Genomic DNA, 115343 nt, shown 5'->3' with positions numbered 1-115343 from the left:
GACAGGCAGAGCTTATCTGAGATGATCTGGACCTTCTGGCAGCCAACGATCATCAAGGCAATCTGGATTTCCCGTTCGGACAACAGGTCGAACGGCGAATGGCTGGTCTGTGGCTGAAATGACTTGAGCGCCAGCTGTTGGGCAATCTGTGGGCTGATGTAGCGCTGACCGGCGAAGACCAGGCGAATGGCTTGAACCATTTCCGCCAGCCCTGCGCCCTTGGTCAGGTACCCCGCCGCACCAGCTTGCAGCAGGCGCGTGGGGAATGGGTCTTCCTCGCAGACGGTCACGGCGACCACCTTTATATCGGGGTGGCTGCGCAACAGTTTGCGCGTGGCTTCGAGACCACCGATGCCGGGCATCTTGACGTCCATCAGGACCACGTCCGGCTTGAGATCGCGGGCAGACTGCAGCGCCCCCTCGCCCGACTCCGCCTGGCCCACGACCTGCAGATCATCGATATCGGCGAGCATGCGCGTGATACCGGTACGGACCAGGTCGTGATCGTCGACTACTAGAACCCGAATCAAACGGACACCTCGTAATAGTGGTCTCGGGGAATGCCGCCACAGTAGCAAACATTGCCCCTTTGGACCTAGCTCAAAGCGTCATGGATATGGCGTTGCACGTCGATGCGACAATTAATCAGGACGCTTTGCAGGCGCTATTTTTTTCTGGACCCTGCCGCGTACCGAATAGTTCGCTGCCATCTCGGCCATGCTGTTGGCCAGATTGCTGAGAGCTGCTTGCCCAGACGTAGGAAGTATCCGATATGTCTCTAGGACTTTTTCCTCGCCTCCGCTAAGTGCCTGCTCGGCGAGGGGTGTCCGGCGCCCCAGCACGACATACAGAACGTCGACGCCTATCGTCGAAACAGCCGCCAAGTAGTCGGCTCTGGGGGATCTTTCACCATTTTCGTACTTGCCCTGAGCATTGGGTTCCACCCCGCCCACTTGGCCAAACTCTCGTTGCGTGAGCTCCAGACGCTCGCGCTCTTCCCTTAACCGGGGACCGATTCCAGTCATTTGAATGTATAATCCTTTATCTAAACACCCGAAACGGTGCTGAAAAATACCACTTTGAACCATCTAAAACGGACTTGAACTATGCATGGTATACGGACTGCCGCACAAGCCAGGGCCTGGCTCGATCAGCAAGGGAAATCGGTACAAGAGTTTGCGCGCGAGCATGGCGTGGACCCAGCCACCACCTATCAGGTGCTGGCCGGACGCAAGAAAGGACGGCGTGGCGAGGCGCACAAGGTCGCCGTGCTACTGGGCATGAAGCTGGGCACCATCACCGTCACGCTGGAGCCTGGCCAGCGCTGACAGAGGCCACGCCGGAGACGCCGTCAGTGGCCGCGTCTGGGCAGGACAAGCTCCATGCGCAGAAAGCTGTCCTGCTCGCCCACCACTTCGAAACCGTTGCGGCTGTAGAGTCGCTGCGCGGGATTGACCTTGAACACCATCAGTCGTATTCGCGGCAAGCGCTCACTGCGCGCCAGCAGCGCGACCTGTTCGAGCACCCATTGACCCACGCCTTGCCCACGATGCGCCGGAAGCAGATGCAACTCGCGAATGAACAGGGCCTGGGTATCTCTGGAAAGGCTGATGTAGCCCAGTGATACCGTCTCGCGGCAGATCACCCGGTTATCGCGCCAGTGCCAGGCCTGGTCGAAGCCGGCGTCTAGCCAGAGCAGGTCGTGCCGAGCGTAGTAAGGCAGCATCGCCTGCCGAGTGAGGTCTCGGGCGAACCGCAGATCGGCATTGGCAGCAGGCCGTAGGTACAGAGTCATCGAATTGTCTCTACTGCGAGAATGGGCTTGAATCCTTCGCCACGGCTGAAGTAAGCTCCAGCCATCTACCGGAGATGCACAATGTCGCACAACACCCTCAGCCCTGCATCCTTGCCTGCGACCTGCGCAGCAATGACGGCTGTGCGTGCACCGGTAAGCTTTTATTTTGGGTATTGGTTTAGCCACTGGCGCGCCTGATACCCATCTCGGCGCCCATTTCGTAGGGGTCGCCTGACAGAGAATTCTCAACCCCCGGTCGGCTCCCCGACCGGGGGTTTTTGCTTTTCAGGGTTTCACGCTTTACAGCACATCATCTTTCTACCGGCACTTTCGCCACGAATCGAGGAACGCTTCATGACCTACTTCACTTATTACCGCTTCGACACTTGCGACTTCTGGCGATTTAGCAACCTCCGTTCGGGCCAGCCTGCCGCCTCCGACCGGTCGCTCATGGGTGGCATGACCCTCAGTCCAGATTCCCCGGCACTTTGTCGAACACCTTGATAGGACAGCGCAAGCGGGCAACCACCCCGCCGCTGTCCAGGAACTTGATCATGAACAACAGCCTGACCGCTCTGCCTCGCACCACCCTCGTCCAGCCCCACGCTGTGAAGGACGCCGCCAATACATCGGCGACCCATCGCCTGCCCAGCCATTTCGCGCTCAAGCAACAGCTGCCCGTACCGGACCCACTCGCAGCCCAGGTACAAAATCACCGTCTTGCCATCCGCGCCATTCTCGAAGGCCGTGACCCACGCCTGCTGGTGGTGGTCGGCCCCTGTTCCTTGCACGATCCAAAGTCCGCACTCGAGTACGCCCGCAACCTGAGCCAGCTGGCCCACGAGCTCAACGGCGAGATGCTGCTGGTGATGCGCGCCTACGTGGAAAAGCCACGCACCACGGTGGGCTGGAAAGGCCTGGCGTACGATCCTTACCTGGACGGCACCGACGACATGGCGGGCGGCCTGACCCTGTGCCGCGACCTGATGCGCGAAATGCTGACCTTGGGCCTGCCGCTGGCCAGCGAAGTGCTGCAGCCAATGGCAGCGGGCTACTTCGATGACCTGTTGAGCTGGGTCGCAATCGGCGCGCGCACCACCGAATCGCAGATCCATCGCGAACTGGCCAGCGGCCTGGGCATCCCGGTGGGCTTCAAGAACGGCACCGACGGCAGTGTAGGCGTGGCCTGCGATGCCATGCGCAGTGCGGCACACGCTCATCGCCACTTCGGTATCGATCCGCAAGGGCACCCGGCGATGATCGACACCACCGGCAACCCCGACACCCACCTGGTGTTGCGTGGCGGCCACCGAGGCCCGAACTACGACCGGCAGAGTGTCGCTCAAGTCCATCACGACCTGGCCAAGGCAGGCGTGAAAGCGCGGATCATGGTCGACTGCAGCCATGCCAACAGTGGCAAGGACCCTCTGCGTCAGCCAGCGGTGTTCGACGATGTGCTGCAGCAGCGCCTGGACGGCGATCGTTCGTTGGTGGCGGTCATGCTGGAAAGCCACTTGCAGGAAGGCAATCAGCCCATCAGTGGGCACATGCGCTATGGCGTGTCGGTCACCGATGGCTGCCTGGGCTGGGAGGCCACCGAGCAGTTGCTGCGTCAGGGCGCCCAGCGCCTGCGCGGGGTTGCCGACGCCTGAAGCATCAGCGCTTGCGCTTGCGTGTGCCGATCTGGATCCAGGTCGGCGCATGGTCGCTGGCGTGTGCCTCGTTGCGCACCCAGGCATCCACGCCGGCGTCCGTCAGGTACGGCGCCAGTGCCGGGTTGAGCAGCAGGTGATCGATGCGCAACCCGGAATTCTTCTGCCAGTGCTGTCGGAAGTAGTCCCAGAAGGTGTAGATGCGCTCTTCCGGGTACAGCGCGCGTAGCGCGTCGGTCCAGCCTTGCTCGAGCAGCCGCGCATAGGCTTCCCGACTTTCGGGTTGCAGCAAGGCGTCCTTGAGCCAGGACTTGGGGCTGTAGATGTCCTGATCGGTGGGCACTACATTGTAGTCACCCGCCAGTACGACAGGATGATCGCTGGATTGCAGCGTACTGGCGTGCTCGATCAGGCGTTCGAACCAGGCCAGCTTGTAGTCGAACTTGGGGCCTGGCTGAGGGTTGCCGTTGGGCAGGTACAGGCAGCCGACCAGTACGCCGTGCACGGCCGCCTCCAGGTAGCGGCTCTGCTGCTCGTCTGGATCGCCGGGCAGGCCGCGACGACTCTCCAGGGGTTGCGCATCCCGCGCCAGGATAGCAACGCCATTCCATGACGACTGCCCATGCCAGAGGGCACCGTACCCTACGGCTTCCAACGCGCTGGCGGGGAAGTCCTTGTCGGCTGCCTTGAGCTCCTGCAAACACACGATGTCCGGCTGATCGCGTTCCAGCCAGGCGATCAGGTTGGCCTGATGCGCACGGATGCCGTTGACGTTGAAGGTGGCGATCTTGAGTTTTTTCATCCGTGCCGGGCTCCCTTGACTGACTGGCCTTGCATGTGACCTTGCGCAGTCGCAATAGGTCGTGGGAGGACAGCGCCTGGCAGGCAACCAAATGGATACGACCGAGTCAAACCAGTACGCCTTGAACACCGGAGATCACCATGAAAATGCTTCCATTCGCTGGGCTGGTGCTTAGCCTGGCGCTGCTGCAAGGCTGTTTCGACAGTGCTGACAAGAGCACCACCAAAGGCAACAACGACGGCACACCGTCCTCGGTGCAGATGCAGAAGCCGGATCAATCCAAGGATAAATAAATACCCGCGCCTGCCCCTGCAGGCGCTTTCATGAAATGATGGCGACTTCCCCGTCCGCTGTCTCCGCGCACAAGGATTGTCGCCTTCATGCCGTTGCAACTCGCCGCTTCCAAACGCCGATATTCGCGTCTGCTGCTGCCCTGGGTAGCGGCAGCGGTGCCATTGGTCTGCGGCGCGCTCATTTTGAGCTGGGAAGCCGACCGTTCGCTGAACTCGGCGGCTGTGCGCACCAGTCAACTGGCGATCGAGCAATTCGAACTTATCCTCGACAACGTGGCGGCAGCCGCCGATGCAGTCCTGCCGCTGTCCGGCCAACCGTGCGCTCAAGTGCAACCGGCCCTGCTCGATCAGGTCACCCGGCGGCCCTTCGTGCGCTCGGTGAACCTGATCGACGCCGGCACACTGTATTGCAGCTCGCTGTCCGGCGACGTCAGCGAAGCAGTGGACCCGCTCGACTACGTCGATGGACAGTTGTGGCTGCTGGCGGGCAATCCGGTGACACCTGACCGCGGCTTGTTGATCTACCGTGCCACCCGTGGCCAGGCCAGCGGATTGAGCACCGTCGACGGCTATCACTTGTCCAACGCCTTGCGAATGATGGGCTCGGCCAACGCGATCACCCTGCAGGTGGGTCCGAACTGGATCGAGGCCAATGGCAAGGTTCATCAAGGCACTGCACCCGTGTCGGCGGTGGCCCACACGCAGCTGAAGTCTGCGCGTTATCCGTTCAGCGTCGTCAGTGGCTTCCCGGCCGGAGCCCGCTGGACCGTGATTCGTGAACAGTACATCGGGATGTTCGCCCTGCTGCTGCTGATCGCGGCGGTTGCCGGTGGGCTCTGCCGGTGGGCCATGAGCCGCTCTCCATCGCGCTACCAGGAACTGCAACGCGCCCTGGATGCAGGGGAGTTCGTGCCCTTCTTCCAGCCCATCGTGCTCAGCCAGGGGGGCACCTGGGCCGGTGTGGAGGTGTTGATGCGCTGGCAGCATCCGCGCGAAGGCCTGGTCCGTCCGGACCTGTTCATCCCCTATGCCGAAGACTGTGGATTGATCGTGCCCATGACCCGCCTGCTGATGAAGCGCACGGCGCACCAACTGGCGGCCTGCCTGGATCACCTGCCGGAGGGTTTCCACGTCGGCATCAATGTCACCGCGCGGCATTGCCAGGACCCGGCGTTGTTCGACGACTGCAAGGCATTCCTCGATGCTTTTCCGCAAGGCCGGATCGCCTTGACCCTGGAGCTGACCGAACGTGAGCTGATCCAGCCCTGCGCCGAGATCCACGGGCTGTTCGACCGTCTGCGTGGACTAGGCGTGAGCATTGCGATCGACGATTTCGGTACCGGTCAGTCGAGTCTGAGCTATCTGCAGCAATTCAAGGTCGACCTCCTCAAGATCGACCAGAGCTTCGTGGCCATGATCGGCGTCAACACCCTTTCGCGGCATGTGCTGGACAGCATCATTGAGCTGTCGGCCAAGCTCGGGTTGCAAGTGGTGGCCGAGGGCGTGGAAACCGAGGAGCAGCGCGCCTACCTGGCGGCACGCGATGTGAAGTACCTGCAAGGGTATCTGTTTGCCCGACCCATGCCGCCGACGGATTTCGAGCGAGCGCTGCGGCAGGGTTGAAAGCACGGCCTCTGAACGCACAGGTTGTACCCTGCTCGACCGCCTGAGATCATTGTCGGCTCAGTCAGGTTTTTTGCGTTTCGAGGCTCCCTTGTCCAAAGGCATCATCACATCCGTCACGGCGTCGACCCTGTTCGCCGTGATGTATTTCTATACCTCGTTGCTGGCGCCCCTGAGCGGCGAAGAGATGTTCGGCTGGCGCATGCTGCTGACCCTGCCCTGCGTGACCCTGTTCATGTGGCTCAGCGGCGATCTGCCGCTGATCGGCAAGGTCTGGCGTCGCATTGCCCAGCGCCCGGCACTGTTGCTCGGCTCGATCGGTACTTCGGCGTTGATGGGTGTGCAGTTGTGGCTGTTTCTGTGGGCGCCGCTGCACGGGCGCAGCCTGGAAGTGTCGTTGGGGTATTTCCTGTTGCCGCTGACCATGGTGCTGACCGGGCGTCTGGTGTATGGCGAACAGCTCTCGCATCTGCAGAAACTGGCGGTACTCTGCGCCTCCTGTGGTGTGGGCCACGAATTGTTCCAGCATGGCCGCTTCGCTTGGGAAACGCTGCTGGTGGCAGCCGGCTACCCGGTGTATTTCGTGCTGCGCCGCGCGTGCCGCAACGATCACCTGGGCGGGTTGTGGACGGACATGTGCCTCATGCTGCCGGCGGCGCTGTTGTTCATCGTGCAAGGGCATCTGTCATCGGCGGATATGGACGCGCGACCGCTGCTGTACGTGCTGATCCCGATTCTGGGGGTGATCAGCGCCTCGGCATTGATCTGCTATGTGATGGCCAGCCGCCTGCTGCCGTTCAGCCTGTTCGGACTGCTCAGCTATGTGGAGCCGGTGTTGTTGGTGGGTGTGGCGCTGTTGCTGGGCGAGAGCATCGCGCCAGACCAGTGGCTGACCTACTTGCCGATCTGGCTGGCGGTGCTGGTGTTGATGTTCGAGGGGGCCAAGCATCTGGCCCGCTCGCGTCGCGCGGTGTGATACCGCGCTAGACGTCTACTGGCTGCTTGCGCAGGAGCACCTGCTTGACCCGACGCTCCTCGACCGTCAGCACGGTCAGGGTCCATTGCTCCCACTGCAGGGTATCGCCTTGTTTGGGCAAACGGTCGAGCAGGCTCATGACCATGCCCGCCAGGGTTTGGTAGTCGTTGGTCGGCGGCGCATCGAAACCGATGCGCGTCTGGATCTGCCTGAGGTCCAGTGCGGCGCTGACGCGATAGCCATCGTCCTGCTCGACGATGTCCGGGGCCTGCACCTCACTGGCGTCGGGCAGCTCGCCTGCGATCGATTCGAGAATGTCGGTCATGGTCAGAATCCCGATGAACCCACCGAACTCGTTGACCACGAACGCGATGTGCGTGGACTGCGCGCGCATCTGCTCCAAAGCGTTGAGAATGCTGAAGCTTTCGAGCAGATTGATCGGCTGGCGCGCCAGGCTGGCCAGGTCCGGTGCCTCACCGGCCAGCAGTTGCTTGAGCAGCTCTTTCTTGTGGACGAAACCCAGCGGCTCGTCGACCTGACCCTGAGCGATCAATGGCAGGCGTGAGTAGGACGACTGCATCAGGGTCTGCTCGGTGACTTCCCGCGACGCGTCCAAATCCAGACAGTCGACCTGGGCACGCACGGTCATGATGCTGCGGATCGGCTTTTCGGCCAGGTTCAGTACCCCGCTGATCATCACCCGCTCGCGTCTGTCAAACAGCGCTTCGCTCGGCTCCTCCCCTACCAGGTCTTCGATTTCCTCGTCCATGGCTTCGCTGGCCGGACGGCGACCGCCGAGCAGGCGCAACACGGCGTGGGCGGTGCGCTCGCGCATCGGTCGGTCCTGGTGCTTGTGTTTGCGCCGTGCCCGCGCGATCTGGTTGAACACCTCGATCAGGATCGAGAAACCGATCGCGGCGTACAGGTAGCCCTTGGGAATGTGGAAGCCCAGGCCTTCGGCGGTCAGCGCGAAGCCGATCATCATCAGGAAGCCCAGGCACAGCATGATCACCGTCGGGTGGCTGTTGACGAAACGGGTCAACGGCTTGCTGGCGACGATCATCAGGCCGATGGAGAAGATCACCGCGATCATCATGATCGACAGTTCATCCACCATGCCCACGGCGGTGATGACCGCATCCAGGGAGAACACCGCATCGAGCACGACGATCTGCGCAACGATCGGCCAGAACAGTGCGTAGGTCTTGACCCCAGCGCGCTGAGCGACATGCCCTTCGAGCCGTTCGTGCAACTCCATGGTGGCCTTGAACAGCAGGAAGACACCGCCGAACAGCATGATCAGGTCACGCCCGGAGAACGTCTTGCCGAACACTTCGAACAAAGGCTCGGTCAGGGTCACCATCCAGGAAATACTGGCCAGCAGGCCCAGACGCATGATCAACGCCAGGGACAGGCCGATCACCCGCGCGCGATCGCGCTGATGGGGCGGCAGCTTGTCGGCGAGAATCGCGATGAACACCAGGTTGTCGATGCCCAGAACCAGTTCCAGGACGATCAGGGTCGCCAGGCCGAGCCAGGCCGTGGGGTCGGCTAGCCATTCCATGGAAGGTTACTCGTCAGGCAGGGGAAGGATGTTGCGGGAAGCGCGGGACTGCAAGGTTCCGGGAGGGGGTTCATAGAGGTCTTGAGTAGTTTCGGAATCTGATCCTACCGCTGCCAGAACAAATTCCTACAGTGGGAAAGTATTTCAAAGATTGTATACCTGTGCCGTCACCGCCGAAGCCGCCGTCGCGCTTCTATCGATGAGATCGATAGCAAGCTTAGTATCTACCTGAAAATCAAGCACTTGGTGCGGTGTTCATCATTCACGCTGATAGTTACCTTCGAACCATTCGATTCGTCGATGGTCGCGCCCGCGCCGCATCATCCGCCCCATCGTTAATGCTCCCTTAACTCACTTGGCGGATCTGCACATGCACCAGTCACTCACTCCGTTGCGTTTCCCGTTGGCGGCCCTTGCGCTGATGGTGATCAGCGCCTGCGGCAAAACGCCGGACGTTGCTCAGGCCCCGCCTGCTCCCAAGGTCACCGTGGCTCAGGTGCTGGAACAGCCGGTCAATGAATGGGACGAGTTCACCGGACGCCTGGAAGCGCCGGAAACCGTCGAGATCCGTCCACGCGTGTCGGGCCAGATTGACCAGGTAGCCTTCACCGAGGGCGCCCTGGTGAACAAGGGCGACCTGCTGTTCCAGATCGATCCGCGGCCGTTCCAGGCCGAAGTGCGACGCCTGGAAGCACAATTGCAACAGGCCCGCGCCAATTCCGTGCGCAGCGACAACGAAGCCCAGCGCGGTCAGCGCCTGCAGGCGAGCAACGCCATCTCCGCCGAGCTGGCCGAAACCCGCAGCAGCGCCGCGCAGGAATCGCGCGCCGCGCTGGCCGGCATTCAGGCACAGCTGGACCTGGCCCGCCTGAACCTGAGCTTCACCCGCGTGACAGCGCCGATCAGCGGCCGCGTCAGCCGCGCCGAGATCACCGCCGGCAATATCGTCACCGCCGATGTGACGCCGCTGACCAGTGTGGTCTCCACCGACAAGGTGTACGCCTACTTCGACGCCGACGAGCGGGTGTACCTCAAGTACACCCAACTGGCCCGGCAAGGTCAGCGTGGCCAGACCACCCCGGTCTACCTGGGCCTCTCCAACGAGCCCGGCAACCCGCACCTGGGGCACATGAATTTCGTCGACAACCAGGTCAACCCCAAGACCGGCACCATCCGCGGTCGCGCGGTGTTCGACAACAAGGATGGCAGTTTCACCCCTGGTTTGTACGCCCGGCTGAAGCTGGTGGGCAGCGCCACCTACTCGGCCGTGCTGATCAAGGACGAAGCGGTGGGCACCGATCTTGGCAAGAAATTCGTGCTGGTGATGGACCCGGACAACAAGGCCGCCTACCGCAGCATCGAGCTGGGGCCCAAATTGGAAGGCCTGCGCATCGTGCGCAGCGGCCTGAACAAGGGTGACCGCATCGTCATCAATGGCCTGCAGCGCGTCCGGCCCGGTGCCCAGGTCGATCCCGAGGTTGCCCAGATGGCCAGCCCCGCGACCCTCGCCGCCCTGGCCGAACAGCGCCAGGCCCTGGAAGCCAGCAACACGCCCGCAACGCCGGTCAAGGTTGCCAGCGTTTCGACTCCACGCGGTTAAGGGATCACTGCGATGAACTTCTCTCAATTCTTCATCAAGCGGCCGATCTTCGCCGCTGTGCTGTCGCTGATCATTCTGATCGCCGGCGCCATCTCGCTGTTCCAGCTGCCGATCAGCGAGTACCCCGAAGTGGTGCCACCGACCGTGGTGGTGCGTGCCAGTTTCCCCGGTGCCAACCCCAAGGTCATCGGTGAAACGGTGGCCGCGCCTCTGGAGCAGGCCATCACCGGTGTGGAGAACATGCTGTACATGTCCTCGCAGTCCACCGCCGACGGCAAGCTGACCCTGACCCTGACCTTCGCTCTGGGCACCGACCTGGACAACGCCCAGGTGCAAGTGCAGAACCGTGTGACCCGCACTCAGCCAAAGCTGCCTGAAGAGGTGACCCGGATCGGCATCACCGTGGACAAGGCCTCGCCGGACCTGACCATGGTGGTCCACCTGACCTCCCCCGACCAGCGCTACGACATGCTCTACCTGTCCAACTATGCCACCTTGAACATCAAGGACGAACTGGCCAGGCTCAACGGCATCGGCGACGTGCAGCTGTTCGGCATGGGCGACTATTCGCTGCGGGTCTGGCTGGACCCGAACAAGACCGCGTCGCGCAACCTGACGGCCACCGACGTGGTCACCGCCATTCGCGAACAGAACCGCCAGGTCGCTGCCGGCCAACTGGGCGCCCCGCCTGCGCCCAATGCCAGCAGTTTCCAGCTGTCGGTCAACACCCAGGGTCGCCTGGTCACCGAGGAAGAGTTCGAGAACATCGTCGTGCGCGCCGCCGACGACGGTGAAATCACCCGCCTCAAGGACATCGCCCGGGTGGAGCTGGGCTCCAGCCAGTACGCGCTGCGCTCGCTGCTCAACAACCAGCCGGCAGTGGCCCTGCCGATCTTCCAGCGGCCCGGCTCCAATGCCATCGACGTGTCCAATCAGGTTCGGGCCAAGATGGCCGAACTGAAACAGTCGTTCCCTGAAGGCATGGACTACAGCATCGTCTACGACCCGACCATTTTCGTGCGCGGTTCGATCGAAGCGGTGGTGCATACCCTGTTCGAAGCGCTGATCCTGGTCGTGCTGGTGGTGATCCTGTTCCTGCAGACCTGGCGGGCGTCGATCATTCCGCTGGTGGCGGTACCGGTGTCGCTGATCGGCACCTTTGCGGTGATGCACATGTTCGGCTTCTCGCTCAACGCGCTGTCGCTGTTCGGTCTGGTGCTGGCCATCGGCATCGTGGTGGACGACGCCATCGTGGTGGTAGAGAACGTCGAGCGTAACATCGAGCTGGGCCTGGAACCGGTGGCCGCCACCGAGCGGGCCATGCGCGAGGTCACCGGGCCGATCATCGCCACGGCCCTGGTGCTGTGCGCGGTGTTCGTGCCGGCAGCGTTCATTTCCGGCCTCACGGGGCAGTTCTACAAGCAGTTCGCCCTGACCATTGCCATTTCCACGGTCATTTCGGCGTTCAACTCGCTGACCTTGTCGCCGGCACTGGCGGCGGTGCTGCTCAAGGGGCACGACGCGCCCAAGGACCGTTTCTCCCGGTTCCTCGACAAGCTGCTGGGTGGCTGGCTGTTCCGGCCCTTCAACCGCTTCTTCGAAAAGGCCAGCCATGGCTATGTCGGCACCGTCGCGCGGGTGATCCGCAGCAGCGGTATCGCCATGCTGCTGTACGCAGGCTTCATGGTGCTGACCTGGTTCGGTTTCGCCAACACGCCGACCGGCTTCGTACCGTCGCAGGACAAGCAGTACCTGGTCGCCTTCGCCCAGCTGCCGGACGCCGCCAGCCTGGACCGCACCGAAGATGTGATCAAGCGCATGTCGGACATCGCCTTGAAGCAGCCCGGCGTGGAGAACGCCATCGCCTTCCCGGGGCTGTCGATCAACGGCTTCACCAACAGCCCCAACAACGGCATCGTCTTCGTCGCGCTCAAGGACTTCGATCAGCGCAAGGACGCCAGCCTGTCGGCCAACGCCATCGCCGCCGAGCTCAACGGCAAGTTCGCCGGTATCCAGGACGCCTACATGGCGATCTTCCCACCGCCACCGGTGATGGGCCTGGGCACCATCGGCGGCTTCCGGCTGCAGATCGAAGACCGCGGCAACCTGGGCTATGACGAGTTGTACAAGCAGACCCAGAACATCATCGCCAAGAGTCGCAGCGTGCCGGAGCTGGCCGGGCTGTTCACCAGCTACACGGTGAACGTACCTCAGGTGGATGCAGCGATCGACCGGGAGAAGGCCAAGACGCACGGCGTGGCCATCAGCGATATCTTCGACACCCTGCAGGTGTACCTGGGTTCGCTGTATGCCAACGACTTCAACCGCTTCGGGCGCACCTATCAGGTCAACGTCCAGGCCGAGCAGCAGTTCCGCCTGGAAGCCGAGCAGATCGGCCAGCTCAAGGTGCGCAACGATCGGGGCGAGATGATCCCGCTGGCGACCTTCATCAAGGTCAGCGACACCGCCGGCCCGGACCGGGTGATGCATTACAACGGTTTCGTCACGGCCGAGATCAACGGTGCCGCAGCGCCGGGCTACAGCTCGGGCCAGGCCCAGGCAGCGGTGGAGAAGCTGCTCAAGGAAGAGTTGCCCAACGGCATGGCCTATGAATGGACCGAGCTGACCTACCAGCAGATTCTGGCGGGCAACACCGCGCTGTTCGTGTTCCCGCTGTGCGTGCTGCTGGCCTTCCTGGTGCTGGCCGCACAGTACGAAAGCTGGAGCCTGCCGCTGGCGGTGATCCTGATCGTGCCCATGACCCTGCTCTCGGCGATTGCCGGGGTGATGATCGCGGGCAGCGACAACAACATCTTCACCCAGATCGGCTTGATCGTGCTGGTCGGGCTGGCGTGCAAGAACGCCATTCTGATCGTCGAGTTCGCCAAGGACAAACAGGAGGAAGGCCTGGATCCGCTGGCCGCCGTATTGGAAGCGTGCCGCTTGCGGCTGCGGCCGATCCTGATGACTTCGTTCGCCTTCATCATGGGCGTGGTGCCCCTGGTACTGTCGTCCGGCGCCGGCGCCGAGATGCGTCATGCCATGGGCGTGGCGGTGTTCTCCGGCATGTTGGGGGTGACCTTCTTCGGCTTGCTGCTGACACCGGTGTTCTTCGTGCTGATCCGTCGCCATGTCGAGCGTCGCGAGGCCCGCAAGGCGGATCGTGCGCTCACGCTTGAGGTACAACCATGAGTCATTTGAAACCCCTACTGCCCAGCTTGCTGGTGCTGGCCCTGGCCGCTTGCGCGGTGGGCCCGGACTATCGCGCGCCGAAGGATCTGCAGGCGAGCGTGGCGGCGGCACAGGACACTCGCTACTACCGCGCCGAGGCGTTCGATGCGGTGTGGTGGCAGCAGTTCGACGACCCGACCCTCAATCGCCTGGTCAACGAATCGCTGCAGGGCAACCGTGAGCTGCGGGTGGCCTTCGCCCGCCTCAAGGCGGCTCGGGCCATCCGCGACGACGTGGCAAACGATCGTTTCCCGGTGGTGACCAGCCGCGCCAGCAGCGAGATCGGCAAGAGCCAGATTCCCGGCCAGACCAGCGACCGGGTCAATACCGAGCGCTACGACCTGGGCCTGGACATGGCCTGGGAAATCGACCTGTTCGGGCGCATCCAGCGTCAGTTGGAGGTCAGTGACGCGCAGCAAGGCGAAGCGGCGGCCGACCTGCAGCAGTTGCAGGTCACCCTGATCGCCGACCTGGTGGATGCCTACGGGCAACTGCGGGGCGCGCAACTGCGCGAGAAGATCGCCCTGGCTAACCTGAAGAACCAGCAGGATTCGCGGGGTATCACCCGCAGCCTGCAGGAAGCCGGTGTGGGCAATCAACTGGACGTGGTGCGGGCCGACGCGCGGCTCGCGGCAGTCGAAGCGACCGTGCCGCAGTTGCAGGCCGAACAGGTGCGTGCGCGCAACCGCATCGCTACCCTGCTCGGCCAGCGGCCGGACCAATTGAGTGTGGAACTGAGCCCGGCGCAGTTGCCGGCCATTGCCAAGGCTTTGCCGATCGGTGATCCGACTCAGCTGCTACGACGCCGGCCGGACATCCGCAGTGCCGAACGGCGACTGGCCGCCTCCACCGCGCAGATCGGCGTGGCCACGGCCGATCTGTTCCCCCGGGTCAGCCTCAGCGGTTTCCTGGGCTTTACGGCGGCCCGCGGTTCGCAGATCGGCTCGTCCGCCGCCAATGCCTGGGGACTGGGGCCAAGCATCACTTGGGCCGCGTTCGACCTGGGCAGCGTGCGGGCGCAGATCCGTGCAGCCAACGCCGATGCCGAAGGCGCGCTGGCCAGCTATGAACAGGATGTGTTGCTGGCGCTGGAAGAGTCGGAAAATGCCTTCAGTGACTACGGCAAACGCCAGCAGCGCGTGCAGGCCTTGATGCGCCAGAGCGAGTCGAGTCGCGCGGCGGCAGCGCTGGCCTCGATCCAGTACCGCGAGGGCACGGCGGATTACCTGGTGCTGCTCGACGCCGAGCGTGAACGCTTGAGCGCCGAAGACGCCCAGGCCCAGGGTGAAACCGAGTTGTATCGCGGCATCGTTGCGATCTACAAGGCGCTGGGCGGCGGCTGGCAGCCCGATACGCTGGCACAGCGGTAGCCATCAGCGCCAGCCCTGCGGCTGCAAAGCCTGCGGCGAATGATAGGATAGGCGCCGTCCCGGTCTCACGGGGCGGTTGCCGGGCGTGCGTGCCAGGCGACCGTCTTCGGCAGCCGATCCCGATCCGCAGCGAGCGCCCCATGATCACCATTCGCCCCATGACCTCTTCCGATTTCGACCGTTTCTGGCCCACCTTCGACGCGGTGGTTCAGGGCCAGCAGACGTACGCCTACGATCCGGCCATGGACCGCGAAGCCGCCGAACACACCTGGTTGAAGGTGCCCCTGCACACTTTCGTTGCCGAAGATGAACAGGGTCAGTTGCTCGGCAGTTACTACCTCAAGGCCAACGCGGCGGGTCCCGGCAACCACGTGTGCAACTGCGGCTACATGGTCAGCGAAGCGGCGCGCGGTCGAGGCGTGGCGCGGCTGATGTGCGAGCACTCGCAGCAGGTGGCGCGCGACAGCGGTTTTCTGGCCATGCAGTTCAATTCGGTGGTGGCCAGTAACGAAGTGGCGGTGGCCTTGTGGCACAAGCTGGGTTTCGAGACCGTGGGGCGCCTGCCGCGCGCCTATCGGCATGCTCACCTGGGGCTGGTCGATTGCCTGGTGATGTACAAGTGGCTGGCCGAAGAGCCCGCAGCGCCGACTCGATTGATCGGGCGCAAGAACATCGAGTCGGTGGTGTCCCGGCCGCGGCGCAGAAGCTGAATCGTTACTTGCATCACGGAAGTCGATGATCGCTATCGAAAAACGGAATTTTTCCTGAGGGGGCGGGATCAGCACTATAGGTCCCATTATTTCCCCTAGGATTTGTACCGATGAATATCAACTTGACCCTGTGCTGCATGATCGTCGTTTCGTTCGGAATTGCGCTGAGCCACGTTTGAGTGCTGCTCGCACTCGGCGGGCCATGCTCAGAGATTGCTCAGATGTTCGCGCAGGAAGTCGACCAGGACCTGCACCGGTCGTGACTTTTGCCGATGCTGCGGATACACGGCCGAGAGCGCCAAAGGCTCGGTGACGAACTCATCCAGTACGGTTTGCAGTTGCCCTGATGCCAGTGCGTGTTGAACGATGAATCGGGGCAGGTAGGCGATTCCCATGCCGGCCACCGCTGCCTCGCACAGTAATTCGCCGTTGTTGGCGCGCATGCGCCCGCTCACACCGATCACCAGTGGCTTGCCCCCCATTTCGAAGCGCCATTGCACCTGGCGCGCGTGGCCGTAGGGCAGACAGTCGTGGGTTGTGAGTTCCTGAGGCGTGGTGGGTATGCCGCGCGCGGCCAGATAGTCCGGGCTTGCGCAGTACACGCGGGCGATGGAAGCGATGCGCCGGGCGATCAGCGACGAGTCTTCCAGCGTGCCAATGCGCAGGACCAGATCGTAGCCTTCGCCGAGCAGGTCGACGGGGCGATCGCTGAGGTCGATTTCGACTTGGACCTGAGGGTAGCGTTGCAGGAATCGAGGCATGAGCGCGCTCAATTGCGCCATGGCGAAGGACAGTGGCGCACTCACCCGCAATGTGCCGCGGGGTTCGGCGGCCTGGCCAGCGATGCCCTGTTCGACCTGTTGCACTTCAGCCAGCAGACGCACGGCAGAGTCGTAATAGCTCTGGCCCAGGGCCGTGACGTCTAGGCGCCGAGTGGAGCGATTGAGCAGACGTGCGCCCAGGCGGTTTTCCAGCTGCATCAAGCGGCGACTGATGTATTGCTTGGAAACCCCCAATTGCTCGGCGGCGGCCGTGAAGCTGCGCGAGTCCAGCACCTGAACGAAAAGCCGCATGTCTTCGAACGCGTTCATCGTCACTCCTCGGTTGACAATGCATTGTGGGTCAGGCGTAGCGCCCATACAACCGCGGTGCGTCCCGGACGCGGCTCGCGCCGCTGCTACAGGGACCGCATTGCGCCTGTGGGAACATCGCAGTGGCACAGTGGCAATCCGCATCCAAGCACACCCCATTGGAACGATGGCAATCCGCGTTTGGGCACACCGCATTGGCACCACCGCAACCCGCGTCCGGGCACGCCGCATCGGCACCAACGCCATCCGCGTTCGGGCACGCCGCATCGGCACCACAGCCATCCGCGTCCCCGGAACACTGCAAGAAACCCTGTAGCAGCGGCGCGAGCCGCGTCGGCGGGCACCGCGGTGGGCCTGGAAAAACGAGCCAGATAAAGGATGAAACGGCGCATCAGGCGCAAGGATTTCGATCAGCGGGCGAACCTGCTCCCGGTTGCACAGTCACACCCTTTAGTCCGGCGCTGAAGCCCACCGTCGGTCGTGCGGAAAGCGATAGAAAAGCGCTTCTGCCCCCGTTTCCCACCGTCACCCTCGACGGAGCCGTCGGAGCAGCCTCTTGATGAACAGTCTTTCCCGGCAGGCCGTGCCTGTTACCCCTACGCACGACCTGCTGCAGCGCTTCCAACAGGTACGCCGCCACAGCGAACACCTGGCCAGTCCGCTCAGCGCCGAAGACATGGGCGCGCAGTCGATGCCCGACGCGAGCCCGGCCAAATGGCACCTGGCTCACACCAGTTGGTTCTTCGAAACCTTCCTGCTCGCTGAGCAAGCGCCGCACTACACGCCGTTCGACCCGGATTTCTGCTACCTCTTCAATTCCTATTACGAAGCAGTCGGCCCGCGCCAGCCGCGTCCTCAGCGCGGTTTGATGACGCGTCCGGGACTGGACCGCGTGCTGGCCTATCGCGCGCATGTCGATCGGCACATGGAAGTCCTGCTCAGCGGCGATCTGGACACTGAAGCCCAATCGCTCATCGAATTGGGTCTGTCCCACGAGCAACAGCATCAAGAGCTGTTGCTGATGGACATCCTGCACCTGTTCAGCGTCTCGGCGCTCAAGCCGGCGTACGACCCGGCCTGGCCAGCCGACATGGCCGGTCGTCGGGGCCGCTTCATGGGCCAGGCCGGCGGTCTGGTCGAGATCGGCCATGACGGTCACGGCTTCGCCTTCGACAACGAAGGCCCACGCCACAAAGTGTTCGCCCAAGCCTTCGAAATCGCCGACCGTCTGGTCACCAACGGTGAATGGCTGGAATTCATCGAAGCCGGCGGCTACACCCAGGCCGGCCTGTGGCTGGCCGACGGTTGGGCCACGGTTCAGGCCGAAGGCTGGTATGCCCCGTTCTATTGGCAGCAGGACCGCGCCGGTGCCTGGCACGAGATGAGCCTGCGCGGGCTGCAACCGCTGCAACTCGACGCACCCGTGGTGCACATCAGCTACTACGAAGCGGCTGCCTTCGCGCAATGGGCCGGCGCACGCCTGCCCACCGAAGCGGAATGGGAAATCGCCGCTGGCAGCGGACAACTGCAGCAACTCGACGATGTAGCCTGGCAGTGGACGCAGAGCGCCTACAGTGCCTACCCCGGCTTTCAGCCTGCGGTCAGCGCGGTCGGTGAATACAACGGCAAGTTCATGATCAACCAGATGGTGTTGCGTGGCGGCGCCAGTATCCCCCCGGTCGGACACACCCGCCCCACCTACCGCAACTTCTTCGGCCCTGGCTGTCGCTGGATGTTTTCCGGCGTGCGTCTGGCGCGCGACGTGTCGCCCTACAGCACCCGCAACGACGGCAGCGATGAGTTCGCCCGCGATGTGATCACCGGACTGTCGGCAGCGCAGAAATCCATCTCGCCGAAGTACTTCTACGATGCCGAAGGCTCGCAGCTGTTCGAAGCCATCTGCACCCTGCCCGAGTACTACCCGACCCGCGCCGAAACGGCGCTGCTGACCGAGATCGGGCCGCAGTTGGCCGAGTGGGTCGCCGACGATGCGGCGCTGGTGGAGTTCGGCGCCGGCGCCTGCGACAAGGTGCGTCTGTTGCTGGATGCGGTGCCGCAGATTGCGCTGTACGTGCCCATCGACATCTGCAGCAATGCGCTGGAAAGCGCGAGCGCCCGGTTGCGCCAACGCTACCCTGCCCTGCGCATTGCGCCGCTGGTGGACGATTTTACCCGTGCCCTGCACCTGCCGGCCGAGACCCAGGGTCATCCGCGCGTGGGCTTCTTTCCAGGCTCGACGCTGGGCAATTTCACCCGTCCGCAGGCCGTACGCTTCCTGCGTTCGGCGCGCGAGCTGCTGGGCCCCGATGCGTGCTTCATCATCGGCGTGGACATGGTCAAGGAGGCAGCCACCCTGGAAGCCGCCTATGACGACGCGGCCGGGGTCACCGCACGCTTCAACAAGAACCTGCTGACGCGCATGAACCGCGAACTCGACGGCGATTTCGACGAGGCGGCATTCGACCACCTGGCGCTGTGGAACCCCGAGTACGAGCGGATCGAAATGCACCTGGTCAGCCAGAAAGCCCAACAGGTCCGGGTGGCCGGTCGCACCTTCGCGTTCAAACCCGGAGAACGGCTGCACACCGAGAACTCGCACAAGTTCACCGTGCAGTCCTTCACCGAACTGGCGGCTGCGGCCGGCTGGGACGTCAGCCATCAGTGGATAGGCGAAGCCCCGCAGGTCGCGCTGTTCTGCCTGCGCTGACCCATCGGCAGCGCATCATGAGTGAGGAACACCATGACCAAGGCTCTGGAGGAGTACAACCGCAAGCGTGACTTCGACGCCACCCCAGAGCCTTCCGGCACCGGGCGCAGTGGCAAACCCGGCAAGGCGGCGCGGGCATTGCAGTTCTGCATTCAGAAACACGATGCCAGCCACCTGCACTACGACTTCCGCCTGGAACTGGACGGCACCCTCAAGAGCTGGGCAGTGCCCAAGGGACCGTCACTGGACCCCAAGGCTCGGCGCCTGGCGGTGCATGTCGAAGATCATCCGCTGGACTATGCCAGCTTCGAGGGCAACATTCCCGACGGGCACTACGGCGCCGGTGACGTGATCGTTTGGGACCGCGGCACATGGATTCCCGAAGGCGATCCCCGCCAGGCCTATGAGAACGGCAAGCTCAAGTTCGTCCTGCAGGGCGAGAAGCTGGGCGGCACCTGGAATCTGGTCAAGACCCACATGCCTGGCAAACGCGAGCAGTGGTTTCTGATCAAATCCAAGGACGCTGCGGCACGCCCGTTGGCCGAGTACGACGTGCTCGTCGCCGAACCCGACAGCGTCATCAGCGAACGCACCCTGGTGCCGCGCAAGCGCACCACCAAAGCCGCCGAGAAACCGGCGACCACACCTGCGGCCAAAGCGACGTCCAAAAGCTCCAAAAGCTCCAAAAGCTCCAAAAGCAAAGCCATCCAGCTGGAAGGTGCCAAGGCGGCCGCCTTGCCCGCCAGTCTCAAGCCCGAATTGGCCACACTGGTGGACTCTGCACCCGAAGGCGACTGGCGCTACGAGATCAAGTTCGACGGCTACCGCATCGTCGCTCGCATCGACGGCGATCAGATCAACCTCTTCACCCGCAACGGCCACGACTGGACAGCGAAGATGCCGCGCCAGGCCAAGGCGCTCGCTGCCCTGGGCTTGCAGTCGGCGTGGCTGGATGGCGAAGTGGTGGTGGCCAACGAGCACGGGGTGCCGGACTTCCAGGCCTTGCAGAACGCATTCGAGAACGAGCACAGCGGCGACATCGTTTTCTACCTGTTCGACCTGCCCTACCTCAACGGTATGGACCTGCGCGCCGTGCCCTTGGAGCAGCGTCGCAGTGCCTTGGCCAAGGTGCTGGAAACCAACACGGACGACGCGCTGAAGTGCTCCGACGACCTTGCCGGATCGGCTGACTCGTTGCTCGAAAGCGCTTGCCAGATGGATATGGAAGGCCTGATCGGCAAGCGTGTCGGCAGCCCTTATGTGTCGCGGCGCAGCAGCGACTGGATCAAGCTCAAGTGCAAGCGCCGCCAGGAGTTCGTCATCGTCGGCTACACCGAGCCCAAGGGCAGCCGCAGCGCGTTCGGCGCCCTGTTGCTGGGCTTGCACGATGCGGAGAGTGGCGAATTGCGATTCGCCGGCAAGGTCGGTACCGGCTTCAGCGAAACCACCTTGCGCACCCTGCTCGCGCAGTTGCAGGGGTTGGAGACCGCCCGCCCGGCGCTCGCCAATCCTCCCACCGGCGCTCAGGCCCGTGGCGTGCATTGGCTCAAGCCTACGCTCTTGGCGGAAGTGGCCTACGCCGAAATGACCCGCGACGGCGCCGTCCGCCACGCCGTTTTCCATGGCTTGCGCACTGAAAAGCCCGCCAAGGAGATCACCCCCGAAATGCCAGCGGCCAAATCCGGTACGTCCGCCAAATCGGCAAGCAAGTCAGAACGGAAGCCGCGCAAGGCAGCCACCAAGGCCGACGACGCCGACCTGGTCGGGCAGGTGCGCATCACGCACCCCGAGCGGGTCATCGATGCCACCAGCGGCACCACCAAGATGCAGCTGGCCGAATACTACGGGCGCATCGCTCCCTGGTTGCTGCCACACCTCAAGCAACGCCCCGTGGCGTTGGTGCGGGCACCCGACGGCGTGGGTGGCGAGCTGTTCTTCCAGAAGCACGCCGGCCACCTGGCGATCCCGCACATTCTCACCTTCGACAAGGACGAGGCGGGTCAGGCCGCGATGGTCATCAACGATGGTCAGGCACTGCTGGGCGCGGTGCAGATGGGCACCGTGGAACTGCACACCTGGAACGCGACCGCGAAGGATTTCGAACATCCCGACCGCTTCGTACTCGACCTGGACCCGGACCCTAGCTTGCCCTGGAAAAGCATGGTCGAAGCCACTCAACTGACTCAGACCCTGCTCGACGAACTGGGCCTTGCATCGTTCCTCAAGACCAGTGGTGGCAAGGGCATGCATGTGGTGGTACCGATCACGCGCAAGCTGGGCTGGGATGAGGTCAAGGCATTCAGCCGCGCCGTGGTGGAACACATGGCCAAACTGATGCCGGAACGCTTCACGGCCGTCTCCGGCCCGAAAAACCGGGTCGGCCGGATTTTCATCGATTACCTGCGCAACGGTCTGGGCGCAACCACCGCCTGCGCCTATGCGGCGCGAGCGCGGGATGGGTTGCCGGTCTCGGTGCCGGTCACCCGGGAGGAAGTGGCGCAGATCAAGGGCGGCGACCAGTGGGACATCGACAGCGTACTCGAACGCCTGGCAGAGCTTGAAGACGATCCCTGGGCAGATTTCTTCAGCACCCGCCAAAGCATCACCGTCGCTATGCGCAAGAAGCTTGGGCTCAAATGAACCCATCAACTGCCGCGGTAGGTGGAGTAGCTGTACGGTGACAGCAACAGGGGCACATGGTAGTGCTCCTGAGTTGCATCGATGCCGAACCGCAGGACGATTTCGTCGAGAAACGCCGGCGCCGTGGTGACGGTACCGCGGCTGCGATAGTAGTCACCTGCACCGAAGTGCAGCTGATACACACCCGAACGGTAGTGCTCACCTTCCAGCAGCGGCACATCGCAACGCCCGTCGGAATTGGTCACGGCCGTTACCAGCAGTTCCAGCTGTTCGCTGTCGACGCGGTACAGACGCACTCGAATGCCGTTACCGGGACACCCATGTGCGGCGTCCAAAACGTGTGTGGTCAAGCGTCCCATGGTTGATTTCACCTGTTCAGGGGCGCGCCAACGGCGCACCGTGGTGGAGCGCAAGCGTGCGGTACGCGCCGCAATGGGGCGTGGCACCTGACACCTTGCAAAAACAAAAGCCGCAAAACACGCGTCGATGCAGATTGCTGACCGATTGGGCAGGTTCTTTGCAAGCGCCTGCATCATCGCGTTTGCAAGGATACGGCCATCCAAAGGACCGAGACCCGAGCTTACAAATTGTCCATGCCGTTGTATACAATCGATTCAAGCCCGAAAACGCCCTTCCATTGCGCCTTTTCGAGCGCGTTCTGCCACGTATAAAAGGAAATCTTCGGTGAGCCTCGACTACCCCCGCGACCTGATCGGCTACGGTGACCAACCGCCCCATCCGCACTGGCCGGGCAATGCCCGTATCGCCGTGTCGTTCGTCCTCAACTATGAAGAAGGCGGCGAGCGCAACGTGCTGCACGGCGACAGCGAGTCCGAGGCTTTCCTGTCGGAGATGGTTGCGGCGCAGCCGTTGCAGGGCCAGCGCAACATGAGCATGGAATCGCTGTACGAGTACGGCAGCCGTGCTGGCGTGTGGCGCATTCTCAGGCTGTTTCGCCAAGCCGGGATCCCCTTGACGGTCTTCGCGGTGGCCATGGCCGCGCAGCGACACCCCGAGGCGATCCGCGCCATGGTCGCCGACGGCCACGAAATCTGCAGCCATGGCTACCGCTGGATCGACTATCAGAACGTCGATGAAGCGGTGGAACGCGAGCACCTGCTCGACGCCATCCGCATCCTCACCGACATCACCGGCCAGCGGCCGCTGGGCTGGTACACCGGACGCACCGGGCCCAACACCCGTCGCCTGGTGATGGAGGAAGGCGGCTTCCTCTACGACAGCGACGCCTACGACGATGACCTGCCCTACTGGCAACCCGGCGCGGATCGCCCCCACCTGGTGATCCCCTACACCCTGGACACCAACGACATGCGCTTCACCCAGGTGCAGGGCTTCAACAAGGGCGACGATTTCTTCGACTACCTCAAGGACGCGTTCGACGTGCTGTACGCCGAAGGCGCGGAGGCACCCAAGATGCTTTCCATCGGCCTGCATTGCCGACTCATCGGCCGACCCGGACGTCTGGCGTCGCTCAAGCGTTTCATCGACTACGTCCAGGGCCACGAGCAGGTCTGGTTCGCGCGCCGGGTCGATATCGCCAGGCACTGGCAGCAGGTTCATCCTTTCCCAGGCAGCCCGCGCCCATGAGCCACTTTCGTACCCTGCAGCCTTCCCAACTCAACCGCGCCGAGTTCGTCGCAGCGCTGGGCGACATCTACGAGCACTCGCCGTGGGTGGCCGAACAGGCATTCGAGCGACTGTCGCCGCAACAGCGCGATGACATCGAGGCGGTGCATGCCTGCATGAGCCAGGTGGTGGCCGACGCCGACCGCACCACCCTGCTGGCATTGATCAATGCCCACCCCGACCTGGCCGGCAAGGCCGCAGTGCAGGGTGAGCTCACCGCAGCGAGTACTCAGGAGCAGGCCGGCGCCGGCATCAGCCAGTGCACGCCCGACGAGTTCCAGCGCTTTACCCGGCTCAACGATGCGTATCGGGCCCGCTTTGGTTTCCCTTTCATCATGGCGGTCAAGGGCAGCGATCGACGGCAGATACTGGCGGCGTTCGAAACGCGGATCGATCATTCCCCCGAAGACGAATTCGCCTGCGCCCTGCGCGAGATCGACAAGATTGCCCTGTTTCGCCTGCAAGCCCTTTAACCCCATAGCCCCGCCGCCGCACCCGCGGTGACGGACCGACTGTTCATCAACCCTCGTTCAAGGCAGATCCGTATTCATGAAAGCCTACGCCGCACCGTTCCAGAAGTACGTCAACCTGGCCGATGCCCGCCTCGGTACCCGGGCCATTTCAGTGACCGACGATTGGTTCGCCGACGTCAACCGGCTGTTCCAGCCCACCCCGGCGGTGTGGAAGGAAGGCGTCTTCGACGACAACGGCAAGTGGATGGACGGCTGGGAATCGCGGCGCAAGCGCTTCGAAGGCTATGACACTGCAGTGATCCGCCTCGGCGCGCCAGGCTCGATCAAGGGCGTGGACATCGACACCTCGTTCTTCACCGGCAACTTTCCTCCTTCGGCGTCGCTGGAAGGCTGCTTCATCAGCGAAGGCGAACCCGACGATCAGACTCCGTGGGTCGAAATCCTCAGTGCGGTCGAGCTGCAGGGCAATAGCCATCACTACCACAGCATCGACAACGACAGCGCGTTCAGCCATCTGCGCTTCAACATCTACCCGGACGGCGGTGTGGCCCGCCTGCGCGTGTATGGCGTGCCGTTCCGCAGCTGGTCGAGCACCAGCGACGAGGAGCAGATCGACCTCGCCAGCGCCCTCAACGGTGGACGCGCGCTGGCCTGCTCGGACGAACACTACGGCAGCATGAGCAACCTGCTCAATCCCGGCCGTGGCATCAACATGGGCGACGGCTGGGAAACCGCTCGGCGACGTACGCCCGGCAACGACTGGGTCATCGTGGCCCTGGGGCATCCTGGCGTGGTGCAGCAGGTGATCGTCGACACCCTGCATTTCAAGGGTAACTACCCGGACAGCTGTTCGATCCAGGGTGCGTTCGTCAAGGGCGGGACCGACAGCCAGATCGAGACCCAAAGCCTGTTCTGGCGTGAACTGCTGCCCAGCCAGAAGCTGCAGATGCACCAGGAGCATAGCTTCGCGGAGCAGATCAAGGCACTGGGGCCGATCACCCACATCCGGCTCAACGTCTTCCCCGACGGCGGTGTGAGCCGACTGCGAGTGCTGGGCACTCTGGCCCGATAGCATCACTTCATAATAGGACCCAGCATGCGTACATTACCGATCGAACCCTTGACCAAGGCCGCGTTTGCCCCGTTTGGCGACGTGATCGAAACCGAGGGCAGCGCACACTTCCTGATTAACAACGGTTCGACCCAACGCTTCGATCGCCTGGCGGACGTGCAGTTGGGCACCGAGCAGGATCAGGCCGTGATCAGCATATTCCGCGCCCGCACCTTGCCGATGCCGCTCACCGTACGCATGCTCGAACGTCATCCACTGGGCAGTCAGGCGTTCATTCCGTTGTTGGGTAACGCCTTTCTGATCGTGGTCGCACCGGCCGGCGCCGTCCCGCGCAGCGAAGACGTGCGCGCGTTCATCAGCGATGGTCGTCAGGGCATCAATTACCACAAGGGTGTCTGGCATCATCCGGTGTTGGCACTGCACGATCAGGATGACTTTCTCATCGTGGATCGCAAAGGTCCGGGCAACAATTGCGACGAGTTCTTCTTCGAGGCGTGCGACTTATTGTCGCTCGACCCGTCGTTGTAACTTCCGGGGCATGGCATAGGGCGCCTAACCATTATAAGGACGGCTGGCTTAGTTGCCCTGATCAAGACTGAAAACATAAAACCAATGCGGCTTGCCAGTGGCTACGCAAACCCCTACCCTGCGCCGCCGCTGGAAGGCGCGGCGTGCGAAGTGGCTGAACCGCGTTAGTTGCTGCATCACTGAACACTGACGAATCTATCCGCCCGGACGAAAACTGGCTAACTCGGATGACCGGTCCGCGGACGCGTTGCGCGCGTTCGGCGGCAACTACAAGTTGACCTTCGGGACAACAAAAGAGGCGCCACTAGAGTGCCCACACAACTACCACACTTATTTGACCTGAGAGCGATTGAATGAAAACCACACTACCGAGCCTGTTTCTGGCTGCCGGCCTGGCCCATGCCGGCACCGCGATGGCCGCTGGCGACTGGCTGCAGTGGCAGAGCAACAGCCTGACCTACCTGGTGGGCAAGGACTACACCGTCAACCCCAGCCACCAGCAGACCGTGACCTACGAACATGCCGATGCCTGGAAGTATGGGGACAACTTTCTGTTCGTCGACAAGATTTTCTACAATGGCGAAGCCGATGGTACCAACGGCAACAACACCTATTACGGTGAGTTCAGCCCGCGCCTGTCGATGAACAAGATCTTCGATCGCACGTTCCGCTTCGGTCCGATCAAGGATGTGCTGTTGGCCATGACCTATGAGTTTGGCGAAGGGGATAACGAGTCATATCTGATCGGTCCGGCCGTCGACCTGGATCTGCCGGGGTTCGATTATTTCCAGTTGAATTTCTATAACCGTCAAACCGAAGGCAGCCGCGCCGGGGACAATGTCTGGCAGATCACACCGGTGTGGTCCTATACCCTGCCGGTCGGTCGTTCGGACATTCTCATCGACGGCTTTGCCGACTGGGTGGTGGGCAACGATTCGAACAAGCATGGCGAGTACCACGCCAATCTGCATTTCAACCCGCAGGTCAAATACGACTTGGGCAAAGCCTTGGGTCAAGGCGCGCAGCAAGTGTATGTGGGGTTTGAATACGATTATTGGGACAACAAGTATGGGATCAAGGACAGTCGTTATTTCGATACCAATCAGAATACGGCGAGTTTGTTGGTGAAAGTGTTCTTCTGATCGGGCATTGGAAGTTGGGCCAGTGATGGGTCGAGACCGCGTGCATCGCCGACGCGGCTCGCGCCGCTGCTACAACGACCGCGTAGCCCAGTTCTGGCCTCACCGCGTTCATCCAGGCATACCGCACGCACCGCCGACGCGGCTTGCGCCGCTGCTACACTGACCGCGTGCCGCTGTTCCGGCCTCGCCGCGTTCATCCAGGCACACCGCCGACCCGGCGTTCGTACCCCTGTAGCAGCGGCGCAAGCCGCGTCCGGCCTCGCCGCGAATTCTACTGCTCGAACGCTTGACGCAGTCGGTGCAGGCCTTCGTCGATGTCAGCCAACCCGGGGGCGGCGAACGACAGACGGATGCTGCTGGGGTCCGGGTCCTGGCCGTAGAAGGCGCTGCCGGGCACGAAGAGCACCTTCTGCTCGATCGCCCGCGGCAGCAATGCCTTGGCGTCGAGGCCATGCAGGCAATGGCCCCAGACGAACATGCCGCCTGCCGGTGCACTCACCTGCAGATGCTCTGCCAGCGGTTGCAACCCCGCCAGCATGCGCTCGCACTTCTGCCGATAGCCCTGCGCCAGACCCGGCAGCGCCCGTTCCAGCGCCCCTGCCGCGAGGTAATTGGCGGCGATGCGTTGCGCCCAGGGCGAGGTGCACAGGTCCACGGTCTGCTTGGCCACCAGGCAACGCTGACGGACGGCCGCAGGCGCCACCATCCAGCCCACGCGCAGCCCTGGCGCGAGCACCTTGGACAGGCTGGACAGATGGATCACCCGGCCCTCGGCGCCCTCCACCTGCCGGCTCAACGCCAACAGCGAAGGCACTTCCTCGCCGGCAAAGCGCAGCGCACCGTAAGGATCGTCTTCGACCACCAGAAAATCGTGTGCGACTGCCAGCCGCAAAAGTGCCAGACGCCGCGCCAGGGGCAGGCAGGCGCCGGTGGGGTTGGCAAAAGTCGGCACACAATAGAGCATCGCGACATCGCCACGCGCACGCCGTGCCAGCTGCTGCGTCAAGGCATCGGTGTCCAGGCCGTCGGCATCGGTCGCCACGCTGAGCACCTGCGCCCCGGCCAGGCGCAACGCCTGCAACGCTGCCGGATACGTCGGGCACTCGACCAGTACGGTAGCGCCAGGGGCCAGTAACACCTTGAGTAACAGGTCGAAGCCTTGTTGCGAACCAGTTGTCACTATCAACTCATCCGCCCCAACGGCCACGCCACGCCGCGTCATCAGACTTACCAACTGTTCGAGCAGCGCCGGCAAGCCTTCGGTGGCGGCGTATTGCAAACAGTCCAGGGGGGCTTCGCGCATGGCCTGCTCCGCGGCTTCGCGCAGGCCGGACTCGTCGAAAAACGCCGACGCCGGATAGCCACCGGCAAAGGAAATCATGCCCGGCACCGACAGGTACTTGAACAGCTCGCGTATGGCCGAACCGGTGGGGTTTTCGAAGGCAGGCGTAAATCGGTAATCCAGGGCCATGACGGTGCTCGACGGCGAATGTGCCGAAAGTATCGAGGCTGGCGAACGCCGCTCACAAGCGAGATTATTTCCAGATGTCATGCCATTGGGTGCTGACAGGGTCCACGCCCGCAAACCAAAGGCCGCAAGTAGTCTGGCTTTCACAGCTATCGCCAGACGGAACGCTCGGCTTTATCATGACTCAGATACTCATGGCACCGCGCCACTGGACTAGACAGGTCGTGTCTAATCTGGGGAAATGCGCGCCCCTGACCTCAGGCTTTCATGTATGTCCATTGCCGAATGAACACCTCTTCCCGCTCGATCATTTGTGAACACTGCGATTCGCTGTTCGAATCGGTGGCCCTGACGCATGGTCAGAAAGCCGAATGCACGCGCTGTGGCGCGGTGCTCGAACGTGGCCAGCGCATGAGCATTCAGGCGCTGTTCGCCCTGGCGCTGACCGCAGCCATGCTGTTCATTCTGGCCAACGCTTTTCCGGTGATCAGCATCAGCATGGAAGGGCTGAGCAATCAGGCCACCCTGCTCGCCTCGGTGGAAGCCCTGGCCCAGGGCCGCATCACGCCGATGGCCGCGGTGACCGGGTTGACCATCATTCTCGCCCCCCTCTTGCAGATCTGCCTGCTGTGCTGGCTGCTCGGCTTCGCCACCGCCGGACGCGCTGCGCCCGGATTTCGCACCTGCATGCGCGCGCTGGAGCACCTGCGCCCCTGGAGCATGCTGGAAGTCTGCCTGCTGGGCATTCTGGTCGCCATCATCAAACTGGCGGGCATGCTCGACGTACACCCCGGCTTCGGCCTGTGGGCACTGGGTATGGTCACGGTGCTGTTGATCCTGATTTCCGGCAAGGGCATCCGCCGACTCTGGGACGACCTGGAAGGCCAGCTGCGATGAGCGAACCGGCCTACGCGCGGCAACTGGGCCTGGTGCTGTGCCACACCTGCGGGCATGTCTGCCAGGCAGGCGAGCACCATTGCCCGCGCTGTCGCTCCACCGTCCATGCGCGCAAACCCGACAGCATCGCGCGGACCTGGGCGCTGCTGATCGCGGCATTGATCTTCTACATCCCGGCCAACCTGCTGCCGGTGATGCGCACCAACATGTTCGGCAACGCTAGCGAAAACACCATCATGAGTGGCGTCATCGAGTTCTGGCATGGCGGCTCCTGGGACATCGCCGTGCTGATCTTCTTCGCCAGCGTGGTCGTGCCCTGCATGAAGTTCCTGATCCTGGGCATGCTGCTGGTAACCTGTCAGCGCAAGAGCCACTGGGCCATGCGCGAGCGGGCCCGCCTGTATCGCTTCATCGAGCTGATCGGCTACTGGTCGATGCTCGACGTACTGGTGGTGGCGCTGGTCGCCGCGCTGGTGCAGTTTCGTTCGCTGAGTTCCATCGACCCGCTGCTGGGTATCGTGTTTTTCGGTCTGGTGGTGGTACTCACCATGCTTGCCGCCATGAGTTTCGATCCCCGGCTCATCTGGGATGTAGAGGTTGAAGATGTCTGATCGTCCAGGTTCCACTCCCGCGTCACCTGCCGCTGCGCCGGCGGTCAAGACGCGTCGTTTCAATGTCTCGCTGGTGTGGATCGTGCCGATCATCGCGGCGCTGGTAGGCGCCTCGATGCTGATCAGCAATGGCCTCAATGCCGGGCCGCAGATCGAAATCAGCTTCGAGACCGCCATGGGCCTGGAAGCCAACAAGACCCAGGTCAAATACAAGAACGTGGTCATCGGGCAGGTGACCGCCATAGCCCTCAGCGACGACCGCAGCCACGTGGTCGCCAAGGTCGACCTGAACAAGTCCGCCGAAGGCTTCACTGCCGAAGACTCGGTGTTCTGGGTGGTGCGCCCACGCATCGGCGCCAATGGCATTTCCGGCGTGGATACGCTGCTCTCCGGCGCCTTCATCGGCGCCGACGCCGGCAGCTCCGAAGAGCGCAAGCGGCAATTCGTCGGCAAGGAAACGCCGCCGGCGATCACTTACGGCGAGCAAGGCAAGCGCTTCACCCTGCACACCGAGGACCTGGGTTCGCTCGACATCGGCTCGCCGGTCTACTATCGCCGCATCGAAGTCGGCCAAGTGGTGTCGTACCAATTGGCCGAAGACGGCAAGGGTGTCGACGTCGAGATCTTCGTCCATGCCCCCAACGACAAGTACGTGACCACCGATACGCGCTTCTGGAACGCCAGCGGCATCGATCTGACCGTGGGCGCCAGTGGCCTGAAGGTCAACACCGAGTCGCTCTCGACCATCCTCGCTGGTGGCGTCGCCTTCGTCGAACCCAAGTACAGCCCCAACGCGACTCCGGCCACCGAGCGCTCGCGCTTCGACCTGTTCGCCGACCAGGAAACCGCCCTGGCGCCGCCCGATGGCGAACCGCGCTACATCAGCATGAGCTTCAACCAGTCGCTGCGGGGCCTGGCGGTCAACGCCCCGGTAGAATTCTTGGGCGTGAACATCGGCCGTGTGGTGTCGGTCAACCTGGACTATGACGCCAAGACCAAGAGCTTTCCCAGTGTCGTCGGCGCGGTGATCTACCCGGATCGCCTGGGCAAGGCCCACGAAAAACTGCTCAAACAAATGGGCACCGAAGACGATGCGCGCTCGGCGCAATTGATGTCGGCGTTCGTCAAGCAGGGCCTGCGTGCCCAGGCGCGCAGTGCCAACCTGATCACCGGGCAGTTGTACATCTCCCTGAGCTTCGTCCCCAACGCAGCGCCCGTGGCGTTCGATATCGCCGCCCGCCCGCTGCGTATTCCTACGGTACCCGGCAGCCTGGACAAGGTGCAGGAGCAGTTGCAGGGCGTGGTCGACAAGATCAGCAAGCTACCGTTGGATGAAATCGCCAACAACCTCAACGGCAGCCTGAGCGAAATGCAGAAGACCTTGCGCCAGGTCAATGCCGAGGTGCTGCCGCAGATGCGTGGCACCTTGCAACAGACCCAGAAGACCTTGGCCGCGGCCAACTCCACCTTCGCCGACGACTCGCCGGAGCGCCAGCAACTGAGCCAGGCCATGGACGAAGTCCAGCGCACCGCCCGTTCGGTGCGGGTGCTGACCGATTTCCTCAGCCGCAACCCGGAAGCACTGATTCGCGGCCGTACCAAACAAGGTGAGCCGGACGCCTACCGCAGCCCAGGCAATACCTCACGTGAAATCCAACCGGAAGTTCAACCATGATCAAACGCAGCCTGATGCTGGCCGCGAGCATAGGCCTGGGTGCCTGCAGCTCGCCGGTGACCCACTACTACACGCTGCAGGACACTGCGCCGAGCGCGCCCTCGCGCTTGGCTGCGCCGTCGTTCCAGTTCGAAATGCTCGCGGTGCGCATGCCTGTCCAGGTCGACCAGCCGCAGCTGGTGGTGCGTCAGGATCGAGGCAATCTGGCGATTCTGGAAAACGACCGTTGGAGCGCGCCGCTGGCCGATGAGTTTCACGACGCCCTGACCGATCGCCTGGAACGCCAGTTGGGGACGCGTGATCTGGCTGGGTTGCCCAAGGATGCGCAAAAGCCCGTGCTGTCCGTACAAACCGACGTGCGACGTTTCGATTCGCTACCGGGTCAGTATGCGCTGGTCGATGTGGTGTGGAGTCTGGGTATGCGCGGGGGTGCGCAGCCGCGCCGTACATTGACCTGTGCAAGCCAGATCCGTGAAACGGCGGGAGTTGAACTAAGCAGCTTGGTGGTGGCACATCAGCGTATCATCGATCAATTGGCGAAGCAGATTGCAACGACCGCCCGCCAATGGGCCCAAGGCAACGGCGCCTGTCCTAGCTGACGGCGCGCGGCACGGTGCCGAGGGCTTTCTCGACACCGTCGAGCAACTGACCGAGCGTCCATGGCTTGCGCACGAAGCTTACCGGGATGGTGACGCCGGAGCTTTCGGGCGTTTCATGGCCCGACATGATCATGATCGGAATTTCCGGCCAGGTCTGCGCCGAGTAGTTCGCCAGCCCTGCGCCGTTCATGCTGCCGGGCATCAGGATATCCGTCAGCAACAGACCGACTTCATTGGAACGCTTGTTCAGAAACTCGAGCGCGTGGTCCGCAGATTCGACACCCTCGGTCTTCCAACCTTCCTCGCCCAGCAGTTCGCAGACGAACTCGCGAATCAGCGCTTCGTCTTCGACCACCAGAACCAGGTTCGCTCCCTTGGAAGCACTGTCGATGCGCGGCGAATCAGTCATTGCCAAATCCTTCTGTGTACTTGAATTGATTGAGGAAAGTTACCGCCGCGATGGCGACTCCCACACTCAGGTTAGGAGAGCGGAAAAGCTTGTGAATTCCATTTGTCGAGGTTGCGCCGACGAACGGTAATGAGCCGAGGTGGCGTTGCGGGGTCAGCGTTGATCAGGCGTGCTCATCCAGGATGATGCCGCTCTCGATCCGGGCCTGCTCAGCAGCGCGTTTCAGGCCTTCTGCGCTAGATGCATGGAGGAGGTAAAGTACGTCGCCCTGCCCCACCTGGGTGCCCAGATTGACCTTCAGATCCATACCTGCAGCCTTGTCACCAGGTGCGCCTGCGTAGCGGGCGAGTTCCGCCAGTCGCCAGCCATCGAGCCGTGCGACCCGACCCGCGCAGGGGGCGCACACGGCCCAGGTCGACGGACTGGGCATGACTGGCACCCTGCGTCCCTGAACCTCGATGATGCGTTCAAAAGCGGCCAGGGCCTGGCCACCGTCCAGCAGGTACTCGGCACGTTCGCGCCCGGCTTCGACACTGCCGATGCGTGGGTCCCAGGCCAGGATGCGTGCGGCAAACGACAGCGCCTTCTCGCGCAGGTCGGCAGGCGCTTCTGCGGAGCCTTCGAGCACCCAGCGTACGTCGCGCACCTCCAGAGCCGGGCCGATCCCACGTCCGACCGGTCGCGAGCCGTCGGTGGCAACGGCCGCGACGGTAAGGCCCAACAGAGCGCCAACTTCCTCGAACAGTTTGCCCAGTGTGTGCGCCTGCTCTGCGGTCGCCAATTTGGTGCCCGGCCCGAATGGCAGATCGACGATGACGTGCGTCGAGCCGGCGGTGAGCTTCTTCGAGAGGATGGACGCCACTGCCCAGCGCGTGGAGTCGATACCCAGCGGTCGGGTGATGGCGTTCATCACTTCATCCAGATGGGAGTGGTTGAGGCGGCCATTCCAGGCGATGCAGGCGCCCGTCTGGGCAATGCAGTGTTGCACCTCTTCAGGCGTCAGTTCCACCTCGGCCAGCACCTCCATGGCATCGGCGGTGCCGGCTGCGGAGGTGATTGCCCGCGACGAGGTCTTGGGCATGAGCAGACCTTGTGCCGCGACGATCGGCACCACGATCAAGGTGATCCGGCTGCCAGGCACGCCCCCCATCGAATGCTTGTCGACCACAATCGGTCGATCCCAGCGCATGATCGGGGAAAACCGCGTCCGCACGCGCGCCAGCGCTACCACCTCGGCATCCGCCAAATGCTGGCTGGCACTCACCAGAAACGCGCGGATCTCGCTGTCGACATACTCGCCGGCAATGATGTCGCGTAGCACCTGCTCGTACTGCGCCTCGTTCAGTTCATGCCCCTGCAGTTTGCGCAGCAGCAGCGGATGACTGCTCGGCAGCGGCGCGTGGCGCTGGGCAACGGTTTCAACCGCATCGACGAAGCGACCGATGCCCTCGGCCAAGGTGCCGTCGTTGTCGACGCGCAGGGTTTCGATGTCGGCAGGCAGCGCGTCGACCTGACGCAACACGCGGGCACTGGCCTGCTCGGCGGTCTCCCGACCGCGCCCCAAAATGCGCGCAGCCAGGACCTCTGGCGAAGCGGTGATTTCAATCACCACCAGATGCGGCACACGGGTGGCCGCCTCCCGAATCATCTTGCGCGAGCCGTTGGCGATGACGTGCCGGCCCTCCTCCAGCACCTGCAGCAATTCGGCGGACAAGCCATAACTCAAGCCGTGAGCATGCCAGCTGAGCAGGACCGCCCCTGCCGCGACGCTGGCTTGAAACTGTTCGGGGGTCACACCAGCGTGGTCTTCTCCTGGAGCGCCGCTGGGGCGGGTGATGGTGCGACGGGCAAACAGGTAGCGGCCGGAAGTGCCCAGGTGGGCGCGCGCGCCTTCGATGAGCGAGTCCTTGCCCGCCCCGCTCGGCCCGACCACGAAGAAGAAAATACCCTGCGCCATGAATATGCTCCGCCTTGCCCGGGCCGATGCCGACCGGCGTCTGGCCGGATCGAGCGGGTGAATGAACGCGACACGGGGCGCCCCCCGCACACCGAAGCCGGCAGTCTACGCCATTATTCGCACGCCAGTGCTGGCACCCATGCTGCATGGATCGAGCGCAGCGATTATCATCCCCGCGCCTGCATCCCATGGGACGCGTTCATCTGCGTAGGAGCGGTCATCGGCCGCTTTCATCTGCGTAGGAGCGGTCATCGGCCGCGAAGCCGGCGCCGCAGTGTTTCAGGTAAACCGCAGTGCAGCTTTCGCGGCCCCTGACCGCTCCTACGGGGTTCGTGGCGGATTATCACCTTGTCTTCAACGCTCCAGGAGTTCATGCATGTCGCCCACTTCCGGCCTGACCGAGCACGCCAGCGCTGGCACGTATCGCAAGATCGTCTGGCGGTTGATTCCGTTTCTGTGCTTCTGCTACCTGGCGTCTTACCTGGATCGCATCAACGTCGGCTTCGCCAAACTGCAGATGCTCGACACCCTGCACATGAGTGAAACCGCCTACGGTCTGGGCGCCGGATTGTTCTTCGTCGGTTACATCCTGTTCGAGGTGCCCAGCAACCTGGTGTTGCAGAAGGTCGGTGCACGCCTGTGGATCGCTCGCATCATGATCAGCTGGGGCGTGCTCTCCGGGTTGACCATGTTCGTCACCAGCGAGTGGCACTTCTACCTGCTGCGCTTCTTGCTCGGCGCAGCCGAGGCCGGGTTTCTGCCAGGGGTGCTGTTCTACCTGAGCCAGTGGTTTCCGTCGTACCGACGCAGCCGCATCATTGCCCTGTTCATGATCGGCCTGCCGCTGTCGAGCCTGATCGGCGGGCCGCTGTCGGGCTGGATCATGGGCAATTTCGACGGTGTCAGCGGCCTGCACAACTGGCAGTGGCTGTTCCTCCTCGAAGCCATACCGACGGTGGTGCTGGGCGCGTTGTGTCTGGCCATCTTGCCCAATGGCATTGCCGATGCCAGCTGGCTCACCGAGCGCGAGAAAACCGAACTGCAAACCGTGCTGGCTCAGGACGAGAGCGAGAACCGAGGCGGCCACTCGTTTCGTGCCGGCTTTTTCGACATCAAGGTATGGATGCTGGGCGGCATCGATTTCTCGATTCTGTTGAGTGCCTATGCCATGGGGTTCTGGCTGCCCACCTTCATCCGCAACGCCGGGGTCGGCAACCCCGGCGACATCGGCCTGCTGGTGGCCATACCCAGCCTCGCCGGACTGATCGGCATGCTGGCCATCGGCGCCAGTTCCGACAAGCACCGCGAGCGGCGCTGGCACATCATCGTGCCGTTCATCGTCGGCGCGGCGGCCATGTTTCTCAGCACCTTCTTCACCCAGAACGTGGCGGTCACCGTGTTGCTGTTCTCGGTGGCTTCGTTGGCCATCATCGGTGCGGTGCCGGTGTTCTTCAGTCTTCCGGCGACCTTTCTCAAAGGGACTGCGGCGGCCACCGGTTTTGCCCTGGCCTGTTCGCTGGCCAACATCGCCGGGCTGGTCAGCAATTCCCTGATGGGCGTGGTCATGGACCGCTTCCACAGCCCGCAGATCGCCCTGTGGATTTTTGCCGCCTGCCTGCTGCTCAGCTGCCTGCTGGTACTGGCGTTGCCGGCCAGGACAGTCAATCGGTGAACGGCCCGAGTCGTGGCGCGTACTGGCAATCTAAGCTCAGATCCAAAAGGTATTTATAGTTGGTTTTTTAGATCATTTAGCATTGGGATCCGGCGTGCCAGCCGGCTCTCCCTTGCCGAGGAATGATCTTCATGACCCTGTTTTCCCGCCTGTCCAAACCGCTGCTGGCCGCCACCGTGCTGCTTGCCAGCTTCGCCAGCGTCGCCCAGGCAGCTACCCCTGCCGAGGTTCGCCTGGACTACGCCTACTACTCGCCCACCAGCCTGGTCCTGCGCCATTTCGGCTGGCTGGAAAAAGCCCTGCCCGGCACCAAGGTCGACTGGGTACTCAGCCAGGGCAGCAACCGCTCGCTGGAATACCTCAACGGCGGCAGCATCGACTTCGCCTCCACGGCCGGCCTTGCAGCGGTGCTGAGCCGCGCCAATGGCAGCCCGATCAAGACCGTGTACATCGCCAGCCGCCCGGAATGGACTGCCCTGGCGGTACGCAAGGATTCGCCGATCAAGACCGTTGCCGACCTCAAAGGCAAGAAGATCGCCGCCACCAAAGGCACCGACCCTTTCCTGTTCACTCTGCGCAGCCTGCAACAGGCTGGGCTGAGCAAGGATGATGTGGAGTTGGTTCACCTGCAGCACGCCGACGGTCGCACCGCGTTGGAAAGAGGCGACGTGGATGCCTGGGCCGGCCTCGATCCGCTGCTGGCAGCCAGTCAGCTGCAAGCCGGCTCGACGTTGCTGTACCGCAACATCGAATTCAACAGCTATGGGGTGATCAGCGTCACGGAAAAATTCGCAGCTGAACATGCCGACACTGTCGCGCAGGTCATCAAGGCCTACGAGCAGGCCCGTAGCTGGGCGCGGGAACACCCGGACGATCTGGCAGCGCTGTTGGCCAAGGAATCGGGGCTGCCCCTGGACGTGGCCAAGCTGCAGCTCTCGCGGACCGACTTCAGCGACTCGCAGCCAGGCGCCAAGCAGATTCAGGCGCTCAAGGCCGCTGCGCCGATCCTCACCGCCGAAAGCCTGGTGCGCAAGGGCGTGGACGTCAACGACGTGGTCGATCAACTGATCGAGCCACGCTTCGGCGCCCAAGTCATCGGGAAGCAGTGACTTCATGAGCGCGTCGGAAAACACCCTACCCAAGGCAGCGCCGGCCCCACGGCGCGCTTCACCCGCCTGGCGGCGCGGGGCCAAGGGCTGGTTGCTGCCGTGTCTGATCGTGATCGTGCTGGAGATCGTGGTGCGGGTCGGCTGGATCCCGGCCTACCAGATGCCGGCGCCCAGCGATGTCGCGCTGACGCTGGTCGAGCTGGCGCAAGGCGCGCTCGGCAAGCACGTGCTGGCCAGCGTCGGTCGCGTGCTGGCCGGCTTCGTCATCGGTGCGTCCCTGGCCCTGGTATTTGCCGCCTGGGTCGGCCTGAGCCGGGAAGCCGAGGCCTACCTGGAACCCACCTTCGCCGGCCTGCGCGCCATACCCAGCCTGGCCTGGGTGCCGTTGCTGCTGCTGTGGCTGGGCATCGACGAGACGTCCAAGGTCGTATTGATCGCCATCGGTGCGTTCTTTCCGGTGTACGTCAACGGCGTGGCGGCGATTCGCAACATTGACCGCAAGCTGGTGGAGGTCGGGCAGATGTATGGCTTCAGCGCCCGTCGGCTGACCCTGCGTATTCTGCTGCCGGCCGCCATGCCGGGCTTGTTCACCGGCTTGCGCAGCGGCCTGAGCATGGCCTGGATGTTTCTGGTCGCCGCCGAACTGATTGCTGCCACCAAAGGCCTGGGTTACCTGCTCAGCGATGGCCGCGAAACCTCGCGGCCCGACATCGTGCTGGCGGCGATCCTGGCCCTGGCGGTGCTGGGCAAGCTCAGCGACGGCGTGCTCGCGGCCATCGAGCGGCGTTGCGTCAGTTGGCGTGACACCTTCACCGGCGAAGCCACGGGGAGCCGATCATGAGCGATGCCTTGCTGAGCATTCACGTCCGGCGCAAGACGTTTGGCGAAACCGTGGTGCTCAAGGACGTGGAGTTGCAGTTGCAACCCGGCGAGGTCGTCAGCCTGCTGGGTCCCAGCGGTTGCGGCAAAAGCACTCTGCTGCGCATCGCAGCGGGCCTGGATCGGGACTACAGCGGCGAGCTGAGCAGCGCAGGCGAGTCAGTGGCATTCGTTTTTCAAGAGCCGCGGCTGATGCCTTGGTTGAGCGTGGCGCGCAACATCGGCTTTCACGATGACGGGCACTATGACCAGGCCTGGGTACGGCAGCTGATCGAGGAAGTGGGCCTGAGCGGATTTGCCGAGGCGCTGCCCAAGGCATTGTCCGGCGGCATGGCGCAGCGGGTCGCAATTGCGCGGGGCCTTTATTCCAGGCCAAAGGTGCTGCTACTGGACGAGCCGTTCAGTGCAGTGGATGCATTTACCCGGATGAAGCTGCAGGATTTGTTGCTGGATCTGGCACGGCGGCATGACATTGCGCTGCTGTTGGTGACCCATGATGTGGACGAGGCGCTGTACCTGAGTGACCGGATGTTGGTGATGGGGCATCGGGCCAGTGGGATCAGCGGTGGGATAGATGTGGATCTGGTGCAGCCGAGGGATCGGCGGAATCCGGTGTTGGCTGATCTGAGAATACAGGCCCTGACCCAGCTGAAGTCAGCGCATGTGGTCTGATCTTTTTGTATGGCTTGAGGGCCTCTTCGCGGGCAGAGCCCGCTCCCACATAGACCCAATACACACGGGATCCTTGTGGGATCGGGGCGGGCGGCGAGCCCTCTGCCCGCGAAGAGGCCGCCACTGCCTTACAGAATAGGCTTGCCCCCAGTCACCGCATAGCGCGACCCGGAGATGTAGCTGCTCTCATCCGACCCCAGCAGCACATAGATCGGCGACACCTCGACCGGCTGGCCCGGACGACCCAGCGGTGTCTCCTCGCCAAAGGTCTTCACCGCTTCCGGCGGCATGGTCGCCGGGATCAGCGGCGTCCAGATCGGACCCGGTGCCACGCTGTTCACACGAATGTTCTTCTTGCCCAGCAACTGCGCCAGCCCGGCGGTGAAGTTGGCGATCGCGCCCTTGGTGGTCGCATAGGGCAGCAAGGTCGGCTTGGGCATGTCCGAATTGACCGAGCTGGTGTTGATGATCGAACCGCCCGACGGCATGTGCGGCACTGCGGCCTTGCAGATGCGAAACATCGCCGTGATGTTGATATCGAAAGTGCGCACCCACTCCTCGTCCGGAATTTCGTCCAATGATTCGTGGCTCATCTGGAACGCGGCATTGTTGACCAGCACGTCGATGCGACCGAAACGCTCAACTGTCTTCTCGACGATCGCCAGACACTGTTCCCGCTCGGCCAGGTCGCCCGGCAACAGCAGGCACTGGCGTCCGGCTTCCTCGACGTAGCGTGCCGTGTCCTTGGCGTCCTCGTGCTCGTCGAGGTAGGAGATCACCACGTCGGCGCCTTCACGGGCGTAGGCAATGGCCACGGCGCGACCGATACCGCTGTCACCGCCGGTGATCAGGGCGACCTTGTTGGCCATCCGGCCCGAGCCTTTGTAGCTGGTTTCGCCACAGTCGGGCAGCGGATTCATCTTCGACTGCGTGCCCGGCACCGCTTGCTGCTGCGGCTCGAACGGCGGAGTTGGATAGTTGGCCATGTGTACCTCGAAAGTTAACGGAAAACCTTGGCCGATTCGACAGAGGCTGTACCTCGTTGCCGAAACGACACAGTGTGCAAAGTCGACTTCCCTGCCGGCGCAAAAGTTTGATTTTTCGCCCAACCGATTCACCGTGCCCTGTGCAGACGCAAGGAATCTCTCGCGCCAGGCCGAGTCACAACCCTGTAAGCGATGCATTTTCATTCAGCAGCCAGAGAGGCATTCATGAGCAACGTCGAACTCGAGCACGAAGTACTCACCCGTTTGCTGCACGCGCATCCCCATGGCCTGGGCAAGGAAATCCTCGACAACTATCGCGGTGAAAAGGCCGTCGCGGGGATGATCAAGACGCTGCAGGAAAGAGGTCTGATCCAAGGCAAGCCGGTAACGGTCGAGGACCATGAACCGGCGCTGGAATACCCGATCAAGCTCAGCAGCTCGGGTGTTGAAGCCGCGAAGAAACATGATGCCGAGAAAGGCAGCAATCCGCACGCCGCCTCGTAAGAACGCGTCGTTGCGAAGGGCATCAAGTCAGCTTGATGCCCTTTTCATTTGTCATGTGGAAAAGCGACGCTGCCCAAAGGCGAACGCTCAGGCGCAGGTCGCGGCCTTGACGAAAATCAGCTGCAGAAAACGGCTGATGTGATGATCCTGGGTATAGGCATCGGCCAGGCAGGCGCGGGCCTTGTCCAGATGATCCTGCAGACGCCGCTTCACTTCATCTTCCCCGCACAGGGCCATAAAGGTCGACTTGCCGTCGTCCTTGCCCAGGTCTTTCGCCATGTCCGGGCTGCGATCATGCAGGTCGTCGTAGAGCTGGAACGCCTGCCCCAGCTCCAGGGCGAAACACTGCAGCACGGCGCGCGTGGGCGGTGGCGCATCGCTGATCAGATAGGCCATGTCCATGATCGCGCTGAACAGCACGCCCGTTTTCAGATTGTTGGTGGCGGCGATCTCTTCGGCGGTTCGCGGATGCAGCCCGTCACGCAGATCCTGCAACTGACCACGGGCCAGGCCATGAGCACCGATGGCGTTGGCCAGGATCTCCACCAGTTGCGTGCGAATCAACGGCTTCAGCCCTTCGATCCCCGCCACCACCGCAAAGGCCCGTGACAACAGGGCCACGGCGGCCAGAATGGCAACGTCTTCACCAAAGGCCAGGTGCGTGGTGACGCGACCGCGTCGCAGCTTCGCGTCATCCATGCAAGGCATGTCGTCGAGCACCAGGGACGCGGCGTGCACCATCTCCACGGCGCAGCCCAGGTCCAGCGCCGCCTGGTCGCTGGCGCCCAGCCCGTTCGAAGCCAGGATCAACAGGATCGGACGCATGCGCTTGCCCGGCGCCAGGGCACCGTCGCGCATCGCCGTGGCCACCAGATCGCGCTCGTTGCTCGCCACGGGCAGCAAGGCGTCCAGCCGCGCTTCGATGGTGCAGCGCAGCAAGGCCATGTGCTCGGTAAAACCAGTATCGCTGGTCGCGGGCGTATCAGCTGTCATCGTTCCCTCTATTCTTGTTTCGAGTCCTGCGGGGCAGCCGGGGACGAGGTTTCGGCAGGGTTCGGCCCGGGGGCAAACGTTCGCAAACAAGGAACGACTGCTCACCGCCGGTGCCTGAGCCTGTGAAGATGGACATACGTTATGCGAATATGAGCGCGCCGTACAACTCTCTACCATGGACAGACCGCAGGCAGCCGTAAATGATCCTGAGCAATGGAGCTGACATGAAGCCCGACGAGTTGAGTCGACGCAAGGATGACCATCTGGACATCGTCCTGGATCCGCTCAGGGCGACCACGCGCATGGGCGCGGGCTGGGACACTATTCAGTTCGAGCACTGTGCCTTGCCCGAGCTGGATCTGGCGGACATCGACCTGCGCAGTTCCCTGCTGGGCATCGACCTGCAGGCGCCGTTGCTGATCAGTTCCATGACCGGCGGTGCCTTTCGCGCCGTTGCGATCAATCGGCACTTGGCCGAAGCGGCGCAGGCCCTGGGCATCGCCATGGGCGTGGGTTCGCAGCGGGTCAGCCTGCAGACCGGCAACGACCAGGGGCTCACCCGCGAGCTGCGGCGCATCGCCCCGGACATCCCGCTGCTGGCCAACATCGGTGCAGCGCAGTTGCTCGAAAACGGTGGCATGGACCTGGCCCAGCGCGCGGTCGACACCTTGGAAGCCAGCGGTTTGATCATCCACCTCAACCCGCTGCAGGAGGCCGTTCAGCCCGAAGGTGACCGTCACTGGCGCGGCGTGCTCGCGCAGATCGCCCGGGCGGTGACGGTGCTCAAGGTGCCGGTGGTGATCAAGGAAGTCGGTGCCGGGCTCTCCGCCAGCGTGGCGCAGACCCTGGTCGAGGCCGGTGTGCAGGTCATCGATGTGGCCGGTGCGGGCGGGACCAGTTGGGCTGCGGTCGAAGGCGAACGCGCAACCCGGGCAGCGGACCGCGCGGTGGCCATGGCCTTCGCCGGCTGGGGCATTCCCACCGCCACCTGCGTGCAGACGGTCCGTCAGGCGCTGCCCGACGTACGCTTGATCGCTTCGGGCGGCGTGCGCGATGGCGTCGATGCGGCCAAGGCCATCCGCCTCGGTGCCGACCTCGTCGGTCAGGCCGCCAGTGTGTTGCCGGGCGCTACGCTGTCCACGGAAGCTGTGATCGAACACTTCGAAGTGGTCATTCGCCAGCTTCGCGTGGCCTGTTTCTGCACCGGTTCGGCCAATCTGGCAGGGCTGCGCCATGCCCGTCTGCTCGATTCGCAGGCTCTGCCTCGATGAGTCATTTCGGCGTTGTCGCACCCGCCTATTACAGTCATTTCCACGCGTTGCAGGCGCTGGCCCAGGAGCTGATGCAGCGCGATCATCAAGTCACCTTCTTTCACCAGGCCGACGCGGCGCGGTGGGTCACGGCCCCCGGCATCGGCTATTGCGTGCTGGGCGCCGCCAGCCACCCGCCCGGCAGCCTGCAACGCAGTCTGCGCCTGGCGGCCAGCCCCGGCACACCCTGGGGCCTGCGGCAGATCATCGAGCAGTTGGCCGCCACTACACGCATGTTCTGCGACGAACTGCCGGCCGCCCTGGAGCAACACGGTGTCGACGCGCTGCTGTGCGATCAAATGGAAGCGGGCGGTGGCCTGGTCGCGGAAAGCCTGGGGCTGCCCTTCGTCTCGATCGCCTGCGCCCTGCCGGTCAACCGCGAGCCGGGCCTGCCGCTGCCAGTGATGCCGTTCGCCTACGGCACCGACGAGCGCAGCCTGCACATGTACCGCGGCAGTGCGCAGGTCTACGACTGGCTGATGAAGCCCCATGCCCGCGCCATCCAGGACGCCTCGAAAGCCCTCGGACTGGCGCCGCGCAGCGCTCTGCACGAGTGCCTTTCGCCGTTGGCGCAGATCAGCCAGACGCTGGCGGGCTTCGACTTCCCGCGCCAGGCTGCGCCGCCGCATCTGCACGCGGTCGGTCCGCTGCGCACCGCCACTGCGACCACCAGAGGTAGTTGGTCGATCAACCCAGGGCGCCCGTTCGTCTTCGCCAGCCTGGGCACCCTGCAGGGCCAGCGTCTGGGCATGTTCGAGCAGATCGCCAAGGCTTGCCGACAACTCGACGCCCAACTGCTGGTCGCCCACTGCGGTTTGCTCGATGCAGCGGCCGAAACACGCCTGGCTGCGCTCGGCGCCACCTGGGTCACTGATTTCGCCCCGCAACAGTGGGCGCTGGAACAGGCCGATGCAGTGGTCACCCACGGCGGACTGAACACCGTGATGGATGCCATCGCCAGTGCCACCCCAATGCTGGTGATGCCCATCGCTTTCGACCAGCCCGGCGTGGCCGCGCGAGTCCGCCATCATGGCCTGGGCCTGCAGTTGCATCGCCGCGCCCGCTCGCCGCGCATCGCCCAGGCGCTGGGTGATGTCCTGGCCCTGTCGACCCAGCCCTTTGCTCGCTTGAGCGCGGAACTGGCCAGCGCAGGCGGCACGCTGAACGCAGCCGACATCATCGAAACCGCAATAAACACACGACAGCCCGTATTGGCCGGAGCCTTGGCATGACGTACGACCTGATCCTGGCCGGCGCCGGCCTGGCCAATGGCCTGATCGCCTGGCGCCTGCGCCAGGCGCGTCCGGAGCTGAACATCCTGTGCATCGATGCGCAGCAGAGTCTGGGGGGCAACCATACCTGGTCCTTTCACGACGGCGACCTCACCGCCGAACAGCATCACTGGATCGAGCCGCTGGTGGTCAAGCGCTGGCCCAGCTACCAGGTGCATTTCCCCCAGGTTTCTCGGGTGCTCGACAGTGGCTACGCCAGCATCACCAGCGAGCGCTTCGCCGAGATCATCACCCAGGCGTTGGGCGACCGACTGCGCCTGGGTGAAACCATCACCGAACTGGGCCCGCGCCACGTGCGCCTGGCCAGTGGCGAGATGCTGAAGGCCGGTGCGGTCATCGACGGTCGCGGGGTTAGGCCCAGCCCACACCTCGTGCTCGGCCAGCAGGCGTTCGTCGGCCAATTGCTGCGACTGGAGCAGCCGCACGGGTTGCTCGGGCCGATCATCATGGACGCCCGGGTGGATCAGGGTGATGGCTACCGCTTCGTCTATGTACTGCCCTTTTCGGCCGATACCGTGCTGGTGGAAGACACTCACTATGTAGATCGCCATACCCTGAGCACCGAGCAGCTGCGCGAGCACATCGGCGAGTACGTGCGCTGGCAAGGCTGGACGGTCGCCGAGTGCCTGCGCGAAGAACAGGGCGTGCTGCCGATTACCTTGGCCGGCGACTTCGAGGCGTTCTGGCAGCAAGCGTCTGGCCAGCCGCTGTCCGGCCTGCGCGCCGGCCTGTTTCACTGCACCACCGGCTATTCATTGCCCCACGCGGTGCGCCTGGCCCAATGGCTGGCGCACCAGCCGGTCATGGACGCCGATCGCCTGTTCACGGGCATCCGCGACCACGCCCGCGAGCAATGGAGCAACCAGGGTTTCTACCGCCTGCTCAACCGCATGTTGTTCCTCGCCGGAAGGCCCCAGGACCGCTGGCGGGTCATGCAGCGTTTCTATCGTTTGTCGCCCGCGTTGATCAGCCGTTTCTACGCAGGCCAAAACCAATGGCGTGACCGCGCCCGCATTCTCGTCGGCAAGCCGCCCGTGCCCGTCGACGAGGCCGTGCGCGCCGCCCTCAGATCTTCTCCCCGGCAGTTCGAGAACCCACATGAATCCAGCTAAACCCGCCATCGTCATCGGCGCAGGCTTCGGCGGCCTGGCCCTGGCGATCCGCCTGCAGGCCGCAGGCATCCACACCACCCTGCTGGAGAAACGCGACCAGCCCGGGGGCCGAGCCTATGTCTATCGCGACCAGGGCTTCACCTTCGATGCCGGCCCGACGGTGATCACCGACCCCACGGCCATCGAAGAGCTGTTCACCCTCAGTGGCAAACGTATGGCCGACTACGTCGACCTGCTCCCGGTCAAGCCGTTCTACCGCCTGTGCTGGGAAGACGGCACGAAGTTCGACTACGCCAACGACCAGGCCGAACTGGACCGCCAGATCCATGCCCTGAACCCACCGGACGTGGCCGGCTACCAGCGCTTCCTGGCCTACTCCCAGGCGGTGTTCAAGGAAGGCTACCTCAAGCTGGGTGCGGTACCGTTCCTGTCGTTTCGCGACATGCTTCAGGCCGGACCGCAACTGGCACGCCTGCAGGCCTGGCGCAGCGTGTATTCGATGGTGTCGAGCTTCATCGAACACGATCAGTTGCGCCAGGCGTTCTCGTTTCACTCCTTGCTGGTGGGCGGCAACCCGTTTGCCACCTCTTCGATCTACACCTTGATCCATGCGCTGGAGCGCGAATGGGGTGTGTGGTTTCCCAAGGGCGGGACGGGGGCGCTGGTGCAAGGCATGGTCAAGCTGTTCCAGGACCTGGGCGGCACCCTGGAGTTGAATGCGGAAGTGGCCGGCATCGACGTCGAGAACAATCGGGCCACGGCGGTGCATGCCCGTGACGGTCGCAGCTGGCGCGCCGATTGCCTGGCCTCCAACGCCGACGTGGTGCACACCTACGCCGACCTGCTGGGCAAACACCCGCGTGGTCGACGCGAGGGCAAGCGCCTCAAGGGCAAGCGTTTCAGCAACTCGCTGTTCGTCATCCATTTCGGCCTGAAACGCCCGCAGCCGCAGTTGCAGCACCACACGGTGTGCTTCGGTGCGCGCTATCAGGCGCTGATCCACGAAATCTTCAACGGCGCCGAACTGGCCTCGGACTTCTCGCTGTACCTGCACGCGCCCTGTGTGACGGATCCCAGCCTGGCGCCGCCGGGCTGTTCCAGCCACTACGTGTTGTCGCCGGTACCGCATCTGGGCAACGCCGCCATCGACTGGTCGGTGCAGGGGCCGCTGTATCGCGACCGCATTTTCGAATACCTGGAAGAGCACTACATTCCTGGCCTGCGCGAAGACCTGGTGACCTGCCGTATCTTCACCCCGGATGATTTCCAGACCGAACTCAACGCGCACCTGGGCTCGGCGTTTTCCCTGGAGCCGGTGCTGCAGCAGAGCGCCTGGTTCCGCCCGCACAACCGCGACGCGCAGTTGAACAACGTCTACCTGGTCGGCGCCGGCACCCACCCCGGCGCCGGCGTACCGGGCGTAATCGGTTCGGCCAAGGCGACCGCCGGGCTGATGATCGCGGACCTGCATCCATGAGCACCTCGGCGCCGGATCCGGCGCTGCGCGAGCATGCCGAACGGAGCATCGCGGTAGGCTCGAAAAGCTTCGCCGCAGCCGCCAAGCTGTTCGACGAACGCACCCGGCGCAGCGCGGTGATGCTGTACGCCTGGTGCCGCCACTGCGACGATGTGATCGATGGCCAGCAGGCCGGTCACGACGCCGTGTCGATCACCCCGCAGGAGGCACAGCGCCGCCTGGCGCTGCTGCAGGCCCAGACCCATGCGGTCTATGCAGGCGTGCCCGCGAGCGAGCCGGCCTTCGCCGCGTTCGCCGAAGTGGTGCGCGAGCACGACATTCCCGAGCACAATGCTCTGGAGCATCTGGCCGGGTTCGAAATGGACGTGCTGGACCGCCGGTATCACACTCAGGACGACACGCTGCAGTATTGCTACCACGTCGCAGGCGTCGTCGGTCTGATGATGGCGCGGGTCATGGGCACCCATGACCCGCGCACCCTGGATCGCGCCTGCGACCTGGGGCTGGCGTTTCAGTTGACCAACATCGCCCGCGATATCGTCGAGGATGCGCGCATCGGTCGCTGCTATCTGCCGGCGCAGTGGCTGGAAGAACTGAACATTCCGCTAAAGGACCTGGCGGCACCCGAGCATCGGCCGGAGGTGGCGGTGTTGGCACGGCGTCTGGTCGACCTGGCCGAGCCCTACTACGCCAGCGCCCAGGCGGGCCTGGCCGCCCTGCCCTGGCGTTCGGCCTGGGCCGTGGCGACTGCGGCGGCCGTGTACCGGCAGATCGGAATCAAGGTGGTTGCGGCAGGCAGTCATGCCTGGGACACTCGTGTCTCGACCTCCAAGGCCGAAAAGCTGGCAGCGGTCAGTCAGGGATGGTGGCGTGCAGTCAGCGCTCGCTGGCGGCAGTGGCCGAAGCGTTCGACTCAGCTGTGGAACCGGCCTCGTCCGCCTTGCGCAGAGGCCCTTGGTGCAACGCCCGCAACTGAGCGCGCAAGCGCGTCGTAGACGGCGCGAACAGAAAGCCGAAGGACACGCAGCGGTCCTTGCCCTCGACCGCGTGGTGCATCAGGTGCGCCTGGTACAGGCGCTTGAGGTAACCGCGGCGCGGCACCAGATGGAACGGCCAGCGCCGATGCACCAGACCGTCATGGACGACGAAGTACAACGCGCCGTAGGCGGTCATGCCGGCGCCGATCCATTCCAGCGGATGCAGACCCTGGGTCCCCAGGGCAATCAGCACGATCGCCAGCCCCGCGAACACCACCGCATACAGGTCGTTCTTCTCGAACCAGCCGGTGCGCGGCTCGTGGTGGGAGCGGTGCCAGCCCCAGCCCCAGCCATGCATGAGGTACTTGTGGGCCAGGTAGGCAACGCCTTCCATGGCCGCCAGAGTGATGAAGAAAACCAGGCTGTTGAGAATCACTGCTGCGCTCTGCCAAGACGGATAGACCGCCATCTTAACGCAACCGGCCCACCCGTGGCGTCACGCCGGCCGGCTGCTCATCGGCTGCTCAGCGCAGGCTCCACGAGACGCCGGCGTAGACACCCCGGCCATCGCCCGGCGTGGAACGTGCAACATCGCGGCCCTGGTCGTCGTAGCCGGGGGTGACCGTGCTGGCGTAACGCTTGTTGGTCAGGTTGCGCAGGTCCACCCAGGTCTGCCAGCTTTCATCCGGCGCCGAGTAGCCCAGACTGGCGCCGAACAGGGTGTAGGCCGCCGCATGGTAGGAGTTGGCGTAGTCCACGGCGATGCGCGAGGCGTGCTGCACGTTGAAACCGGTGTAGACGCCGCTGGGGTGGTCGTAGCGCAATTCGGCTTGATAGTAATGTTGAGGCAGGCCAGGCAGCCGGTTATTGCCGAAACGCGCGTCGTCACGGTAGTGGAAATCGCTGTAGGTGTAGGTCTGGCGCAAACCCAGACGTCCGGCCTGCTGCCCCTCCCATAATGGGCTGTCCAGGGCCATCTCGACGCCCTGATGGACCGTCGGGCTGGCATTCGTCTCGCCGATCACCTGCGAGGTGGTGGCCGTGGCGGCCTGGGTTTCGACACTGAGCAGCTCATGGCGGACCTGCGAGTAATACCAGGCCAGATCCCAGCGGCCGAACCAGGCATCGCCACGCCCACCCAGCTCCAGAGTGGTCGCGCTCTGGTTGTCGAGCTCCACGCCATTGCTCTGCAAACCCGTCGCCGCGCCGCTGCCCGGCGCGAAGTAGCGGTTGGAGCCCCAGATCATCGACCAGGGGTGTGGCGGTTCCACCGAACGGCTGAGGTTGCCGAACACCTGCACCTTCGGGCTGTAGTCGTAGCGCAAACCCAGGCGCGGCGCGTAGTCCCAGGCGTGCTGGCTGACCCGGTCATGGGTCACCGGGTAGCTGACCTCCGTCTCGCGACGGGTGTACAGCGCGGCGAGCCCGGTGGTGAGCCAGAGATCGGGCACCAGTTCCAGCTCGTTGCTGACATACACCGTATGGTCGGAGCCTTGATAGCTGTAGTCCCGGGTGCGGGTGCCTGGCGCATACCCGGCCGTGTTGCCGACCGGTACCCGGACGAATTCCGACACGCCGGAATTGGGCAACGCCTTGGTGCTGCGCCACCCCACTGTGGTTTTGCTGGCGTGGCCGAGCAGCACGTCCTGGCGCCCATAGTTCAAGGTGCCGCTGACATCCGTGTAAGCCACCTTCATCCGGTTGGTGCCTTCGCACAGGTCCATCGGATAGTCGTGATAGACCAGGCCGGCTTCCAGGCGGGCATCGTCGTCCAGGTGCCAGGTGGTCTTGTTGGCCAGCCAGGTACTGCCCGGTTGAATACGCTTGGAATCGCGTGCCAGGTTCAAGGCATTGGCCGCGCGGGGATCATGGGCGATCTGCGCCCGCGTCAGCTTGCCCGGGGTGTCGTTGTCGGTCTCGCGATAGCGGAAGAAGAAGCGCGTTTCCAACTGAGGACTGAAACGGTAGCCGAAGTTGCCTGCCGCACCACGGCTGCCACCTGCGCTTTGGTCCTGGAAGCCTTCGTAGCTGGAATCGGTCACGCTGAAATAGTAATCGGCATCACCCAGCACCTGGCCAGAACTGATCTGACGCTTGCTGTAGCCATGACTGCCGACCTCGTAGCGCAGCTGCAACTTGGGGGCATCGTATCCGGTGTGCGTCACATAGTTGATGGCACCGCCCAAGGCCAGCGCGCCGCGATCGAAGCCATTGGCCCCGCGCAGAACCTCCACCCGGCTCAGCCACAAGGGCTCCAGCAATTCGTAAGGCGTGCCGCCCGGACCGGTCAGCGGCAGGCCATCGAACATCTGGTACAGCCCCGACGAATGCGCCCCCGGCCCACGGTTGATACCCGAACCGCGAATGGAGATCTTCGCGCCCTCGTTGTTGGCGGCGCGGGCGTAGATACCTGCCTGGTTGCTGAACAGATCCTCGTTGCCCGAGAGCCTGCCGCGCCCGACGGCGGCAGTGTCGATCAGGTTGCTGGCGCCTGGCACCGAACGCAGTGCCAGGTCGGCTTCGTCGATCTCGCTCAGGCGTGCCTCGCTGACTTCCACGGCCTGCAACTCCATCACCTGCGCCGCCAGGGCGGCGCTGGGGGCGCCAAACAAGGCGGCCAGGCCCAGCACTGGCCATGCCGGCGCGCGAAGCGTGGTACAGGTGGAAAGGCAATGCAGACGGTCCCGGACGCGAAGACGGGACGCAGACGGTTGCGGCATGAAACACATCCTTGAAAAGCGGTACGCCCGGGCGGCACTCCCGGACTGGCAGATAACGAGGCCCCACCTGGGGTGGCCATTGGGGAGGATTGACGTTCGCGCGAGCGCTTTAAGCACATCGGGGGGTGAAAAGGAGGTCTGCGTCGATCACGGCTCGCTGCGCAGCGCATTGAGATAATGCGTGCCCTTGACGGTGAGAGCCAGGCGCGTGCGACCATCCCCGGTCACCGTGGTCACGATATAGCCGACCAGCAGCAAGGCGCGCAGAGCAAAGCCGTCCTCACTGGTGAAGGCTTGCCATTGGGCGCCCTCTATCAGCGTCAGCAACCGCTTGTAGTTGGCCTGGTCTTCGGTCATCAGTGCCCAGCCTCCATTGCGTCCATTGCAAGTGCGGCCAGCTTACTCAAAAGCATCGGCCAAGGCATCGAAAAACACTTTTGGATGTCGCTACGGTGTAGCGATGAAAATGCGCAAAGGGAAGTTGAAAAACTGATGGCAATGAACAGGCGCTTTCGGCCACTATCAGCTATAGCTCTTACAGCCCCGGGCGTTTTGCCCATTTCCTCACTGCCTCCTCAACACCGTCCGTCAAGGGTGATTCCATGGCTTCCATCGAAACGGTACTCGCCGGGCTCGACCCGCCGCTGAAACACGAAACCGAACTCCACGATGGCCTGCTTAAACTGACGCTGACCGACCCCAACGTTCCAGCCCATGTAGAGCGCAGTCTTTCGCCGCGTGAATACGAAGACATCATTCTGTTTCGGCTGCTGGTGCTGCATGCGGTCAATGAAATTCGCGGCAAGGGTTCCCATGCGCCGCTGGAAGTGATGCCCGACATCGAATGGGCCGCCCGCACCTGATTGCAGAGGGCTTGCCAGGTATGCGGCAACTCGTCGCCGTCCTGCACATTTTCTGAATCTTTCCTGCGTGTCACAACTCAATGATGAGTCAACGCAGGAGATCACCATGCCGAACCCAACGCTGTTCATCATTGACTACAGGCTCCATGGAGCGGAAAAGTCGTTCATCATTCGTCTACCCACGCTGAACAATGCCGATGCCTGGCATTGGGCGAGCTGTGACGCAGGGGTCGGTGTCATCCCCAAGTTCGGCCGCGAACGGGTGCAGAAGGTCAGCAAGCCCAAAGCCGAGCAGTATGGGATTACCGATGTGCGCTGGAGGCCGTCCGGCCAACAGGCGCGCGAAGAAGCAGGGACCGAAGCAGCGCATTGAGTCGCACGATCTCCGCTTCGCCGCGCGCCTGCCGTGTCAGCCGCATCTGCACGACCCTGTAGGGGGTTGCTCACGCAGCCCCCTCAGTCTCCCGGAAGAGTCTCACTCGTCCACTGTTTGCACCATTGAACCCTCCCAACCTTCCGACCTCGATACCGCTGAGCTAGTCTGCCACTGACACGCTCATTTACCGCATTGTCGAAAATGCAGCACAGGACACCTCGCGCCGCGACAGAGCGCAGCCATGAGGCCTTTCATGCCAGGACGCAATCCGCTACATGCCACGAGCGACGAAAGCGCCGAGCCATTATCTCGGCACGCGGGGCGCAATTCGGCTCTGTTTCGTCTCACCGTAACGTTCATCGTGCTGGTCATCTTCACCTTCGTGGGCGTCGAGGGCTGGCGCGCCTGGCGCGACTACCAGCAGGCGTTCGCCACCGCACGCGATTCGGTCACCAACCTGGCCCGCGCCACGGCCCAGCATGCCGAAGATGCGATTCGCCAGGTCGACGTACTGACCGACGCCCTGGGCGAGCGCGTGCAAGGTGACGGCCTGCAGAACATGGACGTGCCGCGCATTCATGCGCTGATGCAGCAACAGGCGCGGATCATGCCGCAGTTGCATGGGCTGTTCATCTACGACGCCAGCGGACAATGGGTGGTGACCGACAAGACCGGTACGCCAGAGGCGGCCAACAACGCCGATCGCGACTATTTCAACTACCATCGCACCCACACCGATCCGAACGTGCGCATCAGCGACGTGGTGCGCAGCCGTTCCACGGACGAATACATCCTGCCGATCTCGCGCCGACTCAATAACCCGGACGGCAGCTTCGCCGGGGTGCTGCTGGGAACGATTCGGGTCAGCTACTTCGTCGACTATTATGGCGACTTCAAGATCGACGATCGCGGCGCGCTGGTCCTGGCGCTGCGCAACGGCCGGATCCTGGTGCGGCGCCCGTTCCTTGCGCCGGTGCTGGGCAAGACCCTGGAAGACAGCGAGATCTTCAAACGCCATCTGCCGGTGGCCGACGAAGGCGTGGTCGAGGTCAAGGCGGTGGTCGACAACACCTACCGCCTGTATGCCTACCGCGCATTGACCAGCTATCCGCTGGTGGTGGAAGCCGGGCTGTCGCGCGAATCCTACATCGGCCCCTGGCGGCGCGACCTGCTCAAGACCGGCCTGGTGCTGCTGGTGCTGATCGCTGGCTTGAGTGGCTTCGGCATGATCGTGCTCAAGCAGTTGCGCGAACGCATCGCCATCGAGGAGGAACTGCGCCAGGCCCATCAGATCATGCGCGACATGGCGCTGACCGACAGCCTCAGTGGCCTGGGCAATCGGCGGCGGCTGGACATGGCCCTGGGGGCCGAAATCGGCCGCGCTCGGCGACAGCGCGGCTGGCTGGCGCTGATCATGCTCGATGTCGACTACTTCAAACGCTACAACGATCGCTATGGCCATGCAGCCGGCGACCGCTGCCTGCGCCAGGTGGCCGACGCCATCGTGAAGGTGCTCAAGCGCCCTACCGACCTGGCTGTGCGCTATGGTGGCGAAGAATTCACCGTGCTGCTTCCGGGTACCGATCTGGAAGGCGCAGGCGTGGTTGCCGAGGCGATCCTGCAGGCCATTCGCGACTTGGGCGTCGAACACCTGGATCATCCTGCGGGGCACGTCACGGTCAGCGCCGGCATCACCGCCGCCCAGCCGGCAGTGGAATGGGTCACGGCCGCGCAAATGCTGATAACCGCCGATGCCTGCCTGTACACCGCCAAACACAAAGGCCGCAATCGCTGGCACGCCTGCGCCACTCAGAGCGGAACGTGACCAGCGTGTCGACCCGATCCGGCGAGCCCATTGGACACATCGGCTTGAACTTCCCGTGTTTCGTATACCTCTGCTACTTACACCCCCCGATTCCGATCAAGAGGCTACGCGAACAATGAGAGCACTCACCTACCACGGCGCTCACGACGTCAAAGTCGACACGGTTCCGGATCCAGAGCTTCAGGATGCCGACGACATCATCTTGCGAGTCACGGCCACTGCCATCTGCGGCTCGGACCTGCACCTGTACCGAGGCAAGATTCCCACGGTCGAACACGGCGACATCTTCGGCCACGAATTCATGGGCATCGTCGAAGAAGTTGGCTCAGCGGTGACCGCGGTCAGCCCGGGCGATCGCGTGGTCATTCCTTTCGTCATCGCCTGCGGCAGCTGCTTCTTCTGCAACATCGATCTTTTCGCTGCCTGCGAAACCACCAACACCGGTCGCGGTGCGATCTTGAACAAGAAGTCGATTCCATCGGGCGCAGCGCTGTTCGGTTTCAGTCATCTGTACGGCGGCGTGCCCGGCGGCCAGGCCGAATACGTGCGCGTGCCCAAGGCCAATACAGGCCCGTTCAAGGTGCCTGGCACCCTGTCGGATGAAAAAGTGCTGTTTCTGTCGGACATTCTGCCCACTGCCTTCCAAGCCGTGAAAAACACCGAGATCGGCAAGGGTTCTAGCATCGCCATCTACGGCGCTGGCCCGGTCGGTCTGCTGTGCGCTGCCGTCGCGCGGATGCTGGGCGCCGAGCGCATCTTCATGGTCGACCATCACCCCTACCGCCTGGCCTATGCGCAACAGGCCTATGGGGTGATCCCGATCAACTTCGATGAAGACGACGATCCAGCCGATACCATCATCCGTCAGACGCCAGGCTCGCGCGGCGTGGATGGCGTTGTGGATGCAGTGGGCTTCGAAGCCAAGGGCAGCACCACCGAAACCGTGCTCGCCGCCCTCAAGCTTGAAGGCAGCAGCGGCAAGGCGTTGCGCCAGTGCATCGCGGCCGTGCGCCGTGGCGGCGTGGTCAGCGTGCCGGGCGTGTACGCCGGCTTCATCCACGGCTTCCTGTTCGGCGATGCGTTCGACAAGGGCTTGACCTTCCGCATGGGCCAGACTCACGTTCAGCGCTACCTGCCCGAGCTGCTCGAGCACATCGAAGCGGGCCGCTTGACGCCCGAGACGATCATCACCCACCGCATGTCCCTGGAACAGGCGGTCGAAGGCTACAAGATCTTCGACAAGAAGGAAGAGGATTGCCGCAAGGTCATTCTCACACCCGGCTCGCCGACCATTGAAGCGCCCATTGTAGAACCTGTCGCCGGTGTCGTACCCGCGCTCTGAAGCACCGCACCACGAGGCCGAGCTCTGCTCGGCCTTGCTTTGTCCGGCCCACGGCGATTGGGCTTTCATGCAGCAGCACAGAGGTCACCATGCAACGCTTGGCACTGAGTCAGATCACCACCCAACCCCTCACCCTCGAACAAGACCTGCAACTGTGCCAGCGTCTGGGCTGCGGCCTGGAACTGGCAGAAAAGAAGCTCTCCGAAGACCCCGCACGCGCACGGGAGCAATTGGCTCACGTGCGCGCCAGCGGCGTTCGAGTGACCTCGATCCAGCCCCGCACCCTGACCATTTTCCCTTCAGCTTCAGCGCCCGAGCCGCAAGCCCCAGACGTGCGTCTGGCGCAACTGATGAACTCGGTCGATCTGTTCAGCGAATTCTTTCCCGGCCTGGCACTGGTCACCAACACCGGCGCCGACGCGCAGGGCAATGAAGCATTGGTCTGGACACAGTGCGTCGAGCACTACCGGACACTGGCCGAGCACGCGAGTGAGAAAGGGATGCTCATCGCACTCGAAGCGTTGGCGCCTTCATTGATGAACCAGAATTCCATTCTGTTCGCCTTCGGTCAGGCCCGTGAAATGGCCGACGCCGTCGCACGGCCCGCCTTCGGCCTGTGCCTGGACCTGTACAACAGCTGGCAGGACCCCAGCCTGCTCGACACCCTCGATGCCGACAAGCTGTTCATCGTGCAACTGGCCGACTGGCGCCGTCCGCAATCGCTGCACGACCGACGTGCCGTGGGCGACGGCGCTATTCCCCTGCAAGCGCTTCTTCGACGACTGGTCGATGTGGGCTACGCAGGCGAGTACGTGCTCGAGATCTTTTCCGAGTCGGTCAGCGATTCGCTCTGGAAGGACGCGCCCACTGTGATTCAGGCCGTGGAGCGCAGCGTCGTGGCGTTCGACGACATTCGCCAAGGGATTCTCGGACCACATGCCTAGGCGCTTGGCAGGCACAGAACGACGCACAAGATACTGGCGTCACATGAAATGAAACGAGCACTGCGAGCCGCTGTCTAGAGCAGTAACAACCCATTACCGTGAGTCATCCCTATGTTGAAGTTTCTTGGCAGCACCGTCGGCATCATCTTCCTGATCGGCCTGGTCGTGGTCATCGGCCTGTTCAAGCTGGTCTTCTGATTCCTACCGGGGCGCTCATCGAGCGCCCCTGTCCGCCCGAGCTGCTTCTTTTAGCTCTGTGAACCCTGCTCCACCACGTCCAATACGTTCTGTACCGTAGCAGCCTCCAGCTGTCCCGGCGCCGATGCCTGGCCCAGGCTTGCGTAGGTCAGGGCTGATCCGCTCAACTGCCCCGCCAACCGCGACAACACGCCTAACGGCCCCATCGACATGGTCAGCAATGGACGCTTGGCATAGTGAGCCTGCATGTGCTGACTGGCCGCCATCAACGTCAATACGTCCGCCTTGCTGTTGGGCATCACGGCGATCTTGAGAATGTCGGCGCCCAACGCCTGCTGCAGACGCAAACGCTCGACGATGACATCGTGGCCGGGCGTCGCGTTGAAATCATGGTTGGACAGCACCACGGCTACACCCCGTTCATGGGCCAGCGTGACGATGTTCTCGACGGCCGCCTGTGGCTTCATCATCTCCACGTCCAACAGATCGACATGACCGGTGTGCAGCAGCTCGGCGTAGAGGTTGAAATACGTGGCATCGGCCAACTCACGCTCCCCCCCCTCCTCCTTGCTGCGCCAAGTGACCAGTAGAGGCTTGTCATTCAGCACACCCACCAGACGAGCCAGCAACGGCTTCATCCGTTCGCCCAGGTGGCCCTGTGGATGATGATCCAAACGCAGTTCAGCCATGTCCACCTGTGACGCAGCGCCGATGTCACGAGCCTGATCAAGCGCTTCACGGTCGGTTGAGGCGGTGATGGACGCGATGATCTTGGGTGCGCCTTCGCCGATCCGCAATGATCCAACGGTCAGCACAGCGCTTCCCGGTGCCGCCGAGGGGACCTGCAAGGTCGCGGGCTGGGCGGCGAAAGCGACTGATGACAAGGGCATGCTGGCAGCGGCGACGGCGCTGCCCACGAGAAAACGACGACGTTGCACGGCACGTCCTCCAGAACACCGGCCTTCCAGGCTGGAAGGCGCGCAATAGAGCATTCGAGGGGCTCGCCGCGTGGTGGTTCAAGAAGACTGCCGCTCAGGCCGCACCCGCCATGGCCACGCCCTGCCGACCCTCAAGCTTGACATGGTACATGGCCTTGTCCGCCGCCTTGAGCAACGTATCGAGGTCTTCCCCGTGCACAGGGCACAGGGAAATCCCGATGCTGCCCGACAGCGACAACTGGCCTACGCAGGTGGCGATTGGCTGCTCGATTGCGTGCAGCAGCTGTTGCGCCTTGAGGATCACGCTATCCGGGTTGGCCAAGTCCGAGACCAAGGCCACGAACTCGTCGCCGCCGTAGCGCGCTACCGTGTCATAGTCGCGAATCGCCTCGCGCATGCGCTTGGCCAACGTCTGCAAGACCTGGTCACCCACCGCATGTCCTCGTTCATCGTTGATCTGCTTGAAGTGATCGAGGTCGATCAACATGACCGCAAAGGGAATGCCCTGCTCCGTCCACTGGCTCAGCGCCTGGGCGAAGCGATCCGCCAGCAGGTAGCGGTTGGGCAACTGCGTCAATACGTCGTGGGTGGCCAGGAACGCCGAACGCTCGTGTTCGAGTGCGGCCGCCTCGATAGCCGAAAAGTGCCTGACCAGCACCAGCGGCACCAATACCAGGCTCGCCAGCAGCACGCTGAGGATCAGCAGCACTTCGGGGCCCAGCACATCCGCCAGGCTCAGCTGTCGCTGGAAGGTCAAGGACAGCGGTTGCGTCGGGCTGTCGACGAATACGTCATCGGTCAGCCGCGGCAAGACCAGTTCGTCCCACCAACGGCTCTGCGCTGCCTCCATGGCCACGACCTGGGTGTTGTGATCATCGCTGCGCAACCGTGCGCTGACAGCCACTCGCGGATCGTTGTTGTGGCGCACGATCGCCCCCAGCAGCGCGTCGGTCTTGATCACCAGCATGGCGACCATCGTGCTGCCGAAGAAGTTGGGCAGCGTGTTCTGAGCGTCCTCTTCGGGGCGCAACACCGATTTCATCAGAATGTAGGCATCGCCACCTTCATACAACGCGAAAACGGGCGTCGCCACCGGCACAGAACTCTGGTGGATACGCACCAGGGCATTGCTCAGATAGGGTACGGTCTCAAGCCTCACCCCGTAGATCACGTTGGTCTCCGGCAACTGCGGCGACATGAAGAGGATCGGCCATGTCGTGTTCATGCCACTGCGGGAATCGACCACAGGCGCAGGCGGTGTGAAATCCTTCAACTGAAAATCCGGCAACCAGGTGCGCCGCAACAGGGCCGCGAAATTGCACTGCTCGTCCTGAGGCACACTGCGCGCCACTTCCAGCATGTAGATGTGTGGATAGGCCGCCAGCACGGCGGCGCCATAGCGAGCGGCCGCATCGGTATCGCTCTGCTTGACCGCCTGCAGGAACGCGGCAAACCCGGCCAGCACCGCATCGTTGGTGTCGAGCTGGTTGCGTACGCTGCTCGCGATGCTTTGTACGTACTCCGAGAAACGGGTTTCCTGCCGCTGAATTTCCGAGCGCAACAACGAGAATGCCGAGAATGCGATCAAGCCGAGCGCCAGGCCGATAAAACCTGCGAGCGATGGGCGGCGTCTGATCAACATCGTAGCAATATCCAACGCACAGGCGTGCACAGACAGTGAGGGTGAGAATCGTCGAAAGGATCATGCTGGCGCACGACAGGCTCGTTCCACGATAGGCATGGCGGCGGATTGCATGAGCAATCGCCCTTGCCTCGAAAGCTAGCAAATTGCCATCTTAGCGTCTACAGCGGGTTGTCACCCTTTTGCAATCAGAAAGGTACAACGACAAACGCCCCGATGCAGTCAGTCGATGACCGCATCGGGGCGTTTGGATATTACCTTGTTAACGACGCTTCTTGGTCGCCGGCTTGGCCAGTTCGAACATCAGCACCGAACGCCCGGTGACGGCGTACTCGGTACCGAAATCAAATGACTCGCCTGCCTCGAAGTCAGTCTGGTTGGTATCCAACTGCAGAATCCAACGCTTGCCTTCCGGCACTTCCGGCAGGGTGAAGCCGACCACGTCATGGTGCGCGTTGACCACGATCAACAGCGAATGGTCGACCCCGGCGCGGCGGATACCACTGGCCTGAGTGCGACCGTCGAGCAGGATACCCATGCAGCGGTTGCTGCCGTCCTGCCACTGCTCAACACCCATTTCGCTGCCGTTGGGCTGGATCCAGCTGACGTCCTTGATACCCAGGCTTTCGTCGTAGGCACCCGTGAAGAAGCGATTGCGGCGCAGCAGCGGGTAGCGGTTGCGCAGCTCGATCAGGTACTTGACGAAGTCTTGCAGCTCGGTGCTCTGCTCGCTGATGTTCCAGTCCACCCAGCCGATCTCGCTGTCCTGGCAATAGGCGTTGTTGCTGCCACCCTGGGTACGCGCGAACTCGTCGCCGGCCAGCAGCATCGGGGTGCCTTGGGCGAGGAACAGCGTCGCCAGCAGGTTGCGCATCTGGCGGTAGCGCAGAGCGACGATTTCCGGATCATCGGTCGGGCCTTCGACACCGCAGTTCCACGAGCGGTTGTCGGAGTGACCGTCGCGGTTGTCTTCGCCGTTGGCTTCGTTGTGCTTCTCGTTGTACGACACCAGGTCGTTCAAGGTGAAACCATCGTGAGCGGTGATGAAGTTGACCGACGACGCCGGCTTGCGGCCGCGACGGTTGAACTGGTCGCCCGAGCCCAGGAAGATCTTCGCGAAGTCGCCGAGCATCTCGTCGTCGCCCTTCCAGAACGCACGGGAAATGTCGCGGAACTTGTCGTTCCATTCCATCCAGCCCGGCGGGAAGTTGCCCACCTGGTAGCCGCCCGGACCGCAGTCCCAAGGCTCGGCGACCAGCTTGACCTTGGCCAGCACCGGATCCTGACGGCAGGCGTCGAGGAAGCCGCCGCCTTCGCTGAAGCCGTGAGCTTCGCGGCCCAGAATGGTCGCCAGGTCGAACCGGAAACCGTCCACGCCCATTTCCGAACTCCAGTAGCGCAGGGAGTCGGTGACCATCTGCAGGACGCAGGGGTGGCTCATGTTCAGGGTGTTACCGGTGCCAGTGTCGTTGATGTAGTAACGCGCATCGTCCGGCATCAGGCGGTAGTAGTTGGCGTTGTCAATACCCTTGAGCGACAGGGTCGGACCCATCTCGTTGCCTTCGGCCGTGTGGTTGTAGACCACGTCGAGAATCACTTCCAGGCCGGCCTTGTGGAAGCGCGAGACCATGACCTTGAACTCGCCGATCGACGAACCCGCCATGTAGCGCGCATGGGGTGCGAAGAAGCCCAGGGTGTTGTAGCCCCAGAAGTTGTGCAGGCCCTTTTCCAGCAGATGATTATCATCCAGGAAATAATGGACTGGCATCAGCTCCACCGACGTCACACCCAGGGAACGGATGTATTCCACCACGTCGTTCTCGTGGAAGGCAGCGAAGGTCCCACGCTCGGTTTCACGCACCGAGGGGTGACGCATGGTGAAGCCGCGCACATGGGTTTCGTAGAAAATGGTCTTTTCCCACGGCACGTTCGGCTTGGCCGTACTGCCCCAGGTGAAGGCCGGGTCGATCACGCGGCAGCGTGGCATGAACGGCGCGCTGTCGCGCTCGTCGAACGACAGATCGCCGTCTTCGTGGCCAACGATATAGCCGAACAGTGCATCGTCCCACTTCAGCTCGCCGGAAATCTGCTTGGCATAGGGGTCGATCAGCAGCTTGTTGGCATTGAAACGGTGGCCGTTTGCAGGGTCATACGGACCGTGCACACGGTAACCATACAGAGTGCCCGGGCGCGCATCGGGCAGATAGCCGTGCCAGATCTCGTTGGTGAATTCAGGCAACGCGATGCGTTCGATCTCTTCCACGCCATCGGCGTCGAACAGGCACAGCTCGACTTTGGTAGCGTTGGCCGAAAAAATTGCAAAGTTGACGCCCGACCCATCCCAGGTCGCGCCCAATGGGTACGGCAAGCCCTCGCTCACACGGCTGGCGGGACGTTCCTGGCTCGACGCACTGTCATTCATTGATTGATCAGACATGATCAAACACTCCGGAAATAGGTTGAGCCTGAGCTCTTGGGTAGACGACCAAAACGGTCTATTGATAGAAGCGCGCGCCGCGCAACAGTTCAGGATATTTTTTCAGCCTTGCGTGGTGCCTTTGGCTGCATGCCACGATCTGCGATTGAACGCACGGATGCCACAGTGCTCTTAGAACAAGCTTTGCAAGAAGGAAGAGCGCAAGCGCCCTTGAAGACAATGAGTTGACCCAATGCGTATCCTGTTGATAGAAGACGATCCAATTTTGGCGCTGTTGGCCGAGATAGCGCTGGAGGAAGATGGCCACGAGATCATCGGCCCCGCGTATGACGTGGCCGGAGCGCTGTTGCTGGCGCAGACCCATGGCATCGACATTGCATTCGTCGACATCAACCTGGACGGTCATGACGAGGGCGTAGGCTTGGCGCAGACGCTCTACGAACAGTTCAATATCCATTCGCTGTTCGTCAGTGGCCAGATCGACGTGGCCAAGGCCAACAGCGGCTACGCGCTCGGGCTGTTGTCCAAGCCCTACAGCCCCAATGACCTGTCACGCAGCGCCCACATCGTGCATGCGCTGGTTCAAGGTGAACTGCCCTTGAACCGACCGCTGCCAGTGCCCTTGAAGCTCTTTACCGAATCGCGCGGCCTATATGGAAAGAAACATGAGTGAACCCACGGATGTCTTGCGCCCTGGAACAGGACTGGGTGAAACCGAGTTCCGCGAGTTGGCCGACAACGCGCCGGTCCTGATCTGGCGTGCCGGTGTCGACAAGCAGTGCGACTGGTTCAACAAACCCTGGCTCGACTTCACCGGCAAGACGCAGAAGCAGCTCTGCGGATACGGCTGGAGCGACGACGTGCATCCCGACGATCTGGATCTTTGCACCCGCAATTATGAACAGGCGTTCGATGCCCGAGTGTCCTTCAGCACGCCTTACCGCCTACGCCGACACGACGGCTGCTACCGCTGGTTCCTCGACCACGGCGCACCGTTCTACCGCCAGGGCGAATTCGCCGGTTACTTCGGCAGTTGCACCGACATCACCGCACAGAAAGAACTCGAGGCCCATCAGGACGTGCTGGTCTCCGAGCTCAATCACCGCGTCAAGAACAACCTGCAACTGATCATCGCCTTCTTGCAGATGTCCAAGCTACGCGCCCAGGGCGACGAAGCGCGGCAACTGCTCGAATCGGCCATTGCGCGCATTCAGGGCGTTGGTACGGTGCAGGCCGAATTGTATCGCAGCGCTTCGGGCACCGTAGACCTGGCCCATTACCTGCCGCACTTGATCAGGGCGTCGATCGAAGCCGAGGGCAATGACCGCATCCATTTCAGTGTCGACGCCGACAGCGCCTATGCGCCTTTCAAACTGGCATCGGACCTGGGCCTGATCGTCAATGAACTGGTCGCCAATGCCATCCGCCACGGCAGCCAGCCCACCACGCAGATCCAGTTTTCACTCAAGCGCCTGCCCAGCGGCGAGCTGCAACTCAAGGTACGCGACCGTGGCCAGGGCTTCACCGCAACCCAGCTCAGCGATGCTGGGGCCGCGGCGCCCAAGCTCAGTGGCCAGGGCCTGATCGGCGCACTGGCCAAACGCTGCGGCGCAGTCCTGCACCGCAGCAACGCGGGCGGCGCCGTGGTGACGTTGACCTTGCCGCATCCCTAGCTTGCGCCGTTGACCTCGTCGTGGTGTTTAGTGCTTCAAGCCCAATCAGCATGACCGACCAGGTGGATGAATCCGGCATCGCCTTGTGTGAGTCCAGCAGATTCCTCGGAGTTGGCGATAGTGAATGCGACCTGTCCACGGCTCGTACCTGCGTCCAGCAAGTTGACCCAATGGGCGAGACCTCCAGCGTCGCTGCCTCTGTCGAGGACATTGTGATACAGCTTTTCGACAAAGGCTGCATTGCTGGCATTGGGCAGGCTTTGGGAGAATTCGGCAGATTGCACAAAACCATCCGCAACCTGGGCACCGGCTCCGCCTGAGGCGCTCTGGGAAAGCCAGGACTTCAGGCCTTCGATGTCGGGGGCACGACCCAGAATGGTATACAGACGACCAATGCTTGCCTGCGCCGAGTCGAGAACGAACAGTTCGCGATCTGTGAAATCGAGAACATTGAAGCCATTCAGGTCGAAGTGCGCAGCAGCTCCCGTCGCACGACTGACCGATAGGGTGTCGTTGTCGAGCGCGCTGATCGTGTAGGCCGATGCAGCGTCGTTGAAAATAAAGGTGTCGATACCGGCCTTGCCAGCCAGGTGCGAAACCGCATGACTGTCGAGGATGACCTCCTGCTCACTGATCTGATCATCCCCCGCCGTGCCGGTGGCAACCCCCTTACCCACTGCCATATCCAGAGTGTTCCAGGCGTTATGAGCCACGATCCTGATGAACCCCGTCTCGCCCTCGGAGAGGTCATGGCTCTCGCGCGAATTCAGGAAGCCATCAGCGACCGTTGCTCGACTCACACCCGCCTGCAGCAGAGCGTTCCAGGACGACACACCTGATGCTTCACCTGTGCGATGCAATACAGTCTGATAGAGATCAAGGACAAAATCCTTGTCACCCAGCAAGCTGTAGCGCTGCATCGCTTCGGTGGAATTCAGAAAGGCATCGCGAATCTCTGCATCCGAAGTGCCCATCGCCTGCTGCGTCAGCCAGTGATTCAAACCCTGATAATCGGGCGTCCGACCGAACAGTGAGTAGAGCCTGGCAACGTCGGCCTGATCCTCGGTGAGCGCGATGTGATGTGTATCCATCCCGAAACTCAACGAAACAGTGGCGTCACTCTCGGTGTTGAAGGCGCCATACCGGCTGCGAAAAGCCATGAGCAGCTCGTCAAGATTGGCAGTGCGGTCGCTGAAAGCCAGCTTTTCGACGCTTGAAAGTGTGTCCACATCGAACGTTTGCGCATCATGAACGCTGAGGGTGCCATCACTCACGAGCGCGGCATCGTAGGGTGCGAAGTAGCGCGCGCCCGTTTGGCCATACACAGCGGTGTCGATGCCGTTGCCGCCGTTGAGGATGTCCGAGCCCGACCCACCCACCAGCCGATCGTCGCCATCGCCGCCCTGCAACTGGTCGTTGCCTGCGCCCCCATCGAGAACGTTTTCACTGCCATTGCCGATCAGCGTATCCGCGCCGGCACCGGTGATGGCGCTCTCGATCACCGTACCGCGCGCGATGGCGACATTCGATAAACCGCCGTATACGCTGGAAAACGCTTCACTTCTCAAATCGACCGTCTGAGCCCCGCCATAGGCGCTGACATCGATTCTGTCGTTGCCGCCTGAATCGTAGATCGTGCCCACCAGGCCAGGCACGAAGACGGTTCCGGCCTTGATGTCAGCGTTGTTCAAACGGTAGGTATCGTCACCCGTGCGGGTAGCGGCGGTGCCGTACAGCGACTGGATGGCGACGATATCCGCCAGCATCGGCGTGACGACATAGCCGAAAGAGGCATTGGAATAGGTATTCTCGTCCTGACTAAAATAGGACATCACCGAGTATTTCCAGCTGTCCTCTTGATAGAAAGCATTGTTGGGAAAGGACGCGCTGCCGTTGTAGTTGCCCGCATGACCCAACCCCAGCGCGTGGCCGATTTCATGAATGTAGGTTTGCACATAATACCAACCGTAATTCACCCAATCGGAAGCGATGTTGACGCTGCTGTCCGAGATGATGCTCCCTGCATAATTGGAATTGGCGTACGCGCCGCTTTTGTTTTCGCTGAAATTGATCGCACCAGCAGCGGTGGTTTCCACAAACTTGAGGCCACTGACGTTGGTCCAGGTCTGCAGCGCATATTTGGCAACAGCCTGAGCGTTTGCGCTCAAACGGGTCAGGTTGACGGTGAGCGACTCACCAGCGTGGACATTGAAATGATGCTGGGAGCCGCCGTAAGCGTCGCGCCAAAAGCCATCGGTCAGGTAGCTGGCCTGCTGGTCCAGCGTCAGGTGCTCAAGTTTAGCCTGGCTGATGGCTGTGTGTTTACTCACCTCTTGGCCGATCACTCCTTGGACCCAGAGTTGGGTGAGTGAATCGCACATCGAACACATGTAGAAACTCCGGGGCGAGGCAGGCCTTGCCAAGTCAATGACACAAGAATCAGGTATGAATGGGTGATGAGTTCAAGCCGCTGAGCACGCTTTGAAAGCAGGCGTCATGACCTTCACGCGCGTCCGACCCGCCTTGGTCTTGACGAGGGTGCTGCTCTTCGGGAAGGCACGGCAGGGCGCGGTCGAAGACCTTCAACGCCTATTCCTGACGACGTTATCGGCATGTTGTCCGGCGACTGAAGCGATTTTTCCAGGAGTCGACCAAATACATCTGGGAGAAGCTTGGGAAAGCGCTCTGGCGGGTCAGGCGCTGTCAGCAGGTTGGACTGGGAGCTGTCACGCCCCCTTTTCTGTGAGTGCTGCGGCCCTACAGCGGGCTGCCTTCGTCGGTCTTGATCAGCCCGGCCAGAATGTCGCTGCCATCGCTCTCTGCAAGCTGTGCATACCATTCCCGGGTTTCGTCAGGCATTTCGCCGTGGATGATCGCCGCCCGTTTGCGCGCCTTGGTCACCAGGCTAGCCACCCGATCAGCTCGCGCCGACTCATAGGCTGCCAGCGCAGCCGTCGGCGTGCGTTCGCGTTCGATGCAGCGGGCGAGCACCCAGGCATCCTCCATGGCCTGGCAACCGCCCTGCCCTATGTTCGGCGTCATGGCATGGGCCGCATCGCCCAGCAGGGCGACCCGTGTACTGACCAGATGGGGTACTCGCGCGGTGTCGTGGATTTCCACACGGGCCACGGCTGCGGGGTCCAGGCGCTGCAAAAGACGCTGAACCGGCTCGGGCCATTGCGCGAAATGCTGCTCCAGTTCCGCGCGATAGTGCTCACGAACGTTCGGTGTGCCGGCTGGCAACGGCACGTCGAAGAAGAAATACAGTTCATCGTTGCCCATGGGCATCAATGACACCCGCTTGTGCTCACCCACGTACTGAATCCATTCATCGGCAGGCGCCAGGTCCGGCGACGCCTTGATCCGGCCGTTCCAGTTGACGTAGCCACAATAGCGTCGGGGAACCGGCTCCCCGGCAATGGTATCGCGCAGCAACGAATGGGTACCGTTGGCAGCGATCAACAGATCGGCCGTTACCGTTTCACCCGTCGACAACCTGACCTGCACGTCCGTCTCGTTTTCCTCATAGTCCACGCACGCCACGCCTAGCGTCACGTTCTGCATCCCGACCGCTTCCAGCAAAATGTTTTGCAAACGCGCCCTGGCGATGGGAAACGCCCGGCGTCGAGCGTACGTGTACAAGGGCTGCAGGTCGAACCGCGTGAGCAAGTGGTCCTGATGATCGCTGTAGCTCATGCTCTGCATGTGCCCGCCAGCCTGCTCGATGGAGTCGCCCAGGCCAAGCGCATCCAGCACGCGGACACCGTTGGGCCAGATGGAAATCGCTGCGCCGACGGGGGCGAGTTCTGCCGCACGCTCGTAGAGGTGCACCTGATGGCCGGCCTGCTGCAAGGCTGCAGCTGCGGTCAAGCCGCCCATGCCGGCGCCGGCAATGACGATGTTCAAGGATTCCATGGTCTCTCCGCTGAGATCGGGTTTGCCAATCACCGTGCAAAAAGCTGACCAAGTGATCAGGAACCGTCAATAGCGTAAATCACGCCTGCCGGTGCAGCGAAGGCGGCCCATGATCGGCGTCAAACCAGTGCGGCATTGTTGAATGCGCACCGGTTTGCAGCATCGAGACTCAACGCAAAAGGTTGTTCTTTGCCAGGTTCACCAGCTCCTTGGCGCGCCCGTCAAGCACCGCGCGCATCATGAACAAGCCAAAGCCCTTGACGTTGGCCGCGGTGATTTCCGGCGGCATGATCAGCTCCTGACGTTCGCTGACCACGTCCACCAGCACCGGTCCATCGTGCTCGAACGCTTCGACCAGGGCCGCGCGCAGATCCTGCGGCTTCTCCACGCGAATACCCTTGATGCCCATGCCTTGGGCGAACGTGGCGAAGTTTGGATTTTTCAGCTCGCAGCCAACGTCCACCAGACCACTGGCCTTCATTTCCATCTCGACGAAACCCAGGGTTCCATTGTTGAGCACGATCACCTTCACCGGCAGGTTGGCTTGGCTCAGGGTCAGGAAGTCCCCCATCATCATGCTGAAGCCACCATCACCGGACATCGATACAACCTGACGCTGCGGGTACGCCGCCTGAGCGCCGATGGCCTGCAACATGGCGTTGGCCATTGACCCATGGTTGAAGGAGCCGATCAGGCGGCGCTTGCCGTTCATCTTCAGGTAGCGCGCGGCCCAGGCCGTGGGCGTGCCCACGTCGCAGGTGAACACAGCGTCCTCGGCTGCCAGCTCACTGACCAGCCGGCTGACGTATTGCGGATGGATGATGGTGCTGTTCGGACCGCTCTCGGCGAGGTCGTCGAGGCCCTTGCGCGCGCTGTCGTAGTCCGCCAGCGCCTTGTTCAAGTGCATGGTGTCCGTGCGCTCCTCCAGCCGTGGCAACAGTTGCTGCACGGTGTGCTTGATATCACCGATCAAGCCGATGGCCAGCGGGCAACGGTTGCCCAAGGCTTCAGGCTGCAGGTCGATCTGAGCGATGCGCGAATGTTCGGGAAAGAACTGCCGATAAGGGAAGTTGGTACCCAGCATCAACAGGGTCTCGCACTCTTTCATGGCATTGAAGCCGGAGGCGAAGCCGATCAAACCAGTCATGCCCACATCGTAGGGGTTGTCGTACTCCAGATGTTCCTTGCCACGCAGCGCATGCACGATCGGCGCCTTGAGTCGCTTGGCCAGGGCGACGACTTCGCTGTGGGCGCCTGCGCAGCCAGCACCGCACAGCAGCGTCACGCGCTTGCCGCCGTTGAGAAACTGGGCAAGTTCGTCGATTTGTGCGGGCTCGGGCACCACGACCGGCTTCGGTGGTGCGATCCACTGGCTCACCGTAGCTTCAAGTGGGCTCAATGCCACGTCACCCGGAATCACCACCACCGCCACACCGCGGCGACTGATCGCCACGCGCATGGCGCGCTCGAGAATCTGCGGCAATTGCTCGGCACGCGACACCAGCTCGACATAGTGGCTGCAGTCCTTGAACAGTGATTCCGGGTGCGTCGCCTGAAAGTAGTCGATACCGATTTCACTGCTGGGAATATGCGCCGCGATGGCCAGCACCGGCACACCGCTGCGGTGGCAATCGAACAGGCCATTGATCAAGTGCAGGTTGCCCGGGCCACAGCTGCCGGCACACACCGCCAGTTCACCGGTAAGGTGGGCTTCGCCACCGGCAGCGAACGCACCGGCTTCTTCATTGCGCATGTGTATCCAGTCCAAACCGCCCAGCCGACGCATCGAATCGGTAAAACCATTCAATGAATCGCCGACGACGCCATAGACGCGCTTGACGCCGGCTTGCTTGAGAGTATTGACCATGAAATCGGCTGCGGTAGGCATTCGGCGCTCCTTCGAAATATAAGTTCAAGGATCTGAGTGCCGGGCTGCCGACGGTGTTCCAACCGATTTATTAACAAAAAGATAGGTTGGGGGTTCGCTGATGTCTAAGCGCAGACCTTTAAGCTCGGCTTCTAAAGGGCAGCCGCGCTGAGCGAGAGAGGTGTTCAAATGCAAGAAGGCCCGACGGATGCCGGGCCTTCTTAATAAGCGTTAGCGAAAGCTTGAACGAACTATCAGTTCAGCAATTCCGCTGGCACGGTGCCGCCGTTTTCGGCGAGCTTTTTCATCACAGCCGAATGCAACCAGATGTTCATGGCCGCGGAGTCATCGGTCGAACCGGTGTAGTGCAATTCTTCGGCAAGTTCCTTGCGAGCGGTCAGACTGCTGTCCAGACCCAGCAGTTTCAGCAAATCGACGATCGAAGTTCGCCAGTTCAGCGTCTCACCGTGATTGGCGGCCAGCGCTTCGAGTTTTTGAGCGACATCCACCTGGGTAATCGGCGCAGCCGAAGGCTGGTTGGTCACGGTGGTGGTTGGCGAGGCACCTGGCGCCGGGGCGGCAGGGGTTTGCGTAGAAGCGTCTGCGTCCGGAACCGCGTGCTTGCCGATACCCAGTTTCTCGAGGATGCTGCTAAAAAAGCTCATTTCGTATCTCCAGATTTCTTGGCTGCTGCCGTGGATTCGACAGCCTACTTAAGACCTGACCCCCCGGGTTGCCGAAAAGTTTTATCGAATCGGCGACATTCCCCACACCCACCCTCCTAGAGAGGTGAATTAAAGTGTTAAAACACGTTATTTAGTTGTGGCGTGAATGCGCGTACTGCGCCAGAATCCTTCCTCGATACCTTTACCGTTCTTATCCACGATCCATACCACGATCCATGCCTGGGGATACCAATGTCCAAACTTGCTGAATACCGTCAACTCGAACGTCATCTGGCCGAACAACTTGCCGCACTCGAAGCCATGAAAGGCGACAAGGGTCTGGAACAGGAAATCGAGTTCGAAACCAAGTTGCGTGCGTTGTTGGGCGAATACAATAAAAGCCTCAAGGACATCGTTTCCATTCTCGATCCGCAGCATGGCGGCAAATCGACCAAGGCCCCTGCCGCACCCGAGAAGGCAACCCGCAAGCCGCGCTCCTTGAAGACCTACAAAAACCCGCATTCGGGTGAAGTCGTCGAAACCAAGGGCGGCAATCACAAGACGCTGAAAGAATGGAAAGCCGAATACGGTTCCGACACCGTCGAAAGCTGGTTGAGCTAGGGTCTGTTTGAAAAGTCTTGAGACGAAGGTCAGGCAAGGCGAAAACAGCCGAGGAAGCGGAGTTTACGGGTTGTAAATGAGCATTCCGAGGCTGTTTTCAACGCAGCATCACCGAGTATCAAGGCTTTTCACACAGAGCCTAAGTCACACCCACCGGCAAGCGGGACCACGCGGCCCGCTTGCCGGACTGCCCCTTCCCTTCCGATACCTCTCCCTTTCGAAGATCGCCGATGTATCCCACCACGCCCGATGGACGCTATTTCGTAGTACGCGGTCGACTCTGGCGCTGCAGCAATCCTGCCCTTCCCGAAAACGTGCGCCAGCATTGGGTCAACGCGCTGATGGATGCCCGGCGCGCCGTCAAGGCTGCCAAACACGCCGAAGATCCCCAGGCGCTGAAACAGGCGCGTGCGCAGGTCGACGCTGCCAAGCAGGCCTTGGGCGAACGGGGCGAAGTGTGGTGGACCGACGGCAGCGCCGACATGAATCGACGCATGGCGCGCAATACCGTTTATGCAGATTGGTACGCGGGGCTGGATGAGGCATCGCTGAAGTAGCGCGCCACGGCAAGGCTGGACCGCGCCGAGACTACCCCGGCGCGGCATACAGCGATCAAACGCTGACGGTGGGTACGCCATCCATCAGCTTTTCCAGGGTGATCGGCAGGTTGCGCACCCGTTTGCCCGTGGCATGGTAGACCGCATTGGCCACCGCCGCCGCCAAACCGGTCACACCAATCTCACCGACCCCACGCGCACCGTACTCGTTGAGGTTGTAGTCCGGGTAATCGAGCAGAATTACATCGATCTCCGGCTGGTCGGCATGCACCGGCACTACATATTCGGCATAGTTGTTGTTCACCGGCATGCCATTGCGCTCGTCGTAGTCGGTGGACTCGAACAACGCCATGCCGATGGCCATGACGATCGCCCCTTCGACCTGATTACGCGCGGTCTTGCCGTTGATGACCTTGCCGACGTCGATGGCGCTGACCACACGAGACACCCGCAGGCGCGAGATGCCCGGATCCCAGCGAACCTCGACGAAATGCGCGCCGAACGAACTGAAAGCGTGCTTCTTGGTGTCGGCCATGCCGGTATGGGCCTCACCCTCGGCACTGGCGATCTTGAGCCTCTTCAGCACTTCGGCGAATTCCAGGCTGGTCGAGCCATCCTGCAGACGACCGTTGCTCACCGTGATCGCTTCCGCCTTGGCATTGGGCAACCCGCCCTCCTCGGAAGCGGCAAAGCTCTTGAGTTGGGTAAGCGCTGCACGGGTGGCCTCGGCCACGGCGGGCAGTGCGCTGGCCGTCATCCAGGAGCCGCCGGAAACCGGCGCGGGTGGATAGGACGAATTACCCAGCTCCACCGTGATCCTGTCCAAGGGCAGACCGGTGATGTCGCTGACGCACTGGGCAAGTACCGTGTAGGTACCGGTGCCGATGTCCTGGCCACCGCAATACACCACGGCACGGCCGTCGGCCGTCAGCGAAACCCGTGCTTCGCAGGGCGTGCGGAAGGCATCCCAGTTGCACTGTGCCATGCCGTAGCCGACGATTTCATGGCCATCGCGCATGCTGCCGATACCGGGCTTGCGATTGGCCCAGCCAAAACGTTCCGCACCTTGAGCCAAGGCTTCGCGCAGATGGTTGCCCGACCAGGGCAGGTTTTCCTGCTCGTTCTGCTCGGCCCAGTTCAACTGACGGAACGCCAGCGGGTCCATCTTGCAGCGCTCGGCCAGCTCGTCGATGGCCGACTCCAGCGCGAACAGACCAGGTGCCGCCCCCGGCGCACGCATCGAGGTCGGTGCCCCGCGGTTGACCTGGACCGTGCCATGGGTGACCTCGACATTGGCACACGAATACAGGCTGGCACTCATGCCCCCGCAGTTCTCGACGTACTGGTCGCCAATGCCAGTGGTGTTGAGCGATTCATGCCGCAGGGATACCAGCTTGCCCTTGCCATCGGCGGCCAGGCGCATGCGCTGCCGGGTTTCTGGACGATGGCCCACGGTGGTGAACATCTGCGCCCGTGGAATCACCAGTTGCACGGGGCGACCGACTACCTTGGCAGCGGCGCAGGCCGCGACCGAGTGTGGCCAGATCCACAGCTTGCCGCCGAACCCCGAACCAATGAACGGCGCGCGAACTTCGACGCGTTCGGTCGGCAGACCGAAAATCTGCGCCAGTGTGTTGCGATGAACTACTACCGACTGGGTCGATTCGTACACCACCAACTTGCCGTTGTCCCACATGGCCACGGTGGCGTGCATCTCCATCGGGTTGTGGGTTTCCACCGGCGTCGTGTAGGTGGCGTCGACCGTCTGTGCACCACCGTCGAACGCACCGGCCGGATCGCCGCGCTTGTGACCCTGCCCACCATCGGCAGCCGCCTTGCGCTTCAGACCCTGCTCCAGATTGGCTGCGGCGGCACTTTCGCTGTAGCTGACCTTGACCTTGTAGGCCGCCTCACGGGCGTGCTCGAACGTGTCGGCCACCACCAGCGCCACGAACTGCCCGGCATAGCGCACCACGTTGTCTTCGAAAGGCAACCGTTTTTCGTCGGTACGCGAGCCCGACAGCACGCCGGCCAGGGAAAACGGCACGGGCGAGGTATGGAACGCCTGGGGAAAATTGCCGTGGTGCAGAATTTCCAGCACGCCGGGCGAGCGCCGTGCAGCATCGATGTCCAGGGACTTGATCGAGCCACTGGCTACGGTGCTGTAGACACCGTAGGCGAAAACCATGCCCTTGGGCTGATGGTCGGCTGCATAGTGCGCGGCACCGGTGACCTTCAGGCGACCGTCGACGCGGCGTGGGGATGCCCCCATGATTGACTCGCTCATGCGATGGCTCCTGTGCCCAGTGTGGTGAGGTTGCGCACGATGGCCTGCTGCCCCAGCGGGATCTTGTAGGCATTGTGGGCATACGGCTTGGCGCCTTGCAGGGCAATGGCTGCGGCCTTGGCAAAATTCTCCGGGGTCGCCGCCGCGCCACGCAGCGCACGCTCGGCTTCGAGCGCACGCCACGGCTTGGTGCCGACGCCGCCCAAGGCAATGCGCGCCTCACGGATGACCTGACCGTCCATCACCAGGATCACCGCGCTGGAGGCCAGAGCGAACTGGTAGGAAGCCCGATCACGCAGCTTCAGGTAGGCAGATTTGCCGCCCGCCAGAGGCGCGTTCAACGTGACGTGCGTGATCAATTCGTCAGGCTGCAGGGCGTGTTCTTTCCAGGGCGTCGCGCCAGGCAGCAGATGGAAGTCCTGGAAGTCGATTTCCCGTTTGCCGTGGGGGCCCTGCACCTGAACGGTGGCGCCGATCGCCGCCATGGCTACGCACATGTCCGACGGGTGGGTGGCAATGCACTGATCGCTGGTGCCCAGCACTGCATGCACGCTGCGGTTGTGTCCGCCGATGGCAGCGCAGCCGGATCCGGGTGTACGTTTGTTGCAGGCAGAAACGCCGTCGCGGAAGTAGTTGCAGCGTACTCGTTGCATGACATTGCCGGCCGTGGTGGCCTTGTTGCGCAGTTGCGTGGTGGCTCCCGACAGCAGTGCCTGGGACAACACCGCGTAGTCGCTCTTGATGCGCGGATGATTGGCCAACCCGGTATTGGTGACCATGGCCCCGATGCGGGTGCGACCGTCACTCAAGGTCTCGACCTGATCCAGCGCCAGGGCATGCACATCGATCACTCGATCGGGCTGCATGATGTCGATCTTGACCAGATCGAGCAGCGTCGTGCCACCGGCCAGAAACGCCGTGGCTTCATTGCGGGCATGGGTGGCAACGGCCTGTTCGGGGCTGGTTGCGCGGGTGTATTCCAAGGCTCTCATCAGCTGGCTCCCTGTACTTTGCCACGGGCATCCTGCACGGCGGCGAGGATGTTCTTGTACGCGCCACACCGGCAGATGTTGCCGCTCATGGCTTCGCGCACGCTGGCGTCATCGGCACCGATGTTCGGGTCCTTGATGATCGCCGCGGCCGTCATCATCTGGCCCGAGGTGCAGTAACCGCACTGAAACGCGTCGTGGGCCCAGAAGGCTTCCTGAATGGGATGCAACTGACCATTGCGCTCCAGCCCCTCGATGGTGGTGATTTCGTCACCCTGATGCATGGCCGCCAGAGACAGGCAGCTGTTCACCGGCTGGCCATTGATGTGCAAAGTGCAAGCGCCGCATTGGCCATGGTCACAGCCCTTCTTGGTGCCGGTCAGCTGCAGGCGATCGCGCAGCACATCCAGCAGCACGGCATTGCCTGGCACATTGAGCGTGTGCGGCTGGCCGTTGACCTTGAGCGTGATCCGCTGCTCGCCCTTGGCCAGCGGCTTTTCGCTGTCATCGATGGGCGCCAGCTGCGCGGCCTGGGCCCAGACCGGCGCGGTCGCAGCCGCCATGCCCGATATGCCCATGGTCCGCAGAAAGTTGCGGCGCGACGGCGTGGTCAGTTCCTTGAACAGCTCGCCGGAGCCTTCGGGATCTGAGGAAGTCTTTTCGGTCGGATCGGTCATGTAGCGGTCCTCATCTATTTTTTTATGTCACGAATCACGGTCTTGCTGTGCCTAGTGCAGACATCTGAAGGGCACCATTGGTTGATGTCGTACGTCAGGTCGGTTCGCGGTTTGGTTTCAAAGCGTGTCGCACGTCACGCGCCATCGATGGGACTGTGTAAATCAGAGGCTCGCGAACGCAATCAGCACAAAGACTTTCAGTATGCATTCGCCCACAACCAGGCCCTTGCCCAATCGAAGCGCGTTCTTGCCTATTCCAATGAAAGAATCCAATGAAAGAAAGCCGGCCTAGCCCTCGCCACGCAGGACAGCGATGTCACGCTTGGGCGGCGCGCCGAACAGACGCCGGTATTCGCGACTGAACTGTGATGGGCTCTCATAGCCGACCTTGAACGCCGCGCTGGATACGTCCTGATGTTCATTGAGCATCAAACGCTTGGCTTCGTTGAGCCGAAGCCATTTTTGATACTGCAACGGACTCATCGAGGTGAGCTGCCGGAAGTGGTGATGAAAGGTCGGAGTGCTCATCTGGACCTTTGCCGCCAACTCTTCGACACGCAGCGGCGACGTATAGTTGAGTTTCAACCAATCGATGGCCCTGCCGATTCGATACCCCTGCCCATCCACCGCAGTGATCTGCCTGAGCCTTCCGGTCTGATCGCTCTGCAGCAGGCGGTAGTGAATTTCACGCTGTATCAACGGCGCCAGTACCCCAATGGATTCCGGCTCATCGAGCAACGCCAGCAAACGCTCCAGCGAACCGAGCATCTGCACGGTCACCGACCCGATACCCACGCCCCTGACCCTGCCCCTGACCCGGGCCCGATCGCGGGCTGCGGGCAGATCGCTCAGCGCGATCAGCTCGGCGAGCATGCGCACATCCAGCCTCAACGTCAGCCCCAGGCAGGGCTTGTCGCGGCTTGCGACGAGCACTTCGGAGTTGGCCGGCAGATCCAGAGACGTGATCAAGAACCTCGACGTGCTGTATTCGTAGCCCTCCCCGCCTACCCACAGACGCTTCTCGCCCTGCGCCACCAGGATGATGCTCGGCTCCACCATGCAGGTCACCGGCGGTGCGGGATGATCACGTCTGAAAAGCCCGAGGCCGGGAATGTTCGTGGGGTAATCACCTGGGCTGGCAATGCGCGAACCGATCATGCGGGCCAGCCTTTCTGGCGCCGATACCGGCTGGAAAACTGTGTCGACTGTGTGGGTCATATGCACCTCGGGCTCCTGCAGTGACTTTAACCCGCGCTTGACTGTTCGTCCTGCCTCGCCCTGAACACTCATCGAATCAGGCAAGTAATCCAGTGAAATGCGCTACAGACCGTCTCATGAGCGCAGGAGAATGCACATCCGAACACTCATTGGAGAGGCAACATCGGATGGAAAGGTCTCCGAAACCTGTTATTCAGTCCCCCCAATCCTGGGGTGCCGTATTCGCCATGTCACTGGCTGCCTTCGTACTGGTGGCCTCGGAATTCATGCCCGTCAGCCTGCTCACCCCCATCGCCTCGGATCTGCACATCACCGAGGGCCAGGCGGGTCAGGGCATTTCCGTATCGGGGCTGTTTGCCCTGTTCACCAGCCTGTTAATCGCATCGGTCGCCGCACGGGTGGACCGCAGACCACTGCTGGTTGCCCTCACCGTGCTGATGATCGTCTCCGGCGCAGTGGTGGCGTTCGCCCCCAACTATTGGGTATTCATGATCGGCCGGGCCGTGATCGGCGTCGCGATTGGCGGATTCTGGTCCTTGTCGGCAGCCACCGCCATGCGCCTGGTCCCACAAGAGCAGATCACTCGGGCCATGGCCATTGTCAACGGTGGCAACGCACTGGCGACCGTAGTCGCGGCCCCTTTGGGCAGTTTTCTCGGAGCACTCATCGGCTGGCGCGGCGCGTTCCTGTCGCTGCTCCCCATCGCCGTCGTGGCCTGTGCATGGCTGCTGGCAAGCCTTCCCTCCATGAAACCGCAAGGCGGATCGAGCAGCAGCAATGTGTTCCCCTTGCTGAAAACTGCACCCGTCGCCTTGGGCATGCTCGCGATCAGCGTGTTTTTCATGGGCCAGTTCATGCTGTTCACCTACCTGCGTCCGTTTCTGGAAACGGTCACGCACGTCAGCGTTTCCACCCTCTCATTGATGCTCCTGGGGCTCGGAGTGGCCGGGCTGGCCGGAACGTTCCTGATCGAGGCCTTCCTGAAGCATGGGCTGCACCGCACGCTGATCGTCATTCCCCTGCTGATGTCAGCGGTGGCCCTGGCGCTGGTTGCCTTCGGCAGCTCGACGACGGTAACCGCTGTACTGCTCGGCTTTTGGGGACTGGTGGCGACGGCCGCACCGGTGGGCTGGTGGACCTGGCTTGCGAAGACACTGCCGGACGACGCCGATGCCGGCGGCGGCCTGATGGTGGCGATCATCCAGTTGGCCATCGCCTCTGGCGCCATCGTCGGCGGGCTGATATTCGACGCAAGCGGCTACCGTGCAACCTTCGAGTCCAGCGCAGCGTTGTTGGCAATGGCCGCGATTCTGGCGGCGATTGCAGGACGCGCCACATCCCGTGCATCGGCTTTCAGCCGCGCAGCAACGGACTAGGTGCCAGATCACTGCCCGCCCTTGCCCAGAACGCTTCGGCCGACTGGCCCAGATGGCCTTTTGGCCGAGTCAAATGAATCTCCAGCGGTATGTCCCAGTCTTCGTCGAGCGCCCTGACCAGCCGGCCTTCCTGAACTTCCTGCTCCGTCAGGCTCTTGGGTAGCCAGGCGACGCCTTTGCTTTCCAGCGCCATCGACATCAGCACGGCCGCGAGATGGCTGCTGAACAGAGGCTGCAGATGAAGGTAGTCCTCCTTGCCCCGAAGGCGGTGAGCAACGATCCGCCCCAGACCTGATTGATGGGTATAGGCCAGGTAAGGAAGTGCCGCCGGCGACGTACCGAAATGAACACCGGCACTGGCGAGCGGTACCAGAACATCCTCACCCACCTTCTTGCTGACGAACTGGTCGGGAGCCAGCAGCGGTGGGACGTCGGGGTGACGATGGCAGAGCAGAAACTGAACCTGGCCGTGTATCAGCATCTGCTCGCAGACGGCCATGCTGTCGGAATGAAGCTGCACCGCTTCGATCGGCGCACCGGTTTCGGAGCTGCGCAGCCACTTGGGGAAAAACGTGAACGACAGCGAATGGGTCGCAGCGAACTTGAGTGACCGGGCCGACACGCCCGCCACTTCCTGAGCCTCGTTGCGCAGCCGGTAAAGGTGCCGGGCCGCCTCCTGCGCGCCGGGTAGAATCTTGCGCCCTGCCTCCGTCAACGTCGCGCCATGGGGCGTGCGCACGAGCAATTCCACACCCATCCAGTTTTCCAGCGAACGGACCCTGCGGCTGAAAGCCGGCTGGGTGATGTGACGTGCTTCGGCGGCGCGCACGAAGCTGCCGTATTCGGCAAGCGCCGACAGATCTTCAAGCCAGACGAGTTCCACAGGCCATGCCTTCTGTGCATAGGGTTCGGCATTAATAGCATTGGGCGGGTGACTGCGCAAAGCATAACGTGAGGCCACAACCAACAAGAGGAATCCTCCATGCGCATCGTGGACATTCGTGAAAAGACCGTCTCCATTGCCTCCCCCATTGCCAACGCCTACATCGACTTCTCCAAGATGACCTGCTCGGTGGTGGCCGTGATCACGGACGTGATTCGCGATGGCAAGCCTGTGATCGGCTATGGCTTCAACTCCAATGGTCGTTACGGTCAGGGCGCGCTGATGCGCGACCGCTTCCTGGCACGCATCGCCGAAGCCGATCCCGACACCCTGATCGATTCGGCAAACGACAACCTCGATCCGTTCGCCATCTGGAAAACCCTGATGACCAACGAAAAGCCGGGCGGTCATGGCGAGCGCTCGGTCGCCGTCGGCACCCTGGACATGGCGGTGTGGGATGCGGTCGCCAAGATCGAAGGCAAGCCGCTGTATCGCCTGCTGGCGGACCGCTACCGCAAAGGCGTCGCGGACGACAAGGTCTGGGTCTACGCGGCGGGTGGTTATTACTATCCCGGCAAGGACCAGACCAAGCTCAAGGCCGAGATGCAAAGCTACCTGGACCGCGGCTACGACGTCGTCAAGATGAAGATCGGTGCCGTACCGCTGGATGAAGACATCCGCCGTATCGAAGCCGTTCTCGAGGTGGTAGGCGATGGCCGTCGACTGGCCGTGGATGCCAACGGCCGCTTCGATTTGCAGACCGGCATCGCCTATGCCGAAGCGATCAAGCAGTACAACCTGTTCTGGTATGAGGAAGTCGGTGATCCGCTGGACTACGCCCTCCAGGCCGAACTGGCCAATCATTACGAACTGCCCATGGCCACCGGCGAGAACCTGTTTTCCCATCAGGACGCCCGCAACCTGCTGCGTCACGGAGGCATGCGTCCCGATCGCGACTACCTGCAGTTCGACTGCGCGTTGTCCTACGGGCTCGTGGAATACATGCGCACCCTGAAGGTGATGGAAGAGCTGGGCTGGTCTTCGCGCCGGGTGGTGCCGCACGGTGGCCACCAGATGTCGCTGAACATCGCCGCCGGCCTGCACCTGGGCGGCAACGAATCCTACCCGGATGTGTTCCAGCCATTTGGCGGCTTCGCCGACGGCATTCAGGTCGAAAACGGTTATGTCGGCCTACCTGACATTCCGGGCGTCGGCTTCGAAGCCAAGTCGGCCCTGTACGCCGTCATGCGCGAATTGGGCGAAGGCTGACCGCCGCCCTTCTGTGGCCTGCCCAGAACAGGCCGCAGACGCCGGCGTCGGACACCGACGCCACGCCACACGCCCATCACAACAATAAAATGAGGTGCTCTCGTGGAAGTCTCCAGATCTCGCTGGTACGGCCAGCTGTATGTCCAAGTGTTGATCGGCATCGTCATCGGTGCCGCCATCGGCTATTTCGCCCCCGACATCGGCGACAAGCTTCAACCCTTTGCCGATGGTTTCATCAAGCTGATCAAAATGCTTCTGGCACCCATCATTTTCGGTACCGTCGTCGTCGGCATCGCAAAAATGGGTAGCATCAAGGAGGTTGGCCGCATCGGCGTCAAAGCCCTGATCTACTTCGAGATCCTTTCGACCATTGCGTTGGTCGTAGGCTTGATCGTGGTCAATATCGTCAAGCCCGGCGTCGGCATGAACATCAACGTCAATGCACTCGACGCCAGTGCCATCAACAAATACAGCCAGGCGGCCAGCGAACAAGGCGGTACGGTCGAATTCTTCCTCAACATCATCCCGCACACCTTCGTCGGTGCGTTTTCCAACGGCGTGATGCTGCAGGTCATACTACTGTCGGTACTGATGGGCATCGCGCTGGTTCAATTGGGCGAAGTCAGCAAGCCGCTGATCAATACCATCGATCTCTTCCTGCAAGGGCTGTTCAAGATCGTCGCCATGGTCATGCGCCTGGCGCCGCTCGGCGCAGGCGCCGGCATGGCGTTCACCATCGGCAAATACGGCATCGGTACCTTGCTGTCCCTCGGCCAGTTGCTGGTCGCGCTCTATATCACGACGCTGATATTCATTGTGGTCGTGCTGGGCGCGGTAGCCCGCTGGTCGGGGATGCCGCTGATGCAGTTTCTGCGCTACTTCAAGGACGAAATACTCATCACGCTGGGCACCTGCTCCACCGAGGCGGTGTTGCCGCGCATGATGGTCAAGCTGGAGAAGCTGGGTTGCAGGAAATCGGTCGTGGGCATGGTCCTGCCTACCGGGTACACGTTCAACGCCGACGGCACTTGCATCTACCTGACCATGGCAGCGATCTTCATCGCCCAGGCGACCAATACCCCCCTGACGTTCGCCGACCAGATGATTCTGCTGGCCGTGTTCCTGCTGACATCCAAAGGCTCGGCGGGCGTGGCAGGTGCCGGATTCGTCACGCTGGCGGCTACGCTGACCACCATTCACTCCATCCCTCTGGTGGGTCTGGTGCTGCTGCTAGGTATCGACCGGTTCCTCAACGAAGCCCGCGCGGTGACCAACCTGATCGGAAACGGCATCGGCACCATCGCGATTGCAAAGTGGGACAACTCGTTCGACGTCGAAACCTGCCAGCGTGAACTGGCAGCCATGAAAGACGAAAAGGCCGCGAAAAAAGCGCTGCTGGCGCAAAAGTGAGAGGCCGTGCTCGCCACGTCTGGGCATCACGACTCATGGCGCAGGACCGTTGAGTACACCGATTAAACGTTGTTACAACTCACTAGGCCATGACGGTCTGGTTTTTGGATGCCCTTAAAGGCTGACGACAGATAAACAATCGCGCGTAAAAATGGTGTCCCAGGCGGGGTTCGAACCTGCAACCTTCCCCTTAGGAGGGGGATGCTCTATCCAATTGAGCTACTGAGACACACAGCGGCGTACCGGGCGGCACGACGAACGGCATGCATGTTACCCAGCCAGGCCCGGTTTGTCATGCAGCATGGAAAGGATTTTGTCTCGTTGAGTCGCTCGAAAACCTAGCTTCGGCGTTCATGCATTTTGCAATACTCAACTGCACTCGGCAGTGCAGGATGCAATATCAAATTGCCTTGAGCACTGTGCATACCGCTGAAATCACTGGGTTTTTCCCAATCTCTGAAGTTGGCACGCCGCCTGCTATATTCGATGCTGAACCACGCTTCGACATTCAGGCTGCGGAGAATTTCAATGAACAGCGTACTCTTGATGCTCAACGCTATGACATTGGTCATCCTCATCGGCTTTCAGTTCCACAGCCAGGCCACTGACCCTGCACTGGTCCATGTCGATGCCGCTCGCTTTATCCCCGCCCCCGTCGCTCGCGTTGCGTCTTCCAGTACCGAGGCGCCGCTCAGGGCCGCCAAGGGCGTCAGCGAGCCCGCCACGACCCAGCGCACTGAACGCTATACCTTTTAAGGAGTTGCAGATGTCGAGATACGCCTTGGCATTCATGTTGATTGCCATAGCCTGTTGGACCAGCGCGTTCGCGTTCGGACAACACGCGTCTGCCTTGGGGATCGCGTTGCAAGCCGTGGGCGGTATCGCCAGTCTTGCGTTGTTGCTGGCGCTGATCAAAGGTCGCAGGATCAAATTCGATCCCCTGTTGCGCTAATCGCTCACAAGATCGACACCTGTCGGCAATCAATGCTAGCAAATGGCCCAGATGTCACTATGCTACCCCCCAAGGTAGCTCGCGCGTGCTGTGCGCAGTATGCACAAAGCGGGTCAGAGCACCTCTTGAAGAGATCTCCACTCTGTATGTGAACGTGTCCTGGCAGATGCGGCCAGCCTGTGCAAAATACAGTGCAGGAGGGGCTGGCAAAATGCCACGATTCGGATCATTATTTGTCACAGAATTGGCGTCAAAGCTATGTCGCATTAGTGCATCATAGCGCCGCATCGGCAGGCTGGAACAATTTGCCGATCGGCGTGTCCTAACCGACATCCTGCGGCCTACTTCAAGAACCGCTCCCCCTGAACTTATCGGTCATCACTATGCGCCCACTCAAACAGGCTGTTTACTCCAGCCGCACGGCTGACAAATTTGTAGTACGTCTTCCTGACGGGATGCGTGAGCAGATTGCTGAGGTGGCTCGTAACCATCACCGCAGCATGAACTCTGAGATCATCGCACGCCTGGAACAGAGCCTGATCCAGGAAGGTGCCTTGGGTGAAGAGTTGAGCATGAAGATGGACAGCCCGGAATTGTCCCTGCATGAGCGTGAGCTCCTGCAGCGTTTCCGTCAGCTGTCGCACCGACAGCAAAATGCACTGGTGTCCTTGATCGCCCATGACGTCGAGGCCGCAGCCGAAGCGTCATGAACACCGCCGCAAAAAAAAGCCAGCTCTAGAGCTGGCTTTTTTGTGGGTGACGAAAGGCTCAGGCCGCAGCGTGAACGCGCGCGCCCAGCACACGATCGACTACCACCGCCACGAGCAGCACAGCAACCGACGGCACCAGCCAGGCCAGGCCTTGTTCACTCAGCGGAAGGTCGAGCAAGGATGCTGGCAACCACTGCGAAAGGCCCGCGCCCTTGATCGCATCGATGAGGCCGAACAGCAACGAGACAAGCATCACCGGGCCAAGAATGCGCGACTGCGAATACCACAACCCGGCGCAGAAACTCAGCGCCACCAGCACGATGCAGGGCGGATAGATGGCGGTCAGCACAGGGATGGAAAACGCGATCAGCTTGGTCAAGCCCAGGTTGGATACCAGGAGCGAGAACAGCGCCAGCAAGAGCACCAGCGTCTTGTAGGACAGTGGGAGGACTCGGCTGAAATACTCGGCGCAGGCGCAGGTCAGGCCAACAGCCGTCACGAGGCATGCCAGCGAGATCAGCACGGCCAGGAAACCACTGCCCAGCCCGCCGAAGGTGTGCTGCACATAGGCATGCAGAACTGCAGCGCCGTTGGTAGCACCGGCCGCTACGGCGTGGCTGCCCGACCCAAGACGAAACAGACTGATGTACACTAGGGCCAGCCCTACTCCGGCAATCAGCCCGGCGATGATCGCGTAGCGCGTGATCAGCTTGGGCGACTCGACGCCTCTGGAGCGAATGGCATTGACGATGACGATGCCGAACACCAGCGCACCCAACGTATCCATGGTCAGGTAACCATTGATGAAGCCGAGTGAAAATGGCGCAGCGACATACTCGGGCACCGCATCACCGCTGGGACCTACCGGCAAGGCAAACGCAGCGATACCCAATACGGCCAGAGCAATGATTTTCAGCGGAGCCAGAAACCGTCCTACGGTATCGAGCAGGCGCCCGGGGTAGAGTGAAACGATGTATACCAGCAGGAAGTACACCGCGCTGTAGAGAAACAGCGCCAGCGGCGTTTCACCGGTCAAGGGCGCCAGGCCTACGGCAAACGACACGGTGGCGGTGCGCGGCGTTGCGAACAACGGGCCGACCGCCAGATAGCACACGGCGGCCAACAGACCACCCGCCAGCTTGCCGATCGGGCTGCTCAGCGCATCCATCGAACCGCCGACCCTGGCCAGCGCCACCACGGTGATCACCGGCAGACCTACCGCCGTCACCAGGAAGCCCAATGCCGCCATCCAGACGTTCGGCCCAGCCTGCAGGCCGACGAAGGGTGGAAAGATGATATTGCCCGCGCCTACGAACAAGGCGAACGTCATGAAACCAAGCGCCAGAATATCCTGGCCTTTAAGCACTTTCATTGGAAGGAAACCACGTCAATAGATTGGAATTGAGAGAGGTTTTCCCCATGGATTGAGGGAAACACGGTCGACCGGATGAGGCCAGACTGAATGCGCAGGCGGCTGCCTTGTGAGCGGGCCCGGCAAAATGGCGCGTAGAGTAGCGAAATTCGACGCCCCTCGCACTGTTGCAGTGCGAAGTGTCCGCTGAGTGCACCTGAGTGTCGCATCGGTGCAAGACTCAGCGGAAACGATACAGCTTGTTCCAGAAGCCTCAGGCGTGAGGCCCGGACTTACAGCGCCATGTCGGCCGCTGGGTTGCTTTCAGCTTTCGGTGCCGTCTGGCCTTCGATCGGGTTGGCAGCGGCAGCGGCCTGGTCGATCACAGGAGGAGCAACGGCCAACTGCAGAATCTTCGCGGTGTAGTTCCACTCTTTCTGCACAGCTTCCGGCGAGTTGTTCAGCGCAGTACCGTAGCTAGGCACGATCTGGCGCAGCTTGGCTTGCCACTCGGGCGTCGCGACCTTGTCCTTGAACGCCTTTTCCAGCACGTTGATCATGATCGGTGCAGCCGTCGATGCGCCAGGCGATGCACCCAGCAAACCAGCAATGCTGCTGTCCTTGGAAACGACGATTTCAGTACCCAGTTTCAGCACGCCGCCCTTGTCTGCGTCACGCTTGATGATCTGCACGCGCTGGCCAGCCTGCCACAGGCGCCAGTCTTCTTTCTTGGCGTGCGGGAAGTACTGCTTCAAGGCTTCGAAGCGATCGTCGTCCGACAGCATGACCTGACCGGCCAGGTATTCGATCAGCGGGTACTGCTCGATGCCGACCTTGGTCATGGGCCATACGTTGTGCAGGTTGGTGCTGGTCAGCAGGTCCAGGTACGAACCGTTCTTCAGGAACTTGGTCGAGAAGGTGGCGAATGGGCCAAACAGAACCACACGCTTGCCGTCCAGGACACGGGTGTCCAGGTGCGGAACGGACATGGGCGGTGCACCGGTCGATGCGATGCCGTAGGCCTTGGCCATATGCTGCATGGCCACACTTGGGTTCTCGGTCACCAGGAACGAGCCGCCCACTGGGAACCCACCGTATTCCTTGGCTTCTGGAATACCCGAATCCTGCAGCAGATGCAGGGCAGCGCCACCGGCACCGATGAACACGAACTTGGCGTCGGTCTCGGTCTTGGTGCCGTCTTTCAGGTTCTTGTAGGTCACGCGCCACGAACCATCGTCATTGCGCTTGATGTCTTCAACTTCGCTGGAAAGCTTCAGGTCGAAGCCTTTCTGGTCCTTCAGGTGACCGACGTACTGACGAGTAATCTCGCCGAAGTTCATGTCGGTACCCAGCGGGCTCCAGGTGACGGCCAGTTTCTGATTAGGGTCGCGACCCTCCATCATCAACGGTACCCACTTCTTGATCTGCTCGTGATCCTGGGAGAACTGCATGCCGGCGAACAGCGGGCTCGCCTTCAGCGCTTCATAGCGCTTCTTGAGGAACTCAATGTTGTTGTCGCCCCAGACGAAGCTCATGTGCGGAGTGGAGTTGATGAACGTGCGTGGGTTCTTCAACACCCCCACCGTCACCTGGTGAGCCCAGAACTGACGGGAAATCTGGAAGGCTTCGTTGATCTCGATCGCCTTGGCGATCTGGACCTTGCCGTCCTTGTCTTCCGGGGTGTAGTTCAGCTCGGCCAGGGCCGAGTGGCCGGTACCCGCGTTGTTCCATCCATTGGAGCTTTCTTCGGCGACAGCGTCCAGGCGCTCGACCATTTCCATCGACCAGCTCGGCTCGAGCTCGTTGAGCAGCACGCCCAGCGTGGCGCTCATGACACCGCCGCCGATCAGCAGGACGTCGACTTTCTTCGCTTCGGCCGCTTGTGCCGACACCATCCCGATGGACAGAGCCAGACCCAGCAGCGCTGTGTTCGCTTTCTTCAACATTCAGAAATTCCTAGGATAGAACGTCATCCATCCGTCGTCGCGACCCGGAACAGCCAGCATTCATTGGCAAATCCAGCGCACACGGGCATTCAGAGGGACTGACGGGCAGACATACAAGACCGTACGACAGTGCTCGGTCTCACTTTCATGTCTCTCCTGCGCTGACTTCTTCTTGTTGAATATTGTCTTCAGCTACTTGAGCGACGCTGAATCCTGCGGCTGCCGAAGCAGGGCCGTACAGAATTCCACCAACTTGATTTGAACCGCTTGATTCGACCCACTGACACAGACGTCAACCACGCTCGGAAGAGACGATTTAACGTTTCAGCGAGCTGCGACAATCTGGCGGGTCGACATAGTACATGAGGCTCGCTAACGCAACCATCCCAAAGTCGCAGAAAGCTTGTACTGTCCCTGCAACAATCGTCTCGATTCGTTGTCGCCGTGAACTTATCTTCCAGAAACACAAAAGCCACCCGAAGGTGGCTTTTGCGACTACACGTGCAGGTAAGCGAAGCTTACTTGACCGCCCAGCCAGTCAGCTCGGCCAAGGCCTTGCCGATATCAGCCAGCGAACGCACGGTTTTCACACCAGCGTCCTGCAGGGCAGCAAACTTCTCATCTGCAGTGCCCTTGCCGCCCGAGATGATTGCACCGGCATGGCCCATGCGCTTGCCTGGAGGGGCAGTCACACCAGCGATGTAGGAAACGACCGGCTTGGTCACGTGTGCCTTGATGTAGGCAGCGGCTTCTTCTTCGGCCGAACCACCGATCTCGCCGATCATGACGATCGCTTCGGTCTGTGGGTCTTCCTGGAACAGCTTCAGGATGTCGATGAAGTTCGAGCCCGGGATCGGGTCACCACCGATACCGACGCAGGTCGACTGACCGAAACCGGCGTCGGTGGTCTGCTTGACGGCTTCATAGGTCAGGGTGCCGGAACGCGACACGATACCGACCTTGCCTGGCAAGTGGATGTGGCCTGGCATGATGCCGATCTTGCACTCGCCCGGAGTGATCACGCCTGGGCAGTTAGGGCCGATCAGGATGACACCCAGCTCGTCGCACTTGACCTTGGCTTCCAGCATATCGATGGTCGGAATGCCTTCGGTGATGCAGACGATCAGCTTGATGCCGCCGAACGCCGCTTCAAGGATGGAATCCTTGCAGAAAGGAGCCGGTACGTAGATGACCGAGGCGGTAGCGCCTGTGGTTTCCACGGCTTCTTTCACGGTGTTGAACACAGGCAGGTTCAGGTGGGTGGTACCACCCTTGCCCGGAGTCACGCCGCCAACCATCTTGGTGCCGTAGGCGATGGCCTGTTCGGAGTGGAAAGTACCCTGCGAGCCGGTGAAGCCCTGGCAGATGACCTTGGTGTCTTTATTGATCAGGACGCTCATTACTTGCCCTCCGCAGCTTTGACAACTTGTTGAGCAGCGTCGGTCAGGCTGGTGGCTGCGATGATGTTCAGACCGCTTTCCGCCAGTACTTTAGCGCCCAGTTCAGCGTTGTTGCCTTCAAGGCGCACAACCACCGGGATTTTCACGCCGACTTCCTTCACCGCACCGATGATGCCTTCGGCAATCATGTCGCAACGAACGATGCCGCCGAAGATGTTGACCAGTACGGCCGCGACATTGGTGTCGGACAGAATGATCTTGAACGCTTCGGTCACGCGTTCCTTGGTAGCACCGCCGCCAACGTCGAGGAAGTTGGCTGGCTTGCCGCCGTGCAGGTTGACGATGTCCATGGTACCCATGGCCAGGCCCGCACCGTTGACCATGCAGCCGATGTTGCCTTCCAGCGCCACGTAGTTCAGTTCGAACTTGGCAGCGTGCGCTTCACGCGGGTCGTCCTGCGAAGGATCGTGGAAACCCTTCAGCTTGGGCTGACGGTACATGGCGTTGGCGTCGATGTTGATCTTGGCATCGAGGCAATGCAGATCGCCGTCCGCCTTGATGACCAACGGGTTGACTTCCAGCAGGGCCAGGTCGTGGTCCTGGAACAGCTTGGCCAGGCCAACGAAGATCTTGGCGAACTGGGCAACCTGCTTGCCTTCCAGACCCAGCTGGAATGCCAGCTCGCGGCCCTGGAACGGCTGAGCGCCGACCAACGGATCGATGGTGGACTTGAGGATCTTCTCGGGGGTGTCGTGAGCGATCTTCTCGATGTCCACGCCACCTTCGGTGGAAGCCATGAACACGATGCGACGGCTGGAGCGGTCCACTACGGCGCCCAGATACAGCTCTTTGGCGATATCGGTGCAGGACTCGACCAGGATCTTGGTGACAGGCTGACCGTTGGCATCAGTCTGGTAAGTCACCAGACGCTTGCCCAGCCACTGCTGAGCGAAAGCCTTGGCGTCTTCCTTGCTGCGAACCAGCTTTACACCACCAGCTTTACCACGGCCACCGGCGTGGACCTGGGCCTTGACGACCCACTCGCTGCCGCCGATCTTGTCGCAGGCTTCTGCGGCTTCTTCGGGGGTGTCTACCGCGTAACCCTTGGATACTGGCAGGCCGTATTCAGCGAACAGCTGCTTACCCTGATACTCGTGAAGATTCATGCTTATTACCGTCTTCGTTAGGTACTGCGCTTTTCGGCGCTGCGCTTCGTGATTGAAGTGCCGCGCCACCTGTGACTGCTACTCGCCGGTTGACCGACGAGGCGAGTCCGGCGGACGTTCCGCGGCACCCCTGCGAACAGGGCATGCGACGGGCAATCCACCGTGGTTTCTTATTGTTTAACGCTTCTTGCGGTTGGCGATGTGGATGGCGCCGCCATTCACGGCCAGGGCCGCTTCGTGCAGGGCTTCCGACAGCGTCGGATGCGAGAAGACCATCATGCCCAGGTCTTCGGCACTGGTGCCGAATTCCATGGCGATGGCGCCCTGCTGAACCAGTTCTGCGGCGCTCGGGCCGATCACGTGGACACCCAGTACGCGGTCGGTCTTGGCATCGGCGATGACCTTGACGAAACCGCCGGTGTCGTTGGCTGCCATTGCACGACCACTGGCCGCGAACGGGAAGCTGCCGACGTTGACTTCAACGCCTTCGGCCTTGAGCGCCTGCTCGGTCTTGCCGACCCATGCAATTTCCGGGTGGGTGTAGATGACCGATGGAATCAGATCGTAGTTCATCACGGCCTTGTGGCCCTTGATGCGCTCGACGACCATGATGCCTTCCTCGGACGCCTTGTGCGCCAGCATCAGACCACGGACCACGTCACCAATGGCATAGACGCCAGGGACGCTGGTCGCGCAGTAGTCATCGACATAGATGAAGCCGCGCTCGTCGATGTCAACGCCGCTGTCCGAAGCCAGCAGGTCGGTGGTCACCGGACGACGGCCCACGGCGACGATCAGCTTGTCGAAAGTGATCGACTGCTCGCCATTGGCATCGGTGTACTTGACCACGACTTCTTCGCCCTGAACCTCGGAGCCGGTCACGCGAGCGCCGAGCTTGATGTCCAGGCCTTGCTTGGTCATGGTCTTCAGGGCTTCCTTGGACACCGCGGTGTCGGCAGCCATGAGGAACGTGTCCAGCGCTTCGAGCACGGTGACCTGAGCGCCAAGGCGCGACCATACCGAACCCAGTTCCAGACCGATCACGCCGGCACCGATAACGCCGAGACGCTTGGGCACCTGCTGGAATTCCAGCGCACCGGTGGAGTCGACGATGATCTTCTGGTCGACCGGCGCCGGTGGAATGTCGATCGGACGCGAGCCGGAAGCCAGAATGACGTTGTCGGCTTCGACGACTTCAACGCCGTTGGGGCCGGTCACTTCGACTTTCTTGCCAGCCAGCAGTTTGCCGTGGCCTTGCAGGACGGTCACACCGTTGGACTTGAACAGGCCGGCAACGCCGCCAGTCAGGTTCTTGACGATGTTGGACTTGCGACCAATCATCGCCGGGACGTCCATGGTCACGCCGGCATGGTTGATACCGTGGATGGCAAAGCCGTCCTGGGCTTCGTGGAATTTCCACGAGCTGTCCAGCAGTGCCTTGGACGGAATGCAACCCACGTTCAGGCAAGTACCGCCGAGGGCCAGCTTGCCCTCGCCGTCTTGATACTTCTCGATACAGGCAGTCTTGAGGCCCAGTTGTGCGGCCTTGATGGCAGCGACGTAGCCACCAGGGCCTGCGCCAATCACTACCACGTCGAATTTCTGAGTCATAAAACAATTCCTATTAGCGGCATGCTTGAAGCCCAGCCAACGGGACCCGGATCAAGCTGCGTGGGCTCGATGGCGGATCCCGCTACCTGTGGCTGCCTTGTCAGATATCCAGCAACAGACGAGCTGGATCTTCCAGCAGGTTCTTGATGGTCACCAGGAACGTCACGGCTTCCTTACCATCGATCAGGCGGTGGTCATAGGACAGCGCCAGGTACATCATCGGGCGGATGACCACTTGGCCGTTGATCGCCATGGGACGCTGCAGAATGTTGTGCATGCCCAGGATGGCCGCCTGCGGCGGGTTGACGATCGGGGTCGACATCATCGAACCGAAGGTACCACCGTTGGTGATGGTAAAGGTACCCCCGGTCATTTCGTCCATCGACAGCTTGCCGTCGCGCGCTTTCTTGCCGAAGGTGGCGATGCCGCCTTCGATCTCGGCCAGGCTCATGGCCTCGGCATTGCGCAGGACGGGAACCACCAGGCCACGGTCGCTGGACACCGCGACACCGACGTCGGCGTAGCCGTGGTAGACGATGTCGGAGCCGTCGATCGAGGCGTTGACAGCCGGGAAGCGCTTGAGTGCCTCGGTGGCTGCCTTGACGAAGAACGACATGAAGCCCAAGCGCACGCCGTTGTGCGACTTCTCGAACAGGTCCTTGTACTTGGAGCGCAAGGCCATGACTTCGGTCATGTCGACTTCGTTGAAGGTGGTCAGCATGGCCATGTTCGACTGGGCTTCGACCAGACGTTCAGCGACCTTGGCGCGCAGACGGGTCATCGGCACGCGCTTTTCGGTACGGTCGCCGGTAGTCTGGACCACGGCGGCTGCAGCGGCAGGCATGGCAGGCTTGGCGGCCGGTGCCGATTTCTTGGCTTCGATGGCGGCAACCAGGTCTTCCTTGGTAACGCGACCGTCTTTGCCGGTGCCCTTGACGCTGTTCAGGTTGATGCCGTTTTCTTCGGCCAGCTTGCGTGCAGCGGGACCACCGATGGCGTCATCGTCGCCGGCCGCAGGCGCCGAGGCGGCCTGCGGTGCGGCGGCTTGAGGCGCGGCAGCGGCCTGAGGTGCAGCAGCAGGTGCAGCGGCGGCAGCACCGCCCTCCTCGATGGAGCCCAGGACTTCGTCCGACAGAACGGTGTCGCCTTCGTTCTTGACGATCGCGCCCAGGACGCCGTCGGCAGTGGCCAGCACTTCCAGGACGACCTTGTCGGTCTCGATGTCAACGATCAGGTCATCGCGCTTGACCGCATCGCCCGGCTGCTTGTGCCAGGTCGCAACGGTGCCGTCGGCGACCGATTCCGGGAAGGTAGGGGCTTTGATCTCGATAGCCATTATCAGTAATTCCTTAAATTCGGTTTCAGGTGCGCGTTGGCATTAAACGGTGAAGGCATCTTGCAGCAATTTGGCTTGCTGCTCGGCATGCATCGAAGCGTAACCACAAGCCGGGGCAGCCGATGCGTCACGGCCGGCATACTCGAGGACCAGGGTCTTCTTGTGATTGCTCATGCTGCGGCGCAAGTGATGCTGACTGCTGTACCAGGCACCCTGGTTCATCGGCTCTTCCTGACACCAGACCACGTGCTCCAGATTGGTGTAGGCAGCGATCGCTTCCATCAAGTCGTCTTCAGGGAACGGATACAGCTGCTCGATACGCACGATGGCGACATCTTCGCGGCCTTCGGCGCGGCGCTTCTCCAGCAGGTCGTAGTAGACCTTGCCGCTGCACAGCACCAGACGCGTCACCTTGGCGGCGTCCAGGGTATCGATTTCCGGGATGACGGTCTGGAACGAACCCTCAGCCAGGTCTTCCAGGGTCGACACCGCAAGCTTGTGACGCAGCAGCGACTTGGGCGTGAGCACGATCAGCGGCTTGCGCAGCGGACGGATCACCTGACGACGCAGCAGATGGTAGATCTGCGCGGGCGTGGTGGGCACGCACACCTGAATGTTGTGCTCGGCGCACAGCTGCAGGTAACGCTCCAGACGCGCCGACGAGTGCTCCGGGCCCTGCCCTTCGTAGCCGTGCGGCAGCAGCATGGTCAGACCGCACAGACGGCCCCACTTGTGCTCGCCGCTGGTGATGAACTGGTCGACCACGACCTGTGCACCGTTGGCGAAGTCACCGAACTGCGCTTCCCAGATCACCAACGCGTTGGGCGAGGTGGTCGAGTAGCCGTATTCGAACGCCAGAACCGCCTCTTCGGACAGGAACGAGTCGTACAGATCGAAGCGCGGCTGGCCGTTGTACAGGTTCTGCAGCGGAATGTAGGTCGCCGCATCCTTCTGGTTGTGCAACACCGCATGGCGGTGCGAGAAGGTGCCGCGGCCGATGTCCTGGCCGGTCATGCGGATCGGGTGACCTTCGAAGGCCAAGGTGGCGTACGCCATGGTCTCGGCATAGCCCCAGTTGATCGGCAAGCCACCGGCCTGCATCTTCTGGCGATCTTCGTAGATCTTGGACACCTGACGCTGCACCACGAAACCTTCGGGAATCTCCAGCAGCTTGGCGGACAGTTCCTGCAGGGTCTTGAGGTCGAAGCGCGTGTCATGGCGCGCCGTCCAGGCATGGCCCAGGTAAGGACGCCAGTCGACGAACAATTCCTTGTTCGGTTCCTTGACCAGGCTCTTGACCACGTGCAGACCGTTGTCCAGCGCATTGCGGTACTCGTCGATCTGGCTCTGTACGCTGCCTTCGTCGAGCACGCCGGCCTTGATCAGGCTTTCGGCATACAGCTCGCGGGTGGTGCGCTGCTTGGCGATCTGCTGGTACATCAGCGGCTGGGTGCCACTTGGCTCGTCGGCCTCGTTGTGGCCGCGACGGCGGTAGCACACCAGGTCGATGACCACGTCGCGCTTGAACTGCATGCGGTAGTCGATGGCCAGCTGGGTGACGAACACCACGGCTTCCGGATCATCGCCGTTCACGTGCAGGATCGGCGCCTGGATCATCTTGGCCACGTCGGTCGCGTACTCGGTGGAGCGCGCGTCGTACGGGTTGCTGATGGTGAAACCAACCTGGTTGTTGATCACGATGTGCACGGTACCGCCGGTCTTGAAACCGCGGGTCTGCGACATCTGGAAGGTTTCCATGACCACGCCCTGGCCGGCGAATGCAGCGTCGCCGTGCAGCGAGATCGGCAGCACCTTGTCACCGACCGCATCGTTGCGACGGTCCTGGCGGGCACGTACCGAACCCTCGACCACCGGAGAAACGATCTCCAGGTGGGACGGGTTGAACGCCATGGCCAGGTGCACTTCGCCACCTGCGGTCATCACGTTGGACGAAAAGCCCTGGTGGTACTTGACGTCACCGGAGCCCAGCTCGACCTTCTTCTTGCCTTCGAACTCGTCGAACAGGTCGCGAGGGTTCTTGCCGAAGGTGTTGACCAGTACGTTGAGACGGCCACGGTGGGCCATGCCGATCACGACTTCCTTGGTGCCGTAGGAGCCCGAGCGCTGAATCATCTCGTCGAGCATCGGGATCAGGGCTTCGCCACCTTCCAGACCGAAACGCTTGGTGCCGGGGTATTTGGTGCCCAGATACTTCTCAAGGCCTTCGGCAGCGGTGACGCGCTCCAGCACGTGGCTGCGGATCTCGGCCGAGAACGAAGGACGACCGCGCACGCTTTCCAGACGCTGCTGGAACCAGCTGCGCTGCTCGGAATCGGTGATGTGAGTGAACTCGGCGCCGATGGTGCGGCAATATGTCTGCTGCAAAGCCTCGAGAATTTCACGTAGGCTCGCCTCCTCCTTGCCGATGAACAGGTCGCCGGCACGGAAGGTCGTATCCAGATCGGCATTGGTCATGCCGTAATGGTTGATTGACAGGTCTGCCGGAGCAGGCCGTTGCCACAGCCCCAACGGGTCCAGTTGGGCTGCCTGGTGGCCGCGCATCCGGTAGGCCTGAATCAGTCGCAGCACTTCCACTTGCTTCTTTTCGTGCTCGCTGCTCACGCTCCCGGCGGAAACCGGTTGAGCACGGCGCTGGTTTTTGGCCAGCAGGACGAAATGGTCGCGAATGGTGGAGTGTGCAACGTCGGTGGCAGTGCTGCCTTCGGCAGGCAGCTTCTGAAAGTAGGTGCGCCATTCCTCTGGCACAGCGTTAGGGTCGTGCAGGTAAAGCTCATAGAGCTCTTCCACATAGGCAGCGTTACCACCGGATAGGTGGGCGCTGTTCCACATGCGCTGCATCACGCTTTCTTGCATGCTTGGTCACCCTCGGTTAGGGGACACCACCGGCGCTGACACCTTGGGCGTATTGACGCGGTCCGTGTAGAGCGACCGTGCAAGCCACCTCAGAGTTGTACGCTGGTAGTCCGGGTACCAGCCCGGAGCCCCTGCTGGTCTTGTTTCTTCGAAAGTAAAAGCGAAGCCATACGCAGCCGCGCTCGGGTTTTCGTCACAGCGCAGGATCGATCCCGCGCTGTGACGGCTTGCGGTGTAGCAGTTGAATCAGACGCCGTTGGACAACAGCATGTTCCGCACATGGCCAATGGCCTTGGTGGGGTTCAAGCCTTTCGGGCAGACGCTGACGCAGTTCATGATGCCGCGGCAGCGGAATACGCTGAACGGGTCATCCATCGATGCGAGGCGCTCGCTGGTCCGGGTATCGCGGCTGTCGGCCAGGAAACGATAAGCCTGCAGCAACGCTGCCGGGCCCAGGAACTTGTCGGGGTTCCACCAGAACGACGGGCAGGATGTCGAGCAGCATGCACACAGGATGCACTCGTACAGACCGTCAAGCTTTTCACGCTCTTCCGGAGTCTGCAGACGCTCGATGGCCGGAGCCGGAGTGTCGTTCTGCAGGAACGGCTTCACCTTCTCGTACTGCTTGTAGAAGATGCTCATATCCACGACCAGGTCACGGATGACGGGCAATCCTGGCAGCGGACGCACGATCAACTTGTTACCTTTTACGACAGCGGACAGCGGCGTGATGCACGCCAGGCCGTTCTTGCCGTTGATGTTCATGCCATCGGAACCGCACACGCCTTCACGGCACGAGCGACGATACGAAAAGCCTTCGTCCTGTTCCTTGATCAAGGCCAGCACGTCCAGCACCATCACATCCTTGCCACCGGTGTCGACCTGGAATTCCTGCATGGACGGCGCTGCGTCCTGATCCGGGTTGTAGCGATAAACACTGACTTGCAACATGACGGCCACCCTCAATAAGTCCGGATTTTCGGTTCGAAAGTCGGAACGGTTTTCGGCGAGAAGTTCACGGCGCGCTTGGCAACACGTTTTTCACCCGGGAAGTACAGGGTGTGGCACAGCCAGTTTTCGTCGTCGCGATCTTCATAGTCTTCACGGGCGTGAGCACCGCGGGACTCTTTGCGATGCTCTGCAGCGATCGCGGTGGCTTCCGCCACTTCCAGCAGGTTCTGCAGTTCCAGCGCTTCGATCCGGGCGGTGTTGAAGCCCTGGCTCTTGTCGTTGATCTTGACGTTGGCGATGCGCTCGCGCAGGCCGGCCAGCTGGTCGATACCTTTCTGCATGTACTCGCCGGTACGGAACACACCGAAGTAGTTCTGCATGCAGCTCTGCAGTTCCTTGCGCAGGCTGGCGACGTCTTCGCCGGTAGTCCGCGCATTGAGGCCGTCCAGACGCGCCAAGGCGACTTCCAGATCGGTGTCGCTGGCACGGCGGTAGTCGATGCCTTCGCTCAGTGCCTGCTCCAGGTGCAGGCCGGCGGCGCGGCCGAATACCACCAGGTCGAGCAGCGAGTTGCCACCCAGGCGGTTGGCACCGTGAACCGACACGCAAGCCACTTCGCCCACGGCGAACAGACCAGGGATGATGGCGTCGTTGCCATTGGCATCCTGGGTGATTGCCTGACCGTGGATGTTGGTAGCGACACCCCCCATCATGTAATGACAAGTTGGCACGACAGGAATCGGCGCGGCGGCCGGATCGACGTGGGCAAAGGTCTTGGACAGCTCCATGATGCCCGGCAGGCGGCTGTGCAGCACTTCCTCGCCCAGGTGATCGAGCTTGAGCATCACGTGATCGCCATCGGGACCACAGCCATTGCCGGCGATGATTTCCTTGACCATGGAGCGCGCAACCACGTCACGACCGGCAAGGTCCTTGGCGTTCGGTGCGTAGCGTTCCATGAAACGCTCGCCGTGCTTGTTGATCAGGTAACCGCCTTCACCGCGGCAACCTTCAGTGACCAGTACACCTGCGCCGGCGATGCCGGTCGGGTGGAACTGCCACATCTCGATGTCCTGTACCGGCACACCGGCACGCAGGGCCATGCCGACGCCGTCACCGGTGTTGATCAGGGCGTTGGTGGTGGACGAGTAGATGCGCCCGGCCCCGCCGGTCGCCAATACGGTGGCGTTGGCACGGATGTAGGAGGTTTCGCCAGTTTCGATGCAGATGGCGATCACGCCAACGATCGCACCGTCCTGGTTCTTCACCAGATCGACCGCATAGTATTCGTTCAGGAATACAGTGCCGGCCTTCAGGTTCGCCTGGTAGAGGGTGTGCAGCAAGGCGTGACCGGTACGGTCGGCAGCAGCACAGGTACGTGCCGCCTGGCCGCCCTTGCCGAAGTCCTTGGACTGGCCACCGAACGGACGCTGGTAGATGCGGCCCTGCTCGGTACGCGAGAACGGCAGCCCCATGTGCTCGAGCTCGAAGACGGCCTCCGGGCCTACCGAACACATGTACTCGATAGCGTCCTGGTCACCGATGTAGTCGGAACCCTTGACGGTATCGTACATGTGCCAGCGCCAGTCATCGTTCGGGTCGGCCGAAGCGATGGCGCACGTGATGCCGCCCTGCGCCGACACGGTGTGCGAGCGAGTCGGGAAGACTTTGGTGACAACGGCAGTCTTGTGACCGCCCTGGGCCAGCTGCAGCGCTGCGCGCATGCCGGCACCGCCACCACCAATGATGATGGCGTCGAAGGAAAGCGTACTAATGTTAGCCATGAATCAGATACCCCAAAGAATCTGCACACCCCAGACGAAGTACGCGAACATCGCGACGCCGCATACCGCCTGGAACAGGAAGCGTATAGCCGTGGCCGACTTGCCGAACGACATCGGCGTCAGGTAGTCGGTGGCGATGGTCCACATGCCGACCCAGGCGTGGGCGCCCAGGGCGACCAGGGCCAGGAGGCTGAAGATGCGCATCCAGTTGCTGCTGAACAGCGAGTGCCATTGGGTGTACTCCATGCCCGGATTGGCAATGATGTACCCGATCAGAAACAGAAAATAAGCCGCGAGAACGACCGCAGACACGCGCTGTGCCATCCAGTCATAGAGGCCCGAACGCGAAAGGTTCGTAACGTTGGTTACCATACCCAAACTCCTGCCAGAACGATCAGCACCACCGAGATGATGAGAACGATTTTGGAGCCCAGCTTGCCGCCTTCCAGCGTCTCGCCGATGCCCATGTCCATGATCAGGTGGCGCACACCGGCCACCAGGTGATACAGCAAGGCGGACAGCAGGGCCCAGATCACAAACTTGGCCAGCGGGCTGGTCAAATACGCCTTCACCTCGCCGAAGCCTTCCTCGGAGCCCAGGGATTTGCCCAATGCGTACAGCATGAGAGCGATGCCCAGGAACAGGATGACACCGGATATACGATGGAGAATGGACGTGTAAGCAGTGACAGGGAGTTTGATGGTCCTTAGGTCTAGGTTTACAGGTCGTTGGCTATTCACGGCTTTTTTCACACTGAAGAGCCCCTAGCAAGCAGGGCAAGTTGTAGGGAAGTGTACTGGTCAGGTACTCACCACCCAGGGAGTGACGACCCCGTCGAAATGGCTCGGAAAAGCCCCCGGCGGTCGGCTGCCGAGTATAGACAGTTAGGCTACTAATGACAACGCACTCGCAGGTCTCGGACGGCGGATTGCGCAGGCGGGGCAAAAGGCTTGAACGAGTCGGAATTTCGCGAAAAAAGCACGCTCGAAGCCCTCTGGGGCCTCACTTTAAGCAAATTGACATTCGAATTTATCTCACTATAGTGGTGCGGGCCCTGCGTGGGGGGTCTGTCTGATGATTTCAAGCATTAATAGGAGGCCACATGGCTGACAAAAAAGCGCAGTTGATCATCGAGGGCGCAGCCCCCGTCGAGCTGCCGATTTTAACCGGCACCGTTGGTCCCGATGTAATCGACGTCAGGAGTTTGACTGCCACGGGCCGCTTCACTTTCGACCCAGGCTTCATGTCGACCGCTTCGTGCGAGTCGAAGATCACCTACATCGACGGCGATGCCGGAATCCTGCTGCACCGCGGCTATCCGATCGAGCAACTCGCCGAACAATCCGACTACCTTGAAACCTGCTACCTGCTGCTCAACGGCGAATTGCCGACTGCCGAGCAGAAGGCCAAGTTCGTCGGCAACATCAAGAACCACACCATGGTTCACGAGCAGTTGAAGACCTTCTTCAACGGCTTCCGCCGCGATGCCCACCCCATGGCCATCATGTGCGGCGTGGTCGGCGCACTGTCCGCGTTCTACCATGACTCGCTCGACATCAATAACCCTCAGCATCGCGAGATCTCGGCGGTACGCCTGGTAGCCAAGATGCCGACACTGGCAGCCATGGTCTACAAGTACTCCATGGGCCAGCCCATGATGTACCCGCGCAACGATCTTTCGTATGCCGAAAACTTCCTGCACATGATGTTCAACACGCCGTGCGAGATCAAACCGATCAGCCCGGTGCTGGCCAAGGCAATGGATCGCATCTTCATCCTGCACGCCGACCACGAGCAGAATGCGTCCACCTCTACCGTGCGCCTGGCAGGCTCTTCGGGCGCCAACCCGTTCGCCTGCATCGCTGCCGGCATCGCGGCGCTGTGGGGCCCTGCCCACGGCGGTGCCAACGAAGCCGTGCTGACCATGCTCGATGAAATCGGCGATGTTTCCAACATCGACGCCTTCATTGCCAAGGCCAAGGACAAGAACGATCCGTTCAAGCTGATGGGCTTCGGCCACCGCGTCTACAAGAACCGCGACCCACGGGCCACGGTGATGAAGCAGACCTGCGACGAAGTATTGAAGGAACTGGGCATCAAGAACGATCCGCAACTCGAACTGGCCATGCGCCTGGAAGAGATCGCCTTGACCGACCCCTATTTCATCGAGCGCTCGCTGTACCCGAACGTCGATTTCTATTCGGGCATCATCCTCAAGGCCATCGGCATTCCAACCAGCATGTTCACCGTGATATTCGCCCTGGCGCGCACCGTTGGCTGGATTTCCCACTGGAAGGAAATGCTCTCGAGCCCGTACAAGATCGGCCGCCCACGCCAGCTGTACACCGGCGAGAAAAGCCGCGACGTCACAGCGCTGGACGACCGTACCTAAGCGTTCGGATTGCAACGAAAGGCCGCCCTCGGGCGGCCTTTTGCTTTTCTATTGTTCCGCCTTGGCACGCAGCGCCTTGAGGGTGTTGAATGGCGCATCCACGACGAACTTGTTGGCAAGCCAGGAAGGCACGCTGCCGCCAGGCTCGGTGTGCACCTGGTAGATTACCTGGGTCTGATTGGCACCCTGAGGCACCATCTTCCAGAAGCCTTCGACCTGAGCCACGCGCACGAAGCCCTTCTCCTCTGGCACATAGTTTGCCGCCCCGGCCAGGTTGCGGGTAACGCTGCCATCGCTGCCATCCACCGTGGTGATGTGCAACACTGAATCCCTCGGCGTCACCGGCCACGGCGTATTGAACTGGGTGTAGGTCCATGTCTGATCGCCCTGATGCTTGAGCAGCTTCTGCGTCTTGCACTCGTGAATCCAGGTGCACGCGCCGGCGACGTCTTCCTGCATCGCCCGCAACTTCGCTACGCTGGCCTTGATGACGGTTTCGCCACGATAGGCCTTGTACTTGGAGCCTGCGACCTCGCTCAGCGAGACCTTGATCCCTTCCTCGTCCTTGGCCACCACCCACGGCTCCGCCTGGGCAGACATGTGGACGCTGCCCAGCAGGGCTACCAGCGCTATTGAATGCATCGCTCTCATTGTTGTTGTTCCTTGTTGTCGAGAATGGAGCCCTTGCCTATGCGGTCATCTGCTCCCACCAACCCAGAATGCGCACGGCATCCTGATCGCTGTCACCGCACACCTCGGGATCGGCATTGAACGCCGAGCACACTGCCGGCCGCTCGGGCAAACCGAACAGCGCACAGAGGTTGTCCAGAGATAGCTGCACGCAGCGCTGCCCTGCCGGCTTGCCCAAAGGCATGCCAGGAATAGGCGAACTGATGGAAGGGGCGATACAGCAGGCGCCACAGCCTTCGCGGCATTTCATGACGTCATGACCTCACAGGCACGAAGGGTTGAAGAGCCCCCATGGTAGTGACCAAACGAGCGTTTGAAAATGCCCGCATCGATATTTCAGTCAGCCAAACTGTAACGGCCGATACCGCAACGGGCACTGATCACTGCTTGAAATTGAAGTCCAGCGCCGCACCCTCGACTTCACGACCGTCGCCGCGCCGCTGCAGCTGCATTTCGTTGTTCAGCAGACGACCATTGAGCTGGAAATCCTCATTGCCCTTGTCACTGAAGAAAGCGGGCAGGATGGGCTTGGGCGCACGCTCGGCAAGCGGAGTCGGCTGGACCGCAGCGTTGACAGGCTGAGTCGGCGGTTTGAGGTCCTTGACGATGTCCTTGGGCAGGCTCAGATCCAGCTTGGCCTCGGGCACAGGAGTGGCGATGACGTCCGACTCCTTACGCGAACGGCTTTTGGCCGCCTTCTTGCGAACCGCCGGTTTTTTTGCCACGGCCTTCTTTGCCGGCGCGTCAGTTTTGACGACAGGCTTGTCAGTTTCCGCCGAGCGCGCTGCGGAAGACGGACTTTCCGACGTTTGTGCCTGAACGCAAGGCACTGCGAAGACGCCTAGATTCAAGCAGAAGACCAGCAATGCAATACGACGCATGGTGTTCATAAGAGCACGGCAACAACGATGAGAGCCCTATGCTCCGCGTTCGCGGTCGAGCTGACAAGCCCCTTGAGCGCTTTCAATAGGAAACTCCTGACTCCTGACACAATTGACGTGCCAGTACACCCAGCGTCGCCAGGGCACGCTCCGCCTCGCGATTCCACGGCACGCCGCAATTGAGCCGAACGCAGTGGTTGAACTGCTCTGTATTGCTGAAGATCAGCCCCGGGGCAATGCTGATCCCCTGCTCCAGCGCGCGAACGTGCAGTTCCTGGGTATTGACCCGGCCCGGCAGACTGACCCAGAGAATAAATCCACCCGTGGGCCGCGTGATCTGCGTGCCTTCTAGAAAGTGCTGCTGCACGGCCAACTGGAAGGCACTGAGGTTCTTGCGGTACTCCTGACGAATGAATCGCAGATGCCGGTCGTAGCCGCCGTTCTCCAGGTAGCTGGCCACGCCCATCTGCGTGACGCTGCAGGCCGAATGGGTGCTGAACGTCTGCAAGCGCTGGACCTCGGCCTGGTATTTACCGGCGATCATCCAACCGATCCGTACACCGGGCGACAGCGTTTTGGAGAAACTCGAGCAGTAGATGACATGCCCCAGCCGATCGAACGCCTTGAGCGCCTTGCTCTTGCCTTGTTCGAACATCAATTCGCCATAGATATCGTCCTCGACGATCTGGATATCGAAGTCCGAAGACAGTCGCAACAGCTGCTTCATGCGCTCCTCGGGCATGGTCCCGCCCAGTGGATTGCTCAAGCGCGGCGTCAGCACCAACGCCTTGATCGACCACTGATTGGCGGCCAGCTGCAGCGCCTCCAGGCTGATGCCCGTGGATGGGTCGCTGGGAATCTCGATCACCTTGAGCCCGAGCAAGTCCGCCAGTTGCAGCAAACCGTAATAGGTAGGCGACTCGGCCGCGATCAGGTCACCGGGTCGGGTCAGTACGCGCAGGCTCATCTGCAACGCGTCGACGCAACCGTGAGTGATGACGATCTCCGAAGGATCGACCACCACGCCAGCATCGCGCATGCGGATCGCCACCTGCCGGCGCAGCGGCTCGAAGCCTGGGCTGAACATGTAGCTGAACGCGCGTGGACTCTGGAAGCGGGTGACCTTGGCCAATTGCTGGTGCAATGCCCGTACCGGCAGAAACTCGACGTGGGGTACTGCTGCCCCCAGCGGAAACACGCCCTCGCGCCGGGACTCGTCGAGCACTTGCTGGATGATGCTGCTGCGTGTGACCAACCCCGGACGCTCTACCCGTGCAATGTCAGGCGTCGGAGCCGTCAGCGCGGGCGTCTGGTGCACGTAGTAGCCAGACTGTGGCCGCGCGCGGATCAACCCCTGATCTTCGAGGTTGGCGTAGGCCTGCAATACCGTGGCGTGACTGACATTGAGCTGCGCGCTCATCTTGCGTACCGAAGGCACACGCTCACCTGGCTGATAGACCCCTCGACGGATGTCATCAGCCAACTGTTGGGCAATACGCTGGTAGAGCAAGAGGTTGGTCATGGCGGGATCTCAGATGTGCCACTGGACCCCTACAGATGCAAACTGTACGGGGACAGCTGGCAGAATAGCAGAGCTGATCCTGCAACTGCACTGTCCAGATTCACCTCTCCATCAACCGCGCGGCAACGCCATTTCGCCTTTTGCGTTGGAAAAGACGATCTCGACCCGACGGTTCTGCGCCCTGCCCCGCTCCGAAGCGTTCGCATCCACAGGATAGGCGTCGCCATAACCCTGTACCTGAATACGCGACTCATCGATGCCCAGGTCGACCAGCGTGTCGGCTACCGACTGCGCTCGGTCGGTCGACAGCTGCAGGTTGAAGGCTTTTTCACCAGTGTTATCGGTGTAGCCTTCGATACGCACCACGCGCTTGGGATTGAGTTGCAGGAACTGCACGAGCTTGAGGATCGTACGGTTGGCCTGTGGCTTGAGCTGCGCTTCCCCCGTATCGAACAGCACGTCACCCAGTGTCATCACCAGCCCGCGGTCGGCCTCGACATTGGCCAACGCCAGAATCTGCTCTTCCAGCCACTTGCCCTGCTGCTGCACGCTTTCCAGCTTAGAGTCACGCAACGCCAGTTGCAGGCGCTGCTGGTCCATCTGCAGCTTGGTCAGGCGCTGCTGATTGAGCATCTGCTGACTGCGCTCCCGGGCGATCTCGCTGTAGCGCTGGCTCAGGTAGGCATAATGCTGAGCGTCGCTGCCCGTGCCCCAATAGCTGGCGAGCCGCTCGGCGCGGGCCAGCGATTCGCCAGCCCGGATGACATCCTTGGGCGCGCTGCGCAGCACGTTGGAATCATCACGAACCGCCTGAAAGGCAACCTCGGCACGCTGGACGGCCTCGCTATTGGCGCGCTGACCGGTACAGCCTACCGTCACCAAACCGGCCGCCAGCACCAGGCCTATGCGCATTCCCGTCAACTGCTTCACTGCATGTCTCCCAATTGTTTACGCAGGCGCTGGATGCGAGCCTCCAGCACCTTGATCTGCTCCTGCCCCTTGGCAGTCAACAATTGATCTTCCGCAAGACGTGCGTCCAACTCGGCCTGTTCGGCGTTGAGCCGGGCGCTCTTGTAGTTTTCATCGACCATTTGCGCACGAGCCTGGGCAAGTTTGTCGACTGCCATCTTCATGGCCTCGTTGTCGTCTGTGGCGCCAACGGCGCGGGCCTGCTCGACGGTCTGGTCAGCCAGACGCAATTGCTGCGTAGGCGCCGGGTCGTTGGCGCAACCGGCAAGCAGCGCAAGCAGCGCGCCTGCGGTCATCGTTTGAATGTTCACGAAAGATTCCTACTGTGGAAGTGCTGCAGGCTTGAGCGATTGCTGAACTTTCCAACGCTCGACATTGCGGGAAAACACCTCGGGAGGTATGCCTGAAGCGGTCAATTCTGTCATTTTTTTCGCCAGCTGTCCGCGCAGCCAGGGATCGTTGCACGCGGAGTCGTGAGACAACGCCAGGTACAACCCCGGCCGGTCGACGGGCAGCTCACTGCTTTGCAGTCGATCGCCCAGGCCCTGTGCCTGAGCCATGGCCGCACCGGAATAGCGTCCGGCGATCACGTATTCGACCTGGCCAAGCACCAGCTTGTCGAAGGCCTGAATCAGATTGTCCGTACTGACCAGCTTCAGATGCTCGGCGGCCAGTGTGGCGAATGCCTGGGTGGGTCGCGCCTTGGCCGAGATCGCCCCGGCGTGGCCGTGAAGATCGGCAAGACTGCGGTAAGTCAGCGGCTTCGATCGCAGGGTCCACACCAGGTAATCGTTCGGGACCAGGGCAGGATGCACATAATCCAGGGATTCAAGCTCGCTGACGTTCAGGGGTGCATCCACCAGCAAGTCCATTCGCCCACTCCGCACCTCTTCCAGCGCCTGTGAACGCTTGCCGGCATAAAGAATGTCGACCTTGACGCCGATCTGGGTCGCCACTTGCTGCAACAGCTCGGCGTTGACGCCGATCAGACGCTCCGGGTCCTGTGGATCCCGCCACAGATAGGGCGGCGCGTCGGGGCTGCCACTGGCAACCAGTCGCTCGCACTTGCCCGCCCCCTGCGCTGCCAGCGGTAGCAACGCCGCGACCATGCAAAAGCCCGCGCGGCGAAGTCTGCCTTGTCTGGTCATGCTCAACCTCTCCAGCCCATGTCACACGCAAATTCAGATGCAAAAAAGCCTGGTCTCCGCCCGCTGCCCTGTGGGCAACGGATGGCGACCAGGCTTGACTCGACCGCAGCGCCAAGCGCTGGATCAGACCAGCTTTTCCAGCTCGGGAACGGCTTCGAACAAGTCAGCGACCAGGCCATAGTCGGCCACCTGGAAGATCGGCGCCTCTTCGTCCTTGTTGATCGCAACGATCACCTTGGAGTCCTTCATGCCAGCCAGATGCTGGATGGCGCCGGAAATGCCTACCGCGATATACAACTGCGGCGCAACGATCTTGCCGGTCTGGCCGACCTGCATGTCGTTGGGCACGAAGCCGGCGTCCACCGCTGCACGCGACGCACCCACGGCAGCACCCAGCTTGTCGGCCAGGGTGTAGAGGTGCTTGAAGTTGTCGCCGTTCTGCATGCCACGGCCGCCGGAGACGACGATCTTCGCCGCGGTCAACTCGGGACGATCGGACTTGGCCAGCTCTTCGCCAACGAAGCTCGATTTGCCGGTATCGTGAGCTGCACCTACCGCTTCGACAGTCGCTGAACCGCCTTCGGCAGCCACGGCGTCGAAACCGGTGGCACGCACGGTGATGACCTTGATCGCAGCGCTCGATTGCACAGTGGCAATGGCGTTGCCGGCGTAGATCGGACGCTTGAAGGTGTCCGGCGACTCGACCGAGATGATCTCGGAGATCTGGTCGACGTCCAGCGCAGCGGCAACGCGCGGCAGGATGTTCTTGCCGTTGGCGGTCGCAGCGGACAGCACGTGGCTGTAGCCCGAAGCCAGCTCGACGATCAGCGGCGCCACGTTTTCAGGCAGCTGGTGCGCATAGGCGGCATTGTCCGCCACCAGCACCTTGCTCACGCCTGCGATCTTCGCGGCGGCTTGCGCAACGCTGTCGACCTGCACGCCTGCAACCAGCACGTGAATGTCGCCGCCGATCTTCTGCGCGGCAGCCACGGTGTTCAGGGTCGAAGGTGCAACGCCAGTGTTCACCTGACCTTCGGTTACATAATCGGCGATAACCAGGATAGTCATTCAGATTACCTTCGCTTCGTTTTTCAGTTTTTCGACCAATTCGGCCACCGACTTGACCTTGACACCGGCACTGCGGGTCGCTGGCGCCTCGACCTTGAGGGTCTTGTTGGTGGAGGTCAACGACACGCCAAGCGCCTCGGGCGTGAACGATTCGAGCGGCTTCTTCTTGGCCTTCATGATGTTGGGCAGGGAGGCGTAGCGCGGCTCGTTCAGACGCAGGTCGGTGGTGACGATGGCCGGCAGGGTCAGGCCAACGGTCTGCAGACCGTCATCGACTTCACGGGTGACATTGAGCTTGTCGCCCGCCACTTCGACCTTGGACGCGAAGGTGCCCTGGGCATAGCCGCTCAGCGCAGCCAGCATCTGGCCAGTCTGGTTGTTGTCGCTATCGATCGCCTGCTTGCCCAGGATCACCAACTGCGGCTGTTCCTTGTCGACCACTGCCTTGAGCAGCTTGGCCACTGCCAGGGCGTTCAGTTCCTCGGCGTGCTCGACCAGGATGGCGCGGTCGGCGCCCAGGGCGAGCGCGGTGCGCAGTTGCTCCTGGGCGGTGGCCGGGCCGATGGTGACCACGACGATTTCGCTGGCGATGCCTTTCTCTTTCAGGCGGACGGCTTCTTCAACAGCGATTTCGCAGAACGGGTTCATCGACATCTTGACGTTGGCAAGATCAACGCCGGAGTTATCCGCCTTGACGCGAACCTTGACGTTGTAGTCGACCACTCGTTTGACAGCTACAAGAACCTTCATGGATTCCTCGTTACTCTCCGGTGAAAAGAATGTCGCCCAGGCAGACCGGACGATGACGTGGGCGCAAGGGCACCATTGAAACGTTTGCAGCATTGCGTAGTGCTGGCAAAAACCTGATTTTTCAAGACCTTGACCAACAAAACGGGGCAGCCTTCAACAAGTATGACGTGTAAACTCGACCCGATGGGCGTTCGACATGGATGAATGACCCGTGCCGGGGTCGAGATTCGAGGCATCCTGTACTGCACGCAGGCGCTGCATCGAACATGAAGCTGGCCGTATCTTGACCGCTGAGCCCTGACCGGTCAATACGCGGAACTCACCGGTCACGCCCCCTGGCCACCTTGATTTTACTGGGCTGGAGCAGATTCAAACAAACGTTTGTATTGGACCAGCCAAGTGGTGTAGATATACTGCAGCACGCGCATCCCCTTGCCTGTAGCCGTCCAGACACGGTACTACACGAGCAGATGAACGCAGCACCCAACCGCGACACCCCGGATGACCGTTCCGGACGCTTCACCCATTAGAAAGGCCTGATGAGCCCTGAGTAGGAGAGAACCCGTGGAACGCGAATACATGGAATTCGACGTCGTCGTCGTCGGCGCAGGCCCAGCAGGCCTGTCCGCCGCATGCCGACTGAAGCAGAAAGCCGCCGACGCCGGACAGGAAATCAGCGTCTGCGTGGTTGAAAAAGGCTCCGAGGTCGGTGCTCACATCCTTTCCGGTGCCGTCTTCGAACCGCGGGCGCTCACCGAGCTGTTCCCGGACTGGAAGGCCCTGGGTGCGCCCCTGAACACGCCCGTCACCCGCGACGACATCTTCATCCTGAAGAACGCGGAGAGTGGCACAAAGATCCCCGACGCCTTCGTGCCCAAGACCATGCACAACGAAGGCAACTACATCATCTCCCTGGGCAATCTGTGCCGCTGGCTCGCCCAGCAGGCTGAAAACCTGGGTGTCGAGATCTACCCCGGATTTGCCGCACAAGAAGCGCTGATCGACGAAACGGGCGTCGTACGCGGCATCATCACCGGCGACCTGGGTGTGGATCGCGAAGGCAAGCCCAAAGAAGGGCTGTATACCCCGGGCATGGAACTGCGCGGCAAGTACACCCTGTTCGCCGAAGGCTGCCGCGGTCACATCGGCAAGCAACTGATCGAACGCTTCAAACTGGACAGCGATGCCGACGCGCAGCATTACGGAATCGGCTTGAAAGAGATCTGGGACATCGATCCTGCCAAGCACCAGCCGGGGCTGGTGGTCCACACCGCCGGCTGGCCGCTGGAGGTCATGGGTACCGAGAACACCGGCGGCTCGTTCCTCTATCACCTGGAAAACAATCAGGTGGTGGTCGGCCTCATCGTCGACCTGTCCTACGCCAACCCATTCCTGTCGCCTTTCGACGAGTTCCAGCGACTCAAGCACCATCCGGTCCTCAAGCAGTATCTGGAAGGCGGCAAGCGCGTCAGCTACGGCGCCCGCGCCATCTGCAAGGGTGGCTTCAACTCGCTGCCCAAGATGGTCTTCGCCGGCGGCGCGCTGATCGGCTGCGACCTGGGCACCATGAACTTCTCCAAGATCAAGGGCAGCCACACCGCCATGAAGTCCGGCATGCTCGCCGCCGAGGCGGTGGCCGACGCGCTGTTCCAGGGCTCGGAAGGCGGAGACGTGCTCGACGGCTACGTGTCCGGCTTCAAGGCCAGCTGGCTGTATGAAGAGCTCTTCGCCAGCCGCAATTTCGGGGCTGCCATCCACAAGTGGGGAGCCATCGTCGGCGGCGCGTTCAACTTCGTCGATCAGAACCTGTTCAAGGGCAAGATCCCCTTCACCCTGCACGACAACAAGCCTGACTACGCCTGCATGAAGCTGGCAGCGGACAGCAAGCGCATCGACTACCCCAAGCCCGATGGCAAATTGAGCTTCGACAAACTCAGTTCGGTTTTCATCTCAGGCACCAACCATGAAGAAGAGCAGCCGTGCCACCTCAAGCTCAAGGATCCGAGCATTCCCATCGGCAAGAACCTGCCGCTGTACGACGAGCCTGCTCAGCGCTACTGCCCGGCCGGTGTCTATGAAGTGGTCACCCAGGAAGACGGTGCCAAGCGCTTCCAGATCAACGCGCAGAATTGCGTGCACTGCAAGACGTGCGACATCAAGGATCCTTCGCAGAACATCGTCTGGGTAGCACCCGAAGGCTCGGGTGGACCGACCTACCCGAACATGTAACTTCTCACCCACGGCAGGAGCGAATATGCCCAAGACCACGATGTTCGACCTCGACGGCAGAATAGCGCTGGTCTCCGGCGCCAGCCGCGGGATCGGCGAGTCCATTGCCCGATTGCTGGCGCAGCAGGGCGCACATGTGATCGTCGTCAGTCGCAGGCTGGACGGCTGCCAACGTGTCGCCGACAGCATCAACGCTGGCGGCGACCAGGCTACCGCGATGGCCTGCCACATTGGCGAAACCGAGCAGATTCAGGACCTGTTCGCACGCATCCGCGCAACCTTCGGTCGCCTGGACATCCTGGTCAACAATGCCGCCACCAACCCCCAGTTCGGCAGCGTCCTGGATGTCGACCTGGGCGCTTTCCAAAAGACCGTAGACGTCAATGTCCGCGGTTACTTCTTCATGTCGGTCGAAGCCGGCAAGTTGATGCGCGAACACGGTGGTGGCAGCATCATCAACGTGGCGTCGATCAACGGCGTGTCACCCGGTGTGTTCCAAGGCGTCTATTCCATGACCAAGGCTGCGGTGATCAACATGACCAAGGCGTTCGCCAAGGAATGCGCCTGCTTCAACATCCGCTGCAATGCGTTGCTACCGGGCCTGACCGACACCCGTTTCGCTTCCGCACTGGTCGAGAACCAGGCGATCCTCAAGACCGCGCTCGCGCAGATTCCGCTCAAGCGTGTGGCCCAGCCTGAAGAAATGGCCGGGGCGGTGCTGTACCTCGCCAGCTCGGCTTCCAGCTACACTACAGGAACCGCCCTGAACGTGGACGGTGGCTTTCTCTGCTGAATACTTAGACCTTGGGATCCGCAGGCGCCTTTGCGGGCGCCGCGTACTTGGGCTTGAGGTGACCTTCGCCATCCAGTAACCAGGCATCCATGATCTCGCGTACCACGGGACCTGCGACGCGCCCGCCCGCCTCGCCGTTCTCGATCATCACCGCCACCACGATCTTCGGCCGGTCGGCCGGCGCAAAGCCTACGAACAGCGCGTTGTCACGGTTGCGTTCCAGGGTCTTGAGGCGGTTGTAGCGCTCACCCTGCTTGATCGCGACCACCTGAGCCGTACCCGACTTGCCCGCGATGCGATACTGCGCACCGGCGGCAGCCTGCCGCGCAATGCCGCGCGGATCGTGCATGACGAGTTGCATGCCGTGGTTCACCTGATCCCATTCGCGGTTGTCACGCAGCACGATATTGGGGATCGGGTTGTCGTCCACCGGCGCCAGCCCGCCTACGGTTTCAGCCAGGTGCGGCCGACGCCACACGCCCTTGCTGGCGATCAGCGTGGTGGCCTGGGCCAGTTGCAACGGTGTAACCTGCATGTAGCCTTGGCCAATACCCAGGATCAGCGTCTCGCCGGGGAACCACGCCTGACGTCGGGTCGCGCGCTTCCACTGCTGCGACGGCATCAAGCCAGGCGCTTCCTCGAACATGTCCAGCGACACCTTCTGCCCCAGGCCGAAGCGCGTCATGTAATCGTGCATGCGGTCCACACCGAGCTTGTGCGCCAGATCGTAGAAGTAGGTGTCATTGGAGCGCATGATGGCGGCATCCATGTCCACCCAGCCATCGCCGGTGCGGTTCCAGTTGCGGTACTTGTGGTCGTAGTTGGGCAGTTCGTAGTAACCGGGATCGAAGACCCGAGATTGCGGCGTGACCGCACCCGTATCCAGGCCGGCAATCGCTACTTCCGGTTTGATCGTCGAGCCAGGTGCGTACAGACCCCGCAGGACGCGATTGAACAGCGGCCGGTCGATGGAATCGCGCAACGCCGCGTATTCCTTGAAGCTGATCCCGGTGACGAAAAGATTGGGATCGAAGCTGGGCTTGCTGACCATGGCCAGTACGTCACCGGTTTCCGGATCAATGCACACCACCGCCCCACGCCGATCGCCCAACGCCTTCTCGGCGGCTTCCTGCAGGTGCACATCCAGGCTCAGTACGATGTTCTTGCCCGGCACCGGATCGTGGTGGTTGAGCACCCGCATGACCCGTCCCTGAGCATTGGTCTCGACCTCTTCATAGCCCACCTGGCCATGCAGCTCCGTTTCATAGAAGCGCTCGACACCGGTCTTGCCCACCGACTGCGTGCCGCGGTACTGCGTCTGATCGAGCGTCTTGGATTCCTTCTCGTTGATCCGCCCTACGTAGCCGACCGAGTGCGCAAAATGCTCCTTGCGCGGATACTCACGTACGAACTGAGGCTCCACATCAATGCCCGGCAGCAGAAATTGATTCACCGCGATCTTGGCAATCTGGTTCTCGTTCAGTTCATACATCAAGGTGACGGGTTCGAAGGGATGGCGTACACGCTTCAAGTCCTTGTCGAACTGCTTGCGCGCCTCATCGCTCAGCTCCAGCACCTTCACCACCTCATCGAGCACCTGCGCGGTATTGCCGGCGCGCTCGCGGGTCAGAGTCAGATTGAAACTGGGTCGGTTATCGGCCAATACCACGCCATTGCGGTCGTAGATCACCCCGCGCTCCGGCGGGATCGGCAGTACATGCACCCGGTTGTTTTCGGATACCGTGGAGTTGTAGGCGAACTCGATGACCTGCAGGAAGTACAGACGCCCTACCAAGGCAATGCTCAAGGCCAGCACCAGCAATGCGCAGGCGATCAACCGACGGTTGACCAGGCCTTGTTCCTTGCCATGATCTTTGAGAGGGATGGGCTGGGGCATGCGGACCGCTCTGAAAAAGCGCCGATGGTAACCAAGCAGGCCCCTGCCCTCAAGCGCCAACTCCCTCGGGCTGACCAAGGGAGCTGGGTAAGGCGTGTGTCAGGTACGGTCCTGAGGCAGACGCACCTGGCGCTTGGTACTGACGAAGATGCCCCAGCTGGACATGAACAGCGCCGCGATCAACGGGCCGATCACGAAACCGTTGAGGCCAAACACCGCCAAGCCACCCAGTGTTGATACCAGAATGAGGTAATCCGGCATCTTCGTGTCCTTGCCGACCAGAACCGGACGCAACACGTTGTCGACCATGCCGATCACCAGAATACCGAACAGGGTCAACGTCACCCCCTGCCAGATATAACCGCTCAACAGGAAGTAGGCCGCCACCGGCGCCCAGACGATCCCGGCCCCGACCGCAGGCAACAACGACAGGAAAGCCATGAGTACAGCCCACAGCAACGCGCTGGGAATATCGAGGAACCAGAAGATCACCCCACCCAAGGCACCTTGCGTAACGGCCACCAGCAGGTTGCCCTTCACGGTGGCACGCACCACACGGTTGAACTTCAACTGCAGACGGCGCTTCTGCTGTTCGGCCAGTGGAATGGCCGTACGGATCTTGCGCGACAGTTCAGGGCCATCACGCAGGAAGAAGAACAGCAAGTACAGCATGATGCCGAAGCTGATCACGAAATCCAGCGTGCCCTGGCCGAAGCTGAATGCCTGAGTCGCGAAATATTGACTGCCCTGCATGGCGCCCTTGGCAACTTTGTCACGCACGCCTTCGAGATCGCCCATGCCCATGCGATCGAGCAACTGTTGCCCGGAGGCCGGAAGCAGCTGCTTGAACTGATCGATATAACCCGCCACGTCCAGTTGGCCACTTTCGATATTCTTGTAAAGCACCGCACCTTCTTGCACCAACAGCGCGCTGATGATGATCACCGGCAGGATCGCGATCAGCAATGCCGTGGTCAGCGTGACCAGCGAACTGATGTTGCGACGCCGGTTCAACTTCATCATCACCAGTCGTTGCAAAGGCGCAAATACGATACCCAGGATCACGGCCCAGAATACCGCGCCGTAATAAGGTAGAAGAATCCAGATGAAAGCGATGGTGACGAGGATCAACAGTAACAACAGGGTTTTGTTTTGCAGGTTGGTTTCGTTCATGTCCGATCCATGTCGATAAGCTACAGAACCGTCATTCGGCCCTGTGGGTTAGTCCTCCCAGCCGCCTGCGAGTTTAGTCATCGGCAAGATAAATCCGCGTTAAACGCGTTTATCCAGGTCGACCGCGACGCGCAGCCCACCCAGCGGACTTTCCGACAGCTGCAAACGAGCCGACCAGCTTTCCACGATGTCACGAACGATACCCAGCCCCAGACCATGCCCGTCGACCTGCTCATCCAATCGAGAGCCGCGATCCAGCACCGCCTGACGTGCGTCCTCGGGTATCCCCGGACCGTCGTCGTCCACCCAGATACTGTACCCCTGTGCGTGCTCGACGATGGTCAGGCAGACCTGCGCGTCCGCCCACTTGCAGGCGTTGTCGAGCAGGTTGCCCAACAACTCCAGCACGTCCTCGCGATCCCACGGTAGACGCACATCCGCTGCCACCTCGTAGCTCAGGTTCAAATGCCCGCCGTGAATCATCTCCAGAGTCGCGAACAGACCCGGAATCTCCTCAGCGCAATCGAACTGGACACCCGGCAGCGCATCGCCCGCCAAGCGTGCACGATTGAGCTCACGGCTCAATCGCAACTGGATGTGCTCCAACTGCTCCCGCAACAACCGACCAACCTCGGGATGGTCGCGCAGCCGCTCACTGCTCGCCAGACTCAATAGCACTGCCATGGGCGTCTTCAGCGCGTGCCCCAGATTGCCCAGGGCATTACGCGAACGCTTGAGACTGTCTTCGGTGTGCAGCAAGAGGTGGTTGATCTGCGCCACTAGCGGCTCAAGCTCTGCCGGAACTTCGCTGTCCAGTTGAGACCGCTGCCCGAGCTGCAACTGGGCAATCTGTTCCCGGGTGCGTTCCAGTGGCTTGAGCGAGCGTTTGACCGTGATCCGCTGCAGTACGAGCACCGCAATCAATGCGGCCAGGCCCATTCCCAGGCCAATCTGACGTACCCGCTGAAAGCTTGTGCGAACGGGTGTGTAGTCTTGTGCCACTATGATGGACAGTGGCTGGCCGAGCCGACGGTAATCGGCCCGCAATACCAGCAGCAGTTGACCTTCGGGACCCAGCTTCAAACCTGAATACAACCCCGACTGCTCGGGCACCGGCAGCTCGAGATCCCACAGCGAGCGGGACCGCCAGTGGCCCTCGGGAAAGTCTATGCGGAAATAATGCCCGGAGAACGGCCGTTCGTAGGCAGGAGAAATACGATGTTGATCCAGCTGCAAACCCTGCGGCCCCCGCTGCATGGCCACCAGAAGGTTTTCACTTTCGTTGCGCAGCCCCGCTTCCAGGTAGCGCTGCAGACCCATTTCGAACAGCCACAAACTCAACTGCGCGAGCACCAGGCCAACCACGACCAGAACGCTGATCAGTCCTACGCTCAATCGCGCCTGGATGGATCTCACTGCACGACCCCGGCAAAACGGTAGCCCTGCCCTCGCCGCGTTTCGATCACACTGCGACCCAGCTTGCGCCGCAGGTGGTTGACGTGCACTTCCAGCACGTTCGAATCGCGCTCGGTTTCGCCGTCATACAGGTGATCGGCTAAATGGCCCTTGGAAAGGATCTGGTCGGGATGGAGCATGAAATAGCGCAGCAGCCGGAACTCGGCAGCCGTGAGCTGTATATCGACCCCGGCCTGCAATACGCATTGGCGACCTTCGTCCAGATGCAGACCCGCTGCTTCCAGGCGGGGCATGTTCGACAGGCCTCGCGCCCGCCGCACCAACGCCTGGGCACGCAGCTGAAGGTCTTCAGGGTGAAACGGCTTGGTCAGGTAGTCATCGGCGCCTGCTTTCAACCCTTCGATACGCTCGGCCCATGAGCCACGCGCGGTCAGAATGAGCACCGGGGTGGAAAGGTTCGCCGCTCGCCACTGAGCCAACACTTCCAGCCCAGGCAGGCCAGGCAATCCTAGATCGAGGATGATCAAATCATAAGGTTCGGACTGCCCCTGATAGACCGCGTCTCGACCGTCCGCCAGCCAATCCACGGCGTACCCCTGGCGACTGAGGCTGGCGCTCAGCTCATCGGCCAGAGGAACGTTGTCTTCCACCAACAGCAAGCGCATCAGTCATCTTCCTCGTCTTTGAGCAAATCACCTGTAGCCGCATCCAATTTGATCTCGCGAACGACACCTGCCGTGGTCAGCAGCTCGACTTCATAGACCAGCTTCTGCTGCTTTTCTTCGAGTTCAGCCTCCAGCAGGCGAGCACCGGGATAACGCGCCATGGCCTGGCCTAGCAGTTGTTCGAGGGGCAGAATCACACCCTCCTGTCTGAGTCGCAGCGCCTCATCCTGATCTAGATCCCGAGCCACTGCCAACGAGCAGAACGCCAGCAGCCCGACCATCAGTGCGCGACCCGCTGGCGGTATGTTCATTAGGTATCCTGATGATCTTTGAGCACTTGACCAGTGGTTGCATCGAGCTCCACATCCCACTCGACGCCCTTGCTGTCGCGCAGTTCGACTTGATAGATGTATTTACCGTATTCCTCTTCCAGCTCGGTCTCGTGAACAGTGCCGCCTGGATGTTTCGCCAATGCTGCAGCATTGAGCTTCTCGAAGGACTGGATGGTACCAGCATCGCGCAACCGAAGCGCTTCGTCCGGGCCAAGATCTTTAGCCTGAGCACTGACGGCAACGAAACTCATGGAAGAAGCCAGAAGCAAAGCAGTCAACGTTTTCATTCAATTCACCTTGTGTATGTGTGAGGTATGTATGGTGTACGAGAGACACAATACCGAAGGCGACTTAACTCAAACTTAATGGCACAACGCTAGCCTCCAAATGATCGCGGTGTTGCAGCACGCTCTGCCCCACCGTGCGTCAGCCGGCTGGATCGATCCCACCACGCGTCCCAAGCGCACTTACCGTCCAGGTTGGACACCTGATAAACTGCAGCACTGACTTGCCTACAAATTGGAACAAACGTGGAAATTTTCAAGGAATTCACTTTCGAGTCTGCCCATCGGCTTCCTCACGTACCCGAGGGACACAAATGCGGTCGCTTGCATGGCCATTCCTTCAAGGTCGCGATCTATCTGCAGGGCGACGTTGATCCCCATACCGGCTGGATCCGAGACTTTTCCGAAATCAAGGCGATATTCAAGCCGCTCTACGAGCGTCTCGACCACAACTATCTAAATGATCTTCCCGGCCTGGAGAATCCCACCAGCGAGAACCTCGCCAAATGGATCTGGCATGAGCTCAAACCGCTATTGCCCGAATTGTCCAAGATTCGTATCCACGAGACCTGCACGAGCGGATGCGAGTACACCGGCGACTGACCGGCATGCTACGAAAAACCACCCTGCTGGGTGGTTTTGTTTGCGTGCGGATCAGTATTTTTTGTTTCGAGAAAGACAAAACCCCTACCTGCTCACGCAGATAGGGGTTTCGGAATTGAATCTTGACGATGACCTACTCTCACATGGGGAAACCCCACACTACCATCGGCGATGCATCGTTTCACTGCTGAGTTCGGGATGGGATCAGGTGGTTCCAATGCTCTATGGTCGTCAAGAAATTCT

103 protein-coding genes, 1 tRNA gene and 1 rRNA gene (1 of these 105 running past the window's edge) are annotated in these 115343 nt (G+C 61.8%); 50 read left to right on the top strand and 55 right to left on the bottom strand.

The window, feature by feature from the left end; all coding sequences use genetic code 11:
- Both gacA and AC788_RS06885 read right to left on the bottom strand, forming a co-directional pair.
- A protein-coding gene (gene gacA / locus AC788_RS06890) for a response regulator transcription factor GacA (protein WP_049859929.1) crosses the window boundary here: on the bottom strand, positions 1–530 show its 5' portion. 115 nt of this gene lie to the left of the window's left edge; 530 of the gene's 645 nt are visible here — the first part of the coding sequence; its start codon is at positions 528–530; its stop codon lies off the left edge, out of view.
- 111 nt (positions 531–641) lie between these two features.
- Positions 642–1025, bottom strand: coding sequence for a helix-turn-helix domain-containing protein (locus AC788_RS06885; RefSeq protein WP_049859928.1), 384 nt, complete (start codon positions 1023–1025; stop codon positions 642–644).
- Between the two features lie 81 nt (positions 1026–1106).
- Between AC788_RS06885 and AC788_RS06880 the strand changes: the two genes are divergently transcribed.
- Positions 1107–1328 (top strand): DNA-binding protein, encoded by a 222-nt coding sequence (locus tag AC788_RS06880; protein WP_049859927.1) that lies wholly within the window; start codon positions 1107–1109, stop codon positions 1326–1328.
- A 23-nt stretch (positions 1329–1351) separates the two neighbouring features.
- Here AC788_RS06880 and AC788_RS06875 read toward each other — a convergent pair whose 3' ends face one another.
- On the bottom strand, positions 1352–1795 hold the full coding sequence (locus tag AC788_RS06875; protein WP_049859926.1) for a GNAT family N-acetyltransferase: 444 nt from the start codon (positions 1793–1795) through the stop codon (positions 1352–1354).
- A gap of 554 nt (positions 1796–2349) precedes the next feature.
- Between AC788_RS06875 and AC788_RS06870 the strand changes: the two genes are divergently transcribed.
- A complete protein-coding gene (locus AC788_RS06870) occupies positions 2350–3447 on the top strand; it encodes a 3-deoxy-7-phosphoheptulonate synthase (protein ID WP_049859925.1) in 1098 nt (365 codons plus the stop codon).
- A gap of 4 nt (positions 3448–3451) precedes the next feature.
- Here the strand turns inward: AC788_RS06870 and xth are convergent, their stop codons facing one another.
- On the bottom strand, positions 3452–4249 hold the full coding sequence (xth, locus tag AC788_RS06865; RefSeq protein WP_049859924.1) for an exodeoxyribonuclease III: 798 nt from the start codon (positions 4247–4249) through the stop codon (positions 3452–3454).
- Positions 4250–4389: 140 nt separating this feature from the next.
- On the opposite strand from xth, the gene AC788_RS21850 reads away from it, so the two are divergent.
- From AC788_RS21850 to rarD, 3 genes are all read left to right on the top strand, one after another.
- Entirely contained in the window at positions 4390–4542 is a 153-nt protein-coding gene (locus tag AC788_RS21850; protein ID WP_167375944.1) for a hypothetical protein, read from the top strand.
- A gap of 87 nt (positions 4543–4629) precedes the next feature.
- Positions 4630–6165 carry an EAL domain-containing protein gene (locus AC788_RS06860; protein ID WP_049859923.1) on the top strand — a complete coding sequence of 512 codons (1536 nt, stop codon included), beginning with the start codon at positions 4630–4632 and terminating at the stop codon, positions 6163–6165.
- 91 nt (positions 6166–6256) lie between these two features.
- A complete protein-coding gene (rarD, locus tag AC788_RS06855; protein ID WP_049859922.1) occupies positions 6257–7141 on the top strand; it encodes an EamA family transporter RarD in 885 nt (294 codons plus the stop codon).
- 7 nt (positions 7142–7148) lie between these two features.
- On the opposite strand, the gene AC788_RS06850 is transcribed toward rarD, so the two are convergent.
- The gene (locus tag AC788_RS06850) at positions 7149–8705 is read right to left on the bottom strand and encodes a TerC family protein (protein WP_049859921.1); all 1557 of its coding nucleotides are present in this window, start codon (positions 8703–8705) and stop codon (positions 7149–7151) included.
- 370 nt (positions 8706–9075) lie between these two features.
- On the opposite strand from AC788_RS06850, the gene mexE reads away from it, so the two are divergent.
- The 4 genes from mexE to AC788_RS06830 all read left to right on the top strand — a co-directional run bounded on the left by mexE (position 9076) and on the right by AC788_RS06830 (position 15616).
- Positions 9076–10305 (top strand): multidrug efflux RND transporter periplasmic adaptor subunit MexE, encoded by a 1230-nt coding sequence (gene mexE / locus AC788_RS06845; protein WP_049859920.1) that lies wholly within the window; start codon positions 9076–9078, stop codon positions 10303–10305.
- A gap of 12 nt (positions 10306–10317) precedes the next feature.
- A complete protein-coding gene (locus AC788_RS06840) occupies positions 10318–13497 on the top strand; it encodes an efflux RND transporter permease subunit (protein ID WP_049859919.1) in 3180 nt (1059 codons plus the stop codon).
- The gene (locus tag AC788_RS06835; protein ID WP_049859918.1) at positions 13494–14906 is read left to right on the top strand and encodes an efflux transporter outer membrane subunit; all 1413 of its coding nucleotides are present in this window, start codon (positions 13494–13496) and stop codon (positions 14904–14906) included. Before AC788_RS06840 ends, AC788_RS06835 begins: the two co-directional genes overlap by 4 nt.
- A gap of 140 nt (positions 14907–15046) precedes the next feature.
- Complete coding sequence (locus tag AC788_RS06830) at positions 15047–15616, top strand: GNAT family N-acetyltransferase (protein ID WP_049859917.1); 570 nt, start codon at positions 15047–15049, stop codon at positions 15614–15616.
- Positions 15617–15822: 206 nt separating this feature from the next.
- Here AC788_RS06830 and AC788_RS06825 read toward each other — a convergent pair whose 3' ends face one another.
- Positions 15823–16707 carry a LysR family transcriptional regulator gene (locus AC788_RS06825; RefSeq protein WP_049859916.1) on the bottom strand — a complete coding sequence of 295 codons (885 nt, stop codon included), beginning with the start codon at positions 16705–16707 and terminating at the stop codon, positions 15823–15825.
- Positions 16708–17266: 559 nt separating this feature from the next.
- On the opposite strand from AC788_RS06825, the gene egtB reads away from it, so the two are divergent.
- Together egtB and ligD are read left to right on the top strand one after the other, a co-directional pair.
- On the top strand, positions 17267–19414 hold the full coding sequence (gene egtB / locus AC788_RS06820) for an ergothioneine biosynthesis protein EgtB (protein WP_049859915.1): 2148 nt from the start codon (positions 17267–17269) through the stop codon (positions 19412–19414).
- A 33-nt stretch (positions 19415–19447) separates the two neighbouring features.
- Positions 19448–22054 (top strand): DNA ligase D, encoded by a 2607-nt coding sequence (gene ligD, locus AC788_RS06815; protein WP_049859914.1) that lies wholly within the window; start codon positions 19448–19450, stop codon positions 22052–22054.
- Between the two features lie 5 nt (positions 22055–22059).
- Here the strand turns inward: ligD and uraH are convergent, their stop codons facing one another.
- Entirely contained in the window at positions 22060–22413 is a 354-nt protein-coding gene (uraH, locus tag AC788_RS06810; protein WP_049859913.1) for a hydroxyisourate hydrolase, read from the bottom strand.
- Between the two features lie 325 nt (positions 22414–22738).
- On the opposite strand from uraH, the gene puuE reads away from it, so the two are divergent.
- The 5 genes from puuE (at position 22739) to AC788_RS06785 (ending at position 26916) form a co-directional block, all read left to right on the top strand.
- Positions 22739–23662: an allantoinase PuuE gene (puuE, locus tag AC788_RS06805; RefSeq protein ID WP_049859912.1), complete on the top strand. Its 924-nt coding sequence runs from the start codon at positions 22739–22741 to the stop codon at positions 23660–23662.
- The gene (gene uraD, locus AC788_RS06800; RefSeq protein ID WP_049859911.1) at positions 23659–24174 is read left to right on the top strand and encodes a 2-oxo-4-hydroxy-4-carboxy-5-ureidoimidazoline decarboxylase; all 516 of its coding nucleotides are present in this window, start codon (positions 23659–23661) and stop codon (positions 24172–24174) included. The genes puuE and uraD overlap by 4 nt, the downstream gene beginning before the upstream one ends.
- Positions 24175–24250: 76 nt before the next feature.
- Positions 24251–25246, top strand: coding sequence for an allantoicase (gene alc, locus AC788_RS06795; protein ID WP_049859910.1), 996 nt, complete (start codon positions 24251–24253; stop codon positions 25244–25246).
- A 24-nt stretch (positions 25247–25270) separates the two neighbouring features.
- A complete protein-coding gene (locus tag AC788_RS06790; protein WP_049859909.1) occupies positions 25271–25774 on the top strand; it encodes an ureidoglycolate lyase in 504 nt (167 codons plus the stop codon).
- Between the two features lie 353 nt (positions 25775–26127).
- A complete protein-coding gene (locus AC788_RS06785; RefSeq protein ID WP_049859908.1) occupies positions 26128–26916 on the top strand; it encodes an outer membrane protein OmpK in 789 nt (262 codons plus the stop codon).
- A gap of 271 nt (positions 26917–27187) precedes the next feature.
- Here the strand turns inward: AC788_RS06785 and AC788_RS06780 are convergent, their stop codons facing one another.
- The gene (locus AC788_RS06780) at positions 27188–28387 is read right to left on the bottom strand and encodes an aminotransferase-like domain-containing protein (protein ID WP_049859907.1); all 1200 of its coding nucleotides are present in this window, start codon (positions 28385–28387) and stop codon (positions 27188–27190) included.
- A 282-nt stretch (positions 28388–28669) separates the two neighbouring features.
- Here AC788_RS06780 and AC788_RS06775 point away from each other — a divergent pair, with 282 nt between their 5' ends.
- Genes AC788_RS06775 through AC788_RS06760 form a run of 4 tightly spaced genes read left to right on the top strand, consistent with a single transcriptional unit; the run spans position 28670 to position 32166 of the window.
- The gene (locus AC788_RS06775) at positions 28670–29281 is read left to right on the top strand and encodes a paraquat-inducible protein A (protein ID WP_049859906.1); all 612 of its coding nucleotides are present in this window, start codon (positions 28670–28672) and stop codon (positions 29279–29281) included.
- Positions 29278–29892: a paraquat-inducible protein A gene (locus AC788_RS06770; protein ID WP_049859905.1), complete on the top strand. Its 615-nt coding sequence runs from the start codon at positions 29278–29280 to the stop codon at positions 29890–29892. The genes AC788_RS06775 and AC788_RS06770 overlap by 4 nt, the downstream gene beginning before the upstream one ends.
- Positions 29885–31567 carry a PqiB family protein gene (locus AC788_RS06765; RefSeq protein WP_049859904.1) on the top strand — a complete coding sequence of 561 codons (1683 nt, stop codon included), beginning with the start codon at positions 29885–29887 and terminating at the stop codon, positions 31565–31567. Before AC788_RS06770 ends, AC788_RS06765 begins: the two co-directional genes overlap by 8 nt.
- Complete coding sequence (locus tag AC788_RS06760; protein WP_049859903.1) at positions 31564–32166, top strand: PqiC family protein; 603 nt, start codon at positions 31564–31566, stop codon at positions 32164–32166. Before AC788_RS06765 ends, AC788_RS06760 begins: the two co-directional genes overlap by 4 nt.
- Here AC788_RS06760 and AC788_RS06755 read toward each other — a convergent pair.
- Both AC788_RS06755 and phnN read right to left on the bottom strand, forming a co-directional pair.
- Positions 32159–32575 carry a response regulator gene (locus tag AC788_RS06755; protein ID WP_049859902.1) on the bottom strand — a complete coding sequence of 139 codons (417 nt, stop codon included), beginning with the start codon at positions 32573–32575 and terminating at the stop codon, positions 32159–32161. The genes AC788_RS06760 and AC788_RS06755 overlap by 8 nt on opposite strands.
- A gap of 163 nt (positions 32576–32738) precedes the next feature.
- Positions 32739–34532: a phosphonate metabolism protein/1,5-bisphosphokinase (PRPP-forming) PhnN gene (gene phnN, locus AC788_RS06750; RefSeq protein ID WP_049859901.1), complete on the bottom strand. Its 1794-nt coding sequence runs from the start codon at positions 34530–34532 to the stop codon at positions 32739–32741.
- A 376-nt stretch (positions 34533–34908) separates the two neighbouring features.
- Between phnN and AC788_RS06745 the strand changes: the two genes are divergently transcribed.
- The 4 genes from AC788_RS06745 (at position 34909) to AC788_RS06730 (ending at position 38864) form a co-directional block, all read left to right on the top strand.
- Positions 34909–36204 carry an MFS transporter gene (locus AC788_RS06745; protein WP_049859900.1) on the top strand — a complete coding sequence of 432 codons (1296 nt, stop codon included), beginning with the start codon at positions 34909–34911 and terminating at the stop codon, positions 36202–36204.
- Positions 36205–36335: 131 nt separating this feature from the next.
- A complete protein-coding gene (locus AC788_RS06740; protein ID WP_082223601.1) occupies positions 36336–37313 on the top strand; it encodes an aliphatic sulfonate ABC transporter substrate-binding protein in 978 nt (325 codons plus the stop codon).
- A gap of 4 nt (positions 37314–37317) precedes the next feature.
- Positions 37318–38154, top strand: coding sequence for an ABC transporter permease (locus AC788_RS06735; RefSeq protein ID WP_049859898.1), 837 nt, complete (start codon positions 37318–37320; stop codon positions 38152–38154).
- On the top strand, positions 38151–38864 hold the full coding sequence (locus AC788_RS06730) for an ABC transporter ATP-binding protein (protein ID WP_049859897.1): 714 nt from the start codon (positions 38151–38153) through the stop codon (positions 38862–38864). The genes AC788_RS06735 and AC788_RS06730 overlap by 4 nt, the downstream gene beginning before the upstream one ends.
- 128 nt (positions 38865–38992) lie before the next feature.
- Here AC788_RS06730 and AC788_RS06725 read toward each other — a convergent pair whose 3' ends face one another.
- A complete protein-coding gene (locus AC788_RS06725; RefSeq protein ID WP_049859896.1) occupies positions 38993–39850 on the bottom strand; it encodes an SDR family oxidoreductase in 858 nt (285 codons plus the stop codon).
- Positions 39851–40075: 225 nt separating this feature from the next.
- On the opposite strand from AC788_RS06725, the gene AC788_RS06720 reads away from it, so the two are divergent.
- Entirely contained in the window at positions 40076–40354 is a 279-nt protein-coding gene (locus tag AC788_RS06720; protein WP_049859895.1) for a hypothetical protein, read from the top strand.
- Between the two features lie 87 nt (positions 40355–40441).
- On the opposite strand, the gene AC788_RS06715 is transcribed toward AC788_RS06720, so the two are convergent.
- Complete coding sequence (locus AC788_RS06715; RefSeq protein WP_049859894.1) at positions 40442–41347, bottom strand: polyprenyl synthetase family protein; 906 nt, start codon at positions 41345–41347, stop codon at positions 40442–40444.
- Between the two features lie 224 nt (positions 41348–41571).
- Between AC788_RS06715 and fni the strand changes: the two genes are divergently transcribed.
- The 5 genes from fni to AC788_RS06690 are packed head-to-tail and all read left to right on the top strand — an operon-like array spanning position 41572 to position 47533.
- Positions 41572–42618 (top strand): type 2 isopentenyl-diphosphate Delta-isomerase, encoded by a 1047-nt coding sequence (gene fni, locus AC788_RS06710; protein WP_049859893.1) that lies wholly within the window; start codon positions 41572–41574, stop codon positions 42616–42618.
- Positions 42615–43889: a glycosyltransferase gene (locus tag AC788_RS06705; protein WP_049859892.1), complete on the top strand. Its 1275-nt coding sequence runs from the start codon at positions 42615–42617 to the stop codon at positions 43887–43889. The genes fni and AC788_RS06705 overlap by 4 nt, the downstream gene beginning before the upstream one ends.
- Entirely contained in the window at positions 43886–45061 is a 1176-nt protein-coding gene (gene crtY / locus AC788_RS06700) for a lycopene beta-cyclase CrtY (protein ID WP_049859891.1), read from the top strand. Before AC788_RS06705 ends, crtY begins: the two co-directional genes overlap by 4 nt.
- Positions 45048–46538: a phytoene desaturase gene (locus tag AC788_RS06695; protein ID WP_049859890.1), complete on the top strand. Its 1491-nt coding sequence runs from the start codon at positions 45048–45050 to the stop codon at positions 46536–46538. The genes crtY and AC788_RS06695 overlap by 14 nt, the downstream gene beginning before the upstream one ends.
- Positions 46535–47533, top strand: a complete 999-nt coding sequence (locus AC788_RS06690; protein ID WP_049859889.1) for a phytoene/squalene synthase family protein — start codon at positions 46535–46537, stop codon at positions 47531–47533. The genes AC788_RS06695 and AC788_RS06690 overlap by 4 nt, the downstream gene beginning before the upstream one ends.
- Here the strand turns inward: AC788_RS06690 and AC788_RS21265 are convergent.
- The 3 genes from AC788_RS21265 to AC788_RS06680 all read right to left on the bottom strand — a co-directional run bounded on the left by AC788_RS21265 (position 47415) and on the right by AC788_RS06680 (position 50592).
- Positions 47415–47984, bottom strand: a complete 570-nt coding sequence (locus AC788_RS21265; protein WP_082223600.1) for a sterol desaturase family protein — start codon at positions 47982–47984, stop codon at positions 47415–47417. The two genes, AC788_RS06690 and AC788_RS21265, sit on opposite strands and share 119 nt — an antisense overlap.
- A gap of 55 nt (positions 47985–48039) precedes the next feature.
- Positions 48040–50235 (bottom strand): TonB-dependent receptor family protein, encoded by a 2196-nt coding sequence (locus AC788_RS06685; protein ID WP_082223599.1) that lies wholly within the window; start codon positions 50233–50235, stop codon positions 48040–48042.
- A 147-nt stretch (positions 50236–50382) separates the two neighbouring features.
- Entirely contained in the window at positions 50383–50592 is a 210-nt protein-coding gene (locus AC788_RS06680) for a hypothetical protein (protein WP_049859888.1), read from the bottom strand.
- Positions 50593–50837: 245 nt separating this feature from the next.
- Between AC788_RS06680 and AC788_RS06675 the strand changes: the two genes are divergently transcribed.
- The 6 genes from AC788_RS06675 to AC788_RS22200 all read left to right on the top strand — a co-directional run bounded on the left by AC788_RS06675 (position 50838) and on the right by AC788_RS22200 (position 55783).
- The gene (locus AC788_RS06675) at positions 50838–51098 is read left to right on the top strand and encodes a hypothetical protein (RefSeq protein WP_049859887.1); all 261 of its coding nucleotides are present in this window, start codon (positions 50838–50840) and stop codon (positions 51096–51098) included.
- A 106-nt stretch (positions 51099–51204) separates the two neighbouring features.
- The gene (locus AC788_RS06670; RefSeq protein WP_049859886.1) at positions 51205–51471 is read left to right on the top strand and encodes a DUF6555 family protein; all 267 of its coding nucleotides are present in this window, start codon (positions 51205–51207) and stop codon (positions 51469–51471) included.
- Between the two features lie 256 nt (positions 51472–51727).
- Complete coding sequence (locus AC788_RS06665; protein ID WP_049859885.1) at positions 51728–53299, top strand: sensor domain-containing diguanylate cyclase; 1572 nt, start codon at positions 51728–51730, stop codon at positions 53297–53299.
- A 115-nt stretch (positions 53300–53414) separates the two neighbouring features.
- On the top strand, positions 53415–54641 hold the full coding sequence (locus tag AC788_RS06660) for a zinc-dependent alcohol dehydrogenase (protein ID WP_049859884.1): 1227 nt from the start codon (positions 53415–53417) through the stop codon (positions 54639–54641).
- An 89-nt stretch (positions 54642–54730) separates the two neighbouring features.
- Positions 54731–55585: a sugar phosphate isomerase/epimerase family protein gene (locus AC788_RS06655; RefSeq protein WP_049859883.1), complete on the top strand. Its 855-nt coding sequence runs from the start codon at positions 54731–54733 to the stop codon at positions 55583–55585.
- A 111-nt stretch (positions 55586–55696) separates the two neighbouring features.
- Positions 55697–55783 (top strand): hypothetical protein, encoded by an 87-nt coding sequence (locus AC788_RS22200; protein ID WP_442962755.1) that lies wholly within the window; start codon positions 55697–55699, stop codon positions 55781–55783.
- A 50-nt stretch (positions 55784–55833) separates the two neighbouring features.
- Here the strand turns inward: AC788_RS22200 and aroD are convergent, their stop codons facing one another.
- The 3 genes from aroD to glgX form a co-directional block, all read right to left on the bottom strand.
- Positions 55834–56721, bottom strand: coding sequence for a type I 3-dehydroquinate dehydratase (aroD, locus tag AC788_RS06650; protein ID WP_049859882.1), 888 nt, complete (start codon positions 56719–56721; stop codon positions 55834–55836).
- Positions 56722–56815: 94 nt separating this feature from the next.
- Entirely contained in the window at positions 56816–58363 is a 1548-nt protein-coding gene (locus AC788_RS06645) for a GGDEF domain-containing protein (protein WP_049859881.1), read from the bottom strand.
- Positions 58364–58625: 262 nt separating this feature from the next.
- Positions 58626–60800: a glycogen debranching protein GlgX gene (glgX, locus tag AC788_RS06640; protein WP_082223597.1), complete on the bottom strand. Its 2175-nt coding sequence runs from the start codon at positions 60798–60800 to the stop codon at positions 58626–58628.
- 232 nt (positions 60801–61032) lie between these two features.
- Here glgX and AC788_RS06635 point away from each other — a divergent pair, with 232 nt between their 5' ends.
- Together AC788_RS06635 and AC788_RS06630 are read left to right on the top strand one after the other, a co-directional pair.
- Complete coding sequence (locus tag AC788_RS06635) at positions 61033–61473, top strand: response regulator (RefSeq protein ID WP_049859879.1); 441 nt, start codon at positions 61033–61035, stop codon at positions 61471–61473.
- Entirely contained in the window at positions 61466–62473 is a 1008-nt protein-coding gene (locus AC788_RS06630; protein ID WP_049859878.1) for a sensor histidine kinase, read from the top strand. Before AC788_RS06635 ends, AC788_RS06630 begins: the two co-directional genes overlap by 8 nt.
- Positions 62474–62508: 35 nt before the next feature.
- Here AC788_RS06630 and AC788_RS06625 read toward each other — a convergent pair whose 3' ends face one another.
- The 4 genes from AC788_RS06625 to AC788_RS06610 form a co-directional block, all read right to left on the bottom strand.
- Positions 62509–64863, bottom strand: a complete 2355-nt coding sequence (locus AC788_RS06625; RefSeq protein ID WP_049859877.1) for a DUF4214 domain-containing protein — start codon at positions 64861–64863, stop codon at positions 62509–62511.
- A 367-nt stretch (positions 64864–65230) separates the two neighbouring features.
- Positions 65231–66388 (bottom strand): FAD-dependent urate hydroxylase HpxO, encoded by a 1158-nt coding sequence (gene hpxO / locus AC788_RS06620; protein ID WP_049859876.1) that lies wholly within the window; start codon positions 66386–66388, stop codon positions 65231–65233.
- Between the two features lie 169 nt (positions 66389–66557).
- Positions 66558–68276, bottom strand: a complete 1719-nt coding sequence (gene poxB, locus AC788_RS06615) for a ubiquinone-dependent pyruvate dehydrogenase (RefSeq protein WP_049859875.1) — start codon at positions 68274–68276, stop codon at positions 66558–66560.
- A gap of 233 nt (positions 68277–68509) precedes the next feature.
- On the bottom strand, positions 68510–68920 hold the full coding sequence (locus tag AC788_RS06610; protein ID WP_049859874.1) for a DUF3597 domain-containing protein: 411 nt from the start codon (positions 68918–68920) through the stop codon (positions 68510–68512).
- 252 nt (positions 68921–69172) lie between these two features.
- Here AC788_RS06610 and AC788_RS06605 point away from each other — a divergent pair, with 252 nt between their 5' ends.
- A complete protein-coding gene (locus AC788_RS06605) occupies positions 69173–69541 on the top strand; it encodes a histone-like nucleoid-structuring protein, MvaT/MvaU family (RefSeq protein WP_049859873.1) in 369 nt (122 codons plus the stop codon).
- Positions 69542–69771: 230 nt separating this feature from the next.
- Entirely contained in the window at positions 69772–70098 is a 327-nt protein-coding gene (locus tag AC788_RS06600) for a hypothetical protein (RefSeq protein WP_049859872.1), read from the top strand.
- A 55-nt stretch (positions 70099–70153) separates the two neighbouring features.
- On the opposite strand, the gene AC788_RS06595 is transcribed toward AC788_RS06600, so the two are convergent.
- The 4 genes from AC788_RS06595 to AC788_RS06580 all read right to left on the bottom strand — a co-directional run bounded on the left by AC788_RS06595 (position 70154) and on the right by AC788_RS06580 (position 75269).
- Positions 70154–72385, bottom strand: a complete 2232-nt coding sequence (locus AC788_RS06595; protein ID WP_049859871.1) for a xanthine dehydrogenase family protein molybdopterin-binding subunit — start codon at positions 72383–72385, stop codon at positions 70154–70156.
- Positions 72382–73377 (bottom strand): FAD binding domain-containing protein, encoded by a 996-nt coding sequence (locus AC788_RS06590; RefSeq protein WP_049859870.1) that lies wholly within the window; start codon positions 73375–73377, stop codon positions 72382–72384. The genes AC788_RS06595 and AC788_RS06590 overlap by 4 nt, the downstream gene beginning before the upstream one ends.
- Positions 73377–73952: a (2Fe-2S)-binding protein gene (locus tag AC788_RS06585; protein WP_236690495.1), complete on the bottom strand. Its 576-nt coding sequence runs from the start codon at positions 73950–73952 to the stop codon at positions 73377–73379. Before AC788_RS06585 ends, AC788_RS06590 begins: the two co-directional genes overlap by 1 nt.
- 387 nt (positions 73953–74339) lie before the next feature.
- Positions 74340–75269 (bottom strand): AraC family transcriptional regulator, encoded by a 930-nt coding sequence (locus AC788_RS06580; protein ID WP_049859868.1) that lies wholly within the window; start codon positions 75267–75269, stop codon positions 74340–74342.
- Positions 75270–75496: 227 nt separating this feature from the next.
- Between AC788_RS06580 and AC788_RS06575 the strand changes: the two genes are divergently transcribed.
- Positions 75497–76645 carry an MFS transporter gene (locus AC788_RS06575; RefSeq protein ID WP_082223595.1) on the top strand — a complete coding sequence of 383 codons (1149 nt, stop codon included), beginning with the start codon at positions 75497–75499 and terminating at the stop codon, positions 76643–76645.
- Here AC788_RS06575 and AC788_RS06570 read toward each other — a convergent pair.
- On the bottom strand, positions 76623–77528 hold the full coding sequence (locus AC788_RS06570) for a LysR family transcriptional regulator (protein WP_049859866.1): 906 nt from the start codon (positions 77526–77528) through the stop codon (positions 76623–76625). The genes AC788_RS06575 and AC788_RS06570 overlap by 23 nt on opposite strands.
- 99 nt (positions 77529–77627) lie before the next feature.
- Between AC788_RS06570 and AC788_RS06565 the strand changes: the two genes are divergently transcribed.
- Positions 77628–78797, top strand: coding sequence for a mandelate racemase/muconate lactonizing enzyme family protein (locus tag AC788_RS06565; protein WP_049859865.1), 1170 nt, complete (start codon positions 77628–77630; stop codon positions 78795–78797).
- 102 nt (positions 78798–78899) lie between these two features.
- Complete coding sequence (dctA, locus tag AC788_RS06560; protein ID WP_049859864.1) at positions 78900–80207, top strand: C4-dicarboxylate transporter DctA; 1308 nt, start codon at positions 78900–78902, stop codon at positions 80205–80207.
- A 152-nt stretch (positions 80208–80359) separates the two neighbouring features.
- On the opposite strand, the gene AC788_RS06555 is transcribed toward dctA, so the two are convergent.
- Positions 80360–80436, bottom strand: a tRNA-Arg gene (locus tag AC788_RS06555).
- 299 nt (positions 80437–80735) lie between these two features.
- Between AC788_RS06555 and AC788_RS06550 the strand changes: the two genes are divergently transcribed.
- The 3 genes from AC788_RS06550 to AC788_RS06540 all read left to right on the top strand — a co-directional run bounded on the left by AC788_RS06550 (position 80736) and on the right by AC788_RS06540 (position 81869).
- Entirely contained in the window at positions 80736–80963 is a 228-nt protein-coding gene (locus AC788_RS06550) for a hypothetical protein (protein WP_049859863.1), read from the top strand.
- A 10-nt stretch (positions 80964–80973) separates the two neighbouring features.
- Positions 80974–81159: a PA3371 family protein gene (locus tag AC788_RS06545; protein WP_049859862.1), complete on the top strand. Its 186-nt coding sequence runs from the start codon at positions 80974–80976 to the stop codon at positions 81157–81159.
- Between the two features lie 383 nt (positions 81160–81542).
- Entirely contained in the window at positions 81543–81869 is a 327-nt protein-coding gene (locus tag AC788_RS06540; RefSeq protein WP_043190613.1) for an Arc family DNA-binding protein, read from the top strand.
- 58 nt (positions 81870–81927) lie between these two features.
- On the opposite strand, the gene brnQ is transcribed toward AC788_RS06540, so the two are convergent.
- From brnQ to sdhC, 11 genes are all read right to left on the bottom strand, one after another.
- The gene (gene brnQ, locus AC788_RS06535) at positions 81928–83241 is read right to left on the bottom strand and encodes a branched-chain amino acid transport system II carrier protein (RefSeq protein WP_049859861.1); all 1314 of its coding nucleotides are present in this window, start codon (positions 83239–83241) and stop codon (positions 81928–81930) included.
- A 272-nt stretch (positions 83242–83513) separates the two neighbouring features.
- Complete coding sequence (gene mqo, locus AC788_RS06530) at positions 83514–85166, bottom strand: malate dehydrogenase (quinone) (protein ID WP_049859860.1); 1653 nt, start codon at positions 85164–85166, stop codon at positions 83514–83516.
- Between the two features lie 518 nt (positions 85167–85684).
- Entirely contained in the window at positions 85685–86566 is an 882-nt protein-coding gene (gene sucD / locus AC788_RS06525) for a succinate--CoA ligase subunit alpha (protein ID WP_049859859.1), read from the bottom strand.
- The gene (sucC, locus tag AC788_RS06520; protein WP_049859858.1) at positions 86566–87732 is read right to left on the bottom strand and encodes an ADP-forming succinate--CoA ligase subunit beta; all 1167 of its coding nucleotides are present in this window, start codon (positions 87730–87732) and stop codon (positions 86566–86568) included. Before sucC ends, sucD begins: the two co-directional genes overlap by 1 nt.
- 177 nt (positions 87733–87909) lie before the next feature.
- On the bottom strand, positions 87910–89343 hold the full coding sequence (gene lpdA, locus AC788_RS06515) for a dihydrolipoyl dehydrogenase (RefSeq protein WP_049859857.1): 1434 nt from the start codon (positions 89341–89343) through the stop codon (positions 87910–87912).
- A 100-nt stretch (positions 89344–89443) separates the two neighbouring features.
- A complete protein-coding gene (odhB, locus tag AC788_RS06510; protein WP_049859856.1) occupies positions 89444–90679 on the bottom strand; it encodes a 2-oxoglutarate dehydrogenase complex dihydrolipoyllysine-residue succinyltransferase in 1236 nt (411 codons plus the stop codon).
- Positions 90680–90721: 42 nt separating this feature from the next.
- The gene (locus AC788_RS06505; protein ID WP_049859855.1) at positions 90722–93553 is read right to left on the bottom strand and encodes a 2-oxoglutarate dehydrogenase E1 component; all 2832 of its coding nucleotides are present in this window, start codon (positions 93551–93553) and stop codon (positions 90722–90724) included.
- Between the two features lie 246 nt (positions 93554–93799).
- The gene (locus AC788_RS06500; RefSeq protein WP_043193659.1) at positions 93800–94504 is read right to left on the bottom strand and encodes a succinate dehydrogenase iron-sulfur subunit; all 705 of its coding nucleotides are present in this window, start codon (positions 94502–94504) and stop codon (positions 93800–93802) included.
- Between the two features lie 11 nt (positions 94505–94515).
- On the bottom strand, positions 94516–96288 hold the full coding sequence (gene sdhA, locus AC788_RS06495) for a succinate dehydrogenase flavoprotein subunit (RefSeq protein ID WP_049859854.1): 1773 nt from the start codon (positions 96286–96288) through the stop codon (positions 94516–94518).
- Between the two features lie 3 nt (positions 96289–96291).
- Positions 96292–96660, bottom strand: coding sequence for a succinate dehydrogenase, hydrophobic membrane anchor protein (sdhD, locus tag AC788_RS06490; protein WP_049859853.1), 369 nt, complete (start codon positions 96658–96660; stop codon positions 96292–96294).
- On the bottom strand, positions 96654–97040 hold the full coding sequence (sdhC, locus tag AC788_RS06485; protein WP_177327952.1) for a succinate dehydrogenase, cytochrome b556 subunit: 387 nt from the start codon (positions 97038–97040) through the stop codon (positions 96654–96656). Before sdhC ends, sdhD begins: the two co-directional genes overlap by 7 nt.
- A 350-nt stretch (positions 97041–97390) precedes the next feature.
- Between sdhC and gltA the strand changes: the two genes are divergently transcribed.
- Positions 97391–98680: a citrate synthase gene (gene gltA, locus AC788_RS06480; protein ID WP_049859852.1), complete on the top strand. Its 1290-nt coding sequence runs from the start codon at positions 97391–97393 to the stop codon at positions 98678–98680.
- A 48-nt stretch (positions 98681–98728) separates the two neighbouring features.
- Here gltA and AC788_RS06475 read toward each other — a convergent pair whose 3' ends face one another.
- The 9 genes from AC788_RS06475 to AC788_RS06435 form a co-directional block, all read right to left on the bottom strand.
- Positions 98729–99331, bottom strand: coding sequence for an START domain-containing protein (locus AC788_RS06475; RefSeq protein WP_049859851.1), 603 nt, complete (start codon positions 99329–99331; stop codon positions 98729–98731).
- A gap of 37 nt (positions 99332–99368) precedes the next feature.
- Positions 99369–99620, bottom strand: coding sequence for a YkgJ family cysteine cluster protein (locus AC788_RS06470; RefSeq protein WP_049859850.1), 252 nt, complete (start codon positions 99618–99620; stop codon positions 99369–99371).
- A gap of 130 nt (positions 99621–99750) precedes the next feature.
- On the bottom strand, positions 99751–100260 hold the full coding sequence (locus AC788_RS06465) for a translation initiation factor 2 (RefSeq protein WP_236690487.1): 510 nt from the start codon (positions 100258–100260) through the stop codon (positions 99751–99753).
- A 73-nt stretch (positions 100261–100333) separates the two neighbouring features.
- Positions 100334–101773 (bottom strand): aminotransferase-like domain-containing protein, encoded by a 1440-nt coding sequence (locus AC788_RS06460; protein WP_049859849.1) that lies wholly within the window; start codon positions 101771–101773, stop codon positions 100334–100336.
- Between the two features lie 111 nt (positions 101774–101884).
- A complete protein-coding gene (locus tag AC788_RS06455) occupies positions 101885–102685 on the bottom strand; it encodes an OmpA family protein (RefSeq protein WP_049859848.1) in 801 nt (266 codons plus the stop codon).
- A gap of 14 nt (positions 102686–102699) precedes the next feature.
- The gene (locus tag AC788_RS06450; RefSeq protein ID WP_049859847.1) at positions 102700–103053 is read right to left on the bottom strand and encodes a DUF4398 domain-containing protein; all 354 of its coding nucleotides are present in this window, start codon (positions 103051–103053) and stop codon (positions 102700–102702) included.
- 9 nt (positions 103054–103062) lie between these two features.
- Positions 103063–103890: a substrate-binding periplasmic protein gene (locus AC788_RS06445; protein ID WP_049859846.1), complete on the bottom strand. Its 828-nt coding sequence runs from the start codon at positions 103888–103890 to the stop codon at positions 103063–103065.
- Between the two features lie 123 nt (positions 103891–104013).
- The gene (locus tag AC788_RS06440) at positions 104014–104958 is read right to left on the bottom strand and encodes an electron transfer flavoprotein subunit alpha/FixB family protein (RefSeq protein WP_049859845.1); all 945 of its coding nucleotides are present in this window, start codon (positions 104956–104958) and stop codon (positions 104014–104016) included.
- Positions 104959–105708, bottom strand: a complete 750-nt coding sequence (locus tag AC788_RS06435) for an electron transfer flavoprotein subunit beta/FixA family protein (protein ID WP_049859844.1) — start codon at positions 105706–105708, stop codon at positions 104959–104961. It abuts the gene before it with no gap.
- A gap of 564 nt (positions 105709–106272) precedes the next feature.
- On the opposite strand from AC788_RS06435, the gene AC788_RS06430 reads away from it, so the two are divergent.
- Both AC788_RS06430 and AC788_RS06425 read left to right on the top strand, forming a co-directional pair.
- On the top strand, positions 106273–107937 hold the full coding sequence (locus AC788_RS06430) for an electron transfer flavoprotein-ubiquinone oxidoreductase (protein ID WP_049859843.1): 1665 nt from the start codon (positions 106273–106275) through the stop codon (positions 107935–107937).
- Between the two features lie 25 nt (positions 107938–107962).
- Entirely contained in the window at positions 107963–108730 is a 768-nt protein-coding gene (locus tag AC788_RS06425) for an SDR family oxidoreductase (protein WP_049859842.1), read from the top strand.
- Positions 108731–108734: 4 nt separating this feature from the next.
- On the opposite strand, the gene mrdA is transcribed toward AC788_RS06425, so the two are convergent.
- From mrdA to AC788_RS06395, 6 genes are all read right to left on the bottom strand, one after another.
- Entirely contained in the window at positions 108735–110627 is a 1893-nt protein-coding gene (gene mrdA, locus AC788_RS06420; RefSeq protein WP_049859841.1) for a penicillin-binding protein 2, read from the bottom strand.
- 99 nt (positions 110628–110726) lie between these two features.
- The gene (locus tag AC788_RS06415) at positions 110727–111800 is read right to left on the bottom strand and encodes an AI-2E family transporter (RefSeq protein WP_049859840.1); all 1074 of its coding nucleotides are present in this window, start codon (positions 111798–111800) and stop codon (positions 110727–110729) included.
- A 99-nt stretch (positions 111801–111899) separates the two neighbouring features.
- Complete coding sequence (locus AC788_RS06410; RefSeq protein WP_049859839.1) at positions 111900–113216, bottom strand: ATP-binding protein; 1317 nt, start codon at positions 113214–113216, stop codon at positions 111900–111902.
- Positions 113213–113881, bottom strand: a complete 669-nt coding sequence (locus AC788_RS06405) for a response regulator transcription factor (protein ID WP_049859838.1) — start codon at positions 113879–113881, stop codon at positions 113213–113215. Before AC788_RS06405 ends, AC788_RS06410 begins: the two co-directional genes overlap by 4 nt.
- A complete protein-coding gene (locus AC788_RS06400) occupies positions 113881–114192 on the bottom strand; it encodes a PepSY domain-containing protein (RefSeq protein WP_049859837.1) in 312 nt (103 codons plus the stop codon). The genes AC788_RS06405 and AC788_RS06400 overlap by 1 nt, the downstream gene beginning before the upstream one ends.
- Positions 114192–114500, bottom strand: coding sequence for a PepSY domain-containing protein (locus tag AC788_RS06395; RefSeq protein WP_049859836.1), 309 nt, complete (start codon positions 114498–114500; stop codon positions 114192–114194). The genes AC788_RS06400 and AC788_RS06395 overlap by 1 nt, the downstream gene beginning before the upstream one ends.
- A gap of 243 nt (positions 114501–114743) precedes the next feature.
- Here AC788_RS06395 and queD point away from each other — a divergent pair, with 243 nt between their 5' ends.
- Positions 114744–115100, top strand: coding sequence for a 6-carboxytetrahydropterin synthase QueD (queD, locus tag AC788_RS06390; protein WP_049859835.1), 357 nt, complete (start codon positions 114744–114746; stop codon positions 115098–115100).
- Between the two features lie 120 nt (positions 115101–115220).
- Here the strand turns inward: queD and rrf are convergent.
- Positions 115221–115336 (bottom strand): 5S ribosomal RNA (gene rrf / locus AC788_RS06385).
- Positions 115337–115343 lie beyond the last annotated feature (7 nt).

The organism is Pseudomonas sp. RIT-PI-a, assembly GCF_001187875.1.
Lineage (GTDB): Bacteria > Pseudomonadota > Gammaproteobacteria > Pseudomonadales > Pseudomonadaceae > Aquipseudomonas > Aquipseudomonas coleopterorum.
This window is presented reverse-complemented; position numbering and strand designations above follow the sequence as displayed.

Coding starts and splice junctions, on each gene's coding strand:
- AC788_RS06885 (WP_049859928.1), bottom strand. CDS start 1,025: ATGACTGGAATCGGTCCCCGGTTAAGGGAAGAGCGCGAGCGTCTGGAG.
- AC788_RS06880 (WP_049859927.1), top strand. CDS start 1,107: ATGCATGGTATACGGACTGCCGCACAAGCCAGGGCCTGGCTCGATCAG.
- AC788_RS06875 (WP_049859926.1), bottom strand. CDS start 1,795: ATGACTCTGTACCTACGGCCTGCTGCCAATGCCGATCTGCGGTTCGCC.
- AC788_RS06870 (WP_049859925.1), top strand. CDS start 2,350: ATGAACAACAGCCTGACCGCTCTGCCTCGCACCACCCTCGTCCAGCCC.
- xth (WP_049859924.1), bottom strand. CDS start 4,249: ATGAAAAAACTCAAGATCGCCACCTTCAACGTCAACGGCATCCGTGCG.
- AC788_RS21850 (WP_167375944.1), top strand. CDS start 4,390: ATGAAAATGCTTCCATTCGCTGGGCTGGTGCTTAGCCTGGCGCTGCTG.
- AC788_RS06860 (WP_049859923.1), top strand. CDS start 4,630: ATGCCGTTGCAACTCGCCGCTTCCAAACGCCGATATTCGCGTCTGCTG.
- AC788_RS06850 (WP_049859921.1), bottom strand. CDS start 8,705: ATGGAATGGCTAGCCGACCCCACGGCCTGGCTCGGCCTGGCGACCCTG.
- mexE (WP_049859920.1), top strand. CDS start 9,076: ATGCACCAGTCACTCACTCCGTTGCGTTTCCCGTTGGCGGCCCTTGCG.
- AC788_RS06840 (WP_049859919.1), top strand. CDS start 10,318: ATGAACTTCTCTCAATTCTTCATCAAGCGGCCGATCTTCGCCGCTGTG.
- AC788_RS06835 (WP_049859918.1), top strand. CDS start 13,494: ATGAGTCATTTGAAACCCCTACTGCCCAGCTTGCTGGTGCTGGCCCTG.
- AC788_RS06830 (WP_049859917.1), top strand. CDS start 15,047: ATGATCACCATTCGCCCCATGACCTCTTCCGATTTCGACCGTTTCTGG.
- AC788_RS06825 (WP_049859916.1), bottom strand. CDS start 16,707: ATGAACGCGTTCGAAGACATGCGGCTTTTCGTTCAGGTGCTGGACTCG.
- egtB (WP_049859915.1), top strand. CDS start 17,267: ATGAACAGTCTTTCCCGGCAGGCCGTGCCTGTTACCCCTACGCACGAC.
- ligD (WP_049859914.1), top strand. CDS start 19,448: ATGACCAAGGCTCTGGAGGAGTACAACCGCAAGCGTGACTTCGACGCC.
- uraH (WP_049859913.1), bottom strand. CDS start 22,413: ATGGGACGCTTGACCACACACGTTTTGGACGCCGCACATGGGTGTCCC.
- uraD (WP_049859911.1), top strand. CDS start 23,659: ATGAGCCACTTTCGTACCCTGCAGCCTTCCCAACTCAACCGCGCCGAG.
- alc (WP_049859910.1), top strand. CDS start 24,251: ATGAAAGCCTACGCCGCACCGTTCCAGAAGTACGTCAACCTGGCCGAT.
- AC788_RS06790 (WP_049859909.1), top strand. CDS start 25,271: ATGCGTACATTACCGATCGAACCCTTGACCAAGGCCGCGTTTGCCCCG.
- AC788_RS06785 (WP_049859908.1), top strand. CDS start 26,128: ATGAAAACCACACTACCGAGCCTGTTTCTGGCTGCCGGCCTGGCCCAT.
- AC788_RS06780 (WP_049859907.1), bottom strand. CDS start 28,387: ATGGCCCTGGATTACCGATTTACGCCTGCCTTCGAAAACCCCACCGGT.
- AC788_RS06775 (WP_049859906.1), top strand. CDS start 28,670: ATGAACACCTCTTCCCGCTCGATCATTTGTGAACACTGCGATTCGCTG.
- AC788_RS06770 (WP_049859905.1), top strand. CDS start 29,278: ATGAGCGAACCGGCCTACGCGCGGCAACTGGGCCTGGTGCTGTGCCAC.
- AC788_RS06765 (WP_049859904.1), top strand. CDS start 29,885: ATGTCTGATCGTCCAGGTTCCACTCCCGCGTCACCTGCCGCTGCGCCG.
- AC788_RS06760 (WP_049859903.1), top strand. CDS start 31,564: ATGATCAAACGCAGCCTGATGCTGGCCGCGAGCATAGGCCTGGGTGCC.
- AC788_RS06755 (WP_049859902.1), bottom strand. CDS start 32,575: ATGACTGATTCGCCGCGCATCGACAGTGCTTCCAAGGGAGCGAACCTG.
- phnN (WP_049859901.1), bottom strand. CDS start 34,532: ATGGCGCAGGGTATTTTCTTCTTCGTGGTCGGGCCGAGCGGGGCGGGC.
- AC788_RS06745 (WP_049859900.1), top strand. CDS start 34,909: ATGTCGCCCACTTCCGGCCTGACCGAGCACGCCAGCGCTGGCACGTAT.
- AC788_RS06740 (WP_082223601.1), top strand. CDS start 36,336: ATGACCCTGTTTTCCCGCCTGTCCAAACCGCTGCTGGCCGCCACCGTG.
- AC788_RS06735 (WP_049859898.1), top strand. CDS start 37,318: ATGAGCGCGTCGGAAAACACCCTACCCAAGGCAGCGCCGGCCCCACGG.
- AC788_RS06730 (WP_049859897.1), top strand. CDS start 38,151: ATGAGCGATGCCTTGCTGAGCATTCACGTCCGGCGCAAGACGTTTGGC.
- AC788_RS06725 (WP_049859896.1), bottom strand. CDS start 39,850: ATGGCCAACTATCCAACTCCGCCGTTCGAGCCGCAGCAGCAAGCGGTG.
- AC788_RS06720 (WP_049859895.1), top strand. CDS start 40,076: ATGAGCAACGTCGAACTCGAGCACGAAGTACTCACCCGTTTGCTGCAC.
- AC788_RS06715 (WP_049859894.1), bottom strand. CDS start 41,347: ATGACAGCTGATACGCCCGCGACCAGCGATACTGGTTTTACCGAGCAC.
- fni (WP_049859893.1), top strand. CDS start 41,572: ATGAAGCCCGACGAGTTGAGTCGACGCAAGGATGACCATCTGGACATC.
- AC788_RS06705 (WP_049859892.1), top strand. CDS start 42,615: ATGAGTCATTTCGGCGTTGTCGCACCCGCCTATTACAGTCATTTCCAC.
- crtY (WP_049859891.1), top strand. CDS start 43,886: ATGACGTACGACCTGATCCTGGCCGGCGCCGGCCTGGCCAATGGCCTG.
- AC788_RS06695 (WP_049859890.1), top strand. CDS start 45,048: ATGAATCCAGCTAAACCCGCCATCGTCATCGGCGCAGGCTTCGGCGGC.
- AC788_RS06690 (WP_049859889.1), top strand. CDS start 46,535: ATGAGCACCTCGGCGCCGGATCCGGCGCTGCGCGAGCATGCCGAACGG.
- AC788_RS21265 (WP_082223600.1), bottom strand. CDS start 47,984: ATGGCGGTCTATCCGTCTTGGCAGAGCGCAGCAGTGATTCTCAACAGC.
- AC788_RS06685 (WP_082223599.1), bottom strand. CDS start 50,235: ATGCCGCAACCGTCTGCGTCCCGTCTTCGCGTCCGGGACCGTCTGCAT.
- AC788_RS06680 (WP_049859888.1), bottom strand. CDS start 50,592: ATGACCGAAGACCAGGCCAACTACAAGCGGTTGCTGACGCTGATAGAG.
- AC788_RS06675 (WP_049859887.1), top strand. CDS start 50,838: ATGGCTTCCATCGAAACGGTACTCGCCGGGCTCGACCCGCCGCTGAAA.
- AC788_RS06670 (WP_049859886.1), top strand. CDS start 51,205: ATGCCGAACCCAACGCTGTTCATCATTGACTACAGGCTCCATGGAGCG.
- AC788_RS06665 (WP_049859885.1), top strand. CDS start 51,728: ATGCCAGGACGCAATCCGCTACATGCCACGAGCGACGAAAGCGCCGAG.
- AC788_RS06660 (WP_049859884.1), top strand. CDS start 53,415: ATGAGAGCACTCACCTACCACGGCGCTCACGACGTCAAAGTCGACACG.
- AC788_RS06655 (WP_049859883.1), top strand. CDS start 54,731: ATGCAACGCTTGGCACTGAGTCAGATCACCACCCAACCCCTCACCCTC.
- AC788_RS22200 (WP_442962755.1), top strand. CDS start 55,697: ATGTTGAAGTTTCTTGGCAGCACCGTCGGCATCATCTTCCTGATCGGC.
- AC788_RS06645 (WP_049859881.1), bottom strand. CDS start 58,363: ATGTTGATCAGACGCCGCCCATCGCTCGCAGGTTTTATCGGCCTGGCG.
- glgX (WP_082223597.1), bottom strand. CDS start 60,800: ATGTCTGATCAATCAATGAATGACAGTGCGTCGAGCCAGGAACGTCCC.
- AC788_RS06635 (WP_049859879.1), top strand. CDS start 61,033: ATGCGTATCCTGTTGATAGAAGACGATCCAATTTTGGCGCTGTTGGCC.
- AC788_RS06630 (WP_049859878.1), top strand. CDS start 61,466: ATGAGTGAACCCACGGATGTCTTGCGCCCTGGAACAGGACTGGGTGAA.
- AC788_RS06625 (WP_049859877.1), bottom strand. CDS start 64,863: ATGTGTTCGATGTGCGATTCACTCACCCAACTCTGGGTCCAAGGAGTG.
- hpxO (WP_049859876.1), bottom strand. CDS start 66,388: ATGGAATCCTTGAACATCGTCATTGCCGGCGCCGGCATGGGCGGCTTG.
- poxB (WP_049859875.1), bottom strand. CDS start 68,276: ATGCCTACCGCAGCCGATTTCATGGTCAATACTCTCAAGCAAGCCGGC.
- AC788_RS06610 (WP_049859874.1), bottom strand. CDS start 68,920: ATGAGCTTTTTTAGCAGCATCCTCGAGAAACTGGGTATCGGCAAGCAC.
- AC788_RS06605 (WP_049859873.1), top strand. CDS start 69,173: ATGTCCAAACTTGCTGAATACCGTCAACTCGAACGTCATCTGGCCGAA.
- AC788_RS06600 (WP_049859872.1), top strand. CDS start 69,772: ATGTATCCCACCACGCCCGATGGACGCTATTTCGTAGTACGCGGTCGA.
- AC788_RS06595 (WP_049859871.1), bottom strand. CDS start 72,385: ATGAGCGAGTCAATCATGGGGGCATCCCCACGCCGCGTCGACGGTCGC.
- AC788_RS06590 (WP_049859870.1), bottom strand. CDS start 73,377: ATGAGAGCCTTGGAATACACCCGCGCAACCAGCCCCGAACAGGCCGTT.
- AC788_RS06585 (WP_236690495.1), bottom strand. CDS start 73,952: ATGGGCATATCGGGCATGGCGGCTGCGACCGCGCCGGTCTGGGCCCAG.
- AC788_RS06580 (WP_049859868.1), bottom strand. CDS start 75,269: ATGACCCACACAGTCGACACAGTTTTCCAGCCGGTATCGGCGCCAGAA.
- AC788_RS06575 (WP_082223595.1), top strand. CDS start 75,497: ATGTCACTGGCTGCCTTCGTACTGGTGGCCTCGGAATTCATGCCCGTC.
- AC788_RS06565 (WP_049859865.1), top strand. CDS start 77,628: ATGCGCATCGTGGACATTCGTGAAAAGACCGTCTCCATTGCCTCCCCC.
- AC788_RS06550 (WP_049859863.1), top strand. CDS start 80,736: ATGAACAGCGTACTCTTGATGCTCAACGCTATGACATTGGTCATCCTC.
- AC788_RS06545 (WP_049859862.1), top strand. CDS start 80,974: ATGTCGAGATACGCCTTGGCATTCATGTTGATTGCCATAGCCTGTTGG.
- AC788_RS06540 (WP_043190613.1), top strand. CDS start 81,543: ATGCGCCCACTCAAACAGGCTGTTTACTCCAGCCGCACGGCTGACAAA.
- brnQ (WP_049859861.1), bottom strand. CDS start 83,241: ATGAAAGTGCTTAAAGGCCAGGATATTCTGGCGCTTGGTTTCATGACG.
- mqo (WP_049859860.1), bottom strand. CDS start 85,166: ATGTTGAAGAAAGCGAACACAGCGCTGCTGGGTCTGGCTCTGTCCATC.
- sucD (WP_049859859.1), bottom strand. CDS start 86,566: ATGAGCGTCCTGATCAATAAAGACACCAAGGTCATCTGCCAGGGCTTC.
- sucC (WP_049859858.1), bottom strand. CDS start 87,732: ATGAATCTTCACGAGTATCAGGGTAAGCAGCTGTTCGCTGAATACGGC.
- lpdA (WP_049859857.1), bottom strand. CDS start 89,343: ATGACTCAGAAATTCGACGTGGTAGTGATTGGCGCAGGCCCTGGTGGC.
- odhB (WP_049859856.1), bottom strand. CDS start 90,679: ATGGCTATCGAGATCAAAGCCCCTACCTTCCCGGAATCGGTCGCCGAC.
- AC788_RS06505 (WP_049859855.1), bottom strand. CDS start 93,553: ATGCAAGAAAGCGTGATGCAGCGCATGTGGAACAGCGCCCACCTATCC.
- AC788_RS06500 (WP_043193659.1), bottom strand. CDS start 94,504: ATGTTGCAAGTCAGTGTTTATCGCTACAACCCGGATCAGGACGCAGCG.
- sdhA (WP_049859854.1), bottom strand. CDS start 96,288: ATGGCTAACATTAGTACGCTTTCCTTCGACGCCATCATCATTGGTGGT.
- sdhD (WP_049859853.1), bottom strand. CDS start 96,660: ATGGTAACCAACGTTACGAACCTTTCGCGTTCGGGCCTCTATGACTGG.
- gltA (WP_049859852.1), top strand. CDS start 97,391: ATGGCTGACAAAAAAGCGCAGTTGATCATCGAGGGCGCAGCCCCCGTC.
- AC788_RS06475 (WP_049859851.1), bottom strand. CDS start 99,331: ATGAGAGCGATGCATTCAATAGCGCTGGTAGCCCTGCTGGGCAGCGTC.
- AC788_RS06470 (WP_049859850.1), bottom strand. CDS start 99,620: ATGAAATGCCGCGAAGGCTGTGGCGCCTGCTGTATCGCCCCTTCCATC.
- AC788_RS06465 (WP_236690487.1), bottom strand. CDS start 100,260: ATGAACACCATGCGTCGTATTGCATTGCTGGTCTTCTGCTTGAATCTA.
- AC788_RS06460 (WP_049859849.1), bottom strand. CDS start 101,773: ATGACCAACCTCTTGCTCTACCAGCGTATTGCCCAACAGTTGGCTGAT.
- AC788_RS06455 (WP_049859848.1), bottom strand. CDS start 102,685: ATGCGCATAGGCCTGGTGCTGGCGGCCGGTTTGGTGACGGTAGGCTGT.
- AC788_RS06445 (WP_049859846.1), bottom strand. CDS start 103,890: ATGACCAGACAAGGCAGACTTCGCCGCGCGGGCTTTTGCATGGTCGCG.
- AC788_RS06440 (WP_049859845.1), bottom strand. CDS start 104,958: ATGACTATCCTGGTTATCGCCGATTATGTAACCGAAGGTCAGGTGAAC.
- AC788_RS06435 (WP_049859844.1), bottom strand. CDS start 105,708: ATGAAGGTTCTTGTAGCTGTCAAACGAGTGGTCGACTACAACGTCAAG.
- AC788_RS06425 (WP_049859842.1), top strand. CDS start 107,963: ATGCCCAAGACCACGATGTTCGACCTCGACGGCAGAATAGCGCTGGTC.
- mrdA (WP_049859841.1), bottom strand. CDS start 110,627: ATGCCCCAGCCCATCCCTCTCAAAGATCATGGCAAGGAACAAGGCCTG.
- AC788_RS06415 (WP_049859840.1), bottom strand. CDS start 111,800: ATGAACGAAACCAACCTGCAAAACAAAACCCTGTTGTTACTGTTGATC.
- AC788_RS06405 (WP_049859838.1), bottom strand. CDS start 113,881: ATGCGCTTGCTGTTGGTGGAAGACAACGTTCCTCTGGCCGATGAGCTG.
- AC788_RS06400 (WP_049859837.1), bottom strand. CDS start 114,192: ATGAACATACCGCCAGCGGGTCGCGCACTGATGGTCGGGCTGCTGGCG.
- AC788_RS06395 (WP_049859836.1), bottom strand. CDS start 114,500: ATGAAAACGTTGACTGCTTTGCTTCTGGCTTCTTCCATGAGTTTCGTT.